110 protein-coding genes and 2 pseudogenes (2 of these 112 cut by a window edge) are annotated in these 115,343 nt (G+C 39.1%); 96 read left to right on the top strand and 16 right to left on the bottom strand.

Features of this window, described 5'->3' with window-relative positions:
* A protein-coding gene (gltB, locus tag FBF83_RS01095) for a glutamate synthase large subunit (protein WP_136945316.1) crosses the window boundary here: on the top strand, positions 1–1,073 show its end. 3,517 nt of this gene lie to the left of the window's left edge; the window shows 1,073 of its 4,590 coding nt (coding positions 3,518–4,590); its start codon lies off the left edge, out of view; its stop codon occupies positions 1,071–1,073.
* Positions 1,074–1,087: 14 nt separating this feature from the next.
* Positions 1,088–2,572: a glutamate synthase subunit beta gene (locus FBF83_RS01090; RefSeq protein ID WP_136945315.1), complete on the top strand. Its 1,485-nt coding sequence runs from the start codon at positions 1,088–1,090 to the stop codon at positions 2,570–2,572.
* A gap of 40 nt (positions 2,573–2,612) precedes the next feature.
* Here FBF83_RS01090 and FBF83_RS21385 read toward each other — a convergent pair whose 3' ends face one another.
* Positions 2,613–2,699, bottom strand: coding sequence for a putative holin-like toxin (locus FBF83_RS21385; RefSeq protein ID WP_420875112.1), 87 nt, complete (start codon positions 2,697–2,699; stop codon positions 2,613–2,615).
* A 209-nt stretch (positions 2,700–2,908) separates the two neighbouring features.
* Here FBF83_RS21385 and FBF83_RS01085 point away from each other — a divergent pair, with 209 nt between their 5' ends.
* The 7 genes and pseudogenes from FBF83_RS01085 to FBF83_RS01060 all read left to right on the top strand — a co-directional run bounded on the left by FBF83_RS01085 (position 2,909) and on the right by FBF83_RS01060 (position 9,609).
* A complete protein-coding gene (locus FBF83_RS01085; RefSeq protein WP_136945314.1) occupies positions 2,909–3,853 on the top strand; it encodes a ring-cleaving dioxygenase in 945 nt (314 codons plus the stop codon).
* On the top strand, positions 3,850–4,455 hold the full coding sequence (locus FBF83_RS01080; RefSeq protein WP_169525230.1) for an alpha/beta hydrolase: 606 nt from the start codon (positions 3,850–3,852) through the stop codon (positions 4,453–4,455). The genes FBF83_RS01085 and FBF83_RS01080 overlap by 4 nt, the downstream gene beginning before the upstream one ends.
* A gap of 448 nt (positions 4,456–4,903) precedes the next feature.
* Positions 4,904–7,357, top strand: coding sequence for a S8 family peptidase (locus FBF83_RS01075; RefSeq protein WP_136945312.1), 2,454 nt, complete (start codon positions 4,904–4,906; stop codon positions 7,355–7,357).
* A gap of 188 nt (positions 7,358–7,545) precedes the next feature.
* The gene (locus FBF83_RS01070; RefSeq protein ID WP_136945311.1) at positions 7,546–7,908 is read left to right on the top strand and encodes a DUF948 domain-containing protein; all 363 of its coding nucleotides are present in this window, start codon (positions 7,546–7,548) and stop codon (positions 7,906–7,908) included.
* Positions 7,909–8,060: 152 nt separating this feature from the next.
* A pseudogene (locus tag FBF83_RS21090) lies at positions 8,061–8,141 on the top strand (uridine kinase); the annotation flags it as partial.
* A gap of 196 nt (positions 8,142–8,337) precedes the next feature.
* Positions 8,338–9,114, top strand: a complete 777-nt coding sequence (locus FBF83_RS01065; RefSeq protein WP_136945310.1) for a class I SAM-dependent methyltransferase — start codon at positions 8,338–8,340, stop codon at positions 9,112–9,114.
* Positions 9,115–9,609: a mismatch-specific DNA-glycosylase gene (locus FBF83_RS01060; protein WP_136945309.1), complete on the top strand. Its 495-nt coding sequence runs from the start codon at positions 9,115–9,117 to the stop codon at positions 9,607–9,609.
* Positions 9,610–9,647: 38 nt separating this feature from the next.
* Here the strand turns inward: FBF83_RS01060 and FBF83_RS01055 are convergent, their stop codons facing one another.
* Positions 9,648–11,531 (bottom strand): vWA domain-containing protein, encoded by a 1,884-nt coding sequence (locus FBF83_RS01055; protein ID WP_136945308.1) that lies wholly within the window; start codon positions 11,529–11,531, stop codon positions 9,648–9,650.
* Complete coding sequence (locus FBF83_RS01050) at positions 11,532–12,437, bottom strand: ATP-binding protein (protein ID WP_136945307.1); 906 nt, start codon at positions 12,435–12,437, stop codon at positions 11,532–11,534.
* A gap of 172 nt (positions 12,438–12,609) precedes the next feature.
* On the opposite strand from FBF83_RS01050, the gene FBF83_RS01045 reads away from it, so the two are divergent.
* The 3 genes from FBF83_RS01045 (at position 12,610) to FBF83_RS01035 (ending at position 15,332) form a co-directional block, all read left to right on the top strand.
* Positions 12,610–12,951, top strand: coding sequence for a YojF family protein (locus tag FBF83_RS01045; RefSeq protein WP_136945306.1), 342 nt, complete (start codon positions 12,610–12,612; stop codon positions 12,949–12,951).
* A 13-nt stretch (positions 12,952–12,964) separates the two neighbouring features.
* The gene (gene bshB2, locus FBF83_RS01040) at positions 12,965–13,630 is read left to right on the top strand and encodes a bacillithiol biosynthesis deacetylase BshB2 (protein WP_136945305.1); all 666 of its coding nucleotides are present in this window, start codon (positions 12,965–12,967) and stop codon (positions 13,628–13,630) included.
* Between the two features lie 82 nt (positions 13,631–13,712).
* Entirely contained in the window at positions 13,713–15,332 is a 1,620-nt protein-coding gene (locus tag FBF83_RS01035) for an ABC-F family ATP-binding cassette domain-containing protein (protein ID WP_136945304.1), read from the top strand.
* A gap of 32 nt (positions 15,333–15,364) precedes the next feature.
* On the opposite strand, the gene FBF83_RS01030 is transcribed toward FBF83_RS01035, so the two are convergent.
* On the bottom strand, positions 15,365–16,720 hold the full coding sequence (locus tag FBF83_RS01030; RefSeq protein ID WP_136945303.1) for an MATE family efflux transporter: 1,356 nt from the start codon (positions 16,718–16,720) through the stop codon (positions 15,365–15,367).
* A gap of 128 nt (positions 16,721–16,848) precedes the next feature.
* On the opposite strand from FBF83_RS01030, the gene FBF83_RS01025 reads away from it, so the two are divergent.
* The 33 genes from FBF83_RS01025 to FBF83_RS00865 all read left to right on the top strand — a co-directional run bounded on the left by FBF83_RS01025 (position 16,849) and on the right by FBF83_RS00865 (position 51,816).
* Complete coding sequence (locus FBF83_RS01025; protein ID WP_240687947.1) at positions 16,849–17,256, top strand: thiol-disulfide oxidoreductase DCC family protein; 408 nt, start codon at positions 16,849–16,851, stop codon at positions 17,254–17,256.
* Between the two features lie 374 nt (positions 17,257–17,630).
* Entirely contained in the window at positions 17,631–18,470 is an 840-nt protein-coding gene (locus FBF83_RS01020; RefSeq protein ID WP_136945301.1) for an alpha/beta fold hydrolase, read from the top strand.
* Complete coding sequence (locus FBF83_RS01015) at positions 18,470–19,705, top strand: SpoIIE family protein phosphatase (RefSeq protein ID WP_136945300.1); 1,236 nt, start codon at positions 18,470–18,472, stop codon at positions 19,703–19,705. The genes FBF83_RS01020 and FBF83_RS01015 overlap by 1 nt, the downstream gene beginning before the upstream one ends.
* 350 nt (positions 19,706–20,055) lie before the next feature.
* Positions 20,056–20,946: a nitrilase-related carbon-nitrogen hydrolase gene (locus tag FBF83_RS01010; RefSeq protein ID WP_136945299.1), complete on the top strand. Its 891-nt coding sequence runs from the start codon at positions 20,056–20,058 to the stop codon at positions 20,944–20,946.
* A gap of 58 nt (positions 20,947–21,004) precedes the next feature.
* Complete coding sequence (locus tag FBF83_RS01005; protein ID WP_136945298.1) at positions 21,005–22,366, top strand: NAD(P)-dependent oxidoreductase; 1,362 nt, start codon at positions 21,005–21,007, stop codon at positions 22,364–22,366.
* 22 nt (positions 22,367–22,388) lie between these two features.
* A complete protein-coding gene (gene preA / locus FBF83_RS01000) occupies positions 22,389–23,669 on the top strand; it encodes an NAD-dependent dihydropyrimidine dehydrogenase subunit PreA (RefSeq protein WP_136945297.1) in 1,281 nt (426 codons plus the stop codon).
* 14 nt (positions 23,670–23,683) lie between these two features.
* Positions 23,684–25,108, top strand: coding sequence for a dihydropyrimidinase (gene hydA / locus FBF83_RS00995; RefSeq protein ID WP_136945296.1), 1,425 nt, complete (start codon positions 23,684–23,686; stop codon positions 25,106–25,108).
* 16 nt (positions 25,109–25,124) lie between these two features.
* Positions 25,125–26,606 (top strand): NCS1 family transporter, encoded by a 1,482-nt coding sequence (locus tag FBF83_RS00990; RefSeq protein WP_136945295.1) that lies wholly within the window; start codon positions 25,125–25,127, stop codon positions 26,604–26,606.
* A 5-nt stretch (positions 26,607–26,611) separates the two neighbouring features.
* On the top strand, positions 26,612–26,842 hold the full coding sequence (locus tag FBF83_RS00985; RefSeq protein ID WP_136945294.1) for a hypothetical protein: 231 nt from the start codon (positions 26,612–26,614) through the stop codon (positions 26,840–26,842).
* A 15-nt stretch (positions 26,843–26,857) separates the two neighbouring features.
* A complete protein-coding gene (locus FBF83_RS00980; protein ID WP_136945293.1) occupies positions 26,858–27,100 on the top strand; it encodes a hypothetical protein in 243 nt (80 codons plus the stop codon).
* Between the two features lie 249 nt (positions 27,101–27,349).
* Complete coding sequence (locus FBF83_RS00975) at positions 27,350–28,951, top strand: PucR family transcriptional regulator (protein ID WP_136945292.1); 1,602 nt, start codon at positions 27,350–27,352, stop codon at positions 28,949–28,951.
* Between the two features lie 110 nt (positions 28,952–29,061).
* A complete protein-coding gene (locus FBF83_RS00970) occupies positions 29,062–30,528 on the top strand; it encodes a CoA-acylating methylmalonate-semialdehyde dehydrogenase (protein WP_136945291.1) in 1,467 nt (488 codons plus the stop codon).
* Between the two features lie 16 nt (positions 30,529–30,544).
* Positions 30,545–31,882 carry an aspartate aminotransferase family protein gene (locus FBF83_RS00965; RefSeq protein WP_136945290.1) on the top strand — a complete coding sequence of 446 codons (1,338 nt, stop codon included), beginning with the start codon at positions 30,545–30,547 and terminating at the stop codon, positions 31,880–31,882.
* Positions 31,883–31,991: 109 nt separating this feature from the next.
* Positions 31,992–32,975, top strand: a complete 984-nt coding sequence (locus FBF83_RS00960; RefSeq protein WP_136945289.1) for a quinone oxidoreductase family protein — start codon at positions 31,992–31,994, stop codon at positions 32,973–32,975.
* A 373-nt stretch (positions 32,976–33,348) separates the two neighbouring features.
* A complete protein-coding gene (locus FBF83_RS00955) occupies positions 33,349–36,207 on the top strand; it encodes a 2-oxoglutarate dehydrogenase E1 component (RefSeq protein ID WP_136945288.1) in 2,859 nt (952 codons plus the stop codon).
* Positions 36,200–37,483, top strand: coding sequence for a 2-oxoglutarate dehydrogenase complex dihydrolipoyllysine-residue succinyltransferase (gene odhB, locus FBF83_RS00950; RefSeq protein WP_136945287.1), 1,284 nt, complete (start codon positions 36,200–36,202; stop codon positions 37,481–37,483). The genes FBF83_RS00955 and odhB overlap by 8 nt, the downstream gene beginning before the upstream one ends.
* 201 nt (positions 37,484–37,684) lie before the next feature.
* Positions 37,685–38,542, top strand: coding sequence for a GNAT family N-acetyltransferase (locus FBF83_RS00945; protein WP_136945286.1), 858 nt, complete (start codon positions 37,685–37,687; stop codon positions 38,540–38,542).
* A gap of 67 nt (positions 38,543–38,609) precedes the next feature.
* Complete coding sequence (locus tag FBF83_RS00940) at positions 38,610–38,813, top strand: DUF6501 family protein (RefSeq protein WP_136945285.1); 204 nt, start codon at positions 38,610–38,612, stop codon at positions 38,811–38,813.
* A 604-nt stretch (positions 38,814–39,417) separates the two neighbouring features.
* Positions 39,418–39,843: a hypothetical protein gene (locus FBF83_RS00930; protein ID WP_136945283.1), complete on the top strand. Its 426-nt coding sequence runs from the start codon at positions 39,418–39,420 to the stop codon at positions 39,841–39,843.
* 338 nt (positions 39,844–40,181) lie between these two features.
* Positions 40,182–41,249 (top strand): nitric oxide synthase oxygenase, encoded by a 1,068-nt coding sequence (locus FBF83_RS00925; protein WP_136945282.1) that lies wholly within the window; start codon positions 40,182–40,184, stop codon positions 41,247–41,249.
* Positions 41,250–41,269: 20 nt separating this feature from the next.
* Positions 41,270–41,566, top strand: a complete 297-nt coding sequence (locus tag FBF83_RS00920) for an antibiotic biosynthesis monooxygenase family protein (protein ID WP_169525125.1) — start codon at positions 41,270–41,272, stop codon at positions 41,564–41,566.
* A 106-nt stretch (positions 41,567–41,672) separates the two neighbouring features.
* On the top strand, positions 41,673–42,095 hold the full coding sequence (locus tag FBF83_RS00915; RefSeq protein ID WP_136945280.1) for a DUF4395 domain-containing protein: 423 nt from the start codon (positions 41,673–41,675) through the stop codon (positions 42,093–42,095).
* Between the two features lie 335 nt (positions 42,096–42,430).
* Positions 42,431–43,741, top strand: coding sequence for a lysine N(6)-hydroxylase/L-ornithine N(5)-oxygenase family protein (locus FBF83_RS00905; protein ID WP_136945278.1), 1,311 nt, complete (start codon positions 42,431–42,433; stop codon positions 43,739–43,741).
* 51 nt (positions 43,742–43,792) lie between these two features.
* The gene (locus FBF83_RS00900; RefSeq protein ID WP_136945277.1) at positions 43,793–44,422 is read left to right on the top strand and encodes a methanogen output domain 1-containing protein; all 630 of its coding nucleotides are present in this window, start codon (positions 43,793–43,795) and stop codon (positions 44,420–44,422) included.
* Between the two features lie 79 nt (positions 44,423–44,501).
* Complete coding sequence (locus FBF83_RS00895; protein WP_136945276.1) at positions 44,502–44,693, top strand: hypothetical protein; 192 nt, start codon at positions 44,502–44,504, stop codon at positions 44,691–44,693.
* A gap of 86 nt (positions 44,694–44,779) precedes the next feature.
* Positions 44,780–44,914 (top strand): hypothetical protein, encoded by a 135-nt coding sequence (locus FBF83_RS21235; protein ID WP_255435823.1) that lies wholly within the window; start codon positions 44,780–44,782, stop codon positions 44,912–44,914.
* A gap of 207 nt (positions 44,915–45,121) precedes the next feature.
* Positions 45,122–45,763: a sterol desaturase family protein gene (locus FBF83_RS00890; protein WP_136945275.1), complete on the top strand. Its 642-nt coding sequence runs from the start codon at positions 45,122–45,124 to the stop codon at positions 45,761–45,763.
* Between the two features lie 323 nt (positions 45,764–46,086).
* Positions 46,087–46,914: an aldo/keto reductase gene (locus FBF83_RS00885; RefSeq protein ID WP_136945274.1), complete on the top strand. Its 828-nt coding sequence runs from the start codon at positions 46,087–46,089 to the stop codon at positions 46,912–46,914.
* A 225-nt stretch (positions 46,915–47,139) separates the two neighbouring features.
* Positions 47,140–47,886 carry a pirin family protein gene (locus FBF83_RS00880; protein WP_136945273.1) on the top strand — a complete coding sequence of 249 codons (747 nt, stop codon included), beginning with the start codon at positions 47,140–47,142 and terminating at the stop codon, positions 47,884–47,886.
* 96 nt (positions 47,887–47,982) lie between these two features.
* Complete coding sequence (locus tag FBF83_RS00875) at positions 47,983–49,158, top strand: acyl-CoA dehydrogenase family protein (RefSeq protein ID WP_136945272.1); 1,176 nt, start codon at positions 47,983–47,985, stop codon at positions 49,156–49,158.
* Positions 49,159–49,333: 175 nt separating this feature from the next.
* Positions 49,334–49,483 (top strand): hypothetical protein, encoded by a 150-nt coding sequence (locus tag FBF83_RS20625; RefSeq protein WP_169525124.1) that lies wholly within the window; start codon positions 49,334–49,336, stop codon positions 49,481–49,483.
* A gap of 197 nt (positions 49,484–49,680) precedes the next feature.
* Entirely contained in the window at positions 49,681–51,120 is a 1,440-nt protein-coding gene (dacB, locus tag FBF83_RS00870) for a D-alanyl-D-alanine carboxypeptidase/D-alanyl-D-alanine endopeptidase (RefSeq protein WP_420875111.1), read from the top strand.
* Between the two features lie 78 nt (positions 51,121–51,198).
* Positions 51,199–51,816, top strand: coding sequence for a hypothetical protein (locus tag FBF83_RS00865; RefSeq protein ID WP_136945270.1), 618 nt, complete (start codon positions 51,199–51,201; stop codon positions 51,814–51,816).
* Here the strand turns inward: FBF83_RS00865 and FBF83_RS00860 are convergent.
* On the bottom strand, positions 51,813–52,838 hold the full coding sequence (locus FBF83_RS00860; protein WP_136945269.1) for a YeiH family protein: 1,026 nt from the start codon (positions 52,836–52,838) through the stop codon (positions 51,813–51,815). The two genes, FBF83_RS00865 and FBF83_RS00860, sit on opposite strands and share 4 nt — an antisense overlap.
* Positions 52,839–52,946: 108 nt before the next feature.
* On the opposite strand from FBF83_RS00860, the gene FBF83_RS00855 reads away from it, so the two are divergent.
* From FBF83_RS00855 to FBF83_RS00835, 5 genes are all read left to right on the top strand, one after another.
* A complete protein-coding gene (locus FBF83_RS00855; RefSeq protein ID WP_136945268.1) occupies positions 52,947–53,813 on the top strand; it encodes a LysR family transcriptional regulator in 867 nt (288 codons plus the stop codon).
* A 107-nt stretch (positions 53,814–53,920) separates the two neighbouring features.
* The gene (locus FBF83_RS00850) at positions 53,921–56,143 is read left to right on the top strand and encodes a DEAD/DEAH box helicase (protein WP_136945267.1); all 2,223 of its coding nucleotides are present in this window, start codon (positions 53,921–53,923) and stop codon (positions 56,141–56,143) included.
* 106 nt (positions 56,144–56,249) lie between these two features.
* Positions 56,250–56,639 (top strand): VOC family protein, encoded by a 390-nt coding sequence (locus FBF83_RS00845; RefSeq protein ID WP_136945266.1) that lies wholly within the window; start codon positions 56,250–56,252, stop codon positions 56,637–56,639.
* 133 nt (positions 56,640–56,772) lie between these two features.
* Positions 56,773–57,969 (top strand): MFS transporter, encoded by a 1,197-nt coding sequence (locus FBF83_RS00840; protein ID WP_136945265.1) that lies wholly within the window; start codon positions 56,773–56,775, stop codon positions 57,967–57,969.
* 227 nt (positions 57,970–58,196) lie between these two features.
* A complete protein-coding gene (locus FBF83_RS00835; protein WP_136945264.1) occupies positions 58,197–58,838 on the top strand; it encodes a Type 1 glutamine amidotransferase-like domain-containing protein in 642 nt (213 codons plus the stop codon).
* A 30-nt stretch (positions 58,839–58,868) separates the two neighbouring features.
* Here FBF83_RS00835 and FBF83_RS00830 read toward each other — a convergent pair whose 3' ends face one another.
* From FBF83_RS00830 to FBF83_RS00820, 3 genes are all read right to left on the bottom strand, one after another.
* Positions 58,869–59,288 carry a hypothetical protein gene (locus tag FBF83_RS00830; RefSeq protein ID WP_136945263.1) on the bottom strand — a complete coding sequence of 140 codons (420 nt, stop codon included), beginning with the start codon at positions 59,286–59,288 and terminating at the stop codon, positions 58,869–58,871.
* Positions 59,289–59,571: 283 nt separating this feature from the next.
* Entirely contained in the window at positions 59,572–59,832 is a 261-nt protein-coding gene (locus FBF83_RS00825; protein ID WP_136946442.1) for a GlsB/YeaQ/YmgE family stress response membrane protein, read from the bottom strand.
* 115 nt (positions 59,833–59,947) lie between these two features.
* The gene (locus tag FBF83_RS00820) at positions 59,948–61,150 is read right to left on the bottom strand and encodes a lactate 2-monooxygenase (RefSeq protein WP_136945262.1); all 1,203 of its coding nucleotides are present in this window, start codon (positions 61,148–61,150) and stop codon (positions 59,948–59,950) included.
* Positions 61,151–61,335: 185 nt separating this feature from the next.
* On the opposite strand from FBF83_RS00820, the gene FBF83_RS00815 reads away from it, so the two are divergent.
* The 7 genes from FBF83_RS00815 (at position 61,336) to kynA (ending at position 66,269) form a co-directional block, all read left to right on the top strand.
* A complete protein-coding gene (locus tag FBF83_RS00815; protein WP_136945261.1) occupies positions 61,336–62,736 on the top strand; it encodes a bifunctional metallophosphatase/5'-nucleotidase in 1,401 nt (466 codons plus the stop codon).
* A 222-nt stretch (positions 62,737–62,958) separates the two neighbouring features.
* A complete protein-coding gene (locus FBF83_RS00810) occupies positions 62,959–63,264 on the top strand; it encodes a hypothetical protein (RefSeq protein WP_338109109.1) in 306 nt (101 codons plus the stop codon).
* A gap of 197 nt (positions 63,265–63,461) precedes the next feature.
* Positions 63,462–63,869 carry a hypothetical protein gene (locus FBF83_RS00805; RefSeq protein ID WP_136945260.1) on the top strand — a complete coding sequence of 136 codons (408 nt, stop codon included), beginning with the start codon at positions 63,462–63,464 and terminating at the stop codon, positions 63,867–63,869.
* Between the two features lie 295 nt (positions 63,870–64,164).
* On the top strand, positions 64,165–64,707 hold the full coding sequence (locus tag FBF83_RS00800) for a site-specific integrase (protein ID WP_136945259.1): 543 nt from the start codon (positions 64,165–64,167) through the stop codon (positions 64,705–64,707).
* Between the two features lie 52 nt (positions 64,708–64,759).
* Positions 64,760–65,026: a zinc dependent phospholipase C family protein gene (locus FBF83_RS00795; RefSeq protein WP_136945258.1), complete on the top strand. Its 267-nt coding sequence runs from the start codon at positions 64,760–64,762 to the stop codon at positions 65,024–65,026.
* 24 nt (positions 65,027–65,050) lie between these two features.
* The gene (locus tag FBF83_RS00790) at positions 65,051–65,359 is read left to right on the top strand and encodes a hypothetical protein (protein WP_169525123.1); all 309 of its coding nucleotides are present in this window, start codon (positions 65,051–65,053) and stop codon (positions 65,357–65,359) included.
* Between the two features lie 64 nt (positions 65,360–65,423).
* A complete protein-coding gene (kynA, locus tag FBF83_RS00785; RefSeq protein WP_136945256.1) occupies positions 65,424–66,269 on the top strand; it encodes a tryptophan 2,3-dioxygenase in 846 nt (281 codons plus the stop codon).
* A gap of 97 nt (positions 66,270–66,366) precedes the next feature.
* Here kynA and FBF83_RS00780 read toward each other — a convergent pair whose 3' ends face one another.
* The gene (locus FBF83_RS00780) at positions 66,367–67,017 is read right to left on the bottom strand and encodes an MtnX-like HAD-IB family phosphatase (RefSeq protein WP_136945255.1); all 651 of its coding nucleotides are present in this window, start codon (positions 67,015–67,017) and stop codon (positions 66,367–66,369) included.
* A 162-nt stretch (positions 67,018–67,179) separates the two neighbouring features.
* On the opposite strand from FBF83_RS00780, the gene ilvA reads away from it, so the two are divergent.
* The 20 genes from ilvA (at position 67,180) to FBF83_RS00680 (ending at position 91,311) form a co-directional block, all read left to right on the top strand.
* Entirely contained in the window at positions 67,180–68,436 is a 1,257-nt protein-coding gene (gene ilvA, locus FBF83_RS00775) for a threonine ammonia-lyase IlvA (RefSeq protein WP_136945254.1), read from the top strand.
* A 99-nt stretch (positions 68,437–68,535) separates the two neighbouring features.
* A complete protein-coding gene (locus FBF83_RS00770) occupies positions 68,536–69,498 on the top strand; it encodes an LLM class flavin-dependent oxidoreductase (RefSeq protein ID WP_136945253.1) in 963 nt (320 codons plus the stop codon).
* 173 nt (positions 69,499–69,671) lie between these two features.
* Complete coding sequence (locus tag FBF83_RS00765) at positions 69,672–71,597, top strand: ATP-dependent DNA helicase (protein WP_136945252.1); 1,926 nt, start codon at positions 69,672–69,674, stop codon at positions 71,595–71,597.
* Positions 71,598–71,672: 75 nt separating this feature from the next.
* Positions 71,673–72,626 carry a phosphotransferase family protein gene (locus tag FBF83_RS00760; protein ID WP_169525122.1) on the top strand — a complete coding sequence of 318 codons (954 nt, stop codon included), beginning with the start codon at positions 71,673–71,675 and terminating at the stop codon, positions 72,624–72,626.
* Positions 72,627–72,653: 27 nt separating this feature from the next.
* Positions 72,654–73,226, top strand: coding sequence for a histidine phosphatase family protein (locus tag FBF83_RS00755; RefSeq protein WP_136945250.1), 573 nt, complete (start codon positions 72,654–72,656; stop codon positions 73,224–73,226).
* An 81-nt stretch (positions 73,227–73,307) separates the two neighbouring features.
* The gene (locus FBF83_RS00750) at positions 73,308–74,267 is read left to right on the top strand and encodes an MBL fold metallo-hydrolase (protein WP_136945249.1); all 960 of its coding nucleotides are present in this window, start codon (positions 73,308–73,310) and stop codon (positions 74,265–74,267) included.
* A gap of 182 nt (positions 74,268–74,449) precedes the next feature.
* Positions 74,450–75,763, top strand: coding sequence for a TrkH family potassium uptake protein (locus FBF83_RS00745; protein WP_169525121.1), 1,314 nt, complete (start codon positions 74,450–74,452; stop codon positions 75,761–75,763).
* Between the two features lie 12 nt (positions 75,764–75,775).
* Complete coding sequence (locus tag FBF83_RS00740) at positions 75,776–76,435, top strand: potassium channel family protein (RefSeq protein ID WP_136945247.1); 660 nt, start codon at positions 75,776–75,778, stop codon at positions 76,433–76,435.
* A gap of 262 nt (positions 76,436–76,697) precedes the next feature.
* Complete coding sequence (gene ppc / locus FBF83_RS00735) at positions 76,698–79,442, top strand: phosphoenolpyruvate carboxylase (RefSeq protein ID WP_136946441.1); 2,745 nt, start codon at positions 76,698–76,700, stop codon at positions 79,440–79,442.
* Positions 79,443–79,587: 145 nt separating this feature from the next.
* A complete protein-coding gene (locus tag FBF83_RS20620) occupies positions 79,588–80,403 on the top strand; it encodes a CAP domain-containing protein (RefSeq protein WP_240687945.1) in 816 nt (271 codons plus the stop codon).
* A gap of 166 nt (positions 80,404–80,569) precedes the next feature.
* Entirely contained in the window at positions 80,570–81,745 is a 1,176-nt protein-coding gene (locus tag FBF83_RS00725) for an acyl-CoA dehydrogenase family protein (RefSeq protein ID WP_136945246.1), read from the top strand.
* 10 nt (positions 81,746–81,755) lie between these two features.
* A complete protein-coding gene (locus FBF83_RS00720) occupies positions 81,756–82,205 on the top strand; it encodes a MaoC family dehydratase N-terminal domain-containing protein (RefSeq protein ID WP_136945245.1) in 450 nt (149 codons plus the stop codon).
* Positions 82,202–82,600, top strand: coding sequence for a MaoC/PaaZ C-terminal domain-containing protein (locus tag FBF83_RS00715; protein ID WP_136945244.1), 399 nt, complete (start codon positions 82,202–82,204; stop codon positions 82,598–82,600). The genes FBF83_RS00720 and FBF83_RS00715 overlap by 4 nt, the downstream gene beginning before the upstream one ends.
* A 188-nt stretch (positions 82,601–82,788) precedes the next feature.
* Positions 82,789–84,324, top strand: a complete 1,536-nt coding sequence (locus FBF83_RS00710) for a flotillin family protein (RefSeq protein ID WP_136945243.1) — start codon at positions 82,789–82,791, stop codon at positions 84,322–84,324.
* Between the two features lie 146 nt (positions 84,325–84,470).
* Positions 84,471–85,850, top strand: coding sequence for an FAD-binding oxidoreductase (locus FBF83_RS00705; RefSeq protein ID WP_136945242.1), 1,380 nt, complete (start codon positions 84,471–84,473; stop codon positions 85,848–85,850).
* 139 nt (positions 85,851–85,989) lie between these two features.
* The gene (locus FBF83_RS00700; RefSeq protein WP_136946439.1) at positions 85,990–86,835 is read left to right on the top strand and encodes a 3-hydroxyacyl-CoA dehydrogenase family protein; all 846 of its coding nucleotides are present in this window, start codon (positions 85,990–85,992) and stop codon (positions 86,833–86,835) included.
* Between the two features lie 18 nt (positions 86,836–86,853).
* Complete coding sequence (locus FBF83_RS00695; protein WP_136945241.1) at positions 86,854–88,002, top strand: acyl-CoA dehydrogenase family protein; 1,149 nt, start codon at positions 86,854–86,856, stop codon at positions 88,000–88,002.
* Between the two features lie 15 nt (positions 88,003–88,017).
* Complete coding sequence (locus FBF83_RS00690) at positions 88,018–89,208, top strand: thiolase family protein (protein ID WP_136945240.1); 1,191 nt, start codon at positions 88,018–88,020, stop codon at positions 89,206–89,208.
* An 87-nt stretch (positions 89,209–89,295) separates the two neighbouring features.
* The gene (locus tag FBF83_RS00685; RefSeq protein ID WP_136945239.1) at positions 89,296–89,769 is read left to right on the top strand and encodes a GNAT family N-acetyltransferase; all 474 of its coding nucleotides are present in this window, start codon (positions 89,296–89,298) and stop codon (positions 89,767–89,769) included.
* Positions 89,770–89,841: 72 nt separating this feature from the next.
* Positions 89,842–91,311 carry a flavin monoamine oxidase family protein gene (locus FBF83_RS00680; protein ID WP_136945238.1) on the top strand — a complete coding sequence of 490 codons (1,470 nt, stop codon included), beginning with the start codon at positions 89,842–89,844 and terminating at the stop codon, positions 91,309–91,311.
* Between the two features lie 10 nt (positions 91,312–91,321).
* Here the strand turns inward: FBF83_RS00680 and FBF83_RS00675 are convergent, their stop codons facing one another.
* Both FBF83_RS00675 and FBF83_RS00670 read right to left on the bottom strand, forming a co-directional pair.
* Positions 91,322–91,918: a DUF6944 family repetitive protein gene (locus FBF83_RS00675; protein ID WP_136945237.1), complete on the bottom strand. Its 597-nt coding sequence runs from the start codon at positions 91,916–91,918 to the stop codon at positions 91,322–91,324.
* Positions 91,919–92,001: 83 nt separating this feature from the next.
* The gene (locus FBF83_RS00670; RefSeq protein ID WP_136945236.1) at positions 92,002–92,454 is read right to left on the bottom strand and encodes an SRPBCC family protein; all 453 of its coding nucleotides are present in this window, start codon (positions 92,452–92,454) and stop codon (positions 92,002–92,004) included.
* A gap of 165 nt (positions 92,455–92,619) precedes the next feature.
* Between FBF83_RS00670 and FBF83_RS00665 the strand changes: the two genes are divergently transcribed.
* Both FBF83_RS00665 and FBF83_RS21380 read left to right on the top strand, forming a co-directional pair.
* On the top strand, positions 92,620–92,814 hold the full coding sequence (locus FBF83_RS00665; RefSeq protein WP_136945235.1) for a hypothetical protein: 195 nt from the start codon (positions 92,620–92,622) through the stop codon (positions 92,812–92,814).
* A 21-nt stretch (positions 92,815–92,835) separates the two neighbouring features.
* Positions 92,836–93,084, top strand: a pseudogene (locus FBF83_RS21380) (OsmC family protein); the annotation flags it as partial.
* A gap of 19 nt (positions 93,085–93,103) precedes the next feature.
* Here FBF83_RS21380 and FBF83_RS00655 read toward each other — a convergent pair.
* A complete protein-coding gene (locus FBF83_RS00655) occupies positions 93,104–93,439 on the bottom strand; it encodes a YrhK family protein (RefSeq protein WP_136945234.1) in 336 nt (111 codons plus the stop codon).
* A gap of 142 nt (positions 93,440–93,581) precedes the next feature.
* Here FBF83_RS00655 and FBF83_RS00650 point away from each other — a divergent pair, with 142 nt between their 5' ends.
* The 4 genes from FBF83_RS00650 to FBF83_RS00635 all read left to right on the top strand — a co-directional run bounded on the left by FBF83_RS00650 (position 93,582) and on the right by FBF83_RS00635 (position 97,253).
* Positions 93,582–94,289, top strand: coding sequence for a FadR/GntR family transcriptional regulator (locus tag FBF83_RS00650; RefSeq protein ID WP_136945233.1), 708 nt, complete (start codon positions 93,582–93,584; stop codon positions 94,287–94,289).
* Positions 94,290–94,415: 126 nt separating this feature from the next.
* Positions 94,416–95,141 carry a (Fe-S)-binding protein gene (locus tag FBF83_RS00645; protein ID WP_136945232.1) on the top strand — a complete coding sequence of 242 codons (726 nt, stop codon included), beginning with the start codon at positions 94,416–94,418 and terminating at the stop codon, positions 95,139–95,141.
* Between the two features lie 2 nt (positions 95,142–95,143).
* Complete coding sequence (locus FBF83_RS00640) at positions 95,144–96,568, top strand: LutB/LldF family L-lactate oxidation iron-sulfur protein (protein WP_136945231.1); 1,425 nt, start codon at positions 95,144–95,146, stop codon at positions 96,566–96,568.
* On the top strand, positions 96,561–97,253 hold the full coding sequence (locus tag FBF83_RS00635) for a LutC/YkgG family protein (RefSeq protein ID WP_136945230.1): 693 nt from the start codon (positions 96,561–96,563) through the stop codon (positions 97,251–97,253). Before FBF83_RS00640 ends, FBF83_RS00635 begins: the two co-directional genes overlap by 8 nt.
* A 16-nt stretch (positions 97,254–97,269) precedes the next feature.
* On the opposite strand, the gene FBF83_RS00630 is transcribed toward FBF83_RS00635, so the two are convergent.
* Positions 97,270–98,154: a LysR family transcriptional regulator gene (locus tag FBF83_RS00630; protein ID WP_136945229.1), complete on the bottom strand. Its 885-nt coding sequence runs from the start codon at positions 98,152–98,154 to the stop codon at positions 97,270–97,272.
* 175 nt (positions 98,155–98,329) lie between these two features.
* On the opposite strand from FBF83_RS00630, the gene FBF83_RS00625 reads away from it, so the two are divergent.
* From FBF83_RS00625 to FBF83_RS00595, 7 genes are all read left to right on the top strand, one after another.
* Entirely contained in the window at positions 98,330–100,507 is a 2,178-nt protein-coding gene (locus tag FBF83_RS00625) for a malate synthase G (RefSeq protein ID WP_136945228.1), read from the top strand.
* Positions 100,508–100,629: 122 nt separating this feature from the next.
* Positions 100,630–101,349, top strand: a complete 720-nt coding sequence (locus tag FBF83_RS00620; RefSeq protein WP_169525120.1) for a FadR/GntR family transcriptional regulator — start codon at positions 100,630–100,632, stop codon at positions 101,347–101,349.
* Positions 101,350–101,361: 12 nt separating this feature from the next.
* A complete protein-coding gene (locus tag FBF83_RS00615) occupies positions 101,362–102,645 on the top strand; it encodes an FAD-binding oxidoreductase (RefSeq protein ID WP_136945226.1) in 1,284 nt (427 codons plus the stop codon).
* A gap of 1 nt (position 102,646) precedes the next feature.
* A complete protein-coding gene (locus FBF83_RS00610) occupies positions 102,647–104,029 on the top strand; it encodes a (Fe-S)-binding protein (RefSeq protein WP_136945225.1) in 1,383 nt (460 codons plus the stop codon).
* Positions 104,030–104,035: 6 nt separating this feature from the next.
* Positions 104,036–105,499 carry an FAD-linked oxidase C-terminal domain-containing protein gene (locus FBF83_RS00605; RefSeq protein WP_136945224.1) on the top strand — a complete coding sequence of 488 codons (1,464 nt, stop codon included), beginning with the start codon at positions 104,036–104,038 and terminating at the stop codon, positions 105,497–105,499.
* 18 nt (positions 105,500–105,517) lie between these two features.
* Positions 105,518–106,303, top strand: a complete 786-nt coding sequence (locus tag FBF83_RS00600) for a fumarylacetoacetate hydrolase family protein (protein ID WP_136945223.1) — start codon at positions 105,518–105,520, stop codon at positions 106,301–106,303.
* Positions 106,304–106,456: 153 nt separating this feature from the next.
* Positions 106,457–108,244 (top strand): L-lactate permease, encoded by a 1,788-nt coding sequence (locus tag FBF83_RS00595; RefSeq protein ID WP_136945222.1) that lies wholly within the window; start codon positions 106,457–106,459, stop codon positions 108,242–108,244.
* Between the two features lie 71 nt (positions 108,245–108,315).
* Here FBF83_RS00595 and FBF83_RS00590 read toward each other — a convergent pair whose 3' ends face one another.
* Positions 108,316–109,326, bottom strand: coding sequence for an LLM class flavin-dependent oxidoreductase (locus FBF83_RS00590; RefSeq protein WP_136945221.1), 1,011 nt, complete (start codon positions 109,324–109,326; stop codon positions 108,316–108,318).
* A gap of 191 nt (positions 109,327–109,517) precedes the next feature.
* Here FBF83_RS00590 and FBF83_RS00585 point away from each other — a divergent pair, with 191 nt between their 5' ends.
* The 6 genes from FBF83_RS00585 (at position 109,518) to FBF83_RS00560 (ending at position 114,258) form a co-directional block, all read left to right on the top strand.
* Positions 109,518–109,775, top strand: a complete 258-nt coding sequence (locus FBF83_RS00585; RefSeq protein WP_136945220.1) for a hypothetical protein — start codon at positions 109,518–109,520, stop codon at positions 109,773–109,775.
* Positions 109,776–109,880: 105 nt separating this feature from the next.
* The gene (locus FBF83_RS00580; protein WP_136945219.1) at positions 109,881–110,111 is read left to right on the top strand and encodes a hypothetical protein; all 231 of its coding nucleotides are present in this window, start codon (positions 109,881–109,883) and stop codon (positions 110,109–110,111) included.
* A 142-nt stretch (positions 110,112–110,253) separates the two neighbouring features.
* Complete coding sequence (locus tag FBF83_RS00575) at positions 110,254–110,856, top strand: CPBP family intramembrane glutamic endopeptidase (RefSeq protein WP_136945218.1); 603 nt, start codon at positions 110,254–110,256, stop codon at positions 110,854–110,856.
* Between the two features lie 176 nt (positions 110,857–111,032).
* On the top strand, positions 111,033–112,100 hold the full coding sequence (gene rlmN / locus FBF83_RS00570; RefSeq protein ID WP_136945217.1) for a 23S rRNA (adenine(2503)-C(2))-methyltransferase RlmN: 1,068 nt from the start codon (positions 111,033–111,035) through the stop codon (positions 112,098–112,100).
* Positions 112,101–112,239: 139 nt separating this feature from the next.
* The gene (locus FBF83_RS00565; protein WP_136945216.1) at positions 112,240–112,620 is read left to right on the top strand and encodes a hypothetical protein; all 381 of its coding nucleotides are present in this window, start codon (positions 112,240–112,242) and stop codon (positions 112,618–112,620) included.
* A gap of 186 nt (positions 112,621–112,806) precedes the next feature.
* A complete protein-coding gene (locus tag FBF83_RS00560; protein WP_169525119.1) occupies positions 112,807–114,258 on the top strand; it encodes a DUF11 domain-containing protein in 1,452 nt (483 codons plus the stop codon).
* A 21-nt stretch (positions 114,259–114,279) separates the two neighbouring features.
* On the opposite strand, the gene FBF83_RS00555 is transcribed toward FBF83_RS00560, so the two are convergent.
* Together FBF83_RS00555 and FBF83_RS00550 are read right to left on the bottom strand one after the other, a co-directional pair.
* The gene (locus FBF83_RS00555) at positions 114,280–114,744 is read right to left on the bottom strand and encodes an S-Ena type endospore appendage (protein WP_136945214.1); all 465 of its coding nucleotides are present in this window, start codon (positions 114,742–114,744) and stop codon (positions 114,280–114,282) included.
* Between the two features lie 195 nt (positions 114,745–114,939).
* A protein-coding gene (locus FBF83_RS00550) for an S-Ena type endospore appendage (RefSeq protein ID WP_136945213.1) crosses the window boundary here: on the bottom strand, positions 114,940–115,343 show its 3' portion. 46 nt of this gene lie beyond the right edge of the window; 404 of the gene's 450 nt are visible here — the last part of the coding sequence; its start codon lies beyond the right edge, outside the window — the gene reads right to left on this strand; the stop codon is at positions 114,940–114,942.

Below are 115,343 nucleotides of genomic sequence, written 5' to 3'. Positions count from 1 at the left end.
GTTTCAGAACGATTGAAGAAATGATTGGTCGGACAGATGTGTTGAAAGTGAGCCGTCGTACGAAAGACCACTGGAAAGCAAGATATCTTGACTTAAAGCCGCTACTTTACCAACCACATGTATCTGATGAAGTAGGTCGATTTAACCAACGTAAACAAGATCATAATCTTGAAGCAGCACTTGATAATACGTCAATTATTCCTGCCTGTCTTGGAGCACTTGAAGAAGGGAAACCTTTTGAAGGTTCTTATACCATTCGTAACACAAATCGAGTAGCTGGGGCGTTGTTAGGGCATGAAATTACGAAACGGTATGGTGCAGAAGGACTTCCTAATGACCTTATCCGGTTGCACTTTAAAGGATCAGCAGGACAAAGTTTTGGAGCATTTGTACCTAATGGTGTCACAATGCATCTTGAGGGTGACGCAAACGACTATGTTGGAAAAGGATTATCAGGCGGTAAGTTAATTATCCACCCTTCATCTAAATCTGTATTTGCCCGTGATGAGAATACGGTTATTGGTAACGTTGCTTTCTATGGTGCTACATCTGGTGAAGCGTACATTAGCGGACTTGCTGGTGAGCGATTCTGTGTAAGAAATAGTGGGGTAAAAGCAGTAGTAGAAGGTATCGGGGATAATGGATGTGAATATATGACGGGCGGCCGTGTAGTTGTTCTCGGAAATACTGGGAAAAACTTTGCAGCGGGTATGTCAGGTGGAATCGCCTATGTTCTCTCTGAAGACCGTGACGCATTTATGCATAATGTAAACCCTGAAATGGTCCATATTGAATCATTAACAAATTACGAAGAAATTCTTGAGGTAAAGCATCTGATTCAGCAGCATGCATACTTTACAGATAGTCCTAAAGCGATTCGTTACATTCAAAATTGGAACGAATATGTAGGGAAGATCGTGAAAGTTATTCCAAAAGAGTTTAAGCGGATTACAAATTCGTTAGAAGAATTGAAAGAAAAAGGATACAAAGATGATGAAGCAGCATATGAAGTGTTCCAGCAGGCTAAGAACGGTCAAGTTAAACCACGACAAAGCGATCTGGAGCCGGTATAAGGGGAGGTAATCGATTGGGTAAGCCGACAGGTTTTATAGACTATCCTAGAGAAAAAGCACGTGAAAGAGATTTAACAACACGACTAAAAGATTGGGAAGAATATCAGCTTCCTCAATCTGAAGAAAGTTTGAAGACGCAAGGGGCACGCTGTATGGACTGCGGCACCCCCTTCTGTCACTCAGGTATTGAATTAAATGGAAGCGCATCTGGATGTCCACTCTATAATCTTATTCCAGAATGGAATCATCTCGTTTACCAGGGTAAATGGAAAGATGCTTTAGATCGTCTATTGAAAACGAATAACTTCCCTGAATTTACTGGTAGAGTGTGTCCTGCACCATGTGAAGGGGCATGTGTAGCAGCTATTCCAGATGATGCGGTTGCAATAAAGAGTATTGAGAAGGAAATCATTGATCGAGGCTTTGCTGAAGGTTGGATGACACCAAAACCACCAAAGAATCGTACCGGAAAGAAAATTGCTATTGTAGGTTCGGGCCCAGCCGGTCTTGCGGCAGCTGACCAATTAAACAAAGCAGGTCATTCTGTTACAGTATTTGAGCGCGATGATCGTATTGGTGGATTGTTGATGTATGGTATACCTAACATGAAGCTGGATAAAGATCTTGTTGAGCGTCGTGTGAAGTTGCTTGAAGATGAAGGTGTTGTGTTTGTTACTAATACCGAAATTGGTAAAGATGTAACACGTGAAGAGCTTCGTGAGGAACATGACGCTGTTATCCTTTGCACTGGTGCTCAGAAGCACAGAGACCTTCCGATCGAGGGACGTAAACTTGGCGGCATTCATTATGCAATGGACTATTTAAGAAAGAACACGAAAAGCTTATTAGATTCACATCTTCAAGATAAGCAATATGTTTCTGCAGAGGGTAAAAATGTTATTGTTATTGGTGGCGGAGATACAGGGGCAGACTGTGTGGCAACTGCGCTTAGACACGGTTGTAAAAGTGTTCACCAGTTCGGTAAACATCCACAATTAACAGCAGATCGTATGATAGATAATCCATGGCCAGAATTTCCAAAAGTGTTTACGCTGGATTATGCTTATGAAGAAGCACAAGCAGAGCACGGAGAAGATCCACGTCAATATTCAATCATGACGAAGAAGTTCGTCGGTGATGAGAATGGTGATTTGAAAGAACTTCATACCGTTACAATTGAGAAGCATATCGATAAAAAGGGTAACGTCTTTATGAAAGAGCTACCTGGTACAGAACAAGTTTGGCCGGTTGAGCTAGTATTAATCGCGATCGGTTTTACTGGTCCTGAAGAAGGCGTTTTAGAACACTTTGAAGTAGAGCAAGATAACCGCAAGCGTGCAAAAGCAGAATTCGAAGATTACAAAACAAATATTGACGGAGTCTTTGCTGCGGGGGATGTTCGTAGAGGGCAAAGTCTCATTGTTTGGGCAATCAATGAAGGACGTGGAGTAGCTCGCGAGACAGATCGATATCTCATGAATAAGACGGTTATGCCTTAAATACAGAAAGCACTCCTCAATGAGGAGTGCTTTTCTATTACTAAGACCGGTCTTTCGTGTGGATGATGGCGAGTACAAGAGCGGAAAAACTGACCATTAACGACAGGGCCTCAAATACGCTAAGCATCTCATCACTCCTTTACTATAGAATGTCTCAATATGGGGTTGTCCTATACGTGTAAACTAAACCATTTGACAGTCAAAGGAGTTTTCAATACACTTAAATCAAATATCTCGAATTAAAGATAAACATCTAAATAAATTCGAAGATTAGAAAGTTCTATAGACGGGAACTTTGTAGAATGGATGTAAAATTGTAAAGGAGAATAGCAATTTATGAAGCATACGACAGGAATTCATCATATAACAGCAATTGTAGGAAATCCGCAGGAAAACGTTGATTTTTATAGTGGAGTATTAGGGCTCCGACTTGTTAAGAAAACAGTGAATTTTGACGATCCAGAAACATATCATCTTTATTTCGGCAATGAGGAAGGTGCACCAGGTACCATAATGACGTTCTTCCCGTGGTCAAACGCCCACGAGGGTACGATTGGATCTGGTCAAGTTGGCGTAACGAGCTTTGTGATTCCACAAGGTAGCCTTACGTTTTGGAAGAAGCGTCTAACGAAATTAAATGTCGAGTTTGGAGAGATGACACGTTTTGGAGAGGACGTACTTACGTTTGATGACCCTCATGGATTGCACCTTGAGCTTGTAGAGCGAGAAGAGGGTGAACGTAATACGTGGAACTTCGGTGGAGTTGATAGGAAACATGCTATTAAAGGATTTGCAGGCGCAACGCTATTAACTGGAAAACCGGAATCAACTTTGCAAGTTCTTGAAGAAATACTTGGGTTTGTTCGAGTAGCAGAAGAAGAGGATTTCGTTCGACTTAAATCGAGTGATTCTATCGGTAATACGATTGATGTCAAGAAAACGCCTCTTTCATCAGGGAGAATGGGTTCTGGCACAGTTCACCACATCGCATTTCGTGCGAATGACTTTGAAGACCATGAAGAGTGGAGAAGTTTACTAGAAGAGAACGGGTATAAACCAACTCCAGTTGTTGATCGCCAGTACTTCAATGCGATTTATTTCCGTGAAGAAGGCGGTATATTGTTTGAAATCGCAACAGACCCTCCAGGCTTCGCTAAAGATGAAGATCCAGAAGAAATGGGTAAGGAGCTCCTTTTACCACCGTGGCTTGAAGAGAAACGTTCACAGATTGAGAGTTTTCTTGAGCCTGCTAACGCAAGAGTTCTTAAAGGTGATAAATAATGAAGCATATCTTCAAAAAAGGTAATGAGGAACTTCCTGTTCTATTGTTATTACATGGAACTGGTGGTACGGAAGAAGATCTTCTTCCGCTTGCTGAGTTAATTGCGCCAGAACATTCCATTTTAAGTGTAAGAGGAAATGTATCTGAAAATGGCATGCCACGTTACTTTAAAAGACTTTCAGAAGGTGTATTTGATGAGGAAGATTTGATTGAACGTACACATGAGTTGAATACGTTCATTGATGATTCAGCAAAGCAATATGACTTTGACCGAAATAATGTCATTGCGATCGGCTATTCAAATGGTGCTAATATTGCCGCAAGCTTACTGTTTCATTATCAAAATGCGCTTCGTGCCGCCATCCTTCATCATCCAATGGTGCCATTAAGAAACCATTCACTTCCTGACCTTAGTAAGAAATCGATTTTCATTGGGGCTGGTGAAAATGATCCAATTTGTCCAGCCGATGAAACAAAAGAGCTCGAGCAGTTATTAAATAATGCTGGCGCTGAAGTTACCGTTCACTGGGAAAAGTCAGGTCACCAGTTAACACAGTCAGAAGCTTTGAAAGCAGCAGAATGGTTTAAAAGATATAGTTGATGTTTAGAGGAGTAGCCAATCAGGCTACTCCTTTTTTGATTGGCTCTTTTCTAAAAGATTGTTGCTTTTGAAAAAATTTGGTATAAGGAACCAAACTTAGCTAATTGGAGCGGAAGGATGCTCGACTCTTGCGGGACTAGCGGGACAGGTGAGACCCCACAGGCACGCCCAAGCGTGCCGAGGAGGCTCACCGCCCGCCCCGCGGAAAGCGAGCATCCTGGAGCGGAAATTAACCCTCTCATATAGCAATAATGTGTACGAAAAGAGCCGTTCTAAAAGATTATTGCTTTTACTGAGGTATCGAAAGTAGTACCCTATACTACTTTTGGATGATGACTATATAGTTCTTTCCCTTTTGCCATTTAAAACCTTTAGTGAATAGAAATAGGCTTGTTTTAATTACATAATTAAAAGTAAGAAAAATAAGAAAATTAAAGGAGGAAAATGGATGAAGCTAATTTATGTACTTGTACTGTCGTTATTAATAACTGTAGCATTTGGTTCTACTCCACAGTCATATGCAGAAAATGCTGCTGTGGTTGATCCTGAATTAACAGAAATGATGGCTAAGGAAAAAGGGCCATATGAAGTAATTGTAACCTTTAATGGCGATGGTGCTCCTACAAATGCTCAATCAAGTTTACTAGAGGATATCGGGGTAAAAACTGGATTAACGTTACATAACCTCCCGATGGCTGGAGTTATTGCAACAAAAGATCAAATTAATACGCTCGCTAAAAATGATTTGGTTCGTTCGATTTACTTAAATAAAAAGCTAGAATACTTCAATGCAGATGCTACGGCTTTAACAGGTGTTGATAAGGTTCGTACAGATGATGAAATGCGAAAAGAAAATGGTGGCATGCCTGTAAGTGGGAATGGAATTGGAGTAGTTGTGAATGACAGCGGAGTAGATGGTACGCACAAAGATCATGAACTTGGAAAAAATTTAGTACAGAATGTGCTAGGTTCAACTAATCTTAATAGTCTATCTCCAGGATTACTTCCTGTTACATATCAGGAAGACGTCGCTAATACTGATACGAACTCAGGACATGGTACTCACGTTGCAGGTACTGTTGGAGGCACTGGAGCAATGTCAGGTGGGAAATATGAAGGTGCAGCTCCAGGTGCAGACCTAATCGGATATGGATCAGGTGCAGCACTTTTCGTTCTTGATGGAATTGGTGGATTTGATTATGCTTTAACGCACCAATCTCAATATGATATTCGTGTGATTACAAACTCATGGGGTTCATCAGGTGAATTCGACCCTAATCATCCGATTAATATTGCTAGTAAAAAAGTATACGACCGAGGCATTGTCGTATTATTTGCAGCAGGTAACGAAGGTCCTAGCGAAAATACACATAATCCCTATGCAAAAGCACCATGGGTTATTTCAGTAGCTGCAGGTGAAAAAGACGGTACGTTAGCTGATTTCTCATCACGTGGCACAAAAGGAGTAGGTGGCACATTTGAGATGGACGGTGAGACTTGGACATGGGAGGATCGTCCGACTGTAACAGCTCCAGGTGTGGATATTGTTTCAACGCGTGTTATTGCTCCAGTTAGTTCTCTCGGTGCAACAAGTGATGTTGAAGGCATTGATCCTGCTCATATACCGTTTTATACAACAATGAGCGGAACTTCAATGGCTACTCCTCATGCAGCGGGTGTTGTCGCATTAATGCTAGAAGCTAATCCTGCTTTATCACCGGCCGAAGTGAAAGAAATCGTACAAGCAACCGCTACAAACATGCCAGGATATGAAGCATGGGAAGTTGGAGCAGGATACTTAAATGCTTACGCTTCAGTTGATACTGCATTTGGAGATACAGGATATGGTGACACAGTTAATATGAATCAAAAGTTTACTAGTTCTGTAGAAGCAGATACATTAAGAAAAGACTTTACTATTGATTATAATCCAGTAACGCTCACATCGAATAATCAGTATGCGTTTGAAGTTGACTCAGGGTTAACAAACCTAGTTGCCAAAGTAAATGCAGGAGGTCTATTAGGAGAGACTGGTAATCCGGTCAACCTTGTCCTAACTGCTCCAGATGGTACTGAGTACAGTTCAGGTATCAGTTTATTGTTTACCTTATCGACAGATAGAACTGTTTCTGTGAATGCTCCAATTAAAGGCACATGGAAGGCAGAGATTAGAGGTCTAAGAGGCGATGAAGCAAATCCAACTTCTGGTGTATCGTTTCCGGAAAAGGTAAAAGGAAGTCTTGCTTTTACAAAAGTTAGTGGATTCTCTGGTTTAAATGATATTGAGGGACATCCAGCCTCTTCTGCAATTAAAACTGGTGTGAAAGAAAGACTTTTTGATGCTAACAATAAGGGTAACTTTATGCCAGATCAAAAGCTACAAAGAGGAGATTTAGCCAAATATTTGGTAATGGGAGCAGAAATACGACAAGCTACGAATCAATCATACAGCGATGTTTCTTCCAAACAAGCTCCATACGTCGCAGCAGTAACTGAAGAAGGAGCATCATTCCGTGATGCAACACATAGGCAGCAGGGAGTTATGCTTGTTGACGGTCAGAAATTTAATCCCAAATCTTCTGTAACAAAAGCAGAATTAGCTTACTCTCTTGTGCAAAGTCTCGGACTTCAAGAAGAAGCACAGTCAATTAAGGGTGATCTAACTGTTCAGTATCGAGATGAAAGAATAAATATTGAAGACGCAGATTCAGTGCCTGAGCACCTTAAAGGTTACGTTCAAGTCGCACTTGATCTCAATATTATCAATGCTAACTTTAATATTTTACAAGGTAGTTATGATATCGAGCCTACTGTAACTGCAACGTTCAGTCCGAACAGAGACGTAACTCGTGGTGATTTTGCTGTTGCGATAACAAGATATTTTGAAGCTTACCTAAAATAATTCCTCTAATTAGTAAGATTGGAATAAGTATGGTAGATATGAGAAAATGTTCCTTCAGTTATAGGGGGCTTATCCGAAATTACGGATAAAGCTTCCTTTCCTTGTTTTAAGGTCTCTAGCTCTAGTAACTAAGGAATGTCCTAACCCTTCTCCTCATAGACTTAGAGAGAAGAAGGGAGGTGGTCTCAATGCTTGAGTGGAGTGCTACCATTGTAGCTATCGCGTTTATTATTCTCGTCGTCTATTTGATTATGACATTACGAAAGGTCATGGCAACACTGGCTGAAACAAAGGAGACGCTGTCTGGCGTCCGGAAATCCGTAAACGGCATTACAGATGAAGCAGAAGAACTGATTCATAAAGCCAACGAAATTTCGGTTGATGTAAAAGGGAAAATGGAAGCCGTTGATCCTTTAATCGAGTCCGCTCATGATGTAGGGGATATGATACACGATGTAACAAGTTCAATAAAAAGAACTGCTTTGCATAAGAACAATAAGAAAACCATTCATACACAGGAAAGTCAGGGTGTGCAAATTAAATTGAAATAGGGAGAAAGAGGCTGGGTAAACCGGTCTCTTTTTTAATTGGTGAGCTTCCGACAGCAAGCTATCCCTAATTTGCATTCTAAGTACAAAATAAGACCGCTGTGGGCTTCTTTTTAATGAGTATGTTTTAGTTTTAATGCGGATCTCTTTTTACTATATGGGTTGATTGTCCACGAGAACTAAGGCTTATACGAGGTCATGATAGAGATGGTGAAGAGGCTCGTGATATGTGGGAGATAATTGGTAGATTTCATTCATTTTTGTATCTCGTATTAGACAAGCATTATCTTTGACAACTATGAATTTGTACATCTAAACAGAAGCCGTTACCCGTTTGGGCTTTCTTTATTTGTAAAAAGTATCTATTTAAGGTGTATAAGAGGACATCTCATCACATGGTATAATAGAGATACAAAAAGGAGTTATGAATAAATGATTTTTACAACAGCAGGAAGACCAACAGATGCTTTGATTCTTGAAGCTACAAGACTATCAATACAATACAATGGAACATACATACCAAGAAAAAAGCGATCTCTTCAACAATTTATCGACATATATCAGGCCCCTGTAGTGGTTACTGGATTTGACCGACTTTTTCTCTATACGAATAACGCTGAGGAACCCGTTTTCTTTCACCCGAACTCCGCGATGTTCCGTTGTAAATCTATTCTAAATAATTGTCCTGATGTTTTCATCAATGCAAGTGGCCTTAAAGAAGGGATGAGTTTACTAGATTGTACTGCGGGATTAGGTTCAGACAGTATCGTTGCAAGTCTTGTTACTGGTGAAAATGGTAGTGTGCATGCACTCGAAGGTTCTAAGCATGCAATTCTCCTTCAGGAAGGTCTTCAAACGTGGGAGAGCGGAAATAAGCATATTAATGCTGCTATGAGAAGGATATCTGTAAAGCATAATCGTTATGAGGATGTCTTGCCCAATTTAGCAGATCAGTCTGTTGATGTTGTGTATTTTGATCCCATGTTTGAGGACACCATTCTTGAGTCAACCGGAGTGAATGCGATTAAGCAGGTAGCCCTTTACGATGCACTAACAGATGAAATGATAAAAGAAGCGAGACGTGTGGCTAGGAAACGGGTAATACTGAAAGATTTTTGGAAAAGCACTCGTTTTGAACGACTTGGTTTTCAACAGTTAATAAGAAAAACAGCTAAATTTCACTACGGCATACTTGAAAGTAAGGAGTGAATAGAAATGTTACCAGACCATCTTGCTCATGAGCTGAAAATAGTGTTTATCGGCTTTAATCCTGGCCTTCAATCTGAGAAGGAAGGTCATCATTATGCTAATCCGACAAATCGTTTTTACACTGTTTTAAAAGAAGCGGGCCTTACTCACCGTAAACTTTTGCCAGAAGAAGATCACAAGCTGCTTGAATATGGATATGGGTTAACCAATATCGTTGATCGTCCTACAAGAGGGGCTGCCGACTTAACTGCTGAAGACTATGCAAAAGGGAGAGAGAGCCTCAAAAAAAAAATTGAAATGTATCGTCCGAGAATCAATTGTTTTGTTGGAAAAGGTGTTTACCAAAGATTCACAGGAATCAAAAAGGTTGATTGGGGATTTCAACCGACTAATCAAGTTGAAGGAGTGAGTGACTTTGTAGCACCATCAACAAGTGGCCTTGTCAGGATGAACCTTAAGGAGCTCACTCATATTTATAGCAAGTTAATAAAGTGAAAGAAACCGCGTAAGGTAGTGGACGCGGTTTCTAAATGTTATACAAATCGTAGCAATAATCGTTTCAGAAGTGGGGTTAAATAAGCTGGAATCTCGTTTGCAGATGGGATTACAATACTTTGTGTGCCATAAATATTTCGCATTGTATTTTTTTCTTTTTCCTGTGGTTCCCCGTTCGATAAGAACACACCAATCACTTCATAGCCTTTTTTCCTCGTTTGAATGACTGCTTCATGTGTGTCGACAATGCCGTTCTCACTATAATCGAATGCAGACGGTTCGCCATCAGTAAACACAATTAAAATCTTATGCTTCTCATTCCGTTCCGCAAGCTCCTCAGCGGCTTTACGAATCGCATAACCATCTCGATTGTCTTCTTCAGGCTCAAGTTGCATGATTTTAGCACCTTCGTTCGGTTGTGTTGAACGATTGTAATCGATAATTTGAAACAGTGTGTTCGGTTGTTCCTGATCATCTGCATCGAATGCATCTTCATAGAATCCTGTAATCGAGTGCTTAATATCGAGCCCTTTTAACGTTTCATGAAAAAGGGTAATACCTAGACGCGTCTCTACCATCTTGTCGTACATGGATGCAGAACAGTCAACGAGAAGTGAGAATGTCACATCAAGCTTAGCACTTGGGGCATTTTTTTTATAAAACAAACGAGGATTCTCATCTGTTAACAGCCTAAGAAGTTTCCGATTCAGTCGTCCAAAATGAAGGTCGCTTCTTGGAGCAATTTGTTTTTGCTCAATTGTCTTTTGAATTGCAGTACGAAGAGACTTCTCAGCATATTGAACCTCAGCTTTTGCGGTACGATACGCCTCTTGATCTTGACCAGAAGGCTTTTCTGCTTTTCGAATGACTTCTTTCACATTGCGATTCGCTTCACCAAGAGGATCTTGAGCGGAGGCAACAGCTTTTGTATCACGGCTTTCTAGAAGAGCCTCTTCATCGAATTGACTGCCTTCTGATTGCTTGGAAGCTCCCTGCACACTAACGAATGCCTGATCACCAGACTCTTCTTTTCGTTCCCCTTCACCAATAAGGTCAGATTTTGCCCCTTCTTCTAAGTCAAATTGAAGGAAGTTAGACCCTTCTTGTTCCTGTTCTTCATGCCAGGTGTTCATTTCTTCATCATATGTTTCTTTATCTTCATTATCAGTTGTTTCCATCGTATCATCACTTTTTAACTCTCGTGCCTGCTCGTCTTCAACGACTGTTGAAGGAGTGGAAGCAGTTCCGTACATTGTTAAATATTCAGTCGTCATGTCTGCATGTTCTGTACTTAGTTCATCACAAAACGCATTGGTTAGAACAGCAACATCTTTAGTCGACTTTGCCTTTCTGATTTCGGCAATCAAATGACGAAGATAAGGTTTGTAGGTAGCTAGGCTCTCTCCAAGAGCAACCGGCTTTCCAATCGCTTGAAGATAAATGGCACAGAATAGCGAATCGATGATCTGATTTTGTCGATTATGTACTTCTAACCGACCTCGAAACCGTTTTTGAAAAAGAGAGCGTCTTGTTTCAAAAGCATCGCTCATACCAGGTCTCTTTATGATACATAGCGATTCAATTCGTATGTCTTCTACGAGGGCAAAAAGTTGCTTCCTAAATGATGGGTACGTTTTGGTACGTAGAGATGAAAGATAGTGATCGACGGCAATAAAGTCAGTGAAGTGGACATTACCAAGCGCACGTAAATAAATATCACTTTTCATTCCATCGAACTGTCTTCCGTCAAATATATCATTCCAGTAATGGCTAACTGTAATTAAATTCTCAGCCGGTCTGTAATAGGAGTGAAAGGCAAATTGAACTTCGCTTTCGCTGTTACTTAATGTTTCAGCGAGATCAGATAAGCTCAAGTGTAGAAAAGGATCAGTCTGATTCTCCGCAAAGTTAAGAAATTTCATTTAACCTTTCTCCTGAATGCGACCAAAAATGGTTTCTGCAATGTTTTCTACAGCTGCTTTTTCACGCTCTTCTTCAAGTTTATCTGTAATTGCGCGCTTTATTGCACGTCTTGCTTCCATAAATGTCGAAAGGTCACATGCATCAAGTAGAGAACGAGGTGATGCAGCTTCTTCTGAAATCTGACCGTCTCTTACCTTTGATTGAAGATCCATTGATAAGGTTACGAATTGATCAAGTTTATCTGAATCGTTAAGTAATGACTGTTCGCTCAACATTTCCTTTAGTGCAGAGCCCTGCAGGTATGGAACTTCAATAACAATAAAGCGGTTTTTAAGTGCCTCGTTCAATGGAGCTGTACCAATATAACCCTCATTGATGGCTGCAATGACGCCAAAGTTTTCTTTAGCACGGACTGTTTCTCCTGTAAAAGGATTTAGAACCATGCGTCGATAATCAAGTACACCATTTAGGATAGGTAGTGTTTCAGCCTTCGCTGTATTGATTTCATCAATATAAAGAAGCTCTCCATTTTTCATCGCATTTTCGACTGGCCCTGGGATAAATGTAATATGCGCATTATTTTGGTCATCATATGTGAGAGTCTTATAGCCGAGAAGTGCTTCAGCGTCTAAATCCACTGAGCAGTTAATCGAATACATAGGTTGATTAAAGAAATAGCTAATAAGTTCAGCAAGCTTAGTTTTACCTGCACCAGTTGGACCTTTCAAAAGGACATTCTTTCCTAGAATTAATGCTGTAACGGCATCTTTAACAATCGACATATTAGGTGCTGTATAGCCTTCTGAGCCAATTAAATAATGGTCAGGATTGTCATTGGCATCGCGCCGATCTTCAATTCTGTTCTGTATTTCTGATGGAATATCAAATGTTTCGTATAGTTGCATAAGTAAGACCTCCGAGTATCAATTATTCGCTTCTGTTCAACAGTTAACTATAACGGAAAAAAACAATGCTTGTCTAATGAGGAGGTACAGTAACATCAATCATTTTACCCGACTCGATAGATAGGCTATACTAGTTTTAGCTAGCTGGCCTAAGAAAGAAGGGGGCAATACGATGAAGCCTATTCAAATAGAAGATGTTCAAAACATTCTTGAAACGTTTGAAAACAAAGATCTGTATTTCCATCTTGAAACAACAAGTGGGGCATATGCAGCTCAAAATAAAGAGAAGCTTGCGGTAGGAGCATACATAAGAAATGGTTCACTTCGATTTACGAATGTGAAAATAGCTGGATCAGGACCATTCCGTGTTGGATTTAAACTACAGGAAGGCTGGATGTATGCAGAAGGGTTAACGGATTATCAATTAGATGATGGTCGTTTGCTTATGGCTGGTCATGATAAGAGTGGACGTCTGGCGGTTGCGGTTCAATTAAGTTATACGCCATTTGATTAAGGAGGAATACGTGATGGAGAAACAAGTCCTAGTAGTCTTCCCACATCCGGATGATGAAGCATTTGGAACGGCCGGGTTGATGACGAAATTTGTAAATGATGGCGTGCCAGTTACGTACGCATGTGCAACACTTGGAGAAATGGGGCGCAATATGGGTAATCCATTTTTCGCAACGCGAGAAACGCTACCTGAAGTGAGAAAGAAAGAATTGAAAGATGCCTGTCAGGCGATGGGCGTTAATGATCTTCGCATGCTTGGCTTTCGAGATAAAACGCTTGAATTTGAAGACCCTGAACTTCTTGTATCGACGATAAATAAACTAGTGGATGAATTAAACCCTTCACTTGTTATCACATTCTATCCAGGTTATGGTATTCATCCGGATCACGATGCTTGTGGAGCAGCGGTGGTGGAAGCAATAAAAAGGTTGCCAGCTGATGATCGACCTACTTTGTACACTCTTCCAATTACACCTGACCGTGAAGCTGTTCTAGGTAAACCTGATAAAGTATTCGATGTGACGGACGTATTGGATACCAAAATTAAAACAATTGAGGCCCATCGCTCACAAACAGAAGCCATGGTTGCTCGACTTGAAGATGGCTCTCTAGATCCGAATTCTGATATTATGACGTTCATCAAGCAAGAATCATTCTGGATCTATCCTTTTGATGAATAAGTTCTGAGGCGTTCATATCTATTCGGCTCTATCCATGTTATAATCTTGACTATATTACAATAGATGGAGGAATACGACCTAAATGATTACAGTTACAGATGTCGGCTTACGATATGGTGATCGTAAGCTTTTTGAAGATGTTAATATTAAATTTACTCCGGGAAATTGTTATGGACTAATTGGCGCAAACGGTGCTGGTAAGTCAACGTTTCTCAAAATATTATCTGGTGAAATTGAGCCGCAAACAGGCGATGTTCACATGGGACCTGGTGAACGCCTAGCGGTTCTAAAGCAGAACCACTTTGAATATGAAGATTTTGAAGTTCTTAACACCGTTATTATGGGACATACACGCCTTTATGAAGTGATGCAGGAAAAGAATGCAATTTATATGAAAGAAGACTTTTCTGATGAAGATGGCATGAAAGCTGCTGAACTTGAAGGCGAATTTGCTGACCTAAACGGTTGGGAAGCTGAGTCTGATGCTGCAGTATTGCTTAAAGGACTAGGCATTACTGAAGAACTTCATTATAAAAAGCTTTCAGATTTAACTGGTTCAGAGAAAGTAAAGGTACTTCTTGCTCAGGCATTGTTCGGTTCACCGGATATCCTTCTACTTGATGAGCCTACAAACAACCTTGATTTAAATGCAATTCAGTGGCTTGAAGAGTTTCTGATTAACTTTGAAAACACTGTTATTGTCGTATCCCATGACCGTCACTTTTTAAATAAAGTATGTACACACATGGCAGATCTCGACTATGGCAAAATTCAGGTATATGTAGGAAACTATGACTTTTGGTATGAATCGAGCCAGCTTGCTCGTACAATGAAAGAGGATGCGAACAAGAAAAAGGAAGAGAAGGTTAAAGAACTTCAAGCGTTTATTCAGCGATTTAGTGCGAACGCATCGAAGTCAAAGCAAGCAACATCACGTAAAAAGCTTCTTGATAAAATTACGCTTGATGACATTAAGCCATCTTCAAGAAAATATCCGTATGTTGCCTTTACTCCAAATCGTGAAATCGGAAATGATGTACTCCGCGTTGAAGGTTTAACAAAAACAATCGACGGTGTGAAAGTACTTGATAATGTTAGCTTTATGCTGAATAAAGATGACAAAGTAGCATTAGTAGGTAAAGATGAGATTGCGAATACGACCCTAATCAAAATTCTAATGGGTGAAATGGAAGCTGATAGTGGAACGTATAAATGGGGCATTACAACGTCTCAAGCGTACTTCCCTAAAGATAACTCCGAGTATTTTGAAGGGGTAGATACCAATCTTGTGAATTGGCTTCGTCAATATTCACCTGAAGATCAAAGTGAAAGCTTCCTTCGAGGTTTCCTTGGAAGAATGCTATTCTCTGGTGAAGAAGTACTGAAGAAAGCGAGTGTACTTTCCGGAGGGGAAAAAGTTCGCTGTATGCTATCTAAAATGATGTTAAGCGGTGCGAACGTGCTTGTTCTTGATGATCCAACAAACCACCTGGATCTTGAATCAATCACAGCATTGAACAATGGACTAACGAACTTTAAAGGTGCCATGATCTTTACTTCTCATGACCATCAGTTCATTCAAACGATCGCTAACAGAGTAATTGAAATTACACCTAAAGGGATCATTGATAAAGAAGCAACGTACGATGAATATCTTGAAAATACTGAGCTACAAGCGAAAGCCGAGGCAATGTATAAGTAATACTAAAAAGCGGGTCCCAATGGGATCCGCTTTTAGTTGTTTACTAACACATATGTTCTTTGAACATAACGCAGCCTTATAAAGAGGGTAACAGCAGCAACAAACAACCCGGTACTAAGCCCTACCCAGTATCCATATGGTCCAAATACTGTATACTTAGCAAGCAAAAAACCTGAAGGAAGTCCAATAATCCAATAAGAGATCAAACTCATAACAAGTGTTACATTAACGTCTTTGTAGCCTCGAAGGGCTCCTTGAATTGGAGCAGCGATTGCATCGGATAGTTGGAAGAAGATTGCATAAATGAGAAAGACTTTAATTAAATCAAACACGGTTTGATTACTCGTATACCAGCTAGCAACAGCATCATTAAAAATGAATAAGCAAAGTGCTGAGAGTAATGCCATTCCCACTGCAACTACAATTCCTAAATAGCTGTATTGCTTTGCATCGTGAAATCTTCCGCCACCAACCTCAAAACCTACTGCAATCGTTAAGGCCATCGAAATACTGAGAGGAATCATGTATAGAAGAGATGCGAAATTAATAGCTGCTTGGTGAGCTGCGATGGTTTCAGTTGTGTACATACTCATCAAAAGCGTAACTGCTGCAAATATACTCACTTCAAAGAAGATCGAGAAGCCAATAGGAACGCCAATTTTAAGTTGTTCTTTCCAATCGGAAAGTGAAATAGCATGTAACTTTTTGAAGATCGCGTAGGATCGGAACGGACGGACTTTTAGAACGACCAATAATGAAATAAATAAGATAAACCAGTAGGTGATTGCGGAAGCATATCCAGCCCCAACACCTCCTAGTTCAGGAAATCCGAATTTACCGAATATCAAAACATAGTTGAAGAAAACGTTAATTGGAAGTGAAGTTAATGTAATAAGCATTGTTGTTCTTGTTTCTCCAAGTGCATCGATAAAGCTTCTGAGAACCGAGTAGATAAAGAGTGGAATGATTCCGTAAGACAGACCAATTAAATACTCTTTCGCAATCCTTCTGACGCTATCATTTAAATCCATGAGTTGTAGGACTGGATTAAGTATAAGACTTCCTGCAACTAAAATTAATATTGATAGAACAACTGAAAGGTAGATGCCCTGTAGTACAGAAAATGAGACTCGGTCTTGTTGTTTTGCCCCAATATATTGTGAAACAATCGGCGTAATGGCGAGCAAAATACCACTTAGTCCTGTAAAGACTGGGACCCAGAGACTTGATCCTATTGCTACACCAGCAAGATCGTTTGCACCAGCTCGACCACTCATAATGGTATCAACGAAATTCATGGAATAAAGTCCAACTTGTGTGATAAGTATGGGATATAAAATGATAAATAGTAGTTTTATCTTTTCTCGTACAGATTGAGTAGGGTACATGAATAAACATCCTTGCTACTTAGTTTACTGAACAGGGAAATTATAGCATATTCACTCGAACAAGTAGTGTGTATATGCTATACTTACATTGTGAAGTATTGAACATGATTGACAATGAGGTGACTAGTGTGAAAAAAAATCAATCGACAAATGTAATTTTATTTGATGGTGTATGCAATCTCTGTAATGGTCTAGTGAAGTTTATGTTTAAGTATGATAAAAAAGCTATATTTTCATTTGCATCATTGCAGTCAGAAGTAGCTGATAAGTTGCTACGAGAAGCTAGAATAATAGAAGCTCCAGATAGTGTTATTGTAATTCGTGATGGGGAAGCTTTAGTTAAGTCAGAAGCAGCTCTTTATATTGTGAAGCGTCTTGGAGGAATTTTTAACCTGTTGCTTATCTTTCATATTATTCCACGCGGAGTAAGAGACAAATTGTATGATGTAATTGCAAGAAGGCGCTACAAATGGTTTGGCAAGCAGGAGGCATGTATGATTCCTACTCCTGAACAGCGGAGCAGATTTTATAGGTAAACATGGCTTGCCTTTATAGGTGAGCTTTTTGAAGTAAATACATATAGCGAAGTTAAAACCGTAGTTAAGAGATATAGTATATTATTAATTTTAAGAAGGGAAAAGTCTTAGCCAAATGGAATAACTTACTATATCGAAAAGTTTTGGCCTAAAACTAATGTTAATTTTCTATATCTTTTGAATAGTTAGATATTTTAACCTACATTCCTATAATCGTACATGTTAAAATAAGATAACTCATACTTAGCCCTTGATACTAGTGTATTTGTACCAAGTGTTTGATCACTCCCAATTAAACAATAGTAGTTATTTTCGGTGTCTCGTACAATTTTCTATATTGAAAGATTAAAACATAGTGAGAGGAGCTTATAATAATGGATAAGAGCATCCTGTTACGAAATAATGTTAACGTGAAAGGCTATGGCCAAACGCCACTAATCTTTGCTCCAGGTCTTGGTTGTGACCAAAACGTTTGGAATGCAGTAGCAAAGACGTTTGAAAAAGACTATCAAGTCATTTTATTCGATTATGTAGGTTCTGGTCATTCCGACATAGGTTCTTATGACGAAGTTCGGTACAGTTCGTTAAAAGGATACGCTCAAGATGTGATTGATGTATGTACTAGTCTTGGCCTTGAGAATGCCGTCTTTGTTGGTCACTCTGTAGGGAGCACAATAGGTATGTTTGCATCAATGGATCATCCTGAATTATTTTCAGATCTTATCATGGTCGGACCTTCTCCTTGCTATATGAACGTGCCTCCTAACTACTTTGGTGGATTTGAGAGAGAAGAAATTCTTGGTTTGATAGATATAATGGAGAAGAACTATATTGGTTGGGCAAACATGTTTGCTTCCACAGCAATGGGAAATGCAGAACGGCCAGAACTTGCTCAGGACCTCGAAGATCGCTTTTGCTCGACAGATCCTATTATCGCGCTTCAGTTTGCAAAAGCTACTTTTTTTGCTGATACTAGGGGTGATCTTCACAAAGTAACTGTTCCATCCCTTATTTTGCAGTGTACAGAAGACATTATTGCTCCAGTTGCTGTAGGGGAATATCTTCATAAACATCTTCCTTCCAGTACGTTTAAGCAAATGAATGCAACAGGGCATTGCCCACATATGAGTTTCCCGGAAGAGACAGCGCAGTTAATTCGAGAGTATTTGAATGAATCGATAGAAAGGACAATTCAAATCGGTGATCTCCGATAATGGAAGACATATTAAACCATGCACCTTGTGGATTTCTAACTTTATCAGAACAAGGAAATATTCTTGCTATTAACCAAACGTTGCTTAACATACTTGGATACGAGTTGGACGAAGTAATTGGAAAGAATATAAATGATATACTTTCGGTTCCAGCTCGTATTTTCTATCAGCTTTACTTTATACCGTTAATAAAAGCAGATAAACCTGTGGAGGAAATGTATATCTCTTTACAATCTGAAAAAGGCGAAGAAATTCCTGTCCTGATTAATGCAAACCAAAGAAAAGACAGTCATTTAATTGATTGCGTTCTTGTAAAAATGAACAAACGAAACGAATATGAGAACGAACTACTTATTGCAAAGAAAAAAGCAGAGAGTGCCTTATCTGCTAAAAGAAAAGCAAATAAGGAGCTTGAGATCGCTCTTCATAAACTAGAAATGAAACAGAAAGAATTAATAGAATTGAACAAAGAGAATGATAAATACAAGTCAGAAACCCAGATGGAACTGCATCTCGCAAAAAATATTCAAGAAACCTCGTTAACAGAACCAATTGTTTCTGAGCGGTTGCAAATTGAAGCATATTACAAAGCATCCAGTGAATTATCAGGGGACATGTATGGTTTTTATACTATTAACCCAAATCAATACGGCATTATTATACTAGATGTCATGGGTCACGGAATTTCTTCAGCATTGATTACAATGTCGCTACAATCCCTTTTTCAACGATTAATATTAAAAGGGATGAGAGCAGATGTTATTTTTAAAGAATTAGACAACCATCTGAATAGGTTATTTCGAAAGAATGAGGAAACCTGGCATTATTGTACAGCTATCTATCTATTCATTGATACTGAAAGAAAAACAATAGAATACATAAATGCCGGACATCCCCCTGGGTTATGGCAAAATAACAAAGGGGAGCAGTATGAACTCACTTCTACAAGCCCTCCGATAGGTTCATTTACTGATCTTACTTTTAAACGAAAAACGTTATCCTACACTAAAGGTGGTAGGCTACTTTTGTATACGGATGGTGTCGTTGATCCATATGATGCTCATCTTCTTACATCATTGTTAAAAAACAATTCTGGAGTTCCACTTACTAAATTTAAAAACAAACTTCTCAAGCTTATTAAAGAAGAAGAAAATGGCTTCCATAAGAATGATGATCAGTGTTTTATTCTAATTGATTTAAAAGGGGGAGTAGACACAGAATCGGTAACGCTGTAAGTATGCACAAAGTTTCTACGAGCATCTTAATGAAAGGCAATTAGATTTGTTTGGAAGAATATTAATAAAGGAAATTGCAGATTTTTTCTTTAAGCTTTTTCGTTCACAAAAAAGCAAGTACTCTTCGTCGAGTGCTTGCTTTTCAATTTGTACTTTTCTAAGTTCTATTAAAAGAGGTATGTATAAAAAATCAACTATTACATTTATTGAAAGTTCACAACAACGACATTATGATTAATTTTCTTTAAAACAATTTTACATTTTGTATAGTGCAGGACTTATAACAATCTTCTACACTTTTATTAGAAAGAAAATTCAGTAAATTAAGAGCGGTAGAGGAGGATTTACATATGGCGGATTCAGTTACGATCGGTTTGATTCAAGCAAGAAATGATGTGGAGGGAAATGAGTCAGTTGAAGTTCATAAGGAGAAAGCGATTGAGAAACATATAAAACTTGTTCAGGAGGCAAGTGATAAAGGGGCAAAGATTGTTTGTCTTCAAGAAATTTTCTATGGTCCTTATTTCTGTGCTGAGCAAAATAAGAAGTGGTATGACGCAGCGGAGGAAATTCCGGAAGGACCTACGACAGTACGGTTTCAAGCACTTGCCCGTGAACTTGGTATAGTCATTATCCTACCAATTTATGAGCGAGAAGGTATTTCAACTTATTACAACACAGCAGCTGTAATTGATGCGGATGGTTCTTATCTTGGTAAATACAGAAAACAGCATATTCCACACGTAGCAGTAGGAGATAACGGTCATGGATTTTGGGAGAAGTATTATTTTAAACCAGGGAACCTAGGATATCCTGTTTTTGATACTGCTTTTGCAAAAATTGGTGTGTATATCTGTTACGATCGGCATTTCCCAGAAGGAGCAAGGCTTCTAGGTTTGAATGGAGCTGAAATTGTGTTTAATCCTTCTGCTACAGTAGCTGGATTGTCTGAGTATTTGTGGAAACTAGAGCAACCTGCGCATGCTGTTGCAAATGGTTATTATCTTGGTGCAATAAATCGAGTTGGTACAGAAAGTCCATGGAATATGGGGGAGTTTTACGGACAGTCTTATCTTGTCGATCCTAGAGGGAATTTTGTTGCAACAGGTTCACGTGATCAGGATGAGGTAATCATCGGGGAAGTGAACAAAAAATTAATACGAGAAGTAAGAGATACGTGGCAGTTCTATCGTGATCGACGTCCTGAAACATACGGTGAAATGACTTCATTATTACCGTAAATAACAAAAAGCAGGTGATGCACACCTGCTTTTTATATTAAAAATAGGGGGGACATATATGAGTTCGCTAGAATCATCTGTTCAGAAAGAGCTACAGAAGAATTTTACAGAAGTCATCCCATCTCTTACAAATCAAGAAGCTTTTCAAGAATCACAACGATGTCTGTATTGTTATGACGCGCCATGTATTAAAGCGTGTCCAACAGGAATTGACATCCCAACTTTTATTAAAAAAATTGCGTCAGGAAATATGAAAGGTTCAGCAAAAACAATTATGACTGCAAACCCTGTAGGGGCTAGCTGTTCGAGGGTTTGTCCTACTGAAGAATTATGTGAAGGAGCATGCGTTTTAAACCATTCAAAGAAACCAATTTTAATTGGAAATCTTCAGCGTTATGCAACAGATTGGGCAATAAAGAACGATCAGGTCTTATTTAAACAAGGTCAGCCAAATGGAAAGAAGGTAGCAATAGTAGGTGGAGGACCAGCGGGTTTATCTGCAGCTCGTGAACTTGCTCTTCTAGGGTACGACGTTACGATTTATGAAGCAGAATCACAGGCTGGTGGACTTGATACATATGGAATTGTGTCATTCCGCTTGCCGAAGTCCGTCTCACTTTGGGAGGTGGAACAGGTTGAGAATCTTGGTGTGAAGATCAAAACAGGCGTTAAAGTTGGTGAAGACATCCAATTTGATGAAATATTTTCAACGAATGATCGCGTAATCCTGGCTATCGGAATGGCAAGCGTGCCGGATTTAAACATTCCTGGAGAACAATCAAATGGCGTCTATGATGCAATTGAACTTGTGAAAATGACGAAAGCAGCTCCTTTCCCAACTGAATTAAAAGACAAGAAAGTTGTGGTCATTGGTGCTGGGAATACAGCAATTGATGGTGCCACATGTTCTGTTCGTCTTGGAGCTGAAAATGTGAAAATTCTCTACCGTCGAAGCGAACAGGAAATGACCGCATATGATTTTGAATATGAGTTTGCGAAGCAAGATGGAGTAGAGTTCAGGTGGTTAACACAGCCAGTTGAAATACTGAAGAATGAAGATGGAAAGGTAAAAGGAATTAAGTGTATCAGAATGAGGTTATTAAAAGCAGATCAGGGTGAAAGACGAAGAACAGAACCAGTCCCTGATTCAGAATTCATAATTGAATGTGATGCAGTAGTTAAAGCAATAGGACAAAAAAGACATCTACCATTTATAGAAGAACTGGACCTTGCTCATAAAGATGGGGTCATTCTGATCAATAATGAAACGATGGAAACGTCGAATCCGAAAGTATACGCCTGTGGAGACGTTATTTTTGGTAAAGGACAGGGTGAAGCAATGGTTGTGTCTGCTGCTCAACAAGGGAAAACAGCGGCGTATCATATGCATGAAAGTTTAAAAGAAACGTATTCAGCATAACGAGAAGGAAAGGGGAATGACGATGGCAGATCTGAGAACCAATCTTGCGGGCATCACATCACCAAATCCGTTTTGGCTCGCATCAGCACCACCTACAAATTCAGGGTATCAGGTGCAACGTGCATTTGAAGCAGGCTGGGGTGGAGCTGTTTGGAAGACGCTTGGTGATCCCATTTTAAACGTGTCATCTAGATACGCAGCAGTTCACTTTAACGGTCAACGAGTCGCAGGCTTTAATAACATTGAACTCATTACAGATCGGCCACTAGAGTTGAATTTAAAAGAAATTTACGAAACAAAAAAACGATTTCCTAATCATGCTGTTGTAGCATCTCTAATGGTAGAACCCAACCAAAACGCATGGCATGAAATCGTAAAGAAGGCGGAAGCAGCAGGCGTTGATGGGCTTGAACTGAACTTCGGTTGTCCGCACGGTATGGCAGAAAGGGGGATGGGATCTGCTTCAGGTCAGGTACCTGACCTCGTTGAGAAACAAACAAATTGGGCGAAAGAAGCGGCTGAGACACCAGTGATTGTTAAGCTTACCCCAAACATTACGGATATTACCTCTACAGCAGAAGCAGCAGTACGGGGCGGAGCTGATGCTGTCAGTATGATAAATACGATTAATAGCCTTGCAGGCGTTGATATTGATACGTGGTTACCAATTCCACGTGTTGGAGGCAAAGGCGCACATGGAGGCTACTGTGGACCTGCTGTTAAGCCGATTGCGCTTAACATGGTAAGTGAATGTGCTAGGAATAGCAGAATCAATGTTCCGATTTCAGGTATGGGCGGGGTATCTAATTGGCAGAACGCAATCGAGTTTATGCTGATGGGTGCAAGTAATGTTCAAATTTGTACAGCTGCCATGCACCATGGTTTTAGGATTGTAGAAGACCTTATAGATGGTCTATCGACTTACCTTGATGACCGCGGAATTCTTTCAGTACAGGATATTATCGGAAAATCAGTCCCTACATTTTCGGACTGGGGTAACCTTGATTTAAATTATAAAGTTGTTGCTCGAATTAACAATGACGTTTGTATTAATTGCAATAAATGTCATATCGCTTGTGAAGATACATCCCACCAATGCATTGATATGTTAAATGATCCTTCTGGCAATCCAATTCTTCAAGTACGGGAAGAAGATTGTGTTGGGTGTAATTTATGTTCCATTGTATGTCCAGTCGATGGCGCTATCGATATGATTGAACTTAATCATGAACATCCCGCTATGACATGGAATGAAAGGCAAACTCTCATCGGTTCATTGAAAGATAAGAAAGTATCCAAATAAGTAGGAGGATTTAAATGAAGAAAATGATTCGAAATGGAACGATCGTTACGGCAAGTGAAACGTATCAAGCGGATATCCTGGTTGCTAATGGAAAGATTTTATCAATTGGTAAGCAGCTGATAGAAAAAGATGCTGAAGAGATTGATGCAACCGGACGCTATGTATTTCCCGGAGGAATTGATCCTCATACACATCTAGAAATGCCATTTGGAGGAACTGTTTCAAAAGATGACTTTGAGACTGGAACAATTGCGGCAGCTTTTGGTGGGACGACATCCGTGATTGACTTTTGTTTAACAGAGAAAGGCAAACCACTCTCTCAAGCGATTAAAACATGGCATGATAAATCAAAAGATAAATCGGTTATAGACTATAGCTTTCACTTAATGATTAGTGAAATTAACGATCGTGTTCTAGAGCAGCTTCCAGAAGTGATCGATCAAGAAGGGATTACATCCTTTAAAGTGTTTATGGCCTACAAAAATGTTTTCCAGGCAGACGATGAAACGCTGTATCGAACGCTTCTTGCGGCTAAGGAGCTTGGTGCGCTCGTAATGGTGCACGCAGAGAATGGAGACGTCATTGAATACTTAACGAAAGATGCCCTAGCGAAAGGTCAGACAGAGCCCATCTATCACGCATTAACTCGACCACCTGAAGTAGAAGGAGAAGCTACAGGTAGAGCAGCGCAGCTTACAGGTCTTGCATCATCACAACTGTACGTTGTACATGTTAGCTGTAAGGAAGCTGCAGATAAGATAGCAGAAGCAAGAAGCAAAGGTTACGATATCCACGGTGAAACGTGCCCTCAATACCTTGTACTCGACCAAACTTATCTTGAAAAGCCGGATTTTGAAGGAGCGAAGTATGTTTGGAGTCCGCCTCTCCGAGAAAAATGGAATCAAGATGCTCTCTGGAATGCTTTACGGACCGGACAGCTTGAAACAATAGGCTCTGATCAATGTTCATTTGATTTTGTAGGACAAAAAGACCTTGGCAGGGACGATTTCACAAAAATTCCTAATGGCGGTCCTATGATTGAAGATCGGTTTAGCATTCTATTTTCAGAAGGCGTCCTCAAAGGAAGAATTTCGCTAAATCAATTTGTAGATATCACATCAACGAAGGCTGCTAAACTATTTGGGTTGTTTCCAAGAAAAGGGACTATCTCCGTAGGTGCTGATGCAGATTTAGTTATTTTTAATCCGAACGTCAAACGTACGATATCTGCAGAAACCCATCATATGGCTGTAGACTACAATGCATTTGAAGGAATGGAAGTAACAGGTGAGGCTGAGTCTGTTTTTGTTCGAGGTGAATTTGTTATTAAGAATAAGCAATTCGTGGGAACACCAGGCTCAGGAAAGTATATGAAACGAGCGAAGTACGGGAAAATGCTCAACGTAACAGACAAGGCAGATCCAGTAAGAAGTGAATGAAAAAGGAGATAGCTCAATGAAAAAAGAGGAAAGCTATTTAAAATCTCCAGATCTTCTACCTATTGCTCATAGTGAAAAGAAAATTGGCGCAACTGGATTCGCAATGATGTGGGTTGGAATGGCGGTCGTGCTTGCTGCCTTTGCAATTGGTGGTGCAGGTGTACAGGCACTTTCTCTTACATGGGTTGTTGTTGCTACAATTATAGGATCATTAGCAATTGGATTATTTATCACCATTATTGGAGATATAGGCATTGAACATGGGCTATCTTTTCCTGTCTATATGAGAGCGCCATTCGGAACAATCGGAACCCATATTCCATCTGTCGTAAGAGGTCTTGCAGCATCATTTTGGTTCGGTATTAATACGTATTTTGGCGCTACAGCGATGAATGCAATCCTTAACGTTCTGTTTGGTTTTAATAACTGGTTTGTATGTTTTCTCATCTTCGCGACAGTCCAGCTCGTGAATACATCGCTAGGTATTAAAGCAGTAGAACGATTCGCAGACCTCGCTGCACCCGTTATTATTATTATATCTGTTTGGATGTACGCCTCTCTCTCAGATCAGGCTCTTTCTCAAGGAAGAGAAGTTTGGGGCTGGATTGAAAGCCCTGTAACTGGTGGTGCAGCAGTAACTGCGTTTCTTGTTGTAATCTTCAGTAATATGGGATTTTGGGCAACTATTTCAGCAGATATCCCTTCTATTTCACGTTTTATTAAGGCGCCGAAGTTTGAGAGAAACTGGGTAAAGCGAAACAAAGGAACCTTGATAGGAAGCATGGTTGCATTACCTTTAACGCAAACTTTTATGGTTATAATCGGTGGCGTTTCTTATATTGCTGTTTCAAACTATGATCCAGTTGTAGCTTTACAAGAAGCGGCATCAGGATTAGTACTAGGGATTCTACTCCTTATGATCGTGCTTGCTCAATGGTCGACGAATGTATCGGCTAACCTGGTTCCCGCCGCTACGATCTTCTCGAACGTAGGCGGTCCTAAAGTACCTTTCTGGGCTGGAGTATTTATTGCTGGAATTATAGGTTCAGTTGTTCAACCATGGAATCTGTTTAGTATTCTCATTCCGATTCTGCTTATAGTAGGAGGCATTCTTTCAGCTATTGTGGGCATTCTTTTCTGCGATTATTACGTGCTTAGAAAACGCAGAGTTAATGTACCCGAACTGTATGAAAAGACTGGTCAATACCGCTATGCGAAAGGAATCAATGTAGCAGGGTTTATCGCATGGATCATTGGTGGAACGGCAGCATATTATCTTTCTACTTATTCATTTCTAGTAGGATTTGTTGTAGGGGCTGCTGCTTATTATGTTCTAGCGAAATATTGGTGGTTCAAAAAATATGTCCAGGCTGAAATATCAGATCCAAGTGATGACAAGTATTTAGGCATTACTGTTGGGCGAGATTGGGTAATAACCAGTGGAAGTGAATCAGAATCAGTAAAAGAAGTTGGGAGTGCACTTGAGGATAGGAGGTAATTGGAATGAGAGAACATCAACATTATTTAATTGAACGTGAAAAAATTGATTATTTCATTGATAGAGGTTACCGTATTCATGGTATTACAGAGAATTTAAGTGGTGCATTTATTGAATTTAAATTAAAGGATAGTAAGACTGAAGAAGAATCAACCGAAACCCTTCATATTCAAACACCAGATGGGAGAAAATACTTCTCAGCACTACTTTTAAAGCAGATCCAAACAGTTTCTTAGAGAGGGAGGATGTTCATGGAATACAATCTGTATTCAAAAGATAGTGCGTATCCATGTGAGGTTACCATCGATGAAGAAAATGGCCGCTATATGATTCGAAAAGCGGATACAAGTGGAGAAATATTTAATTCCGCAGCAGAATTAACAACATGGATTCGTTCGAACTGGAAAGAAACAGACTTCCGCAGCAAAAAACAATATTATTACTTAATGGAGCTTCTAGAAGAGTATGAATGGGAAATGGAAACCGGGCAGTAGCTCGGTTTTTTTTTATAATATAATAAAATTTCATTTACCGTATTAATTGCAAAAAATATAGCTAAACAGGGCTAATTATGTCACATAAAAGAGAATGAGTAGAAAAGAAAAGCTTGATGTAGTAAAGTAATTTAAAAACATATAAGCGCTTTTATAGTGATTAACGGAAGATTTTGTACCCTACTCGACCTCAAAAAGGCTAGTTCATGATTAAATTATTGTACTTAATATTACAAAAGAGGGTGTGGTATGATGCTACGAATGACCAGTTTAACGGTTCATGAGGTGTTAGAAAGAGAACATTTTAGTCATGCTACTGTGATAGCTGGGCAAGGCGGGTTATCTAGGAAGATTAAATGGGTTCATGTTATGGAAGTAACGAGTGTTAAGCAATTACTACATGGGCAGGAATTAATTTTATCAACAGGCTTTGTTTGGAAAGATAACGTAAAAGTATTTCTATCGATTGTTAAACAACTTATTCAAAGCAAAGCGGCTGGTCTTTGCATTGAAATTGGTACATATATGGACAACATTCCCTCTGAAATTATTGACCTTGCAAATCAACAGCAATTTCCCATCATCGTTTTTACGAAAGAAGTTCGTTTCGTGGATATCACCCAGGATCTTCATTCCCTCTTAATTGCACATCATTATCAAATGATTTCTGACCTTGAAAAGTTCTCTCAAGAACTCAATAATCTACTATTAGCACCTGGCTGCCTTTATAAAATCCTATCTTATCTCGCTAAAAAGACTGGGATGCAGGTTATATACAAACCGAAGGAAACTGAACCGATTTTTGCACCCGAAGCAACGGAAGAGAAGAAAGAAACATTTCTACATTTCCTAACATTTCAACCAGACGGAAAAGGACTTGTTATTCAACACGTCAGAGCTATGGACTATCATTTTGCGAACTTAATACTTGTTCCAGACCAACATACATCTGTTTCTGACTATGACATGCTTCTCCTTGATAGAAGTGCAACAGCAATTGCTCAGTTTCTATTAAGAGAATTGTATATTGAGGAGAAGAAACGAGCACTTGAAACAGAGTGGCTTTATGACTGGCTTGAAGGAAAGCATACTGAAGAAAGAATCCTTTCATACCTCGTTGACTTTGATGAATCTCTCATACCAAGAGGACTCCTAGTATGCACCTGCAAGTTTACAAGGCAGCTTGATTCATATACGACATCTCAGATCACATACTTTATGCTTTTAATGCGATCTGTTTTTGAACAGGAAGGTTTCTTCCTATTATCGTTAACAACAAAGAATAAACTCATTATTATCGTTCTAAACAGACGGGATGAGATAAACGTTATGGATCGTTTAAGAGAGGCTTTTAAGCGGTTTGTGACTAGCGATATACTCCAAAAGGAAACTGTACCAGACGTTGAACAAATAAGCGTAGGCAAACATGTTCGACTCTTAAAAGACATGCACAAAAGCTATGAATCTTCTACAGAAACACTTGCAATGAACGATAAGTTGCTAACTCAGTCCTCCAAAGTCATTTACCACGCAGATTTTCACATTTACCGAATGATTTATCAATTAGCTAAAGGTAAAGAACTAAATGAATTCATGCATGATTATTTAGAGCCTGTTTTGCAGTATGACGAGAAGAATAATAGTAACCTTTTAAACACACTCAGAGTTTATATGTGCTGTAACGGATCCAAAAAGGAAACAGCAGAACAGCTTTTCGTTGTAAGACAAACGCTTTACCATCGTTTAGAAAAACTTGAAGAGCTTCTGGGTATTGATTTCATGAGCTCTCCCAAGCGTCAAGCTATAGAATTCGCAATACATGCATATGATTATTTGAAAAGAAACGTCTAATTGTGCACCATGTACAGTGGCTTCTTAATCCATGTTACGTTTTGTCTAATGAACGATTGCCATTCAATCACCTACAATAGTGATATGAACGAACTAAGGGAGGTCGTGTAATGGCAGTCGTTAAAAAGGAAACAGCTGTGTTAAAAAACTTTGTGAATGGTGAATGGGTAAGTTCAAGAAGTAATGAATCACTTGAGGTACAGAACCCTGCTACAGAGGAAAATCTGGCTTATGTGCCGTTATCATCTAAAGAAGATGTTTCTCTTGCTGTGAGTGCTGCTGAGAAAGCTTTTCAGACGTGGAGTAAAGTCCCTGTTCCAAAACGCGCGAGAATATTGTTTGCGTATCATTCTTTGCTTGTTAAGCATCATGACGAACTCGCCGAGCTAGTTGTAAAAGAAAACGGAAAAAGCTATAAAGAAGCTCACGGTGAAGTACTTAGAGGAATTGAATGCGTTGAATTTGCAACAGGTGCCCCATCATTAATGATGGGGGACAATTTGTCTACTATTGCGGAAACAATTGATTCTGAAATGTATCGCTATCCTGTAGGTGTAGTAGGAGGAATTACGCCGTTTAACTTTCCAATGATGGTTCCACACTGGATGTTCCCGCTCGCTATTGCATGTGGAAATACTTTCGTTCTAAAGCCATCTGAACGTACCCCTATTCTTGCTAACCGGATGGCGGATTTGCTAACTGAAGCAGGTTTACCAAATGGTGTGTTTAACATTGTTCATGGTGCTCATGATGTGGTAAACGGACTTCTTGAACACGAAGACGTGAAAGCCATTTCGTTCGTAGGTTCCCAGCCCGTGGCGAAATACGTATATGAACAGGCTGCATTTAGAGGGAAAAGAGTGCAGGCACTTTCTGGAGCAAAGAATCATCATATCGTTATGCCAGATGCAAACGTAGAGAAAGCCGTGCAACAGGTTATTAGTTCTACCTTTGGTAGTGCAGGTCAGCGCTGTATGGCTTGTAGTGCTGTAGTCATTATTGGATCAAGTGAGAAGTTTGTTTCTGCATTAAAAGAAAAGGCTGATGAACTGAAACTTGGTAACGGATTGGATGATGAGGTGCTATTAACCCCTGTTATTCGTAAGTCACATAGGGAAAAAGTGCTTGGGTACATCGAGAAAGGCTTAGAGGAAGGTGCATCCTTAATTCGAGATGGACGTATAGATATGGAGACTCATGAAAAAGGTAACTTTCTAGGGGCAACTATTTTTGATGACGTGACACCTGATATGACAATTGCGAAAGAAGAAATATTTGCACCAGTATTGAGTTTATTGCATGCTGAGACGCTTGATGAAGCTTTAGGTATTCTTAGAAAATCAAAATATGGCAATGGAGCTACAATTTATACAAAAGATGCAGGTGCGATACGAAAATTCCGTGAAGAAGCGGATGCTGGAATGCTAGGTGTTAATGTTGGTGTCCCAGCCCCTATGGCATTCTTCCCATTCTCAGGTTGGAAAGATTCATTCTATGGTGATCTTCATGCTAATGGTAAAGACGGTGTGAATTTCTATACGCGTAGGAAAATGATCACAACCCGCTTTGATTATTAATGAGGGAGTGAAAGATATGCATACAGCTCACGAGAACCTTGCTGGTAAAGACGAGAAGTATGTCTGGCATGCTATGCGTCCATTCGATCCAAAGTCTACAATGGTTATTGAGAAGGCGAAGGGTGCATGGCTAACTGACCATAACGGGAATAAGTTTCTAGATGCGATGGCTGGACTATGGTGTGTCAATGTAGGTTATGGACGTAAAGAACTAGCTGAAGCAGCATACGAGCAACTTAAAACACTCTCTTACTACCCTTTAACACACACACATGCTCCTGCTATCAAGCTTGCGGAAAAGTTAAACGAAATGCTCGGCGGTGGATACGTTATTTTTTTCTCAAACAGTGGATCAGAAGCGAATGAAACTGCTTTTAAAATTGCTAGACAATACCACGAACAGAATGGTAATGTGCATCGAAATAAAATTGTTTCTCGATATCGTGCATACCATGGTAATACGATGGGATCCCTTGCTGCAACTGGCCAGGCACAGCGCAAATATAAATACGAACCACTAGGACAGGGATTCTTACATGTGCAGCCACCTGATACGTATCGTGATGTCCCTAACATGGATGATCACCTTCCATCTGTTAAAGCGGTTGATGATATGATGACATGGGAACTAAGTGAAACAGTAGCTGCAATGATTATGGAGCCAATCATTACAGGTGGCGGGATTATAATGCCACAACAAGGTTATATGAAAGCTGTCAAAGAAGTGTGTGAAAAACATGGTGCCCTCCTTATTTGTGATGAAGTAATCTGTGGATTTGGAAGAACAGGTAAGTCGTTTGGATTTATGAATTATGATGTGAAGCCTGATATTGTCACTATGGCGAAAGGGTTGACGAGCGGATATTTGCCATTATCAGCAACTGCTGTGAAAGAAGAAGTGTATGAAGCTTTTAAAGGAAAACAACAATATGATCATTTCCGTCATATCAATACGTTTGGAGGTAATCCAGCGTCATGTGCACTAGCATTAAAAAATTTAGAAATTATGGAAACAGAACAGCTCTTCAATCGTTCAAAAGAGTTAGGTGAGAAGCTAAAGAACGAGTTGCAGAATCGTCTTTCAAAACACCCCAATGTCGGCGATGTACGAGGAAAAGGATTATTGGTAGGGATTGAACTTGTTGAAGATCGCTCAACTAAAAAACCACTAGGTGTTTCTGAATTGAATAAAGTGATTGGCTATTGTAGATCACAGGGCGTTATTATAGGTAAAAACGGTGATACTGTCGCAGGATACAATAATGTCCTTACTATGGCCCCACCGCTATCAATTCAGGAGAAAGATCTTGATTTATTAATACAAACAGTTGTCGAAGGATTATTACAGTTATAAAGTGCGCCTATGAGCGCACTTTTTTGATTGAATAGTTTGACAAATTGTATTATAGTATAATTAGTACAATACATACTGACTGGTTAGTTTATAAAAAGGAGGAACAAATATGAGAGCGGTTCAATTAACAGAGTTTGGTGGTCCAGAGGTTTTGAAAGTAATTGAGATGGATGTTCCTAAACCTGAGGGGCATGACGTATTAATTGAGATTAAGGCGATTGGGGTTAACTATGCAGATACAGCTAGAAGAGAGGGGCAATATGTTGTAGACACACCTCTTCCATATGTACCAGGATCGGAAGTTGCTGGCGTTGTTAAGGCAGTTGGGGATAAGGTTACATCAGTTAAACCTGGGTCAACAGTTGTAACATTGCTTGGGACGAAGAATGCAACTGGCTATGCTGAATTTACGCTTGCAGATGAGCGAGGGTTAATTCCAATTCCAGAAGGCATGGATCTTCATCATGCAGTAGCTTTACCTCTCCAAGGACTAAGCGCTTACCACACTTTGAAAACAATGGGACGGTTTGAAAATGGTGAAACTGTTTTAATACATGCAGCAGCTGGTGGCCTTGGGACAATTGCTGTTCAACTTGCCAGGCTGTGGGGAGCAAAGACGATTATGGGAACAGCAAGTACTGAGGAAAAACGTAAGCTTGCTTCTGATATAGGAGTAGATGTAACAGTAGATTATACAAAGGAAGGGTGGGAGCAGGAAGTATTAGCTGCAACTGATGGAAATGGGGTTGATGTCATTCTTGAAATGGCTGGAGGAGATATTTTTCGCAAGTCGTTAAAGTGTCTTGCTCCATTTGGAAGACTCGTAATTTACGGAGTTGCTAGTGGAGAACAAAGTCGCTTTTATCCATCTTCATTAATGGAGAAAAATCAATCTGTTGTTGGATTCTTTCTTCCACAAATAATGAGAAAACCTTCTCTCTATCAAAAGAGTCTCGAAGAACTTTTGAATTATATGAAGAGTGGAGAGTTGAAGTTAACGATAGGTGGGGTGTATGACCTAGAAAAAGCAGCCGATGTTCATAGGATGCTACAGGGAAGAGAAACGAAAGGGAAGCTTATTTTAACACCTTGATCTTTGGAAGGCGACCATACTCAGGTCGCCTTTTTTGTGGTTAAATTCAAGATTTCATATTCGTTGTTATAAAATCTCTAAATTGTATTCACTATGGATACACTTTGTGGTAATTTAGTATTGCACTGTGTTAATATTCGAAAAATTTTTCAAGAGATATATCTATATTCGAAATTTTTTTCGGAAATATACTTGAAAGTTTTGTGGGCAACGCAACACTGTGCTAAAATGCCAATGTAAGCGTTTTTTTAAAACCAGGTTTTTAAATCACTAAAATAGTGAAAAGAACTAGTAAGAAACCATGCTTTAGATTGCGTTCAAATATACCATTTGCGCATGAATTTAGTAAAACCCAGCAGGGAGGTAGCATGCTTTGAATACCAAACAGTCCAGAGTGGAACATCCATGGCAAGAATTTTATGGACCAAACCTTGGCTATGCCATTGAACTATATGAAAAGTACCAGGAAGACCCGGAATCAGTAGATCCGGACATGCGCCAAAAGTTTGAACAGTGGGGCCCACCACCATCTTCATCAGATGCAGTGGAAACAGCTGCTCAACCAGGTAATCTTAAAAAGGTCATTTCAGCAGTTAAATTAGCTGACAATATTCGTACATATGGCCATTTAGCTGCAGCAATTAACCCACTTAATAATGAGAAATCTGATCAGAAATTTATGACTCCACAGAAATACGGTCTTTCTGATGAAGACTTGAAAGCGATTCCCGCAGAAGTAATCTGGGAACAAGCGCCTGCAGATATTCACAATGGCTTGCAGGCTATTAAACGATTGCAAGATCTATATACAAAATCGTTATCTTACGAATTCACTCACGTTCATTCTGAGGATGAACGTAAATGGCTTGACGAAATGGTTGAGAACGATTCCGTAAGTAGAACGTTAACAGACGACGATCGTATAGCACTTCTTCGAAGACTAACAGAAGTAGAAGGATTTGAGAAATTCCTTCATAAAACGTTTGTGGGCCAGAAACGCTTCTCAATTGAAGGCGTAGACGCAATGGTTCCAATGCTTGATGACGTTATTAAGTGTGGTACAAGTGACGGTGCTAAAAACGTAATGATTGGAATGGCTCACCGAGGTCGATTAAACGTTCTTACACACGTCCTAAATAAACCTTATGAAAAGATTTTTGCTGAATTCCATCATGCACCTAACAAAGAACTTGTTCCATCTGAAGGCTCTATGGGGATTAACTACGGTTGGACAGGTGATGTGAAATACCATATGGGGGCAGATCGCAAGTTTGAGGGATCTGAAACAGCTGAAGCTACCGTTACACTTGCTAACAATCCTTCTCACCTTGAATTTGTAGACCCAGTTGTAGAAGGGTATGCAAGAGCAGCTCAGGAAACCCGCGATACCAAAGGTGAACCTAAGCAAGATTTCCGTAAATCATTTGCTATTCTAATCCATGGAGATGCTGCTTTCCCTGGAGAAGGCGTGGTAGCTGAGACGCTTAACTTAAGCCAACTTAAAGGCTATCATACTGGCGGAACCATCCATATTATTGCAAATAACCAGCTTGGATTCACAACAGAAAGTTCCGACTCTCGTTCTACCAAGTATGCAAGTGATCTTGCAAAAGGATATGAGATTCCGATTGTGCATGTGAATGCGGATGATCCTGAAGCATGTTTAGCTGCAATGCACCTTGCATATGAGTATAGAATGAAGTTCAATAAAGATTTCTTGATTGACCTTATCGGATATAGAAGATTTGGTCATAACGAAATGGATGATCCAGCTGTTACACAGCCACATTTGTATGAAAAGATTAAAAATCATCCAACAGTAAGAGCAAGGTATGCTAAGTACCTTACAGAACAGAATGTAATCGATTCTGGCCAGGGTGAGAAGCTTGATGAAGAAGTACTCAAAGAGTTACAGACAGAGTACGATAAAATAGCAAAAGGCGGAGATAATCAAGGAGATGTGCAAGAGATACAGCCTCCTAAGGAAATTGTCAAAGGAATTCCGTCTATTGATACAGCAGTCTCTCTCGAAACGCTAAAGGACATCAATGATAAATTACTTATTCGTCCTGATGGCTTCAATGTATATCCAAAGCTCGAACGTATTTTGAAACGTAGACTTGATATGCTTGAAGAAGGTGGAAAAGTAGATTGGGCACTTGGTGAAACACTTGCGTTTGCATCCATCCTTGGTGATGGAACACCAATTCGTATAACAGGCCAGGATTCTCAACGCGGAACATTCGCTCAGAGACATCTTGTTCTTCATGATAAAGAAACAGGTGAAACGTTCTGTCCACTTCACGAGCTACCTCAAGCTGAATCGTCATTCGCAATTCATAATAGTCCACTTTCAGAAGCATCTGTTGTTGGATTTGAATATGGCTATAATGTATTCGCTCCTGAGACGCTTGTAATCTGGGAAGCACAATATGGTGACTTTGCTAATGCTGCACAAGTTATTTTTGACCAATTTGTTTCCGCAGGTAGAGCAAAATGGGGACAAAAATCAGGAATGGTGTTGTTACTTCCACACGGTTATGAAGGACAAGGCCCTGAACACTCTAGCGGAAGAGTAGAACGTTTCCTTACTCTTGCTGCTGAAAATAACTGGACGGTTGCCAATTTAACAAGTGCAGCACAATATTTCCACATTTTACGTAGGCAGGCTGCTATTCTTGAGAAGCAAGAAGTAAGACCGCTTGTCATTATGACGCCCAAAAGTCTACTTCGTAACCAGCGCACCTCTTCACCTGGATTTGAATTTAGCCAGGGGCAATTCCTGAGTGTTGTTGAACAAGCAGGTCTAGGCGAAATCAAAGAAAAGGTAGAGCGCATTGTACTATGTACAGGTAAGGTTGCGGTTGATCTCGCTGCTGAAATAGAATCTTCTGAAGAGAATTTTGATTGGTTGCATGTGCTTAGAGTAGAGCAATTGTATCCATTCCCACATGAAGAAGTTAAAAAGATTTTTGAACGTTATTCTAACGTGAAGGAAATTATCTGGTTGCAGGAAGAACCGAAAAACATGGGCTCCTGGAATTACATTTCTCCGCGTATACGTGAATCAGCACCAGAAGGAGTAGCAGTTAGCTACATTGGTCGCCCAGATCGATCAAGTCCTGCTGGCGGAGAGCCAAACGTGCATAAGAAAGACCAAGAACGAATTATACAAGAAGTATTAGAGCCATCCAAAACTGTTTCCCATCAAGGAGGTAATCGTCGTGATTGAAGTTAAAGTACCAGAACTAGCAGAATCCATTACAGAAGGTACCATTTCTCAATGGTTAATCAAAGTAGGCGACAAAGTAGAAAAAGGTGACAACCTTGTTGAGCTTGAAACAGACAAAGTTAACATCGAAGTTAGTGCTGAAAACGACGGAGTAATTAAAGAGCTTTTAAAAGAACCAGGTGATAATGTAGAAGTTGGCGAGATTATTGCTTATTTAGGTGGCAGTGAAGGCGGTTCTTCTAAATCAGCCGATCAAGACAACGATACTGAAAAAGCTGAAGCCAAAAAAGAAGAAAAAGAGTCTTCCGAAGCTGTGAAATCAGACCAGGAATCAAAAACACATGCAGCACCTGAACCTGATCAACAATCTGATAATGGACGTACAGTGGCTTCACCTTCAGCTAGAAAGCTTGCTCGGGAGCTTGGCGTTGATTTAAATGAAGTTAAAACGCGTGATCCTCTTGGTCGTGTTCGTCCTGATGATGTGAAAGCACATGCTGATCAACCTGAGCAGAAAGAAGCACCAAAGCAGGAGAAGAAACAAGAAAAGAAGCAACCAGAAGCTAATGAAGGCAAGCCAGTAGAACGCGTGAAAATGTCTCGCCGTCGTCAAACGATTGCAAAACGTCTTGTTGAAGTTCAACATACAGCAGCAATGCTTACGACATTTAACGAAGTAGACATGACAGCAATTATGGAGCTTCGTAAACGCCGTAAGGACAAGTTCCTTGAAGATAATGATGTAAAGCTTGGTTTTATGTCTTTCTTTACAAAAGCAGTTGTAGGAGCTCTTAAGAAATATCCTCGTCTAAATGCAGAAATTCAAGATACTGATATTGTATTGAAGAAATTCTATGATATCGGCATTGCAGTTGGCGCTGAAGAAGGACTTGTTGTTCCTGTCGTACGTGACGCTGATAAACTTTCATTCGCTGGAATTGAGCAGGAAATTGGCAATCTTGCGAAGAAAGCCAAAGACAATAAATTGAAACTTGATGAGTTGCAGGGTGGATCGTTCACAATTACAAACGGTGGTATTTTCGGGTCTATGCTTTCGACTCCAATCCTAAATGCCCCTCAAGTAGGTATCCTTGGAATGCATAAGATTCAATGGCGCCCTGTTGCGATTGATCAGGAGCGAATGGAAAATCGCCCTATGATGTATATCGCTCTTTCTTACGATCACCGTATCGTAGATGGTGGGGAAGCCGTTAGCTTCCTTGCGAAAATTAAAGAGCTTCTTGAAGATCCAGAACAACTTCTTCTTGAAGGATAAGTTAGAGGTAGAACCTGAATCCAAAAGATTCAGGTTCTTTTTCATAGGTTCTTTTCCAAATAATGTTGTTTTTAAAAATGGTTTAGTATAAACAGATTCACACTTTGAAGTTGATTGGATCGGAAATCAACTACTACTCTTATAGCAACAAGGTTTAAAAAACAGGCTTTCCATAAAATATTGTAAAAGTGGGGGAACAAGATGAGAATAAGATCCTATCAAGATCCCGATGCATACTTAAATCACGTTCAATCTTTTCTAGAAGAAAACGAAGCAGTGAATAATTTATCACTAGGAATTTTACATCGACTTGTTTCACAGAATGGAGTAGAACATTTAGAGAATAAGCCTTATTTATCAACGATCGAATCAGATGAAGGAAGAATAGAACTTTGTATGATTCAAACGCCACCTCATAATCTCACAATAGCTGGGCAGCCTACTACTTCAAGAGAGGCGCTTTCTTATGGAGCGGAAGAATTACTTAAGCAAAAGCAAGTTCCAGGAATTCTTGGAGAAAATCATTTGGTTGAAATTTTCTCCAAAGAGTATTGCCATTTAACCAATAAAAAGCGCTCACTGCATATGAATCAACGCATTTATCGGCTTGATAAAGTAATACCACCTAAACAAATAAATGGAACTATGAGAATAGTAGAAAGATCTGACTTAGAGTTATTAACTCAATGGATACAACAGTTCATACAATCGATGGGGCAACAGGCTACTCTTGAAGAATGTCGTGAACGTGCTGAACAATTTATTGAAGAGCAATCCATTGTGTTCTGGCAAGTTGAGAATAGAATTGTTTCAATGGCAAACCAGACAAGACCAACTTCAAATGGAATGACCATTAACTTTGTGTATACTCCCCCAGAGTATGAAAAAAACGGTTTTGCTTCTGCTTGTGTAGCTGAACTCAGTCAGTCACTATTAAATCGTGGTTATACGTTCTGCAGCCTATATACTGATTTATCAAATCCTACTTCAAACTCAATTTATATGAAAATAGGTTTTAAACCTGTTGGAGATTCAATTGTCTATTTATTTGAATCTTAATGACGTATTCTTTAACTAAAAGCTGCTCTCATGTAAAATAGAAGAAAAGAAGAAAGGAGTGAGTGTATTGATTCATCAATCTTGGAAAGATAATGCAACAATTAAGAAAGTGAAATGTGTACATACCGACGCTAAGAAGTATATGGTAAACCGAGTATTAACTGAGGGAAAAACTTACGATGTAAAGAATGAAACAGAAGAGTTCTTGTTTGTCGTTGATAATAGTGGGAAAGTCGGGGGATTTTATAAAGAATATTTCGAAGTACTTTAAAGATTAGTCGTAAATATAAAGACCAGATCGTTCATCGATCTGGTCTTTTTTATAGGTTCTTTACTAAAAGATTGTTGTTTCTTTATGAAAGGCTGTTTCGTAAATATTGTTGCTATAAGAGTGAGAGGGATTTCCGCTCCAGGATGCTCGCTTTCCGCGGGGCGGGCGCTGAGCCTCCTCGGCGCATAAAAACATTGCGCCTGTGGGGTCTCACCTGTCCCGCTAGTCCCACAGGAGTCGAGCATCCTTCCGATCCAATTAGCTAAGTGTGGTTCTTTATACAAAACTTCTTTCAAAAGCAACAATCTTTTAGAAAAGAGCATTATGAAAACAACCTTTTTATATAAATTTTTTGTGGTTTGAAATTTTTGGTGTTTGAACGAACAAACATCAAATAAAATGGAGGGAAATGGTAAAAGGGAAGAGGGCATGGAGAAATGAGACGGTTTATACCAATTGTTTTATCCTTCATTTCCATCACAGGATGTTCTGCTAATGAGGTTAAGACATCTGAACAAGTTCTTATTCTTAAACCTGCAGATTTATCAAAAAATAACAACACCTCCTCCAGAGCACAGGCGTCGATTATTTTAGTATGATGGAGTTGACCGGTAAGATAGAAAAGAATGATGAATTAGTTTTATCTATCGAAACATATAATTCAAGTAAGCTTATCGAAGAGGGTATGACGTTAAATGGTTTATCGAATAAGTCATTTAAAAATGAAATACTCTCTTTTACATTAAACATTAATGAAAACACTGCATCCTTTTCTCTTGCAGAAGGTACTGGTGTTTACGAATCAACCTTGTCAATTCCAGAAGAGATAACAAGATCCATTTTTCATGCAATCGCAGATAAAATCCAGTTCCGAAAGAATACTCCTGTCTATTTGGTTTACTGGTATGGTTCAGATCAGAAAGCGACGAACTCTTTAAATGGGGGTGATCCGTCGGTCTTCCCTGAAGAGATTAGGGAAGCTTATTTTTCCATAGTGTATCATGTGGAATGGATAGATAAAAAATATTAACGCTTTAATGAGAGTTTCCGAATAAGAAGCCGTGCATCGAAAAGGATTTGATGCACGGCTTCTTATATTATTAACAGACTGTGCCATTGCTACTATAACGTGATAAATTCAGATGGATTTTAAATAACTTAACTAACTTAACTTATCTTAGGGGAGATTGAATATAATATTTTAATTTTCTCTCAAAAAATCATAAAAGCACATTCGTGGTAGTGGTTCATTAGTCCTGCATAACCTCATGTGATATAATACGCGTGGACTAGAAGTATACTTATGACAATAAAGATGAGCTTAAGATTAGGTTTTAGAACCGTCTCCGGCTACAGGAGGGAGAACCAATGAATCATAACGAATTATTAGAGGAAGCCTTTTCTTTTCTCGATCAGGCATATTATGAATTAGAAAAAGACCCAGATACTTTACACTATCGAAAAAATGAGATAAGAGCTGAAATTAGCGATAAAGGAAACTACTCCCATACATATGAGGAACTTGAGCATGGTGCCAAGATGGCTTGGCGAAATAGTAACAAATGCATTGGGAGACTTTTTTGGAACACCATGACAGTGCTCGATGCTCGGTATGCTTCAACAGTAGATGAAGTAACCGATGCGTTAATGTATCATCTTAAGACAGCAACAAATGCTGGTAAAATAAGACCAACCATTACCATTTTTGAGCCAGGAAAGGTACGGATATGGAATCATCAGCTAATTCGTTACGCAGGATATGAAACGGAAAGTGGAATTGTTGGTGATCCTGATTCAATCAACTTTACAAAGCAAGTGATGGAACTCGGTTGGAAAGGGGAAAAGACACCACATGACGTGTTACCCCTCGTCTTTACAATGGATGATGAGAAAACAGCAGTTATCGAGATTCCTTCAGAATATATTCTTCAAGTAGAAGTTGAGCATCCTGAATATGATTTTTCCTCTCTTGGTGCGAAATGGTATGCTGTTCCAATTATTTCAGATATGCGATTAGAAATAGGAGGAATTGATTACAATGCAGCTCCATTTAATGGCTGGTATATGGGAACAGAAATCGGTGCACGGAACCTTGCTGATACCGACCGCTATGATTTACTGCCACAAGTAGCAAATATAATGAAGATTGATGCGAGTTCCAGCGCGACGTTATGGAAAGATCGAGCACTAGTTGAACTCAATCGAGCTGTTTTGTATTCCTACCAAAAGGCAGGAGTAAGTATAGTTGATCATCACACGGCAGCGAAGCAGTTTCAGAAGTTCGAGCAAAATGAAGCGAAAGCAGAGCGGGAGGTAACAGGAAATTGGACGTGGCTGATTCCCCCAGTATCGCCAGCAACGACACATATATTCCATAAACCATATAAGAATAAGGTCTTATCACCAAACTACTTTTATCAGAAGAAACCATATTAATTTAGAATAGGAGAATGGAATTGATTACCGAGAAAGCTTACTTTACTATTCATGAAGGCTTAGAAACCAAATTTGAAGAAGCATTTTCTGAAGCAGTTGACTTAATTGCTGCAACGAAGGGATACCAGCATTACACTCTGACAAAATCAATTGAATTTGACCGTAAATATGTAATTTTTATAGAGTGGGATTCTCTTGCAGCCCACACGGAAGGTTTCATGAATTCCAATCGCTTTGAACAATTTACAAAAAAGATGGATCCATTTTTGGAGCATGTGGAAATGGAGCACTTAGTTCAAATTCATTCTGACAAGTAAACTCACTATTTAGTGGGTTTTTTTTTGAACTTTTCACTGTACAAAATGCTCCGTTCCGTATATGATATTAAATAAGTAAATTCCTATAAGAAAGGTAGGTATTAACATGCTTTCATCTATACCTAGACCTCTTGTACGATTAAATCAATCGTTTATTTTTATATTTGCAACATCATTTATTGTTTCATCGAATTGGCTCTTTTTAGCAGTACCGCTTTTAGCAGGATTAATGGGAATACTCTTTCAATTCAATCCAGTGATTAAAGCAGGTAAATTATTTCTAAAGAAACCTCTAAGTACCTATATTCCTGAGGATGCTGAGCAGCAAAATTTCAATCAGAAAATAGCCGTAACACTTTTGACTATTGCATTAATTGGACATATTTCATCTGTTCAATGGCTAGCGATTACATCTGCTATTATGGTTGCACTTGCTTCCTTAGTCGCTATTCTTGGATTTTGCGTCGGCTGTTTTGTCCGTTTTCAATGGAAACAATTTCAATACAGAAGATCACAGCATTCTTCTTAAAAAACAGCCTAAGGGCTGTTTTTTTGTATAGCTCATATCTATAAGATGTTTTTTTAAAGAATATTTTGTATAAAAACCTACCCTTAGCTGATTGGAGCGTAAGGTGCTCGACTCCTGTGGGATTAGCGGGACAGGTGAGACCCCACAGGCGAGCTTTAAGCGCGCCGAGGAGGCTCACCGCCCGCCCCAAGGAAGCGAGCATCCTGGAGCGGAAATTAACTACTCCTCGTATAACAATAATGCTTACGAAAACTCCCTTGTGAAAAAACTGAAATTATATTTTCTGATATACTAAGGAGAGATAATAGAAGATAGATCAGAAAGGATAGGGTTGGATGAGAGACGAAGTTTATGACTTGATTGGTGTAGGAATTGGACCATTTAATTTAGGATTAGCAGCACTATTAGATCCTGTAAATGAAATTAAAACGTTATTTTTTGAACAAAAAGCTGAATTTGATTGGCATCCCGGTATGTTAATCGAGGGGACAAGGCTACAAGTGCCATTTATGGCCGATCTTGTCACAATGGCCGATCCCACAAATCCATATAGTTATTTAAATTACTTAAAGCATCAAAATCGATTGTATAATTTCTATTTTCTTCAGCGACTTGAAATGCCACGAAATGAATATAACCATTACTGTCAATGGGCTGCAAGTAAATTAGAAAGCTGCAGATTTGGAACAAGGGTAACAAGTGTTGTTCCTGTTGGAGATCCAGTTCATCGTTATGAAGTCTCAGTTGAAAATGTGGAATCTGGGGAAATAGAAACGTATATTGCAAAAAACATCATTCTTGGTGTTGGAACAGTTCCATCTCTTCCTGCTCCGTTAAGAGGTATGCCTGAAGAAGACGTTTTTCATTCTTCTACTTTCCTTCAGCATACAGAACGATGTAAAGAAGCAAAAAGCATCACTGTTATTGGATCAGGACAAAGTTCAGCAGAAATTTTTCGTGAGCTGTTGAAAGAGAGACAGGATCATGGCTATTCACTGAATTGGGTGACAAGGTCTCAAGGGTTCTTCCCAATGGAGGAAACGCGATTAAGTCTGGAGCATTTTTCACCGGAATATATTGATTATTTCTATGACCTTCCACAGGAACAAAAAGATGACATCTTTAGTGGCCAACAGCTTTTATACAAAGGAATTAGTCCACATACGATTACGGATATTTATAACCTTCTTTATGAGCAATCAGTAGGCGGCAAAGAAATGGATGTAATGCTCATGCCTCTCACTGAGATTAATGGGCTTAAAATGAAAGAAGATGAATCAGGGTATGAACTGGAATGTCGTCAATGGCAAAAAAATAAAGCTTTCCTGCTTGAAAGCGAAGTAGTTGTCGCAGGAACAGGATATCGCCCTTTAATTCCATCTTGCTTAGATGATCTTAAAGAATTAATTGAATGGGACGATAAAGGACGATATCATGTAACAAAAGACTATCGTCTAACATTAAGCCGTGAATCAAACGCAACTATCTTTGTACACAGTGGTATGCAGCATACGCATGGCGTTGGTTCAACAAACCTTGGTCTTGCCGTCAATCGTAATAAAATTATCATTAATGAGCTTGCAGGCAAAGAAATTTATCCTGTTTTAGAAGGAAATGTGTTTCAACAATTCGAATATAAAGAGTAGTTGGTATTGTTATAAAAATAGAGGGGGACTGGCTATGAGTGTGATCAAGACATGAATCAAATACAACCATTAACAGCCAGTAGGTTTCTTGGGAAGTTAATCACACAATATGCTCATATTCATCAACGGACAATCGGTCCAGGAGCGCAGGAATATATTACACAATTGGGTATAAGAACAGGAGAATGGCTGGAATCGTATTATCCAGAAAGTAGCTGGACCCCTGATGACTATGCGCGTGTGATTGTTGATATTAAGAATTCGATTGGTGGAGAATTTTATATATCAGAAGTGAATGAACGATACGTCGTCGTTAAATCGAACAGCTGTCCATTTGGCGAACAGGTTAAGGATGCCCCACACCTTTGTGGTATGACTTCAAGTGTATTTGGTGGTATTGCGGCAAGACACTTCAAGTATGGTGAAGTGAACTTACGAAAGCGAATAGCTCTTGGGGATCCAGGGTGTGAAGTTATGATTGCATTCGAGCCAGGCATCGAAGATGGGGATCGATATGAGAACCTACCAGTGACGCCGAAAAATGGTGATCCATTTACATGGGAAGAGGATGCTATTGCGCTTCTGAACAAAGAATTAAAACGTAGTGATGACATGGTGATGAAACTTGTCCAAGAATTAGAAGATCTTAAAAAACAAGTTGATCAAAATAAAACAGTTTAGCCAGTTGGTTTATATGCCAACTGGTTTTTTGTATGAAATTTAGGATTTATAGGACACTAATAGAAAAGGAGGGATGAACATGGAAAAGAATGCTAGAGGTTACGTTCAGGATAGTTGTCAAGCATTAGAAGAAGCGAGCCGTTGTTTAGAACAAGCACTTTCTACTGTTGAGAAGGGGCAGAATCGTGAAAGGATTCAACAATCGTTAAATGAGTTAACCGCCGTTCAAACCCATTGTGGCGAAACAGCGAATGTACTTGAACAACAATAAAATTTTCAACGAATTTTTAAAAATATGTTTTAACAAAAATAAAATCGGAAATGGTGGATTAACGTTCACATAAGGAGGTATGAAAGATGAGCTTATTATTTGGTAAAGGCATGCAAGCATTCGAACAAGATGCCAAAGCTGAGAAAGAAAAAGTGCAAACCGCTCCGGATGCTCACTTTAATAAAAAGTCCCGATTAAAACAAAAACCAACTAAAATATAACCATCCAATTGGATGGTTTTTTTATTGCATATTCTAATAATGTTAATTACAATATTAAAGAAAATAATGAAAAATATGGTATATTTGTTTTTCAGAGTAAATAAGAGGTGTTAGAATCTAGTTAAAGTTAAGGAGGACTAAGTTTAAGGACATTATTTAACAAGCTTCGCAATAAATTGATTATAAATATTGTAAAGGTGGAATGTAATGAAAAAGGCGCATTTTTTTTCGTTTTGTTTATATCCAGATGTAATGATTATGTCGATTCTTTTAGGTGCTAGTGTCATTTATATTCTAAGTCAATTCACTGTACAGCATCTTCTTTTTGTTCTTATTGGTTTTTTAATTTTTAGTGTGAGTGAATACACAACTCACCGTTTTTTCTTTCATCTCAAAGCTCCGAAAAATCCGATGTTTTTGAAGGTTCTTCAGCGATTACATTATGACCACCACAAAGACCCCAATAATTTACATCTTATGTTCTTGCCGATTTGGTATACAGCTCCTCAATTTTTAATTATTACATATAGCATCTTTTTAATTACACACCAGTTAGGAAGTTCTGTGGCTGTTGGAGTAGGGTTAATGTCAATGCTTCTCTTTTACGAGTGGAAGCATTATATTGCACATCAAGCGATCGTACCCAAGACGAAGTTTGGAAAGTGGCTTAAAAAAACACATTTACTTCATCACTACAAAAATGAGAATTACTGGTACGGAGTTACAAATCCATTCGTTGATATTCTCTTAGGTACTTTTAAAGATGAGAAAACAGTTGATAAGAGTAAGACGGCTAAAAGTTTAGAAAAGCAACATTCTTCTAAAAAAATAGATTCATTGGATGTGTAGAAGTATAGAATATTCATTTAAAAAGGCTCTTTTCGTAAACTTTGTTGCTATAAGAGTAGTGATTGATTTGCGCTCCAGGATGCTCGCTTTCCTTGGTGCGGGCGGTGAGCCTCCTTGTCGCTTACACTCCTGTGGGGTCTCACCTGTCCGCTAGTCTCGTAGGAGTCGAGCACCTACCGCTCCAATCAACTTTGAAGTGGGGTTCTCTAGAGAAACAATCTTCTAATAGCAACAATCTTTTGGAAAAGAGCCTTAAAAAAAGATTAGATTTGTATCAAAGTGGGAAGAGTTCACTTGTAAACGAAAATTGGAGGAGATTTCTAATGGCTAAACAATGGACAACAACAACTTTGCATAATGGCGTTGAAATGCCAACGCTAGGACTAGGTGTATGGAAGATGGAGAACAATGATGAAGTTAAGACAGCCGTAAATGCTGCAATTGATGCAGGTTACAAAGCAATTGATACAGCGGCAGCTTATAAGAACGAAGAAGGTGTAGGTGCTGCAATTAAAGAAAACAGTACGCCACGTGAAGATCTTTTTATTACATCTAAAGTATGGAATGATGACCAGGGTTATGAGTCAACATTAAAAGCATTTGAAGATACTGTAACAAAGCTTGGAGTTGAAACTCTAGACTTATACCTCATTCATTGGCCAGTAGAAGGCAAGTACAAAGAGACGTGGAAAGCGATGGAAAAGTTATATAAGGATGGTCGTATCCGCGCAATTGGGGTAAGTAACTTCCACCCACACCATCTAGAAGATTTAATTAAAGATGCAGAAATTAAGCCTATGGTGAATCAAGTAGAATTTCACCCACTACTAAATCAACAAGAGCTCCGTGATTACTGTAAAAAGCATTCTATTCAAATGGAAGCATGGTCACCACTTGCTCAGGGTAAATTGCTTGATCATGATGTAGTGAAACACATTGGAGAACAGCATGGTAAATCAACTGCTCAGGTTATTATTCGTTGGGATCTTGAACATGAAGTTGTAACCATCCCTAAATCATCGAACCCAGAACGAATAAAACAAAACTTTGATGTTTTTGATTTTGAATTAACGAAAGATGATATTAGAGCGATTGATGAACTTAATCAAAATGAACGAATGGGTCCAGATCCAGATAATTTTGATTTTTAATTTAGAAGCCGGCCAAGAGCCGGCTTTTTTATTTAGAACATCTCAGATTTGATCCATCATTAACTGTTCGGGTAATATATGTGGAACGCTAACGTTTTCACCTTAATTTTTATACGACGTAACAACACCGTTTCACAAATGAGGTGAGGGTTTTAAATTGACTGAAAATACCTAATGAGATAAAATTATCTCGAATTAAAGATATTTAAGAAAGCGGTGATTTAGTTGAATATAAAACGTTATGGATTGAACCAGCAAGGTGCGGGACAGTTTGATGGAGGTAAAATCACTGAACAAAAGCCAATTGGTTTTCCAGGTGAGGGCTCAGAAGTGAAGCGAATAGGACCACTTTTTTACTGGGCTTGGGCGAAATCAGAAAATGAAGGCTACATCCCGTTACATCCTCATCAAGGATTTGAAATTATTACGTATGTGATAAGCGGTAAAGCTGAACATGGAGACACACTTGGAACAAAAAGTACGGTCGGTCCAGGGGGATTACAAGTTATGCAGACTGGATCTGGCGTTTCTCACGAAGAAGGATTTGTAGGTCCAAACATGCAAGGATTTCAAATTTGGTTTGAGCCTCATTTAACAGAAGCCTTGAAAAGAAGACCGACCTATCAGCAATTTAATGATGCAGATTTTCAAGTGGACACAAATGAAGGAATACGTATAAAAGAGTTATTAAGTGATGAATCGCCGGTTAACTTTGTAACAGATGCTGCGATGTGGGATATCGAGGTGAAAAGTGATTTTACTTACGAACATAGTTTAGCAAAGGGGCGATCTCTAAGCATTCTCGTTCTTAGTGGTGAAGGAAAGATAAATAGAACAGAATTCAAAATGAAAGAATTTCTCGTTATGGAAGCAGATGAACAGAGTAAGATTGCGATAAAGGTTAGAAAAGATACAAGAGTAATAGCTATTGAAGTTCCAACTTCTGTTGACTATCCTTTGTATAGAAAGTAAAGAATTATGCTTATTCCGATCGATTTACTGGAGAATTAGAAATACAATAGTGTACGATTAATAGTAGATCATGTTCGGAAAGGCTGTGAGTAAGAGATGAATCACTTGTATGAGCCATTTATTAAATCTGAAAGACAACAACAATTGTTTAATCTGGGCAGTAAGCTTTCAGAATCATTTGCATTGAAAGCAGATGAAGTTGACCGTGAAGGGCGTTTTCCTTCCGAGAATTTCGAACAGTTAAAAGAGTCGGGCTACATTGCATTAACGGTACCCGAGAAATTCGGTGGAACAGAAATTAATTTGTATGAATTCGTTATGCTACAGGAACAGATTGCTACAGGTGATGCCGCTACTGCACTTTCAATTGGATGGCATCTCGGTATTATGCTTGAAATGAGAGAGGAACAAACTTGGTCAGAGGATGTTTATGAACGTTTATCCCAATTAATTGTTAATGAACATGCACTCTTAAATCGTGCAGCTTCCGAACCTGCAACTGGAAGTCCGACACGCGGAGGGATGCCTCAAACGAAAGCGAGTAAGAAGGATGGACACTGGGTTATAAACGGACGGAAATCATTTACTTCTATGGCACCTGGGCTTCATTATGCTCTTGTATCAGCACAAATTGACAATACAGGGGAGAAAGGCTTTTTCCTTGTCGATATGAGTCTACCAGGAGTTACGATTGAAGAAAAATGGGATACGATTTCTATGAGAGGTACGAGAAGTGATGATCTCGTTCTAAACGATGTTATTCTCCCTCACGATGCTCTTATTGAAGGTTCAAACAGCAGTAAGAGCGAACTACCTAAGGCATGGCTTCTTCACATCCCTGCTTGTTATCTTGGTGTCGCGATTGCAGCGAGAAACGAAGCGATTGCATTTGCATCTGAGTATTCTCCTAATAGTCTACCAGGACCTATTAAAGATGTGCCAGAAGTACAAAGGAAAATAGGGGAAATGGAATTAGAGTTAATGAGAGCAAGAGAAATGATGTATTCTATTGCATTGAGGTGGGTGAATGAACCTCATCTAAGGAGCAACATGGGAGCAGAACTTGCAGCCGTAAAACATGTGGCTACAAACAGTGCGGCTAACGTTGTTGATATTGCGATGAGGATTGTTGGTGCAAGAGCCTTGTTTAAAGATAATCCGATGCAGCGTTATTACAGAGATGTGAGGGCTGGACTTCATAATCCTCCAATGGATGATGCAGTAATATCTATGCTTGCAAGCAGAGCGCTTAACTCAGAGAAGCCTTCCTGATGGGAGGCTTTTATTTTGCGAAGTGCTAAAGTCATACTGTTTTACTATAAATCAACATGTTTTTCCTTATCATAACAGCATTCTGGGTAAATAGTTTCAAATTCGCCAGCAAAGAAGGAAAAGTTTATTCGAGTGGCGAAATGAATCACTAATAAACGAAAAGGAGGGGAGTATGTTGAGAGAACGAAGGACCGTTTCGTTGAGTGGAAGTTTGTTGCTGACGAATGTCTGGGGATTTGAGCGAAATGAAGAAGATCATACAAAAGAAGAAGGCGATTATGTAAGAAAGAACACCAAAGAACAGGGGATGAAGGAAACCAAATGATTCTTTTCCAATCTAAACTACGACAGGAAACTTCATAGAAGGAGCCGTGCGACATATCAAATCGCAGCGGCTCCATTTTAATTTACATAGAATGAGCAGGATAAAGAATGCTAGTAAAAAAGGGGGTCATAGTCATATTGAATAGAAAAAGGTTGACTGGTGCTGCAATACTTACTACATGTTTGCTTCTTATTCCGATGACTTCTGTAAAACAATTTGGTAGGTCAGCAAGAGCAGAAAATCATCAGACTTTAACAGAGCAAATACATACGATTGTTAACGATAAGCGACTAAAAGGTGCAATTGCTGGGGTTAGTATTCGATCAGCTATAACGGGAGAAATTCTTTTCGATCATCATGGCGACACACGACTAACACCAGCCTCTAATATGAAGCTACTTACAGCAGCTGCGGCTCTTCAAACACTCGGTTCAGATTATAAGTTCCAAACTGAGGTCCTTGCAGATCATCGCCATGGAGAAATCATTAAAGGGAATCTTTATTTAAAGGGTAAGGGTGATCCCACGTTACTTCCCGAAGACTTTGATTCGTTAGCAGAGCAGTTGAAACTTCAAGGAATTACCCAAGTAAATGGAGATTTGATTGGGGATGAGTCTTGGTATGATAGCGAATATTTGTCGGAGGATATGATTTGGAGTGATGAGGATGAATATTACGGTGCTCAAGTTTCTGCGCTTACAGCTTCTCCAAATCAAGACTATGATGCTGGAACCTTAATGATAAAGGTATCGCCTAACAGTGGCGAAGGATCGCTGAGCGGTGTTAAGGTCATACCTGAAACAGATACAATCTCAATTATCAACAATGCAAAGACTGTGAATGAAAATGAAGATGCTGAGATAAAGATAAACCGAAAGCATGGCACGAACACCATCGTTGTTAGTGGAACAATTTCTAAAAACTCTAACCCAGAAAAAGCGTGGGTAGCAGTGTGGAATCCAGCAAGCTATGCTTTAAATCTGTTTGGACAATCGTTAAAGAAGCACGGTATTGAACTAAAAGGAGAAGAAAAGCTAGGAAAAACCCCGGATCAAGCCATTCGCTTAGCTGAAAAGAAATCTATGCCACTTTCCGACTTACTCCTTCCGTTTATGAAACTTAGTAACAATGGACATGCAGAAGTTCTTGTAAAAGAAATGGGAAAAGTAATGAAGGAAGAAGGTAGTTTCCAGGCAGGTTTAGAAGTAATTCGATCAGTTTTACAGGAGGAAGGTCTTAATCCAGATGACATGTGCTTGCGAGATGGATCAGGGATTTCACAGATAAGTCTCATTCAGACTAATCAACTCTCTTTCCTTCTTTATAGAATTCAAGACAAGCCATGGTTTGATTTTTATTTGAATTCTCTTCCTATTGCGGGCATGCCTGAACGAATGGTTGGGGGAACGCTTCGGAATCGATTAAGTAACACTGATGCAGAGGGGGTCATTTACGCGAAAACAGGCTCATTGATTGGTGTAACTTCTTTGTCTGGTTATGTTCGATCAGAACATCCTCTTATATTTTCAATCATTCTCAATCAATTTATTGATGAAGATGAAATGGAGAAGATAGAAGATCAACTTGCGATTGTACTTGCTAATTATAATGGAGAGACAAACGCAAAGGCTGATTGACAGCCTTTGCGTTTGTTTACAACCTTCGAAAACGATAAACTTTAGTGTGATTACTTTGGTAAAAGGGGGGATAATCCGATGTGGAAGCTTATTTATCAATATTTTTTATTTGCATGCGTCATTTTGTCTGTTTCAACAATTTGGTATGAATCTCCTTTTCAAAAGGCGATCCTTATCGGGACATGGGTTGTCTTTTTTGCAGATTACATGGTATTTCTTTATCTGTCTAAGGACCGGTTTCAGTATATTAAAAAGCACCCTTTTGATCTAATAGCATTAATTCCACTTGATTCTATCTTTCAAAGTGCAAAGTTAATAAGACTTTATCGACTCTGGCGAATTAAGACAATTACGAAACGTTTCAGTAATCCAATCATCGGAAAAGCGATGGGGATGTCGCCTCAAACATGGTTCCTCACAAGCTTTGTTTTTGTGATTGTTTCAACATTTCCATTTTACTTCTACGAGCCTGTTGTGGATTCATTTCAAGATGCAGCGATTTGGTCGTTTGGCTCGCTCCTATTTGTAGGTCGTTTTTCAGTTGAGCCAACAGCTTTTGTAAGTAAAATCGTCATTGTGGTTCTGACGATTGTAGGAATTCTACTACATGCATTAATTGTACGAACTGTGTTTCATTATGTGGATCAATTACGAAGAAATTGGTCATCCAAGGATGACCAATCAAAAGAGGCCTAGTAGAACCATTTAACGATAAAGAAAGTTAGAATGGAAAGCGTTAATGATACGATTGTAATGATTGCCATAGGTTTCAATGCTTTGTTTTTCAAATCCTTTAAACTTACACTAAGTCCAAGTCCAACCATTGCTGCAGTTAAACACCACGTTGTTACTTCAGTAACGGCCGTCATAGCAGTTTCTGAAAATGGAATAACTGGGCCAAGAATATAAGTACCTGCAAGGCTCATTAAAATAAATCCTACTAGAAACCATGGGAATGGAACCTGCTGTTTGCTTCCTGTATTTTTCTTTTTTACAATGTACATAAATAGAAAACAAACAGGAACGAGTAAAAATACTCTTCCAAGCTTTGCAAGAAGCCCCATAGCTAGGGCGGTCTCTCCGCCTGGAGCTGCAGCAAGCGCGACGTGAGCTACTTCATGAAGTGAAATGCCAGACCATATGCCATATTCTGCAGATGTTAAGGGGAGAAATGGAAGAACAATCGTATAACCCACCGAAAAGATCGTTCCGAATAAAGCAATGATTCCAACACCAATCGCCGTATCTTCTTCCTTAGCTTCCACAATGGGTGCCACGGCAGCAATCGCAGCAGCACCGCATATTCCAGTTCCTGCACCTACTAACAAAGTAATCGAACGGTTTGCATTTATTGCTTTAGAAAGCCATACGGAAGATAGTAGGGCAAAAGCAATCACAGCAGCACCAAGAAGTAGAATAGGCAAGCCATCCTGTAAAATCAAGCTAACATTCAGCTTTATTCCATATAAGATAATAGCAAATCGAAGTAATTTCTTAGAAGAGAATGTAATCCCAGCCCTGAGCCACTCAGGATAACCCGCAATTTGTCTGTAAATGATTGAAATAAATATGGCAGAAGCAAGTTGTCCTGTTAATGCAAAACCAGGAACCATTGCTAGATAATAGCCCATTAATGCAATGAAAAATGTAAACGTGATTCCTAGAATAAATCGCACACTTGGCGTGAGTGTTTGTTGCTGTCTTATTATATTAATCATAATGTTTCCTCCGTTTCTCTTCTTATAGTTTACCTAGTGCATTGCTATAAGTGAAATAATTAAATATAATTCATACCATAAGTAATAACTTATAGTGAGGTGGTTTAAATGGATCAACCATTAACTGTTTTTGTTGCGGTTGTTGAGAAACGAAATTTTTCAAGAGCTGCTGAAGAGCTTCATATGACGCAACCTGCCGTAAGTCAATACATTAAAAACCTTGAAGAAACACTAGGAACAAAACTATTGGTACGAAGCAATCGTTCTGTAGAACTAAATAAAGCAGGTGAAATCGTCTACCACCATGCAAAAGAACTGTTAAATTTATACTCAAAAATGAACTATTTGCTTGATGATTTAAGTAATCGAGCAAGCGGAAAGATAACGATTGGTGCAAGTTATACTTACGGAGAATATGTATTACCACATGTTATTGCTAAAATACGAAAGAACTATCCTCTCATTACACCTTCCATTACAATAGGCAATTCTAGAGAAATAGGTGATTTAGTCTATTCACATCAATTAGACGTTGGAATTATTGAGGGAGACTATCCCGTGCGTGATATGAAAGTAGATGATTTCACAGAAGATGAAATGGTAATTGTAGCTTCACCCTCTCATGTACAGGTAGCAAATGGAACTATGCTTGAGAACGAAATGTGGATTGTAAGAGAAGCGGGATCAGGAACTAGAGAAGCTACAGAAAAAATGTGGCAACAACTAGAGATCACACCAAGTAATACAATGGCGTTCGGAAGTACTCAGCTTATTAAAGAGTCTGTTGAAGCTGGAATTGGTATTAGCTTTCTCTCCAAGTGGACGATTCGAAAGGAATTAGAGCTTGGAACTTTAGTAGTTCTTACCATTCCGAATTTCACATACAAACGAACGTTCTCGATTCTCATGCGTTCTCCTTTCCAAACAAAAGTACTTGAAGTGTTCTTAGAGCATTTGCATGAACATCTTGACTAAAAGTTCAGTAGAGAGTTCGAGTTATGCGTGATATAGTAGAGGAATTGAAAAAAAGAGAAGATAACTCTTTAACGAGCACTCCTAAGTAATAAAGGAAGCGATTAAATATGAAAGAACTAATACAAGAATGGCAAATGGCATTGCGTGCTGAGATTGCACATCTGAAGAAATATGGAAGTAGACCATACAGAATTGTAAACGGACGTATATTATCTTCTAAAGATGACTTCCGCTATTACTTTGATGCCCTTATGCCTATTCAGATACCAACCGGTTCAAAGGTGAGAATTGAGATGGGAGATGTAAAGCTAGAGGGGAGAATACTCTCTTCAGAAGGAAAGAACATCATCCTTTCACTTGAGAGTGGGTTTGGGGACCTAATAGGTGAAGCGGATCTTTATCACGACCCATGGGAGCTACTCGACGAACTTCATGAACGGCTAGAGGAAATTAAAAAAAGTAAACGCAGATTAGCAAGAGTAAAACATATAATGAATCCACCAGAAGTTACAAAGCACCCCGAAGGTAAAGCGAAAAGTAAACTACATGAGTTAATTCTCAGATCGAAATACAATCCTGTTACGTATGTCTGGGGTCCACCTGGAACAGGAAAAACTCATAATCTTGCAAGAGCGGCAGCTAATCATTTTTTTAGAGGTAATAATGTACTGATTTTGTCCCACAGCAATCAGGCTGTCGATGTTTTGATGCGTGAGACAGCCGCATTCATTGAAAAAAGAGAGAAGTTTGAAGAAGGCAAAATTATGAGGTATGGTCTACAGCGAGATGTGCCATCAGAATTACCACTTTATACAGATCAGCTTCTAAGGACAAAACACCCAGATCTAGCTGAAGAGAAAGAAAGCATCATGACAGAACGAAAGAAACTGAAAGAAGATCTAACGAAATCTTTTAGCAACAGGGATTCGGATCAACTACTTAAGCTTGAAGCGAAATTAGGTAATATTCTCGACCAGATTCGTCGAAAAGAGTCTCAGTTTGTTAAGGAAGCGTCCATTATTGGCACAACACTTACAAAGGCTGCAATTGATGAAACGATCTATCGAAAACGAGTCGATGTTGTGATTATTGATGAAGCGAGTATGGCCTATGTTCCCCAAGCCGCTTTTGCAGCATCGCTTGGGAAACGAGTCATTATTTGTGGTGATTTTAAACAGTTACCACCGATTGCTTCTGCTCGACACCCACTTGTATCAAAATGGCTAAGGGAAGATGTTTTTCATTCTAGTGGCATAGTTGATACTGTTCAAGAAGGAAAACTCCATCCACAACTTTTCTTACTTAATGAACAAAGAAGGATGCATCCAATTATCTCCTCTTTTACAAATGATAAAATCTATCATTCTCTTGTAAAAGACCATCCAAAAACAATTGAAATGAGGAGATCTATTGCAGAACGCTATCCTTTTCATGGACGTGCCTCGACTCTTATCGATACAAGTCATACAGGTCACTTTTGCATAACCGGACATTCATCCAAATCCCGGATGAACATGTGGCAGCTCTTTGTATCATTCCAAGCTATTTATGAATCATTACATGGGGGAATGACTTCTATCGGGTACGTCACCCCATACCGAGCTCAGGCTAAAATGATGAGTTTACTACTTGAAGACTTACTGCAGGACGAACGTCACCAAGCTGATATTCTGTCAGCAACAGTACACCGGTTTCAGGGAAGTGAACGAGATATGATGGTGTTTGATACAGTAGATGGCGACCCAGAATATCGCCCAGGTATGCTCTTAATTGGACAGAATAGCGAACGTCTTATTAATGTAGCTATGACGAGAACAAAGGGTAAATTTATTCAAGTAAGTAACGTGGACTACATTAAGAAAAAAGTATCTCGTTCTAAAACGTTACATCAATTAGTCGATCATCAATTAGAACAAGGTGAACGGATTACACCGTCTCAAATTGGGAAGTGGATCAAAAACCAGCATCCAAGTTTGCGATGGAGTCATGCGATGAAGACAGATTCCGTTTTTGATGATATTGAGAAGGCAAGCGAAATAATAATCGCTCTCCCAGGCGATTCTTCTTTAACAGAGGAATGGGAAGGTCAAATCAAAGCAGCGAAAGGGAAGCTGACTGTTATCTCACCAACTCCTATCCGTTCATTTCCATTAGCAAAACAAATTGAAGAGACGATTCCATTTCCATTCATAGCGATTGATCAGAAAATTCTCTGGCTAGGTGTTCCGTTTGAGGCTATGAAAGGAACACTACCACCAGCCGTTTCGATAAGACTTCAATCTTCTCTCGTAACAGGTGAGTTTGTAAATCAAGTGGTTCCCCATCAATAAGTGTGTGACCTCTTCCTTGCTTTGAAAATAAACGATTAGTATGATAAATAAGAGCGTTGAATGTGAGATTCATATTTCATATTATGTAATGGAAAGCAGGTGTTTTATGAGTATACAGAAACTTGAGCATGTTGGAGTACAGGTTAGAAATATCGAGGCTTCGAAAGGATTTTATCAAGGCATTCTCGGTCTCGAATTGTTGGATGAATTTGATCATCCTGATGGGGATAAGCAGCTCGCATTTCTCGGATTAAATGGGCAAATTATTGTAGAATTGATAGAAGGTTATAACGCCGATTTACCTGTAGAAGGAAAAGTTCACCATATTGCTTTCACTGTATCAAATATTGAAGAAGAGCGAACTAGAATTCGAAATCTTGGCGTGACATTTATCGATGAAGGAATTAATGAATTGCCTAATGGCGGCAAATATTTATTTTTTGCTGGCCCAGACGGAGAGTGGATTGAATTCTTTCAAGCTCCTAAATCGCAATAAAAGTAGTCATATATTGAAACGACCTTCACTATTGGAAGGTCGTTTCTTACGTTTCATGAGCAGGAAATCCCATAAAATTTTGATAGTAGTGTAAGATTGAATTGGATAAACGTTAGGGAAAGAAGGAATTAGTATGCAAGGTAATCAGAACTTGTCGAAGGAGAAAATATGGACACGTGATTTTATTTTCATTTGTATCTCCAACTTTTTTATTTTTGCTGGATTCCAAATGACGCTACCTACATTGCCATTGTTTGTTAATGAACTTGGAGGAAGCGATCAGCTTATTGGATTCGTCGTGGGTATATTTACTCTTTCGGCCCTGTTAATTCGTCCATGGAGCGGACATGTTCTTGAATCACTAGGAAGAAGGATTGTATTCTTAATCGGTCTTTTGGTTTTCGTTATCTCTGTTGGTTCATATGCGTTTACTGGAAGCTTGATCTTATTATTTCTCATGCGAATCGTACAGGGACTTGGTTGGGGAATGTCTACCACAGCAGTTGGTACGATTGCTACAGACCTGATCCCTCAAAAGCGCAGGGGAGAAGGAATGGGTTACTTCGGGTTAGCAGGGAATTTAGCAATGGCATTTGGACCTGCACTAGGACTATTAATCATTGCTGTTTTTGACTTCACATCTATGTTTTTAATTGCGGCAGCTGCCGGTTTCATTTCATTTGTTATAGCAGCATTTATACGATATAAACCTGCGAATAAGACACCCGTTCAGAAAAAGAAATGGGATGTATTTGAAAGATCTGCATTAATGCCGTCGCTACTGCTCTTTTTTATTACAATGGTGTTTGGTGGAATTGCCACCTTCCTACCACTTTATGCGGAGCAGCTCGGTATAGATGGGATTGAATGGTACTTTGTTGTCTTTGCATTTTCATTAATGGCTGTACGAGCTTTCGCAGGAAGAATTTATGACCGAAAAGGCCATAAAGCCATTTTTCTACCAGGTGCTTTACTAATTCTAGCAGCCATGATTGATCTAACTTTGCTGTCAAATCAGTTTATGCTGTTACTTGCAGCATTTCTGTTTGGAGTTGGTTTCGGCTCAGTACAACCTGCACTTCAAGCATGGGCAGTTAACGAAGCTCCGATGAATCGAAAAGGGATGGCTAACGCAACATTTTTCTCAGCGTTTGATTTAGGAGTTGGTCTAGGGGCGATGTTTTTTGGATTGATAGCTTCAAAGTTTGGTTATGCGGATATTTATTTAACTGCAGGAATATCGGTCATAATCTCAATGATTATTTATGTGATCTATTTAAAACGAAGCTCAACAGTGCAGAAACATAGTGAAGCAGTACAATGGAAATAGATTGATTAACTGTGTATTTGTTTAGTAGTTTGGTTATAGGTGCACAACTATAACTGAACTGCTTTTTTTCATCATTCTCGCTTGCATCCATTACGAAATAGTATAATAATAGCAAGCAATATCGTGCAGAGAAGTGGTGTATATATGGTATTTCTAGAAATAGTGATGTTCTGTTAAATGGCAGTTGATAGTGGAATAAATGACTTAATACATAAGAGGTGTTCTAAATGGGGAAGTTATTTTTTTACAGCGACCAAGTAGTTGAATCTCCTGGTAATCGACGGTTGGACAATATACTATTAACTGGCATGGAACCAAAAGATATTAAGATAGGTTACATCCCATCTACTGAAGACAAAGAGAAAACCTATTTCAATACAAAAGCACAATATTATCGTGATTACGGAATCCAAAAAAGTATGTTTTTTGATCTTTATAGTAAATTTAATCCATCAAAGATAGAGGAACTGCTTAAATGTGACATTATTCATCTTTCAGCTGGAAACCCAATTGAATTTAGAAATGCAATCAGAAATCGTAATATGGAAAAGGTACTACGTGATTTTTTCCACCAGGGTGGAAGCATCGTAGGTGTGAGTGGCGGAGCGGTTCAACTTGGAAAAACCACAAAATTATTCCAGATGTTTATAGAGGATTCTGATGAAGAGTTAGAAGCACTACAGCTTGTGGATTTTGAATTTCTACCTCACTACAATCGGTGGAATGACGAATATAAAAAAGATGTTAGGGATTACGCAAAAACAACTGGAAAAACTGTTTATGCAGCAAATGATGGGGATGGCATTGTCTTTGAAGATAATCATTTCGAGATGATAGGTGACATTGTAGTAATAAACAGCCAGAGATAGGTCGTCCACAAAAGAGCCATTATAAAGTTATTAGTTTCTTTCATCTCTTAACTTTTGTTCATGTTCTTTCAATTCTTCTATAAATACATCTACACTATTAATAAATAAATTCACCATTTCTCCTCTTTCTTCACTATTCATATGATCCAACTCAACACAACTTACTAATGCCTTTTCTAGTTCTTTCTCATTCCTAATATTCTTCCTCTTCGTACCAGAATTTAATTGATTTAGCTCTAGATGCATTTTGTTTATATAAAAAGAGTGAGAATTGCTCCCAACAACCGTATTAAACGAAAAGCTGCTAATAATATCCCTTTGTTCACAAGTTAGTTCGCCGTCTACCGCAAAATCAATGAATAAGAATTCCGTTTCAACATTGATCTCATTGAACATTCCTGACTTGTCAAAGCTAAGTTCATGTAACTCCCATTCCTTTATTGGTAACACATGCATTCCCTCCAATTAGTAAATGTAATTAAATCCATTTACTATCCTATTTGAAATCATAACCGCAAAACATTAATTTACAACTCTTTTGAAGTTATGGTAATTTAATAAGGTTTTTCTAGAAGATTGTTGCTTTTTTCGTTGTTATAAAAGTATTGGTTGACTTCCGCTCCATTCAGCTAAGTGTTGATTAATGAAATAAAAAGTAAGAAGCGCAATTCTATTGAAGTATTGCGCTTCTTTTGCTTCTTACTCTTTGAATTTATCGCGCTTTTGGTGAAGGTTAGGTATCTCTTTTATTGCGGGTTTTACCCATAATAAAGCTCACAATTAACACTAAGATAATTGCGCCTATAATAGCTGGGATAACGCTAAATCCACCAATATCTGGTCCCCAGCTACCTAATATCAGGGTACCTAACCAAGCCCCAACAAATCCAGCAATAATATTTCCAATAATTCCACCAGGAACATCTCGACCCGTGATTACGCCAGCAAGCCAACCAATAATACCACCAATGATTAAACTCCAGATAAAACCTATTGAAAACACCTCCACTAATCTTGTATTACCTTACTGTATTGTTTTATCCTAAGAGGAGAAATAATATTCAGCCATTCACCTCATTTTATTTAAAGGACTTGGCTAGCAAAGTTCTTTAAAGCCCATATGAGATCTTAGATTTAGATAAGTCCCAAGCTTTTGGAATAATCATATCTTTGTTCACTTCATTTAAGTCGCGACAACCAGATAGCGCCATCGTTAAATCAAAATCTGCAAGAAGATTGGTCAATACTTGTCTTACTCCTGTTTCACCAGCTACAGCTAGACCATACATGCATGGTCTTCCAACGAGAACCGCTTTTGCTCCGAGAGCTAGAGCTTTAAAAATATCAGCACCACGGCGAATTCCGCTATCCATTAAAACAGGAATTTGATTCTCAGTCGCTTCAACTACTGCTGGTAGAGCATCAAGTGCAGCGATAGCACCATCTACTTGACGTCCGCCATGATTTGATACGATAATTCCATCAGCACCATATTTTATAGCAAGCTTAGCGTCTTCAGGATGAAGAATTCCTTTTAAAATAATGGGTAGCGACGTATATTTCTTGAGATCCGCAAGGTCTTCCCATGTTAATCCAGCATGACCAAATACTCGTGACCAGTGCATGATCGCCCCCATTGAATCTTTTTCAGGAGGAACGTGGAGCCCTGCTTGAAAGGCGGGATCAGTAAGGTAATTTCCAATTCCTTCACCAATTAGAAATGGTAAATAGACATTCTTAAGATCCAATTCTCTCCATGCCATCATTGGGGTGTCGAGTGTAACAACTATAGCGGTGTACCCAGCATGTTCAGCACGCTCTACAAAGCTTTTTGCTATAGAAGGGTCACTGCTCCAATATAGTTGAAACCACTTAGGTGCATCTCCCATTACTTGTGCAATTTCTTCCATGGAATGAGTAGAAGCAGAGCTTGCAATGTAGGGTACTCCAATCGAGGCAGCAGCTTTTGCTGTAGCCAGTTCTCCATCTTTATGAATAATGGATTGTACCCCTATTGGTGCAACCATAATAGGGGAAGGAAGCATATCACCATATAACCCTAGTTTTAAATTTCGATCTTCCACATTTCTAAAGACACGAGGTACGATATGCCAGCGCTTAAATGCTTCTCTATTCGTTACAACCGTATCTTCACCACCAGACCCACCTGCAACATAATCGTACGGACCATCATCCAAAACTTCTCGAGCTCGCTCTTCCCATTCTTCAAATCGCGTAGGAAGGCGATTTGGGTCTGGTGAGTGCATCTGTTTATAAATATTGAATTGGACTTCATTTCCGATATTAGCCATAGATCATACTCCTTTGTTTGTTGATTATAGAAATCTTCTTGATTTTACTACCATATCCTTTAATCGAGCTTCATCTAATTAAAAGCGAGAATAAAGAACCAAGTAAAATCAAGGATTAAGCAGGACTTTCTCATCATCTTTCGAAATAAGTAGAGTAGACGAAAAGACCACAATGGGGGACAATCATGAAGCTTAACATCATACATACTAACGATATTCATAGTCATTTTGAGAACTTTTCAAGAGCAACATCTTTAATAAGGCACTACTCAGATGAGCACACTTTACTTTTAGATGGAGGTGACTTTGCTGATTTTAAAAGTATAGAACTTCAGGGGACGAGAGGATTAGCAGCGGTCAAAATGCTCGAATCCGCAGGATATAAAGCTCTAACAATTGGAAACAACGAATTGTTTAATGGAAATGATACATTAGAGCATATGGCAGTGAATTCTGCTGTACCTTTCATTAGTTGTAACCTGCTTAAAGCAAATGGAGATTCATTCGAAGGTGTTAGGAGCAGTATCATACTACATAAAAATGGTTTACGTATATTGCTTACAGGAGCATCTCCAGATTTACAAGAATTCAATGATTTAATGGGATTTCAAATCAATGATTACAAAGAGTCAATACGAAAAGAAATTACGAAATACCAAAATGAATATGACATATGCATTGTATTGAATCATATTGGAACAGAAGCAGATATTGAATTAGCAGAAGCAATTGATGAAATTGACTTAATTCTTTCAGCTCACGACCATGTCCTTTATGAAGAAGCAAAAGTAGTAAACGGCACGATCTTAAATTCAGCTGGGATGTACGGTGAACATGTTGGCATTGTTGAAATGGAATACAGAAATGGATCATTAGAGCTACTAGCCTCATCCACGATTTCAACGTCGAAAGCTGCAGAGGACGAGGATATTAAGTGTATTTTGGTTTCTAGTAAAGAAGAAGCCATTGCTAATTTAAGTGAGCCGCTTTACCCTGTCGCTTCCACGCTGTGGCATGACGTTATAGAAGAGAATCCACTAACAAATTTAATTGCAGATGGGTTAAAAGATCGATTTCAGTGTGAGATAGCTATCATTAATAGTGGTATTGCAAATGGTGGCATTGTCGATTTTGTATCCAATAAGAAATTGTTTGAAATATGCCCATCACCATTAAATCCAACTTATTTTGAAATTCAGGGTAAACATCTTAAGAGTGCTCTAGAAAGTTCCCTTGATAGTTCAGTATGTATGGCGGATGGAAGGGGGCCTGGTTTTAGAGGTAAATACGCAGGAAGACTTCATGTTTCAGGGATTGAAATTAACCACAATGGGACTAAAATTATCTCTCTTACAGTAAACGGACAGCTGCTTGAGGAAGAAAAGTGGTACGGAGTAGCTTCATCTGATTATTTATTAAGAGGATCTGGCTATCCTGACCTCGCAAACAATCGAAACTTTTCATATCAACCTGATGAAATAAAAGATGTGATAAGAGAGTATGCAAAAAAAGATAGCTTTGTAACAAATGCCTTTAAAAACCGTTGGTTCCTAAAGAAGTCAGTCGTGTCCATTAATCGTCCATAAATCATAGTAACATTAATATCCCAGACAGAGGTCATTTCTGTCTGGGATATTTAGTTTACATAATAATAATATGATCATTTACATCATTTTAACGAAAACAAGAGGTGATCTATTGATACATCACATTGAGTTGTATGTTTCAGATCTTGAAAAGAGTAGTGTTTTTGGGGTTGGTTATTAGAAGAGCTTGAATACAGACCGTTTCAAATATGGGATGAAGGAATGAGTTGGAAGTGGATAGAAAGTTACATCGTACTTGTGCAAGTAGAAGAGTCTTTTGTAGATCATAGTTATCATCGTAAAAGAATAGGCCTAAACCATAACGCTTTTCATGCAAAGTCTAGGGATCATGTTAATTATCTGAATGATCAGTTGGAGAGTATGGGTATCGAAATTCTTTATAAAGATAAATATCCTTTTGGAGGAGGGAAAAGGCATTATGCTCTTTATGTTGAAGATCCGAATCCTATTAAGGTAGAAGTCGTTGCACCTACACATCTAAAAATTTCAATTACCGTACTAAACTAATCAAATTTAAAGTCGTATTTAACAACTAACAATAAAAAACCTAGAAGTCCATAACTAAAGTAGGCAACTAGCCTGCTTTTTTTCATAAAATCATTCCAAGAAATTATCATACCTAACTATGTAAAGATTTGTATCTGTAAGAGGAACAGAATATAAAAAGCTCTTCAGAAAACAATATGAAAAATGAGGAGCTGCAGATGTCCTTTAAGTATTCAATTGGATTTATAATCGGTTCTTTAATCCAGGCAGGAATTGTTATGCTAGCAGAGTCAAGCGGATTTTCTAAACTCGGAGCAAACTTAACATTGATGCAATTTATTACTCATATTCTTGCGGGCCAAGTCGCAGGTTACATCTTACTATTTCTAACGAGGAAACTGAAAATACTCCAACAGCTGAATGTATTTCTGATCGGAGCAATTTGGGGAGCAATTATTTGGGCGATTGTCATTCCACTTAACGCTTCTCAAGGAAAGGTCATATTACCATGGCAAGCAGGAATTTCTACAGTCATCATTAGTCTCTTTGCATTTATCACCTTTGGAGTAATATCTTTCTTTACCATAAAACATTATGGATATGAAACTAAAACCAGCAAAGAGTAAATCTTTAGATAAATTGTTCGTACTTTTAAACAACCATCTGCTTTTTAAGCAGATGGTTCTTTGATTTTGATCATCCTTACATTAATGGAGATAATACCGATCACTTTAATCTAAATGCGACTATTTCTACACAATGACACAAAACATATATTGTGTATCATTATGAAAATGAATGAAAGCTTGGTTTTCGCGGTTTTTTTCTTTTCGTACGAAGTGAGGAAAGGTATAATGAAACTTATTGAAGCATTATTTATCGTTAATGATACATATTGGATATCGAAAGGAGGGTGTCTCCATGAACACGGTTCAGCCGATTCGAGACCCTCAGAAGATAAAATTGATTAAACAGAATCTAAGAAGGCGAAATTCCAGAGATTGGTTTTTGTTTCTAATGGGAATTAACACTGGACTTCGAATTAGTGATTTGCTTCCATTACGTGTAGGAGATGTTCGAAATCAAACACACATTGTCATCAAAGAGAAAAAGACTGGGAAAACGAAGCGATTTCCAATAAATTATTCGCTTAAAGAGCTAATTGAATCGTATACGTTTGATATGCAAGAACAAGATTTCTTATTTCCTTCTCACAAAACAGATTTACCAATCCAAAGAGGGCAGGCATACAAAATATTAAATCAGGCTGCAGCGGAAGCTGGACTTTCAGAAATAGGTACTCATACAATGAGGAAAACGTTTGGGTATTTTTATTACAAACAAACAAAAGACGTCGCGATGCTTCAGAAAATATTTGGCCATTCTGCACCATCTATTACACTGAGATACATCGGAATTGAGCAGGAGCAAATTGATGAATCTCTGTTCAACTTCAGTTTGTAATAAATTCAGTGTTTCAAGCATGTTATACTTTTGATGGGAAAGGAGGGGGAATGTGGGCTCCAGATTGATGCATTTACTCATTGCCGATCGTGTAACCGAACAAATCCCTATTGTTAATAGAAGTGCTTTCCTTGCGGGTAGTGTTGCCCCTGACGCTGTAACAGGTGATGAGAAAGACCGATCTCATTTCTATGAAGGAAATACCAATGATTTCTCTAAACGAGTGAATCTTCAAGCCTTCTTCACGAAGTACCGTGATGATCTACCAGATGACTATCTACTAGGATACTACGTTCACCTTATTGCAGATGAGCTGTAATTAAATGGTTTTTACTAAAGCTGGTTGCAAAACCGAATGGAGCATAAAGAAAACTTTTATTTTACCTATCAAGAGGACTTTAGACGTTTAAACAGTAAGTTAGCCAAAACATACGGAAAAAATCAATCAATGTTTCAATCACTTTTAAATCAGTCTATTGAAGATCTTGATGAGGTATCTGGTGATAAAGTGGTAAAGTTATTATTTGAAGTTATATCTGATTTCACCTTGCATGAAGTTAAACCATTAACCGTTTTTACGTTAGATCAAATGGTTGGCTATATTGAATCAGCTTCGAAAAAAGGAGCGATTGCGATAAGATCCTATTATTAATGAAGAAACTCGTCAAAATTTATTCGTTTTTTGTATTCGCTTACATAAAAAAGGAGGTACTTCAATGAACAAAAAATATAATAGTCACGATACAACTGAAGCATCTATACATACTGATTTTAAAAACAATATGACATACGGAGAGTATTTAAATCTTGATCAGATTCTTTCTGGTCAGAACCGCCTTTCAGAGCATCATGATGAAATGCTTTTTATTATAATTCATCAAGTAAGCGAACTCTGGATGAAGTTGATTCTCCACGAACTAAGAGGGGCGATTGAGTCAATTGAAAACAATGAACTTTCTACAGCTTTTAAGATGCTTGCTCGGGTGTCAAAAACACAGACGCAAATTATCCAAGCATGGGACGTGCTCTCCACGTTAACACCATCTGAATACATGGAATTCCGAGATTCACTTGGCCAGGCTTCAGGGTTTCAGTCGTATCAATACCGTATGATCGAATTTGCACTTGGATACAAAACTTCACACGTACTTAAAATTTATGAAAAGGATGAGGAACTTCATCAGCATTTATTAGAAGCCTACGAGGCTCCAAGTATTTATGACGTTGCCATTCAGGCCCTGTCAAAAGCAGGATTACCAATTGATGAGAATATACTTACGCGGGACGTAACCGTTACTTATGAGAAAAATGAGTCGGTGATGAAGGCATGGCTATCGGTTTACCGCGATGTTGAAACGCATTGGGATCTTTACGAACTCGCTGAAAAGCTCGTGGATATTGAGGACTGGCTTCAGCAGTGGCGTTTTCGCCATATGAAAACAGTTGAACGCATTATTGGGTTTAAAAAAGGAACAGGAGGATCATCGGGTGTAGGGTATCTAAAAAAAGTACTGGATCATCGCTTTTTCCCAGAGCTTTGGGATATTCGAACTGAACTATAAATGACAATAAAATCATTATGTTAACAAATTAAAAAAATAGACGCTGTGAATAGAGCGTCTATTTTTTTTAATTTAAGCCCCTTTTATAAAAAGATTACTAGCTAAGGATTCCTTTATTACGAAAAATCTTCTCAATCTCTTTAAACGAATTAACACCGATAAACGGCACCCCATTTTCCTTTAAAATATCTTGAAGTGCATCTTTTGCAAATGTAAGATCGGCTACTTTCGCAGGATGAGAGTCGGGTTCACTATCCCCAGCAAAGTAAACAAAATCATACTTTTCTTTCATTTCTTCTATGACCTTGGATTTGTCAATGCCATACCTTCTTGAATAATGTTTGTGGTTTTCATCAATTGAAAGGTGTACGTTTTGATTCTCGTAATAGCCTTTATTAGAAAAAACAGGCACATTATCAATACCATAGTGCAGAAGAATATGTTCAATGTAATAATCAGTACCCGCACTCAAAATATAAAAATCCCCGCCGCTCTGCTGAACAGTTTTTATAAATGAGGGAACGTGTTCATCAATAGGTAGTGATCGAATATCTTTAATTATTTGGTCTTCGTTTTGATCAATCGATTTAAATACCTTCTGCAGAAAATCAATATCCTGATATTCTCCAGCTTTCCACTTTTTATAGAGCTCCTGACCTTCTGGAAAATACGTTTCAATGACAAGCCAATAGAAATCCTTTTTCGATATGGTACCGTCAAAATCAGATACAAATGCCCAGTTCCCCATGAGATAGCCTCCTACTATTCGTTATCTTTTAGAATTGTAGCATGGTTCGCTATTGAAAAGAAATTAACGACATTTAGAACAATAACGTACAACCGCATTAAATTGTGTTAAAATGAATTTTAAAAAGTTAAACTATTCTTATTAATCAGAAGGAGTGCGAGAATGAGTAAAACAATCAGCAAAGTACAGGTAGAAGATGTCATTATCGCAAATCAAGTATTAAAGGAAGTTGTAGTGCCTACTCCACTGCAGCGTAACGAAATCCTTTCTGATCGATATAACAGCAATGTTTATTTAAAGCGTGAAGACCTTCAAAACGTAAGGTCTTTTAAGATAAGAGGCGCTTATAATCTTATTCACAGTTTGAATGAAGATGAAAAGGCCAATGGCATAGTGTGTGCTAGCGCAGGTAACCATGCGCAGGGTGTTGCTTTTTCTTGTAAGACGCTTGACATTAAAGGTCATATCTTTATGCCGGCAACTACACCTCGTCAGAAGGTTACTCAAGTAGAACTGTTTGGTGGATCAAATGTAGAAGTAATCTTAACTGGTGATACGTTTGATGACTCTTTTCAAACTGCTAAGAAGTTTTGTAACTCGAATGACAAGACATTTATACATCCATTCGACGATTACAGAACAATTGCAGGACAGGGAACAGTGGGATTAGAAATTATGAACGACATTGATGAAGTGGACTTTATGATGCTACCAATCGGAGGGGGAGGACTTGCATCTGGTGTTGGTTCATACGTTAAAAGCATTAGTCCTCATACACAAATTGTTGGAATTGAACCAGAGGGTGCCCCTGGTATGAAGAATTCTCTTGATCATGACGAGGTGCTGTCACTTGATTACATTGATAAATTTGTTGATGGGGCTGCCGTTAAGCAAGTTGGTAAGTTAACGCTTGATATTTGTAAACACATTCTTGACGATATCGTCCTTGTACCTGAAGGTAAGATTTGCACGACTATCCTTGAGTTATATAATCAAAATGCGATCGTAGCTGAACCAGCAGGTGCTATGTCAATTGCAGCGCTAGATTTTTATCGGGATCAGATTAAAGGGAAAAATGTTGTATGTGTAATTAGTGGTGGTAATAATGATATTAACCGGATGCAAGAAATTCAAGAGCGATCGCTCATATATGAAGGGTTAAAACATTATTTCATCGTCCATTTTCCACAGCGAGCAGGCGCATTGAAAGAGTTTATGGCAGATGTCCTCGGCCCAACTGATGATATTACCCGCTTTGAATATACGAAAAAGAATAATCGAGACCGTGGGCCTGTCCTTGCTGGAATTGAGTTGAAACAAAAAGAAGACTATGAACCATTAATTGATCGTATGAACCGTAAAGGCTTTTCATATATCGAAATCAATAAAGATCAAGACCTTTTTAACTTATTAATCTAAAACGCCCGAACAGGGCGTTTTTATCATAATCAGAGTATAATTGGGTCTCTTCTTTCTAAATGATAGATAGAAGTAGATTGTTCTAAAAAGAGGTGTAGCATGAAATTAAGTATTCTCGATCAAACACCACTCTATATAGGAGAAACGGTAGCTGATGCACTTCAAGCGTCAAAGGAACTTGCAGTACTTGCAGATAAGCTAGGCTACACAAGGTACTGGATTACAGAACACCATGACCTTAAACATGTAGCTTGTCCTGCACCAGAAATTCTCATTAGCTACCTTGGTGCACATACGAAACGAATTCGAATAGGTGCAGGAGCGATTCTACTGCCTCATTACAAACCTTATAAAGTAGCCGAAACTTTCAACACACTAGCTACTTTATTTCCTGGACGAATTGATCTAGGACTAGGGCGTGCCCCTGGTGGCTCTGCAGAAGCAACAACAGCCCTATCAGGACGATTTCTTGAAGAAGTTAGACGTATGCCAGAGAAAGTCGAAGAACTGCTTCGCTTCATGAGAAGGAGCTTCCCTCAGAATCATATGTACCATAGCTTAGATGCGGCACCTGTTCCTACCTTAGCACCTGAACCATGGTTACTGGGAACCGGAATGAAAAGCGCGAAGCTTGCAGCTAAAAATAAGATGTCTTACGCATTCGGATATTTTATGAGCGATAAAGACGGTAACGAGCTATTAGACACATATAGAAGTGAGTTTGTCGGAAGTAACCCATACACTTTACTTGCTGTATCTGTGATCTGTAGTGAAACAAAAGAGCGCGCAGAAGAACTTGCACATTGGGTTCATGTTTTGAATGACATTCAATCAAAGGGCGAGAAGAAATTACCAACTCTTGAAGAAGCAAAGGAAATCAACGTAGAACCTAATCCTTCTTCTAAGCTAATAGCAGGGACGATTGATGACGTTGTACAACAGTTAGAGGAGTTAAAGACTAACTATCAACCAGATGAGTTGATGATTACAACAATGATACCAAGTAGACGTGACCGTTTAAGCTCCTTTCAATTAATAGGTGAGGCGCTGATTCAACAGTAGATCTTTTTTCACTAATAACACAAAATCTGTTATGATAAAAGGTGGTTTTCTTGTTTTTCATATTGGTACATTCATATACAAGCAAGATAAACAAAAGAAACCACAGCTGTCGCTATGGATGACAGAGTTGTTCTACTATACAGGACGGATCAAGCTAGAAGAGGAGACCGTACATGACCCAATCATTACCTTTTGAAATTACAAAAGAAGATTCTTTCTTCGAAAAGCTCGGTGACTATATTGGGGATGTTTTCTATGACATCCTACCTGAACACGGTTATGAGCTACGTGATGAACAAATCTTCATGGCCTTTCAAATCGAACAGGCTTTTAAAAATAAAAGTGTCGTTTTCGCAGAAGCAGGCGTTGGAACAGGTAAAACGTTTGTTTATTTGCTTTACGCCATTTGCTACGCACGCTACACACGTAAACCAGCGATTATTTCATGTGCTGATGAAACGCTTATTGAGCAGCTCGTTAAAGAAGGCGGAGATATTGAGAAGCTTGAAAAAGCCCTCGGTTTAACCGTTGATGTAAGACTTGCGAAAGCAAGAGAGCAATATGTGTGCGTGAAGAAGCTTGATCATCTTGCTCATCGTACAGATGATGAAGATATTCTAAGCGTTCATGATGAAATACCAGAATTCGTATACGAGCCTGCAGCATCGATGAAATCTTTCAAACGCTACGGTGATCGTAAAGAGTATCCCTGGGTACCGAATGAAAAGTGGGAGCAAATTGCGTGGGATCCATTGCAGCAATGCTCTACATGTGATTGGCGACACCGCTGTGGTCAAACATTAAATCGAGAGTATTACCGTCATGCTAGTGATCTCATCATCTGTTCACATGATTTTTACATGGAACATATTTGGACAAAGGAGTCTCGTAAACGTGAAGGACAGCTCCCTTTGTTACCTGAAGCAAGTACAGTCGTCTTCGATGAAGGTCACCTTCTTGAATTTTCAGCACAAAAAGGATTAACTTATCGTTTTCATTCCGAAACACTCTCTAGCATTTTAACAGGGTATATGGATCAGGATGTTCGTGAAGAATCTTTAACACTTGTCGAAGATATTCTTGAACTGCACGATGAATGGTTTGCTCATCTAAGCAAATCTTCTAAAGCTGTGGAAGGGTCGGTACGTAAAGATGTGCCACGAACGGAAACGATGCTTTCAACTGCAAAGACGATCGCTGAAAAAGTCGACGCATTGCTGGAACAGCTCGTTTTTGATTCTGAACTTTATGTTATGGAAGATTACCATGTGAAAATCATGGAAGAATACCTTGAATTCTTTGCCTATGGGCTAAGAACGTTACTACAGGACGGACAAGGCATTCACTGGTTAGAGGAGACAGAAAACCAGACGTCTCTTGTGATCATGCCAAGACTTGTAGAAGATATTTTACGAAAGGAAGTTTTCTCGCAAAAAATCCCATTCGTCTTTTCTTCTGCAACACTGTCTCAAGCAGGTAACTTCTCATACACTGCAAGCAGCCTCGGTATTCAAAAATACGCTTCTTTCTCTGTTAATTCACCTTTTGATTATGAAACTCAAATGAAGATGAATGGAACAGTTTCAGAAAACGAAACCGAGAAGTGGGAAGCCATGGGTAAAGCCCTTAAAGAAAACAAAGGTCACTCCTTACTTTTATTCTCTTCGCTTGAAGAAATGAATCGTTTCCGTGACTGGGCAGATAGTCAGAGTTGGAACTTTGAGATGATCTATGAAGGTGACAGAGAGATTAGTGAAACAGTGAAACAGTTCCAGCGTGACCACTCAGCTGTGCTTTGTTCTTATCATCTTTGGGAAGGTCTAGATGTACCAGGTGAATCTCTTACCCAGGTATTAATTTCATCATTACCCTTCCCTCCAAACGATCCGGTTTTCCAAGCCAAGCGAAGTCATGCGTCGGATCCAATCGCTGAAGTTGACTTGCCATATATGCTACTCAGGCTTAGGCAGGGAATTGGACGATTGATCAGAAGTAGTGATGACCACGGTTCTGTTCGAATTTGGATGTCAAAAGACCAGGTTACGAAGTATGAAAAACAGGTCCAAGACGTTTTACCTTTACCAATAAACTGGACCTAATTTATAAGCTCTTTCTCTTTCGAGAAAGAGCTTTTTTGTTATGAAGTTGATATGATAACGAATGGGAGGGGTTACATGAAAACAAATTGGGAACGTCACAATCCTATTATCGAAATTCCTGTTGAAGCTATTCAATCAATTATTCGAAGCTATTCTAGTTACCACACTGTTCAGAACGTAACACTTCTTTCTGGTGGGTTAAGCCATACAAATTACAAGGTAAAGCTTGAAGGGGATTTCGTCGTTGTACGTGTGACCGGAAACTACGAGAGCCTATTAAAAGAAGAAACGCTTCACGCCACTTTACCAGGCAAAGTGAGGTCACCGCGTTTCTTACATCTAACAAAGTGGAGCGGGTATGGAGTAGGTATTCTGGAATGGAAAAAAGGATCCTTGCTTTATCAACATTTAACTGATTCTTCTCCGAATAACATGACCAGAATGGGGAAATCCATTGGTCAACAACTAGCAGCAATTCGAGAACTAACTTTTGATGCGTTTGGATTTTTAGACACGAATTTAACTGTTGCAGAAGAATTCCGCTTAACACCTGAAAACTTCATTTCAACAATTGAGTCTTTCTTTACAACTGGTTATGCATCCAAGTGGTTACCGAATGATGTAATTGATCAGATACATAGGTTTACGAGGGAGAACGCCCATCTATTTAAAGAAGATGAAAGTGGACCGAAACTTGTTCATGGTGATTTTAATGGTCTAAACCTCTTAATGAATGGATCAGATGTTAGCGCTGTACTAGACTGGGAGTTTGCTCTATCAGGAAGTATCTATTTTGATATTGGCAACATGCTTCGTTACCAGTATTCTCATATGTCATCATTTGAATCTGGTCTAATCACAGGCCTGAGCGAAGGCGGAATTACGTTAAGTGAAAATTGGAGAAAGTTAGCCAAGCTTGCAGATTTAGTATCTCTATGCAGTTTACTCAACCAAAAAGTTTGTGGAGAAAACCGTGTACAAGATATCCAAAGGCTAATTAATATTACATTAAATGACTCATGGAAATGAGAATGATTCTATAAAGGGAGAGTAGAGATGAGAATTGGATTTATTCGACATGGTAGCACATCATGGAACAAAGAGAAGAGAGCACAGGGAAGATCAGATATTCACCTTGATCATGGTGGCCGGAAAGACGCAGCAAAGCTCGCACAACATCTTGATCATGATAAATGGGATATCATTTTCTCGAGTCATTTAGCAAGAGCCAAACAAACAGCTGACATTATTGCTGAGAAGCTCGGGATTGATGTAATGATCGATCAACGCTTACGGGAAGCTGGAGGAGGTATGATCGAAGGAACAACAGAACAAGAACGTATTAACAAGTGGGGAGAGAGGTGGCGAGAGTTAGACCTTGGTATTGAAGCCGAAGAGCTTGTAGTGGCACGGGCAACAGAGGCTATCAACGAATTCCAGAGAACCTATCAGGATAAAAATATCTTAATTGTTAGTCACGGCTCCTTTTTGAGACACTTTTTTAAAGATGTATTACCCGCTCTTAATCACGATAGTCACCTCTATAATACATCGCTAACGATATTAGAGAAACAGGATGAAGGCTGGAAGCATGAGGTTTATAACTCAACGGCTCATCTGAATCAATAATTGAATTAAAAAAGGATTTCCAATTAATAGATAGAAATTGTTTCCTATAAGAGTTTGATAACGCTTGGAGGGAAGATTGATATGCTAGAAACGCTTAGAATTGGGGAAGACTTATCACTTGTTGACCTCTACGACTTAACGCTTGAAAAACGAACAGGAAGTTACATACTGCATGAACAAGAGCTCACCATCATTGAAACAAGTGCAACTCCCTCAATACCTTATTTAATCGAAGGGCTCAACGATCTTAATATTGAATTAAAGTCGATTAAGAATATTATCGTTACTCACATTCACCTGGATCATGCTGGAGGCGCTGGTTCCTTTCTTGAGAAGTGCCCAAACGCACGTGTTATTGTGCATCCAAAAGGCGCGCGTCATCTTTCTAATCCTGAACGTCTCATCCAAGGAGCAAAAGCAGTTTATGGGAGTAAATTTGATCAACTTTTTGATCCTATTGTGCCCATTCCTGAGGATCGCTTATTGGTGATGAATGATGGTGACACCTTACCAATTGGCCCCAACAGAACGCTAACGTTTTTGGATACACCGGGGCATGCCAAGCATCATTTTTCCATACATGATTCAAAGACGAATGGTGTCTTTGTAGGAGATACGGTGGGGGTTTATTACCCTCAGCTGGATTTCGAATTGTATCTGCCTTCCACATCACCGAATCAATTTGATCCTGAAGCAATGCTTGATTCAGCTGAAAAAATCTTTTCTTACCATCCCACTGCCATTTATTTTGGCCATTATGGTAAGTCCAACAATCCTCTTGAAGTATCTAGACAGCTTAAGCACTGGTTGACAGTTTTTCTTGATAAAACCGAAACAATAGTTGATCGATCAGAAGAGGATTCCTTTGATGAACAGTGCGATCTTTTAGCAGATGAGCTGTTACTCCTCGTTCAAACGAAGTTAGATGAGCATGATGTCCCAGAAGACCATGTTGTTTATAACTATATCAGCGTCGATTTAAAGGTGTGCGCGATGGGTCTTATAGATTACTATACAAAAACAGCAAACAAAACCTCTTAAGAATCGTCTTAAGAGGTTTATTAATGTAAAATTAGGTAAAATAATGTCCTTAACACACGAGCGAAGACATTAACAGATTTGTACAATCGCTATCCGTATTACAGAGAGTGAAGCATAAGTATTTTTTATGATATAGTGGATTGACAGGAATAAATTAGAAAGAACATATGTGGAGAGATGCTATGCTTAAGAATAAATCAACAATTAAATCCTTTCGATATATTTTCATCATGTATATGGGAACCATTCTTTTATTTGCAGCTCTTTACTTACTGCCAATCTCTCATATCGGTTCAATTCAAGTGATTGATGCCTTGTTCGTCTCAACAAGCGCGCTTAGTGTAACAGGGCTATCCGTTTTAAACATTTCTTCCGATTTCACAAGAATTGGTCAAGCGATGTTAATCATTGAAATGCAGCTTGGCGGTATTGGAATACTAGTACTCGTTAGTTATTTGTTTATGATGATGGGGAAAAAACTAACGTTGTCGAGCATGCTGTTAATCTCTAAAGACCAGAATCAAACGCAATTAAAAACAATTCGTTCATTAAGTCTTTCTGTATTAATGATTGCCTTAACAGTTGAAGCTATAGGTTTTGGGTTAATGTTCAATGGTATACATGAACAATCCAGTTCGCTTAAAGAAGCGATCTTTATCACGGTTTTTCACAGTGTAGCAAGTTTTACCAATGCCGGGTTTGATCTATTCGGAGATAGCTTAATTTCCTTTCAAGATAACTGGTTGCTTTTATTAACGTCTGCTACTATGATTTTTCTTGGAAGTCTTGGATTTCCGACCATAGTCGAATACATATTTGCATTTCGAAAGAAGAAAAGTTTATTTACAAAAGTGAACATTAGACTGCACAGTTCTTTATTTCTTTTCGGAACAGTCGTTTACTTCCTAATGGAGCATAATGGGGTATTTAGCCACCTCTCATTATTCAATAAACTCGTTAACATCATTTTCTTATCTGCAACATCAAGAAACGGTGGACTTACAACGGTTGATATCTCAACACTTAATATAACAACCATCTTAATTTTGATGAGTTTGATGTTTATCGGTGGTGCTTCTTCTAGTACAGGTGGAGGCTTACGTTTAACAACATTTACTGTATTAGTTGCTAAGATGGTATCTGTTGCACGATCGGAAGAAAATACAACATTGTTTAAGAAGACGATTTCTCAGGATTCGATTAACAAATCGTTTCTTATTTTATTAACTTTTATATTCTTATTCGGTTTCTCAACCATTTTTCTTTCGATTTTTGAGACACAGGAAATCGAAATGGTTGCGTTCGAAGTTCTTTCAGCACTTACCAATACTGGTCTTTCGATGGGAATAACAGCAGAACTCGCTAGCATTTCTAAATTACTTCTATGTATATTAATGATCATCGGACGAATTGGTGTCTTTAGTTTCATTTATGTTGTGTTCAAAATAGAAAAGTCACGAACGCGTTATTTAAAAGAGGATCTCGCTGTCGGTTAAGGAGTGGTCAATATGCGTAAGCAATTTTTGGTTATTGGAGCTGGACGATTCGCTAAAGGAATTATCCGAGAGTTATATGCTCAGAAATGTGATGTTGTTGTTTGTGATAAAGATGAAGGTCCACTAGAAGATGTTGATGATTATACAACGCATTCCATTGTAGGCGACCTTCGCGAAAATCGTGTCATGGATGACTTAAATGTGGATCAGTATGATGCCGTTTTTGTTGCTATTGGGACAGATGCGTATTCAGCGATTTTAATCACAAATCGTCTACGCGATCGTAATGCAAAGAAAATTATTACAAAAGCCGTTAGTCGTGAGATCGGCGAAATCTTGTCTAATTTAGGTGCAGATCAAGTCATCTACCCGGAAGAAGAAGCAGGTATGAAGGTTGCTAAGCAAATTACAATGCCAAATGTGCTTGAATACATCGAAATCACTAAGAATGTATCAGCAATTGAGGTTAAGGTACCTGATGAATTAGTTGGAAAAACGCTTTTTGACCTCGATTTTTCTAGAAAATATGAATTGAACGTATCGCTTATTCTTCGAAAGGATTCACCTATTTTAAGTCGCTATGCTGAAGTGGCATTTGAAAAAGGGGACGTCATTTTGATGGTTGGTGAAAACAAAAAAATCGACCAATTCAAACGGAAATTCTCTATTTAAAGTGAAAAGATAGTAGAGTGATTTGATATATTGCCTCGCATATTGTGCGGGGTTTTTTATATGTTTTCGAAAAAAATAAATTTTATTTGAATGCGTTTTCATTCCTTTAATGTAAGTAGGTATAGCCTCTGCAAAGTAATAGTGGCGGTGTCATAAAAGATGACAAGAATAAATTTTCTTGTTTATAATAAGTTTATTGAAATATTTTTAATATTTGGTTAGATGTCTCTATACAAAAAAGAAAGGTTGATTGTACATGGCTATGGATACAGAACGTTCGACACATCAGAGTCACCACGTTGCCCTAAGGCGTGACATTAGTATGCTTGGCAGCTTATTAGGTGACGTTTTAGTGCAGCATGGCGGCAAAGAACTTCTTGATATGGTTGAATCGATTCGTGAGAAGACGAAATCACTTAGACAGGAAGTAAGTCCTGAAATATCTCAGGAACTTAAAGATAAGATTCATACACTTAAACCACCAATGCGAAAACAAGTCATTCGTGCGTTTGCATTGTATTTTCATCTTGTAAATATTGCTGAACAAAACCACCGCATTAGAAGACGACGTGATTATCAGATGCTTGAAGAGGATCAATCACAACCTGGTTCGATTCCTCATGCAATCTCACTTCTCAAGAAAAATAATGTACCAGGTGAACTGATTGAAGATACACTTTCATCTCTTTCACTTGAACTAATTCTTACTGCACACCCAACAGAAGCAACAAGACGTTCCGTGCTTGAAATTCATAAGCGTATCGCAGTCTCGTTACAACAGTTGGACAACCCATTGCTTACGAAACGCGAGCAAAAAGGACTTAAAGAAGAGCTATTAAATGAAATTACCACACTATGGCAAACAGATGAGCTGCGCCATAAAAAGCCCACAGTGATGGATGAAGTTAACATGGGACTATTCTATTTTGAAGAAACCCTTTTTGAAGTTCTTCCACAGATTCACCAAGAACTTGAAGAGTGTCTTCATGAACACTATCCAGATGCAGAGTGGCGCATCCCGAACATCCTGAAATTCGGTTCATGGATTGGGGGAGATCGTGATGGTAACCCATTCGTCACACCTCAAGTAACATGGAACACACTTGAAAGACAGCGCGACGTTGTCCTTTCAAAATATAAAGAATCCATCAAGAACTTAATGCGAAAGTTAAGTCAATCCACCAATCGCATACCTATTTGTGGCGAACTTATTGCTTCAATCGAAAGAGATAAAGAAGCACTTCCTGAAGTGAAACAGTGGGGAGTTGCACATGAAGCTTATCGTATTAAACTTTCTTACGTATTAGAGAAGCTTAATCGCGTTAATTCTGATAACGGATACAGTGATGTAGAGAGTTTTATTGAGGACTTAAAACTCATCGCCAATAGCCTTCGACAACACCATCCAGAACGTTACCATTTCGCCGATCTTACTAAGCTGATACGTCAGGCGTCACTGTTTGGTTTTCATCTTGCTACTTTAGATATTCGAAATCATAGTGGTGAACATGAAGCAGCTATTTCAGAAGTATTTAAACGAGTAAACGTTGCTGATGACTATGCATCTCTACCTGAAAAAGAGAAGGTTAAATTACTTAGCAATGTGCTAGAAGATCCGAGACCTGTGCTCTCAACATACGAAGATTATTCTGAAAAGACGAGAAAAATCCTTGATATTTTCAACATGATTAAGAAAGCACATAACGAATTTGGTGTAAATTCAATTTCAGTATACTTAATCAGCATGACACAATCAGCAAGTGACTTGCTTGAAGTACTCGTTCTTGCTAAAGAAGCAAACATCTATCGCCTGCATTCAGATGGCAGCATTGAAAGCGATTTGAACATCGCTCCATTGCTTGAGACAATTGATGATTTAAAAGCGGGACCTTCCATTATGGAAACATTATTTGATCTTCCAGTGTACAAAAAACATCTAGAAAAGCTTGATAAAAGACAAGAAATCATGCTTGGGTATTCTGACGGAAGCAAAGACGGCGGTACGCTTACAGCAAACTGGAAGCTTTATGAAGCGCAACAAGAAATTAGTCGCCTTGCTTCTGAACGCAATTTGCGTCTGAAGTTCTTCCATGGACGAGGTGGTGCTCTTGGACGTGGTGGCGGTCCACTACGTAGAAGTTTATTATCACAGCCACCTGAAACGTACACAGCTGGGGTCAAGATTACCGAGCAAGGTGAAGTGTTATCTTCACGTTATCTTTTGTATGATATTGCCTATAGAAGTTTAGAACAAGCAACAACAACACTGCTAACGTCGGCTGTAACTGGAATTGAAAAAGATAACAGACAAGAGAAATGGCAGAAAGCAATGGAACAGATCTCTACAGTCTCCCTTAAGACTTACCAATCTCTCGTCTTTCAAGATGAAGGGTTTCTAGCCTACTTTAAACAGGGAACACCATTACCTGAGCTTAGTGCACTTAATATCGGCTCAAGACCAATGAGTCGAAAAGGGACAGATCACTTTGATGATCTTCGTGCCATTCCATGGGTATTTGCATGGACTCAGAGCCGTCAGTTGATGCCTGCTTGGTATGCATCAGGTACTGGTCTTACTGAATTTGCATCCACTGAAGACGGTTTAAGCACGCTTCAAGAAATGTATGAAAACTGGCCATTTTTTGCTTCTTTAATTGATAATCTGCAAATGGGCTTAATGAAGGCTGATTTAACAACAGCAGAAAAATATATGGATCTCATTGACGATCAGCAACTATCAAGTCGTATTTTCGGTAAAATTGTTGACGAATATCATCAGACAAAAGATGTTATTCTAACGATTACTGGTCAAGCAGAGCTTCTTGATGGTACACCAAATATTAAAGATTCCATTCGATTAAGAAACCCTTACGTAGATCCATTGAGTTCACTTCAAGTTGAGCTGATCTCAACTTATCGTGCTGATGGAAGTTCTGATGACGAATTACTGAAAGAAATTCTCCTTACTATTAATGGTATTGCAGCTGGTCTTCGAAACACTGGTTGATTTCCGAAAGGTTTCTCTCTATTGAGAGAAGCCTTTTTTGCTTAACTGGAACCTTTCTTATGATTTCTCGCTTTTTACCACATATACTTTGTCCTTCTTTAGAAAAACTAAGACAGTAAGAAATTGAACTACAGGAGGGCAACGAATGTACAAGAAGCTAATGCCATTATTGCTTCCAGGCTTGTTATTACTTGGGGCATGTAATGCAAACAATAACGATGAAGCACTCAATATCAATAAAACGAGTTCACCTACAGAAGGTGTTCAGCGTATAAACAGTGGACAACTAACCATTGACCCTAACTCGTATAGTACTGAAACACCGAGTATTAAATTTCCACACGGTGAAATTGTTCAGAATGGGCAATTTGAATTTAAAGAGGCACTGCCTAAAGGAGTAGATCCTAGAGAATACTTGCCAGAAGGATTCCCTGAACAATATGGGATTGGTGGGAAAGAAGAGCAACAGCGCCAACAGAAAATGCGTCCAGATCAAGGTACAGGACAAGCACAACCTGATCAAAAAGCCGCACCTAAGGAAGATAACACTGAGAACAAGAAAGCTCCAAAACAATCAGGTGAAATAAGCAAAGAAGTTCAACAGGTAATTGATTTAACAAATGCTGAAAGAAGAAAGCAAGGCCTTTCGAATTTAAAAGCCATGCCTTCATTGAGTGATGTAGCGCAGGAAAAATCCCGCGACATGCAACAAAAGAATTACTTTTCTCATACGAGCCCAACGTATGGCTCACCTTTTGACATGATGAGGGACTTCGGTGTTGATTTTAACACTGCTGGAGAAAACATTGCTCAGGGTCAACAAACACCTGAAGCAGTAGTTGATGCATGGATGAAGAGTGAAGGTCACCGTAAGAACATTATGAATAAAAACTTTACTCATATAGGCGTTGGACTCGCGCAAGATGGCCATTACTGGACACAAATGTTTATAGGGAAATAGCAGCAAGGGGGTCAGGCACGTGCCTGGCCCCCTTTTTTGTTTAACTTACATAAACATTCTCTATGTAATAAGAAGGAAGAAGAAACAAAATGTCGAAATAGGATACTAACCGGTTAGTAAGTTTTGTTTTTCGTTTCTTAAATAGATACTTAAGGAGAGATCTAACATGGATTTACGTTTAACTGATGAACAAGTTATGGTGCAAAAAACAATTCGCAAGTTCGTCGAAAATGAATTAATGCCCTTAGAAAATGAAGTTCTTCGTAATGAGCGTGAAGGAAAACCTGGCATCTCTGCCGAAAAGATGAATGAGCTACAGCAAAAAGCAAAAAAAGCAGGGTTCTGGGGGATTAACACACCCGAAGAATACGGTGGTGCGGACCTTGGTCAAATGATGCTGGCAATCGTGATGATGGAAGTTTCTAAAACGTTCGTTCCTTTTCGATTCGGAGGAGGAGCTGACAACATTTTATATTATGCTAATGAAGAGCAGAAAGAGAATTATTTGTTACCAACGATTAACGGAGATAAGAAATCATGTTTTGCCATGACAGAACCAGGCGCTGGTTCAGATACGCGTAACATTAGAATGACTGCCGTCCGAGACGGCGATGAATGGGTATTAAATGGTGAGAAAACCTTTATCACTGGCGGTAATGAAGCTGACTTTGTGATGGTCATTGCAATCACTGACAAAGAAAAGCACGCTGCTACTGGTCGAGATGGGGTTACTTGCTTTATTGTCGATCGTGAGATGGGATGGAAGTCAGAATACATTCATACAATGGGAGAATGGGGTCCTGCAGGCCTTGTTTTTGATAACGTAAGAGTTCCTCACGAAAATATTCTTGGAGAAGTAAATGGTGGTTATAATCTCGGACTTGAATGGATTGGTTTTGCTCGTTGGATCGTTGGTGCTACAGCAGTGGGAGCAGGAGAGCGACTGTTAAAAATGGCCATCGATTACGCAAACGAACGAGAAACGTTTGGAAAACCAATTGCAGAACGCCAAGCCATTCAATGGCAAATTGCAGATTCTGCTGTGGAGATTGAAGCCGCGAAATGGCTCGTATTAAACGCTGCCTATACTCTTGATGAAGGGAAAGATAACCGTCACCTTGCCTCAATGGCAAAATTATATGGATCTAACATGGGGAACCGAGTCGTCGATCGTGTTCTACAAATCCACGGCGGGATGGGTTACACAAGAGAGTTACCGATTGAACGCTGGTACCGTGAAGCGAGACTTTGGAGAATTTATGATGGGACAGATGAAATTCAACGCCTCATTATTGCAAGAAACCTGTTAAAAGGGCATGTAAAAGTCGGACAATACGCTTAGGAGGAATTGTATGTTTGAAGAAATGATCGGAAAACAATCCATTCCTGTAAAAAATACGGTGGAGCTAGGCTCTGTCAGAGCGTTCTCTAAAGCAATAGGAGATCCTTCTCCAATTTATACAGATGAAGAAGTCGGCAAACGCTCAAGGTATGGTACAAACCTTGCCCCTCCTACATATCCTAGAGTGTTTGATTATGGGGTTATAGATGAATTTAACCTCCCTAATGTTGGCTTAATTCATGGGAAACAAACATTTCAATACAATCGTCCTCTACTTGTTGGTGAGACCGTAATGTGCTCTACAGCATTAGAGGATTATTACGAACGTAATGGGAAGAGCGGTCTTTTAGGATTTCTCATTTTAAAACGAGAAGGTAAAGAACCTAATGGCCAAACGATCTTTACCGAAGAACAGGTAGTAATTATCACTGAAGCCGTCAGAAAGGGGATGACTTCATGAACACAGTTAAAGAATTTAATATTGGCACGCCACTTGAAGTAACCCTTCCACCTGTTTCTAGGCTTGATTTAATTAAGTATGCAGGTGCGTCTGGTGACTTTAACCCTATTCACACAATTGACGAGGAAGCTTCTAAGGCAGGATTGCCGGGAATTATTGCTCACGGTATGTGGACAATGGGCAACTTAGCAAAACTCTTCACCCCTTATTACGAAGAGGTGTTTCTTAAAGAGTATTCCGTCGCGTTTAAAGGAATGGTTTTCTTAAACGATGTCATCACGCTACAAGCATCACTTTTATCCATCCAAAATGATCAATACAAATTTGATGTTTTTGCAGTGAATCAAAAAGATGAAGTGGTTGTAAAAGGGGAAGCTATCTTAAAACGTTTTTAGTCGTTACATCCTACTATTTATTATGTTCAGCTAACCGAACCTGCCTTCAGGTTCGGTTTTTGATTGGAATCCATCAATTTCTAGCTAATTCGGTATATTCTGAAACTATTTTTGGTCACAATCGTAGAAAAAGAGAAGGCAATTACATAGTAAGAATTACAAAACGGAGAAAGGATGATGAACATTATATGATGGAATTTATCGGATTGATTATTTCAGGGATTATCTTATTTTTTTTATTAATCGCGGGTGGAATCGGCTTTTTCATATTTAAAAAGCGATATAAAACAGCAAGCTCCAATCAGGCACTCATTATCACTGGTCCCAAACTTGGTGATGCTGAAAAGGATAATCGGATATTTGTAGATGATAATGGACGGAGTATGAAAATCGTTCGTGGTGGCGGGATTCGACTCAAGATGTTCCAGACGAGTACACCAATCGACCTTACTTCTTTTCAATTAGAAATTGCTTCACCAAAAGCATACACATCAGAAGGTGTACCGATTAAAGCAACAAGTGTTGCTGAGATTAGCATTGGAAGTAAGCTAGAAATTGTCGCCAACTATGCTGAGAAGTTTCTAGGAAAGGAACAAAAGGAAAAAGAACGTGAATTAAAAGAAGTACTTGAAGGACACCTTCGCGCAATCATTTCTTCCCTTACAGTGGATGAGATCTACAAAGATTTTAATTCTGTTAACAAAAAAGTGAAAAATATTGCAGAGGAAGATTTAAAAAACCTCGGTTTTGAAATCACTTCTTTTGCTTTAAAAGAACTGAAAGATGACGACGAAGAGAACGGGTACCTTGAAGCACTTGGGCGTCCTCGAATCGCTGAGGCTAGAAAAGATGCTGACATTGCTGAGGCGAACGCACGACGTGAAACCCGCATGCACAAGGCCAAAACGGACCAAGAAGCTGAAGAAGATGAAATCAGACGTCAAATTGATATTGCTCAATCGCAAAAAGATAAAGATGTAAAGGAAGCAGAATATAGAGCGGAAATCGAGCGGGGGCGAGCTCGTTCAGAACAATCTTACAATCTTGAGCAAGCAAGACTTAACCAGAAAGTTAAAGAGGAAGAGATGCAGGTACAATATATCGAACGTCAGCGTCAAGTTGAATTAGAGTTAGAAGAACAAAAGCGCAGGAAAACACAGGCAGATGCAAATGCTTACGATATTCGTGCAAAAGCGGAAGCTGAGGCTGAACGAGATCGCATTGACGGTCAAACAAAAGCTGAAATTGAGAAACAAAAAGGCCTTGCGGAAGCTGAAGTAATTCGAGAACGCGGACGAGCTGAAGCCGAAGCAAAAGAATTAATGGCAACAGCTATGGAGAAATATGGTGAAGCAGCGATTATCGAAATGGTTGTCGACATGTTGCCTAAATATGCACACGAAATTGCTCAACCGCTATCACAGATTTCAGAAATGAAAGTCATTGATATGGGGGGAGGTACTAGTAACGGTTCTGCAAAAATTACAGACAACGTAACCAAAACAATGACGGGTCTTCAAGCAAGTCTAAAAGAATCAACAGGAATGGACTTAAAAGCAATGTTAGAAAGCTTTGTTTCGAGAGGGAATTACAACGACTTCGATTCTGATGAAGAAAGCGCCTCTTCTAAGAAAGAGAACGAACTAGAAGAACATCAATATGCTAGCGAAGTTGCTACTGCTTATGAAGAAGAATTGGAAGAAGAAAGCAAACAGAAAGGTTAATGAATTTAGAGTCTGGCTATATAGCCAGACTCTATTTTGTTAGTTATATATCTTGCTGAGATTGACGCATTTTATTCAGTAATGATAAAGTGATGAGGTAGTTATCAGAAAAGTTTAAATTTTACATATGAACGGAGGAAAGCTAGTTGAAACTTCTATCCCTTTTATCCACTTTCCTTGAAGACGATCAAATTAGTGTAAATGCTTCAGTACTCGAGCAGCACAGCAAAGATGAATCCTATCATACACCTCATGACCCCGATGTCGTCGTATTTCCTAAAACAACCGAGGAAGTAACCAGGATTATGAAAACAGCTAATGATAATCAGGTGCCAATCATCCCGTTCGGACTTGGATCAAGTCTTGAAGGTCATGTCATTCCTTATCATGGCGGTATTTCAATTGATTTTCAATTGATGAACAAAGTACTTGAGGTTCGCCCACACGATTTTTTAGTAAGAGTTCAGCCAGGCGTAACCCGCTCTCAATTAAATAAGGAGTTAAAAAAACACGGCTTGTTTTTTACTGTTGATCCCGGTGCAGATGCTACCATTGGTGGAATGGCAGCAACAAACGCAAGCGGTACAACGTCTGTCCGGTACGGTGTCATGCGTGATCAAGTGCGCGATATAGAAGTTGTTTTAGCTGATGGTCGCGTTATCCATACAGGAAGCATGACGGCAAAATCTTCATCCGGTTATCACCTTAATGGGCTTTTCGTCGGATCAGAAGGTACACTAGGCACATTCACTGAACTTACCCTTAACGTTTATGGCATACCAGAAGCTACGCTAGCTGGTAGAATTGTTTTTCCTTCAATTGAAAAGGCCGTTTCAACTGTGACTAATATTCTTCATGCAGCAATACCAGTAGCAAGAATCGAACTTGTAGATGCCCGCTCTGTCCAGCAGGTTAATAAAACAAATGAAACGAACTATATTGAGAAACCAACCTTATTTGTTGAATTTCACGGCAATGAAGCAGGGTTAAAGCAGGACGTCGCATTTGCACAAAGTATCGCACAAGATAATGATTGCGAAGAATTTATTTTTGAGCATGATACGAAGAAAAGGGCGCTTCTGTGGGAAGCTCGCCATAACCTTGCGTATTCTTTCAGTCATGGGTCACCAGGAAAGAAAATGATGGTTACTGATGTTTGTGTACCAATATCAGAGCTTACTGGCGCCATTATTGATGCACGTAAAGCGATTGAAACGTATGGATTAGACGGTGCGCTTCTTGGTCATGTAGGAGACGGCAATTATCATGCTATTGTCATGATTGATCCTTCTGATTCAGCTGAGCTCGATCGAGCAATGAAATTGAATCAACATCTTGTTCACTATGCATTGGAACGTGGAGGTACGTGTACTGGAGAACATGGAGTTGGTACAGGTAAAGCGCAGTATCAACAAAGAGAACATGGACCAGCATTAGATGTTATGAAGGCACTTAAACAAACACTCGATCCGAACGGTATTTTAAATCCTGGTAAAATTTTCGCAATCGATCGCGTTACTAATTAGCCAAACCGTTCACATTGAAAGGTTTTTTATTAGAAAAACATAAACAGATTAAAGGAAGTCATACATTCTGACGAGAAATAAAACAAATATCTAAATCTGTAAGCGATTACATTAATTTAAAAGGGTGATAGAAGTGACCATTCAAAACATAGCAGTAATCGGAGCCGGAACTATGGGGAGAGGCATCGCGTATTCAGCCTCTGTTGCAGGACTTTCCGTTATTGTTCAAGATGTTAGCGACACGGTTTTACACAATGCAAAAAGTGATATTGAAAAAAAATTCGACCATGCAGTTAGAAAAGAATTATTATCAAAAGAAATGGCAGAAGATCGACGTAGCGCAATTCAATACACAACAGAGTTAAGCGAGGCGGCAAAAGATCGTGATTTAGTAATTGAAGCTGTGCTTGAGATCATGGATCTTAAAACAAGTATTTTCAAGCAGCTTGATGACCTCACTCCTCCTCATGCCATTCTCGCTACAAATACATCGACAATGAGTCCAACTGAAATAGCTGCCCAAACTAGGCGACCTGAACAATGCCTTGCGCTTCATTTTTTTAACCCGGTTCCAAAGATGAAGCTTATTGAAGTCATTTGCGGGTTAGAAACATCTGAAGAAACAATCAATAAAGCGATAGCTTTTGGAGAGTCGATTGGTAAAGAATGTGTAAAAATCAATGAATTCCCAGGATTCGCAGTTAGTCGGATGAATTGCCTGATTGGCAATGAAGCGATGAATATGGTTATGGAAGGCGTAGGTTCACCTGAGGACATTGATAAAGCCATGAAACTTGGGCTTAATCATCCGATGGGGCCTCTGGAGCTTGCTGATTTAGTGGGACTTGATACAAGACTGCGAAACATGCAATACCTCTATGAAACACTTGGAGAAAAATATCGACCATGTCCCATACTGACAAAATACGTTAATGCTGGTCGACTGGGACGAAAAAGTGGAAAAGGGTTTTATGACTATACATAAACGAATAGAGGGATATACATGGATTTTCAGTTAGATGAAGAAATCGAATTTCTAAAAGCCAATATCAGAAATTTTGTACAAAATGAAGTTGAGATAGTGGCTATGACAATTGAGCGAGAAGACCGGATTCCAGAGCGAATTATTGAAATGTCTAAAGAGATAGGCCTATTTGGTTTAAGTATTCCAGAAGAATACGGTGGTCTTGGCATTGGCATGGTTGGGAAATGTGCACTGTATGAAGAACTTGGGAAAACACACAATGGATTTACAACGCTAATTGGAGCTCACACTGGAATTGGTTCAGTTGGTATTGTAGAGCTTGGGAATGAGGAACAAAAGAATAGATACCTTCCAGATATGGCAATCGGGAAGAAAATAGGAGCTTTTGCATTAACCGAACCTTCTGCAGGATCAAATGCTTCCAATTTAAAAACTACCGCAGTTAAAGATGGAAAGAAATACATTTTAAACGGAACAAAGCATTATATTACGAACGCAGTTGAAGCTGACGTCTTCACTGTTATGGCCGCTACAGATCCTTCAAAAGGAGCAAAAGGAATTACTTCTTTTATTGTTGAGAAAAGCTTCCCAGGTTTCCATGTCGGTGCAGTAGAAGAGAAGATGGGATTAAAAGGCTCTCACTCAGCTGAGCTTATTTTTGATAACTGTGAGGTACCAGAGGAGAACGTTCTTGGTGAAGTGGGACAGGGGTATGTGAATGCATTGAAAATATTAGCCAATGGTCGAGCAGGACTCGCTGCACGTAATCTTGGGTCTTCACAAAAGCTACTTGATTTGAGTATGAAACATGTAGAAGAACGAATACAGTTTGGTGTACCGATTATTGAACACCAGGCAGTTGCACATATGATAGCAGAAATGGGCGTTGAAATTGAGGCGCTTCGTTCGTTTACATATCGCATCGCATGGATGGTTGATCAGGGTAAAAAAGTAATTAAAGAAGCCGCTATGCTTAAATTGTACGGATCAGAAGTGTACAACAGGGTCGCAGACAAAGCACTTCAGGTACATGGTGGTTTAGGTTATATTTCTGACTACCCAATTGAACGTTATTTCCGTGATGCGCGCATTACTCGAATTTACGAAGGAACTTCTGAAATTCAAAAGAACATCATAGCAAGTCAGCTCCGTAAGGAATATAGCTAAGAGGAGGATTCAGCAATGAAAGAGAACATTGTTATTATCCAGGCAGTGAGAACCCCTGTCGGTCGTTATGGTGGCGTTTTGAAAGATTATAATTCTGGTGAACTGGCTGCAATTGCGATTAAAGAATCAATTTCAAGAGCTGGACTATCCCCAGATCTTGTAGATGAGGTTATTCTTGGTGAGGTAAGACAAACGACGGAATCTTCAAATGTTGCAAGAGTCGCAGCTTTAAGAGCTGGTCTCCCAGATACTACTCCCGCTTTTACAATCAATCGTCTTTGCGCTTCAGGAATGCAAGCTGTTGCATCTGCAGTCCAACAAATTCAATCTGGACAAGCGGAGATTGTGATGGCTGGAGGAACGGAGAGTTTAAGTCATGCTCCCATCTATCTTCGTGACAGCAGATTTGGAGGGGACAAAACAAGATTAGTTGATTCGAATCTTGAAGCGGGTCAACAACCAATCGAACTATATGGAAAAAAACTTGGTATGGGAATAACGGCAGAGAATGTCGCAGAACGTTTCCACGTAACGAGAGAGGACCAAGATGCATTTGCAGCTGAAAGTCAGAGACGTGCTGCTAATGCCCTCGAGAATGGTACTTTTAGTGAAGAAATTGTTCCAATGAGTGTGAAGTCTCGAAAACAATCAAAGATTGTAGATGTAGATGAACATCCAAGGCCTGGTACGTCAGTAGAGAAACTTTCAAAACTCACACCAGTATTTAAAGAAAACGGAACGGTAACAGCTGGTAATTCATGTGGACGAAATGATGGAGCTGTTGCCATGCTAGTGATGACAGAAGAAAAAGCGAACGAACTCAACCTTAAACCGCTTGTTCGCATCGTCGACTGGGCAACTTCAGGTGTGTCTCCTGAAATCATGGGAATCGGTCCAGTTCCTGCTGTTCGAAAACTTCTTGAGAGGACAGGCAGACAAATTGAAGATGTTGGTTTAATTGAATTAAATGAAGCATTTGCTGCCCAAGCACTAGCCGTCATTCGAGAACTAGATCTTGACACAAATAAAGTAAATGTGAACGGTGGGGCTATTGCACTCGGTCACCCGCTTGGAGCAACAGGTGCTAGAATCCTTACTTCTCTCATGTATGAGATGAAAAGAAGGAAAGAACGCTTTGGAATTGCAACACTTTGTGTTGGTGGTGGACAGGGAATGGCAATGATGGTAGAAAACATGAATAGTTGATCTGTTAGACAGCACTTTTTCAGTGCTGTCTTTTCTGGTTTACTTAAGCTATACGGTTTGAAAGACAAACTTGATGTGGAGGTAAAAATGGAAATTAGACGTTATGAAAAAAGAGACTTAAGTCAAATCATCGATTTATTTTATGAGACGGTTCATACGGTGAATAGAAAAGACTATTCACAAGAGCAAGTGAATACATGGGCATCATCTGACGAAAGAGGCTCCAAATTCAACACCTGGGGCGATTCTTTAGCTCAAAACACTACTTTTGTAGCACTTGATGATCGTAGGATCGTTGGTTTTAGTGACCTATCATCAAGGGGGCTGATTGATCGTTTGTATATACATCATGAATACCAGAGAATTGGGATAGCTTCAGCACTACTGAATGAGATCGAACTTGCTGCTCATAGGATAAAACTTAAAAAGTTAAGAACAGAAGCAAGCATAACCGCTAAACCATTTTTTGAGCGTAAAGGGTTTCAAGTGATAACCAAACAAATTATTAACAAGAACGGAATCACAATGCCGAATTATTTGATGGTTAAAACTCTCCAATAAATCATTTCAAAAAACGAATCAGAATAGATCATTACTATTTATAATATCTTTACATTAAAAAGGATGATTGCGATGATTCGGGATACTCCTAAACCCAAATACCCGGATGACATGCTTGAAATCATCAAAAAAGGACTTAAGAAACCGAATAGACCAGCGAATGTTATCATCATCGGTGCCGGCATGGCTGGACTTGTATCGGCATCATTGTTGAAGCAAGCAGGTCATCAAGTTACGATTCTCGAAGGAAACGATCGTGTTGGTGGAAGAGTGTATACACTAAGAGAACCTTTTACAGAAGATAACTATCTTGATGTAGGCGCAATGAGAATTCCAACAACCCATAAGCTGACATACGAATACATTAAGAGATTCAACCTTCCTGTCAATCGATTTATCAATTCTTCACCAAAGGATATTATTTTTGCAAATGGAATTAGAACAACAAGAGCAAAATACGAAGAAAATCCAGATATTCTTAAATTTCCAGTTGAACCTCACGAAAAAGGGAAAACAGCTACAGAGCTCTTCCTGACTGCTGTTAATCCTTTTTTAATGTTGTTTGAAGGAGCAGACGAAGAGCAAAAGAAATTCCTTCGAAAAAAATTCGATCAGTATTCTATGGAGAATTTTCTGCGTTTTAATCCAATTGGACCAACGTTATCTCCAAATGCGGTTAGAATGGTAAAAGTTCTTCTCGGTATTGAAGGATTTTCCGAACTCTCCTTTATAGATATCTTAACGGATATTGTGAACACCGTTTTTAATGAGGATATGGAATTCAATGAAATAACAGGTGGGAATGACTTACTGCCAAAATCATTCTTGGCTGAGCTTCAAGATGACATTCTCCTAAACGAAAAAGTCCATCGGATCATACAACGTCCAAAAGGTGTCGAGATCCAAACTAGAAATCAGAAAACGGGAAAGATCCAAACATTTACAAGTGATTATGTTATCATCACTGTTCCTTTCTCAGTGTTCCAATTCATTGAGGTCTATCCTTACCGTTCATTTTCATTTGAAAAATGGAAGGCGATTCGCGAACTACATTATGTCGCATCAATTAAAATAGGAATGGAATTTAAAGATCGATTTTGGGAGCGAGAGGGGCTAAACGGGGCTAATATGATTTCTGATTTCCCTAACCGCTATACGTATACCCCTAGCCGAACAACAGGAGAGGCTAGAAGTGGTGTTTTACTTGCAAGCTATAGCTGGGAAGATAATGCGATGCTATGGAACAGTCTTTCTGATGAACAGAAAATCACTCAATCACTTGAAGATCTTGCCAAAATTCATGGTCCTAAAGTTTTTGATGAATTTTTGACGGGAGCTTCTTTTAGCTGGAGTCAAAATCAATATTCTGGTGGATGCTTTACACTCTTTAAACCTAACCAAATTACCGAATTTGAAGAAGTTGCTATGAAACCAGAAGGCCGAATTCATTTTGCTGGAGAGCATACGTCATCTTTTCACGGTTGGATTGAAGGGGCTATTGAGTCAGCAGTTAGAGCTGCGTTTGAGGTCAACGAGCGCTAAGAATGTTTAGCTATTCTTTAATATTAAATCTCTTGGTGAATCCGATAGCAGCAAGTGCAGCTCCAGCGGTTTGCCCATAGCTTCCTATCGCAACAATCTGCTGTCCGAGTTTAACTTTCCCTCTTTTTATGTAAAGAAGGCCGATCGCTTCAATTGCAACTGCAAAAGATTGTATCCTTTGCCCCGTTGTAATTAGTCCTGCATAGGCTGAATCACTTATACTAGATATTGTTGCTTCGAAAGCCGCACCAGTCGATTGAACAACATCCCCCAAGATATCGATCTTAAGGCCTTCCTCCTTCTTACCTGTTAGGGCTTCTGAACCACCTATAACGTTTGTAAGGTTACCTGCCGCTTGAAACCACGCACCCATCGTTCCCAGCGTTTCATCTTCGTTGTTTTTTGTTAAATTATTTGTTCGTCCAATTGCTTTAATTGCATTACCTGTAGCTTCAATGGCATTGCCTAGTACGTATAGCTCACCACCAACATTTTCGCTATCTTCATTCTCAGTTGCTATTAACGTATTCCCAATGGAGGCAACCCCCGCACCTATTGTTTGAATCCAAGCGCCAGTAATGATTAATTGCTCTCCATTCACATCCATCTAATCAGCCCTCCCCCGTTACGTTATTCTATTCTAGAAGAAGGCACCACGATTATTTTTTCTATTAATCAACTAAACCGAATCTATTCTTGACCTTCAGATACTCGCTTTACTCTTTCCATAAAATCATTAACGACTTTATCGCCGGAAAGCAAAACAAAAGGTTTAATATACCATTTCAGAGGTTTGTTGACACCTGTATAGCGAAGGTTTGTTGACGTTTCTGACTTTTTAGTAAGTTCATAACATCCTTCGATTTGAAACATACTCGCTAGATTAAATCCTATTTTCAATTTTTTATAGTCTTCGTGATTGTTATAATCTAGTGTATGCACATCATATTCCATCACGCGCTTTCCTTCACGATAGGATTGTCGGTAAACGCTCCCAATAACATTGTCAGTTACGGTTACTGGTTGGTTATCAACGACATTAGGCATGATCTTTTGCATATTTTCAAGCGAGCCATCCAGATAACTCCAGACTGTTTCGATAGGAGCATTGATGAGTATCGACTTATCCCACTTCTTTTCCATTCTATTTCCTCCTTAGATTGGATTTCCTCACTTGCTTTACTATTCGCTACTTACAAGCTACTTTCCCGTTTTTTAGTTCGATTTACTAATTTTGGTTTAAAGATATTAATAAAGGGGATTACCAAACCATGGAAATTAAATCGAAATAAGGAAGGAGAAATGGTAATGAGCAATCCAATTGAAATAGCTAACATACGAATTGAACAGGATGAAGGTAAGAATCGACGTGCCTATATTGCCAATTTTGATGAGCCCATTCAATATGGTGTACACGGTGGGGTTAAGGAGTTTTATAAAGCTTCACCTGAAGTTGAACATCCATCCACACTAGACCATATTGTAGCCGCAGCAGGTGGCTGACTAACCGGCACATTAGCAGGTGCGCTGGAGGCGCGCCATATACCGACTTTTCCTAATAAGTTATCAGGTCGATTTGAAGGGATTATTGAAGCGCCAGAGGGTGTTCTCAAAATCACTCAAATCAAATGCCACTATAAATTAACGATTCCAGGAGGGAAGCTTGAAGCGGCAGAAAGAGCGTTGCAGGTGTTTGAACGAGGCTGTCCCGTTGCTCAGACGTTAAAAGGCTGTGTTGATTTTGAACACGATTGGGAGATCATAGAAGAATAGAAAAGAGCTGATGAATGCGTTATTCATCAGCTTTTTTCATGCTACTTTCATTTTTCTGTTTTTCATATTCTTCTCGATAGTGATTTCTTAGATCAAATCGATGGATTAATCGTATGGATGGACGTATTAGCATTTGGAAGCTACCTAGAACGAATAGTGATACTCCCCACATCTTTAACGATTCGAAATAGAAAAAAACACTTCCAATTAGGAAGGACAACCCTAATAGAAACTCATTCACTGTATAGAAAACCTGATACCCCTTTTTAAAAAATAAATCGTGATGTCCCATTTGAATGTCTACGTATTCATCTTTACTTTGAGTTTGAGCGTTAGCTGATCTTTGGCTACCCATTTTGATCTCCTTTCAAATTCTAATACTGATCATTTCCTTTTTCCTCATTCCTTTTAAACCCTCAAATCAATCAAATTATAATTTGTCGCCTCTAGTTTATTGAAGTAAACTAATAACTAAACAGTAAGCGAGGAGGTCATTAATGATGTACAAGCAAGTGAAAAGACGCAAAATCTACGAAGAAATAGCCGATCAGCTTCTAGATAAAATCAAAAGTGGCAATCTGTCTCCAGGTGATAAACTTGACTCCGTTCAATCTCTGGCTGAAGGATTTAATGTTGGAAGATCAGCAGTTCGTGAAGCCCTTAGTGCCCTTAGAGCGATGGGATTAGTAGAGATGCGACAGGGTGAGGGCACCTTTGTCAAACATTATGATCGATCAACATTAATCCAGTCTATATCGACAGGTATTCTTATGAATCGAGAAGAGATTATAGAGCTATTAGAAGTTCGTAAAATACTTGAAACGGGTTGCGCTGCAAGTGCAGCTGAGAAAAGGACAGAAAAAGAACTTTTTGAAATTAGTAAAGCACTTTCAGATATGCAAAAAGCTGTTTCACACCAGCAATTAGGAGAGCAGGCAGATTTGCAATTTCACATGGCAATTACTGCTGCATCTCACAATCGATTACTTGGCGACCTAATGAATCAAGTGTCACAATTGATGGTAGATTCCATAAGAGAAACAAGAAAGTTATCGCTTTATTCCGATGCAGCTATCCTAGAAAAACTGTATACAGAACATAATGAAATCTTTCTAGCGATTAAACACAAAGATTCGGTAAAAGCACAGCAAGCCATGCTTCACCATTTGAATGAAGTAGAAATATTCCTCTTAAAACACATGTAAATCCTAATAGTTAGAAAAATCAATATATTTAGTTGAAATGTTCAAAAGTTATCCTTATACTGGAAGGAGGAATTCTAGTCATCAGATGACCTGATAGCTAACGATCCTAACAGGAAGGAGGCTCATATGAACGTTTCATTGTTTATTACATGCCTTGGAGATATTTTTTATCCTAACGTGGGAAAAAGTGTCGTAGAAGTGTTAGAGCGTCTAGGGTGTGAAGTGGATTTTCCTTATTCCCAAACGTGTTGTGGTCAGCCAGCTTATAACAGTGGGTATCATGGTGAAACAAGGGAAGCAGCGCGAAGAATGATCAACACATTTGAAAATTCTTCATATGTTGTAGGACCTTCAGGATCTTGTGTGGCCATGTTCTCAGAATACGAAGAGTTGTTTCATAATGAACCTGAAATGCAGCGAAAAGCACGCTCATTGAAAGAGCGCTCATATGAGTTTACTCAATTTCTAGTAGATGTTCTAAATGTTACCAATGTTGGAGCTTCATTTAATGCTACCGCTACTTACCACAAATCCTGTCACATGACGCGATTGCTTGGTGTCAATGATGCACCAGAAGCATTACTTTCTGAAGTAGACGGATTATCTTATAGGAAACTACCAAACTGCGAAAATTGTTGTGGATTTGGAGGCACTTTTTCTGTAAAAATGGAAGCGATTTCAAAAGAGATGGTTGATGAAAAAATTAATAACATTCAATCAACCGGTGCTGACTTACTGATTGGTGCAGATAGTGGTTGTTTAATGAACATTGGTGGGCGAATAAATCGTCTTCAAAAACCTGTGAAAGTAATGCATATTGCAGAAGTTCTTACCCAGCGGGAGGTGAAATAAGTATGCCTATGAGAATTGGGGCTGACCCTTTCAAAGATCGTGTTGAGAAAGGCTTGAACGATGCGTTTATGAGAAATTCTGTTCGCTCAGCTCAAGAGCGCTTGTATGGTAAACGTCTTGATGCAGCAGAAGAACTTGGTAGTTGGGAGGATTGGCGAAATCTTGGGGAGGAGATCCGCTCACATACGCTCGAAAATCTTGACTATTACCTTTATGAGTTAAGTGAAAAAATGGAAGAAAACGGTGGTCACGTCTATTTTGCTAAGACTGCTGAAGATGCTAATCACTATATTCAAGAAGTTGTGAAACGTAAAAATGGAAAGAAAATCATTAAATCAAAGTCGATGGTAACGGAAGAAATAAGTATGAATGAAGCGCTCGAATCATTAGGGTGCGAAGTGATAGAAAGTGACCTTGGTGAGTATATCCTACAGATTGACGATCACGATCCTCCGTCCCATATTGTCGTACCAGCCTTACATAAGAACAAATCCCAAATACGAGATGTATTTAAGGAGAAGTTAGGCTACTTAAACACAGACAAACCTGAAGAACTGACGCTATTCGCTAGAGAAAAACTACGTGAAGAGTTCCTCTCAGCTGATATTGGCATCACAGGCTGTAACTTTGCAGTAGCAGAATCTGGCACGATTACCCTTGTCACCAATGAAGGAAATGCGAGGCTTGCAACAACACTCCCACAAACACAAATAACTGTAATGGGAATGGAGCGTATTGTTCCGACATGGGAAGAACTTGACGTCATGATTAGCCTTCTTAGTCGAAGTGCTGTTGGACAAAAGTTAACAACATACGTAACAGCATTAACTGGACCAAAAGCAACTCTAGAAGGGGATGGTCCTGAGGAGTTTCATCTTGTGATAGTGGATAATGGAAGGTCGAACATGATTGGTACTAAATTTCAGGAAGCGCTCCATTGTATTCGTTGCGCAGCATGCATTAACGTGTGTCCCGTCTATAGGCACGTTGGCGGTCATGGATACGGATCAATCTACCCAGGACCGATCGGTGCTGTTATTAGTCCATTACTCGGAGGCTATGAAGAATACGGAGAATTACCCTTTGCCTCAACACTTTGTGCGGCATGTACAGATGCATGCCCTGTGAAAATACCTCTTCATGAACTCTTAAACAAGCATCGAAAGAAAATGATTGAAGGAAAAGGACTTACAGCTGAAAAAATCGCGATGAGAGGGTTTCAATATGGCACAACACTCCCTATTTTATATCAAGTAGGTACGAAACTAGCACCATTTCTTTCATTGCCATTCCAAACAAATGGTTTTCTAACAAAAGGTCCAGGACCCCTTAAAGCCTGGACAACAATTCGTGACATGCCTGCCCCAAACAATGAACGCTTCAGAGATTGGTTCCAAAAGAGACAAAAGGAGGATTTAGGTGAGTGAGCAAATTCTTAATCGTGAATCATTTCTAAGTTCTCTCGCACAGAAATTAGGACGCAGCACTCCAAAAACGGTTGAAATTCCCAAGTGGAAACACCAGCCTCAATGGGAGGTCTTAAAGAATACCTCGCAGGACGAACTTGTTACTGTATTTAAAAAGCAATGTGAGACAATTCATACTGATGTAATCGAAACGGAAAAAGAGCAGCTAGCAGATGTTATTAAAGAAAGAATCGAAGCCTATAATGGTAACTCTATTTCGACCTGGAATGATAAACGTTTCGATCAGTACGGAATTTTCAGTAAAACAGAAGCAATGATTCATGCATGGGATCCACGAATGAAAGATAATGTAAACGTAGCGGAGCAAGCAGATATTGGCATTACTTTCTGTGACTTGGCACTTGCAGAATCCGGGACTGTTGTATTGTTTAGCAATGAAGAACAAGGGCGGTCCGTTAGTCTTCTTCCAACGACTTATATTGCACTCGTTCCAAAAAGCTTAATCGTACCGAGAATGTCACAGGCAGCAAGAATAATTCATCACCGCAATAAGGCAGGTGAGTTTCCAGCTACCTGTGTAAACTTCATTTCAGGTCCAAGTAATAGCGCTGACATCGAGATGAACCTTGTCGTTGGGGTTCATGGACCTATTAAAACGACTTATATTATTATATCTGATTTGTAATCAGATAAATGAATTGTTAATTTTCGATAATAGATTTTGATAACTTAATAAATTCTTTAACTGCAAAAGGGAGATACTTATTTCTTTTCCAGATCATCCCTAACTCAAGGCTTACATTGGAATGCACTAATTCAAGAGGTTTGATCGCCTGATTTTGAATCGCATATGCAATCTTACTAGGCAGAAGAGCAACACCCAGCTTTGCCTCAACCATTTCAATCATGAAATCTTTTTGTGAGCTCTGACAAACGATATTTGGATAAAAACCCTTTTGTTCACATTCTTCTATTATTCTGTCATACAGAGTAAAATCTTCACGATATAAAATGAAAGACTCATATTCAAGATCACCAAGGTTGACCTCTTTTAATGCAGCTAACGGATGTGAACTGGGAACGATTAACATCAGAGGGTCATTAATCACTCGAACAGATTCAAAGTTTTCATTATGTACAGGATTATTACAAATTAATCCGATATCGAGAGACCCATCTTCAACACCCAGCTTGATCCGCTTAGAGCCTACTTCTGTGAGGATGATTTCAACCACCGGATACAGTTCTTTAAACTGACTAATTAATTTCGAGAAAAACGCTGCTCCGATAATCGGTGGTATGCCAATTTTAATTTCACCTTTTTTCAGCTCGGTTAAATCTGAAAGCTCAGAAGTCAGATTTCGGAAAGCACTTAGCACATGTTTCGCATTAACAAGGACAGCTCGCCCGGCATCCGTTAATTCCAATTGTTTTGATCTGTAGAACAAAGGGACACCAAGTTCATCTTCTAAATGTTTCACAGCTTTGCTAATGGATGGCTGTGAAACGTGTAGTGTTGAAGCGGCTTTTGTAAAACTTAACTGCTTTGCAACTTCTGAGAAATATTCAAGATGACGAATTTCCAAAAAATCACTCCAAACGCTGTAGAATCATAGAAAATTCTGAATTATTACGATAAAGAATACTCAATATTCCAAATATGTATTATATCTATACATTTATTTATTATAAGATAAGACTAAATGAAAGGACAGTACCTAATAGAAACTCAGGTTCTGTTAATTATGAGGAGGAAATTCAATGGAAAACTATTCGAAGATCGGTTATTTACAAGTTGCTGAAGAACTCTATGAATTTATTAATAAGGATGTTATCCCAGGAACGGGTATGTCTAGTGAAGAATTCTGGACAGGGCTTGGTGACATTGTGAAGGATCTCGCTCCTAAGAATGAGAAACTTCTAAATGTGCGTGATGATATTCAAACGAAACTGAATGAATGGCATAAGTCAAATCAAAATTTTGATTTCAATAAGTATAAAGCATTCTTGAAAGACCTAACTTATTTAGAGTCTGAAGTAGACGACTTCTCCATATCTACTACAAATGTCGATGATGAAATTGCTGTTCAAGCAGGACCACAACTTGTTGTGCCAGTCAACAATGGACGGTATGCAATCAATGCTGCAAATGCAAGATGGGGTAGCTTGTATGATGCACTTTATGGAACAGACGCCATAAGTGAAGATAACGGTGCGGACCGTAAAGGAGATTACAACCCTGTTCGAGGAGATAAAGTAATTGCCTATGCCAAAAGGTTCCTTGACAAAACAGTTCCTCTTAAAGAAAGAAGCTATTCAGATATCGTTCAATATTCCATTGAACAGGGTATGCTGAAAGTGCACTTTAAAGACAGTGATGAAAGCGTTTTACTTGATCAAATTCAATTTGTTGGCTATCAAGGTAGCGAAGATAATCCAAGTGCAATCCTATTAAAAAATAATGATGTCCATCTTGAAATACAGATTGACCGAGAGGATCCAATTGGTCAAACAGATGCAGCAGGAGTAAAAGATGTGTACATGGAATCTGCTATTACAACGATTATGGATTTCGAAGATTCCGTTACTGCAGTTGATGCTGAAGATAAGGTGCTAGTTTATCGGAATTTCCTAGGGTTAATAAAAGGAGATTTAAAAGCTTCCTTCCAAAAAGGGTCTAAAACAATAAGCCGTACACTTAACACTGATCGTGAGTATATTTCTCCTGATGGCGAGAGCTTTTCATTACGTGGACGATCGCTTATGTTTGCCCGTAATGTAGGCCATCTTATGACAACAAATGCTGTTCTTGATCAGGACGGAAACGAAATTCCAGAAGGTATTCTTGATTCTGTTATTACTGGGCTTATCGCTAAGCATGATGTACTTAAAAATGGCAAGTATCAAAACTCATCAAAAGATTCGATATATATTGTTAAACCAAAAATGCACGGTTCAAAAGAAGTGGCTTTTGCGAATGAATTATTTAATAGAACAGAAGATTTACTGAAACTTGATCGCAATACAATTAAGATTGGTGTAATGGACGAAGAACGACGTACAACGCTAAATCTTCGCAATTGTATTAATGAAGTAAAAGAGCGAATTGTTTTCATTAATACTGGATTCCTTGATCGAACAGGCGATGAAATTCATACGTCTATGGAAGCAGGACCAGTCATTCGGAAAAGTGAAATGAAAAACTCTACATGGCTACAAAGCTATGAGAAATCAAATGTCCAACAGGGCTTACAAACAGGTTTTTCTGGAAAAGCCCAAATTGGTAAAGGAATGTGGGCAATGCCTGATTTGATGGCAGACATGCTTGCACAAAAGGGTAGCCAATTACAAGCAGGAGCTAATACTGCCTGGGTTCCATCTCCAACTGCTGCAACATTACATGCACTTCATTATCACGAAGTTAATGTGCCTAGTGTACAAGAAGAACTAGCAAAAGCGGCGGTAAATTATCAGGACGATATTCTCGAAATTCCTATTTCAAAAGATACAAATTGGAGTGAAAAAGAAATACAAGAAGAGCTTGATAATAATGCCCAGGGAATACTTGGCTATGTTGTACGCTGGGTTGAACATGGAGTTGGATGTTCGAAAGTACCAGATATCCGTAATATTGAATTGATGGAAGATAGAGCAACACTCCGTATTTCAAGTCAACACGTGGCTAACTGGCTTCATCACGGTATTTGCACGAAGGATCAGGTAATGGAAACAATGAAACGGATGGCAAAAGTTGTGGATGAACAGAATGCTGGAGATCCAGAGTATCGTGCAATGGCAACAAATTATGACGAATCTATCGCTTTCCAAGCAGCTTGTGATCTTGTTTTTGAAGGGTTCAATCAGCCGAACGGCTATACTGAACCGATTCTTCATAGACGTCGTCAAGAAGCTAAAGCAAAAGTATATGCTAACAAGTAATCGTAGGAGCAAAAGTGGCAATTGCCACTTTTGCAACCTTTTATCATTTATTATCTGAATAATCTCAAAATATTAATTGGTTAACTTGTCTGATATGTGACTTCTGAAAGGTGGTTTTTACTGTGGAATTTAAAAGGATCTCATCTCAAAAAATTTCTGACAAAGTAGAAGAACAAATTGTTAGGTTAATTAAAGAGGGCAGTTATAAACAGGGTGACAAACTTCCATCCGTTCGTGAACTGTGTGAATCACTTGAGGTAGGGAGATCAGCTGTACGAGATGCCTTGACCACTTTAAAAGGAAGAGGGTTAGTAGAAATTAGGCAGGGAGAAGGAACGTTTGTAACTGGATTTAATCCTAAACGATATTTTAAACATATGCTCATGCCGAACCAGAAAGAGATTGAGTCCTTGTTTCAGGTTCGTGAAATTCTGGAAACTAGCGTTGTAAAGTTAGCAGCAGTGAATCGTTCAGAAGAAGATTTAGTTGCTATGAGAAAAGCCCTTGATCATATGAGTCTCTGTAAATATGACGATAGCGGTCAGCATGATTGTCAGTTTCATATGGCGATAGCGAATGCATCAGGTAATCCAATTCTTCATCAACTGCTAGAATCGATTTCTTCTAGCATGGAAAAATCAATGGCTGACTTCCATCGACTAATTGCTTCTAAACCTGAACTTATATACGACATTCATCATCAACATGAATTAATTATGGAAATGATTGTTTGCGAGGATGCTGCAGGCGCATACGAAGCCATGATGCTTCATCTCTCTTACGTTAAAAAGCAAATGAGAAAAGGTTTTTCCATACGATCTGAATATATTCAAACCCACTAAGGAGGGAAGGAGTTGGACAAACACTTACTTGACGTCGCACCACTAACTGATTCGAGTAACCGCTTTGGAAACTTAAGCTCAAATCTATTATACCCGGAATCAGAAGATGAAGTGGTTGACATCGTTACTAAAGCCAATGAATCAGGAAAGAAGCTCTCCATTGTAAGCGGGGGCACAAAGCTCGGTTATGGTGGTCTTAAATCCAATTATGACCTTACGCTTTCGCTTAAGAAATTTTCTGGCATTGTTGAACATACAGTAGGTGACATGACGGTGACTGTAAAACCTGGTACCACGATACTTGAGCTTCAGACTTTTCTAAGTCGATACAATCAAATGGTTTCACTGGACCCGTCATGCCCATCTACTGCAACAATTGGTGGAACTATTGCAGCAAATGAGAGCGGTCCAAAGCGTTTAAAGTATGGCTCAGCAAGGGATCATGTCATTGGGATGCGCGTTGTTTATGCAGATGGAAAGATCATCCGAACCGGTGGAAAAGTGGTTAAAAATGTTGCCGGATATGACATGAATAAACTTTTTATCGGTTCGATGGGAACCCTTGGTGTCATAACTGAAATCACATTAAAATTAAGACCTATTCCCAAACATACAAGCCTTGTTATGCTAACCGTTCGAGAAGAAGCTCTCGACGAATTGACAGCGTTCACAAAATTGATTCAAGATTCTCTATTAGAACCTGTTTCGTTAGAGATATTAACGCCAACAATGTCAAAAAAACTTATTAATAGGGATGAGTACTGTTTGTTAATTGCTTTAGAAGATGTCAAAAAAGCTGTCCAATTTCAAGAAGTTTGGATTGATCAACATAAACCTAACGAAGCTGTCATGACCGTTCATCCAAATCCAAACTATTTCTGGCAATCGTTCAATGAACTTATTCCAAATAGTCTCACTGATTTAGGTGAAAGCACTCATGGAGTATTGAAGGTTGGGACAAGAAATTTAGATGTATTTCCTTTACTACAGGAATGTGCCCGAATTCATCATGAAGGAAACCTTAAGATTGAAGCGAGCGGTGGGGCAGGCCATGGACTTAGTACCATTATCATTTCAGGAAACAATGCAAACGTCGTAAATGCCATTATTCATTTACAATCATTTGCATCAGATTTAAAAGGTTATGCCATTGTAAAGCACCTTCCAATTGAACTTAGAAAAGAACTGAACGTATGGGGAGAGTCTGATGGCTTGTTCAAGCTGTTTAAAAGCATTAAACAAAAACAGGACCCCAATAATACGCTGAATGAGCAGCGCTTTATAGGAGGAATTTAGAATGTCTGTTAAAGAAGAAGAGCTAACAAATAACTCGCCTCCGTGTGCTTCCAACAGTCTTAGTAATTATTTGTGGGACGACCATCCGGATGAAAATAAATGGGCCGACTGCGTTCATTGTGGAATGTGTCTTGAATCCTGTCCTACTTATTTAGAAACTGGCCAGGAACAACACTCCCCTCGAGGAAGGGTTCATCTAATTAAATCAGTTGCTGAAGGAAAACTCGAGGTAAATGAACAATTTATGGATCCCGTTTTCCAGTGCTTGGATTGTCGAGCTTGCACGACAGCATGTCCAGCAGACGTGGATGTTGGTGGTCTTATTGAAGAAGCACGCGGACAGGTGAGACAAGCAATGCCTTTAACAGGTTTGAAAGGAGTTGTAAGTAGCTTCTTCCTAAAAGGATTATTTCCTCACCCTACTAGGCTTCAGGCAGCGGGCGGCTTATTGAAATTCTATCAGAAGAGCGGACTTCAAAAGGCAGTTCGATCGACAGGAGCACTTCGTATTATGCCAGATCATCTCGCTGATATGGAAGCGATTATGCCTGAAATTAAACAGTCGGTTCATAAGAAATACAAGAATGTTGATGTTATCCCAGCAAAAGGATCTTCGAAAGCACAGGTTGCTATGCTAAAGGGCTGTATCATGGATGTTATGTTTAGTGACATTAACGAATCAACGATCAATGTACTAACCTACAACGGAAATGACGTCACACTACCTAAAAACCAAACATGTTGTGGTGCATTACATATCCATGCTGGAGACAGAGAAACAGGTAAAAAGCTTGCAAAACAAAATATAGAAGCTTTTCAGGACGCTGATAAAGTTGTCGTGAATGCTGCAGGGTGTGGTTGTGCACTGAAAGAATATCCTGAGCTATTTCGCAACGATCCTGAATGGCATGAGAAAGCAGAAGTGTTTTCTGAAAAGATAGAGGATATATCAAAATACCTTTATGATACAGGGTATATAAAACCTCAAAGCTCGATTAACAAAACCATCACTTACCATGATGCTTGCCATCTTGCACATGGACAGGGAGTACGGCACGAGCCAAGGCAGTTAATTAATGACATTCCAGGGGTTAACTACATTGAACAACCTAATGCTGATACGTGCTGTGGCAGTGCTGGTATTTATAATATTACAAACCCTGAAATGGCTTCAGCTGTGTTAGAGCGCAAAATGGAGAATGTACCCGAGGATGTTGAAATGATTTCGATGGGAAATCCAGGTTGTATGCTCCAAATGGCTATGGGAGTTCAAAAATATGGTCGAGGTGGAAAAGTAGTTCACACTGTCCAGCTCCTAGATTGGGCATATCAAGAGGATGAGAAAAAAGGTCTTGGAAATAAGGCAGCCTCGGTAAAGGAGTGAACCAAAATGCTTTTATCAAAGAAAAAGAAGCAAAAACTTGATCCAGACATTTTAGCATTAACTGAAATTGTAGGCGCTAAATCAATCCTTCACTATAAGGAAGATCTACTGTCTTACGATTGCGATGGTTTTACTATTCATAAAGCAATGCCAAAAGCCGTTATTTTCCCCAAGAACACAGAAGAAGTAGCTGCAGCTGTGAAATATTGTGCTGATCGTAGCATTCCTTTTTTAGCCAGAGGTGCTGGAACCGGCTTGTCTGGTGGAGCAATCCCATTAAACAATGAAGTGATCATTAGTCTTGTAAAGATGAAACACTTACTTGAGGTTGATTATGAAAATAGACAAGCTGTTGTCCAACCTGGATTTGTTAATTTAAAGCTTACAAACTCTATTTCACATAAAGGATACTATTATGCACCAGACCCTTCTAGTCAGTACGTATGTACAATCGGTGGCAACGTTGCTGAGAACGCCGGAGGAGCTCATTGTCTTAAGTATGGTGTGACAACTAACCATATACTTGGACTCGAAGTTGTCCTTCCTGATGGGGAAATCATCGAAATTAGCAATAACGGCGTGTTGGATATGCCCGGATATGATTTACTTGGTATTCTTACGGGTTCTGAAGGGACGCTCGGAATAGTGACGAAGATTATCGTCCGCATTCTAAAGAACCCCGAAGCTAAAAAAACCGTTCTTGCTTACTTTGACAACGTAGAAGATGGAAGCCATGCAGTTTCTGATATCATTTCTGCTGGGATTATTCCTGCAGCGCTTGAAATGATGGATCAAACCGCTATAGAAGGAGTAGAAAAGGGTGCTTTCCCAGTTGGCCACCCTGATGATATTGAAGCTCTCCTACTAATAGAAGTGGATGGGATCGCAGAAGGAATTGAAGAGCAGATTGAGCAGATTTTAACTGTTTGCCGGAACAGGAATGTTCGTGAAGTAAAAGTAGCTCGTGATGAGGAAGAAAGAGGACGCTGGTGGGCGAATCGTAAGACTGGATTTGGTGCAATGGGCGCAATCTCACCTGACTACCTTGTTCAAGATGGGGTGATTCCACGTAGTAAACTCCCCGAAGTGCTTGAAAGAATACGGTCAATCAGCGATGAATATGGCTTAAGGATTGCCAATATCTTTCATGCAGGAGATGGTAACCTTCATCCGCTCATTTTGTTTGATTCGAGGATAGAGGGAGAAACCGGCAAAGCATTAAAAGCTGGAACCGCATGCCTTAAAGCCTGCGCTGATGCAGGAGGCTCCATCACCGGTGAACACGGGGTTGGTATTGAGAAAAAGGAAGAAATGCGCTTTATATTTAGTGATGAAGAAATTGATGCACAAACAGCTATAAGAGATGTTTTTAATCCTAACAATCTATTAAACCAGGGAAAATTATTTCCAACCCCTAGCAGATGTATGGATATCAAAAAAGTGATAAAAGAAACTGCTATAACGAAATAGCACAAGGGAGAGAATGATATGAAATTTGGAAGATTCACTTATAATAACAGCATTTATAACGGTGTGTTTGAGGAAGATGTTATAACGATTATTGATGGAAATCCTTTGACTGAATGGTCTTATACAGATCAAAAGGTTTCGATTAATGACGTTGAGTTTCTAGCACCACTTACTCCTAGAAATGTAATTGGAATCGGAGCAAACTATGTTGGGGATAAAGATTCATTACCAGACGAAATTCCAGAAATGCCTGTTTTCTTTTTGAAACCAGCAACTTCAGTTATTGGACCGAATGAAGCAGTCATTATTCCAGATCAACTTCAGGAAGTGAAATTCGAATCAGAACTTGCCGTTGTCATTGGGAAAGAGGCTAAAAATATTGAAAAAGAGAAAGCGCTTGAGTATGTGTTTGGGTATACGGTAGGAAATGATGTAACAGCCCCACAATATTTCCACAATGATGGCCATTGGACACTGGGTAAATCCTTTGATACATTCACCCCCCTCGGTCCAGTTATCGAAACGGAGCTTGATCCTTATCACATCCATGTCACAGCAACAGTTAACGGAGAGCAGAAGCAGAATAGTCCTACAAAATGGATGATTGTACCGATTAAAGAGATGATTGCATATCTTTCAACAGTCATGACACTTCATCCAGGAGACGTGATTCTAACTGGAAGCCCCACAGGAGCACATTTTGTAAAAAATGACGACATTATTACTTGTTCTATAAAGGAAATTGGCTCACTAACTAACACATTCTCTCGTCAATCATCTCATATCGGTGTTACGCAACAGTGATGGCCTAAAAGGGGGAGCTTAATCCCCTGTTAATGACATAGAAGCGGAACGTGCTTTTTCAGAACAGAATACATACAACAAAAGACAGCAACTGAATAGTGAAAGAATGTCACGCTTCATTACCCAACAAATTTCATTATTGGAGGATGAGCAATGAGTACAGGGTTATTATCGATTCTTTCGTTACTGCCAATTGCTGCTGTAGGGATTTTTCTAGTAGGGTTACGGTGGCCGGCTAGTAAAGCCATGCCGGTATCATACATCGTTGCCGTTGTTCTTGCACTGTTTGTTTGGAAGGTGCCTGGTGCTACTGTTGCTGCTGCATCAGTAAATGGCTTAATCGTTGCTGCAACCTTACTCTACATTATATTTGGGGCAATACTTCTACTAAATACGCTTCAAGAAAGCGGGGGCATCAAAACAATCAGAGAAGGATTCATAGGGATCTCGCCGGATCGACGAATTCAAGTGATCATTGTTGCCTGGCTGTTTGGTTCTTTCATTGAAGGTTCAGCAGGATTTGGAACACCGGCTGCTGTCGCCGTACCTCTTCTGGTTGGACTTGGTTTTCCAGCAATGGCAGCCGTTATTGCTGGCATGGTGATTCAAAGTACGCCAGTATCATTTGGGGCAGTAGGGACACCTATACTTGTAGGTGTACAATCTGGATTAGCTGCAGATCCAAGCATTACAAACAATTTTCTAGCACTCGTTACAATGGTCGGCGGACGCGTTGCCATCTTACACGCGATCGTCGGAACTCTCATTCCTTTATTTGTCGTTGCACTTATGACTCGATTTTTCGGGAAAAACAAATCATTCCGTGAAGGCATTAAAGTGTGGAAGTTTGCATTGTTTGCAGCTTTCGCAATGACAATTCCATATGTTATTGTTGCTAATTTGCTCGGACCAGAATTCCCTTCAATGATCGGAGGATTAGTTGGGCTTGCGATTGTTGTAACGGCTGCGAAAAAAGGGTTTCTTATGCCACGACCTGAAGAACAATGGGACTTTGACGACAAAGCCAATTGGGACCCCGCCTGGACTGGAACGATCGAGATTAAAGACATCGCCCATAAAAGTGGTCATATGTCTATGGTTCAAGCATGGCTTCCATATATCCTTGTAGGCGTTCTTCTCGTAGCAACAAGATTGAAAGCGTTACCAATTATTGATTGGTTCCAAGCCTGGACGGTTTCTATTCCAAATATCTTTGGTACTGATATTTCTTCTAGCTTTCAGCCGCTTTATTTACCAGGAACTATATTTATCATTGTGTCACTCATCACATTTGTCATCCATCAAATGAATGGAAATGCTTACGTAAGAGCTTGGAAATCCTCAGGTAAAACAATGATTGCAGCTTCAACTGCTCTTGTTTTTACTGTGCCAATGGTTCAAGTGTTTTTGAACTCTAGCGGAGGTGCAGCTGGGTTTGATAAAATGCCGATTGAGCTTGCGAACGGTGTTGCAGCCCTAACCGGTGACTTCTGGCCATTATTTTCATCATTTATAGGTGGAATCGGGGCATTTATTGCAGGGAGCAACACCGTTAGTAATATGATGTTTTCGTTATTCCAATATGATGTAGGTTCTCAAATTGGCGTGGACGCTTCCTGGATTGTAGCCCTTCAAGCTGTTGGAGGAGCTGCAGGAAACATGATCTGTGTGCACAATGTTGTTGCCGCTTCTGCAGTTGTTGGACTTGTTGGGAAAGAAGGAGAGGTTATTCGGAAAACACTTATTCCTTTTGTATACTATACAACGATGGCAGGTGCTCTTGGTTATTCCATTGTCTGGACATCAGAAAAAGGATTATTCAACCTTGGAACAATTATTGCTTCAATGATTGGCGTTGCAGCTATCTATATTATTGCATCAAACCGTTCGCGTTTAGACGTCATTGAGATGAACAAAAATCCATATAAATCTGCAAATTAAACAAATAAACACCTGTCATTCGCTTACCCGAGACAGGTGTTTTTTATAATGGTTAGCAACTGCTGAAATAGTTATTTTGTTATATCAGAGAGTAGTTTATAAGATTGCTTACGCTTATCATGATCATATATAGAAGAGATAACCATCATTTCATCGGCTTGAGTCTCATCAAGAAATTCCTGTAATTTTCGTTGTACCGTTTCAGGACTTCCTATGATAGAAGTAGCAAGCTGTTGATCTAAAGCAGCCAATTCATACTCACTCGCATTCAATTTTTCAACAGGCGGTTGCATCGGTGCTTCATGGTTGCGAATTAAGTTAAGAAATTGTTGCTGAAGCGTTGTAGCAAGGTAGTTCGCTTCTTCATCTGTATCAGCAACTATGACATTTACCCCTACCATAGCGTAAGGCTTATCAAGCACTTTGGATGGCTTGAAATGCTCACGATACGTCCTAAGAGCGGGAATAGTATTCTTCGGTGAAAAGTGACTTGCAAACGAGTAAGGAAGTCCGAGTTCACCTGCAAGCTGTGCACTATATAAGCTTGAACCGAGTAACCATGTAGGAATATCAAGACCTTCACCTGGTACAGCACGAACTGGAGAAGAACCACCACTTAAAGAAGGATCGAAATAAGAACGCAATTCAGCAAGTAACTCTGGAAAATCTTGTCCCATTGATCCTTGACCTCTTCGTAAAGCAAACGCAGTACGTTGATCTGTTCCGGGCGCACGTCCAAGACCTAGATCAATTCGACCAGGGAAGAGCGATTCCAGTGTCCCAAACTGTTCTGCAATCACTAATGGAGCATGATTCGGAAGCATGATACCTCCAGACCCTACACGAAGTGTTGACGTTCCAGCAGCTACATGACCAATTACAACAGAGGTTGCAGAGCTTGCGATAAAGGGCATGTTATGGTGCTCCGCAAGCCAGAAACGATTGTAACCAAGAGCTTCAACATGCTGAGCTAGATCTCTTGTCCGATTCAAAGCATCTTTATATGCACCATATTCGGTCACTGGAGCCAAGTCGAGTACGGAGTAAGGAATGTCATTAAGATTTTTACGTTGTTCAGACATTGTTTCATCTTCTTTCTATATTTAAAATTTTAAGGTGTGTTTCGAGTGGGAGAAAAACCCATACTCAATTTTATCAGGAGGATCTTGAGATAGAAAACAATCCGCTCAACCATCATTCATATTCATTAAGGTATAAACGAACTCTTGTTCGTCAATACTGGATCGTAATTAAACGATGGGGAGAGGTAAGTATGGACGAACAGCGTTATCGCATTATGTTTGCTTATCGGATGAGAAGCGTAGGTTTTCTTTGTCTGCATTGCTTCGATACGCTTGATAAACAAATCGTTACAGTGCCTGTTTATAGTGGATATGAAGGTATTGAAATGAATCATGGTTCTATGACCAATTTTCCTGAAGAATTGAAACAAACACTAACTCTTGAAAAAGAAAAAATCGATCAAGGATATTATTCAATACGTACATGGGATATTGAGAACTTAGGATAGAATAAATAGCTCTTTATTCAAAACCTTCTTTGAATCATCTAGTTAACTAGATTGTCTTAATTCTGTTAAAATAGCTATAAGAAGAGAATAAGGGAGCTGCTTAGATTGTTAAATAAAGTTGACTATTTTTTCTACCCTGTTGATGTTACACAACCAACAGGTGCTGAAGTCACGTACTACTGGGAAATTAGTGTAGCGGAGTACGGTGGCAAAATCTATGCTTATGCAAAAGCGGATGAATTCGGTAGAAAAATCCGTTGGCATGTGAGTGACCAACCTGATAAAGAAAGTGCGCTGGCGGTTATTCAGGAAAAATGCAAGTCACAAAGTAAGTAATGAAGGAAAGAGCTAACGAAATTATTCGTTAGCTTTTTCTATATAGTCAGCACATCAAAACCTATTGAAACTATTCACCGTAGCTTTTCATTGGGTATATTCAGGGTATACATACTAGGCAACAAGATAGGATGATGACAAAGTGAATCAAAAAATCATACTCCTAAGCTCTCTTTTGCTCGCTCATATTCTTCTTTTCATAAGTTTTGTTCACTATCCCGAAACATTCTGGCCTGTTTTTACAATAACACTAAGCATTCTCATTTTTATTAGTATCACAACAGGTTCATTAGTGTTTAAGAAGATCACACTAAAGGACACCTATTATATCGTGTTAAGTGCTGTTTTCCTTTATGTGTTAAGTTTCATTGGCATTCAAATTATCCAATGGACTACCCCATCTTTGTTTGAAGATATGGAAGAGTTTTATAACATTGTTCAACCAACAAAGGCCTGGCATTTCATTAGTCTGGTATTAATCGTTATTCCTGGTGAAGAAATCTTCTGGAGAGGTTATATTCAACAACAATTCAAAAAGTACAAAATAGGCGACACTATTGTACTTGCCACGCTGCTTTATGCTATTGCTCATCTATATTCTGGTGCTCCATTACTAATCGTCGCAGCATTGGCAGGAGGTATCGTGTGGGGGTGGATTTATGAAAAAAGAAGGAACTTCTGGGTACCGCTTCTTTCACATATTCTATTTGACCTACTCATCCTTGTCTTTATTCCGTTACTTTAAAGAGTAAAGGAAAGCAAAAATGAAGCGTAAATAAAACTATTATTGAGCAATAACACAAAAAATAATCTCATTTTTTGTAATACCAATTTCCCTCAATCTAGATTAACAGGTTGCGACTTGGTTATACTTCTAGTAGTATTAGAATGAATGGCTAAGAATTGAAAAGAGGGTTATACATGAAAGAATCAATATACGGATTAACGTTTGATCAGCTAACTGAATGGTTGCTAGAACGTGGTCATAAGAAATTCCGTGCTTCTCAAGTATGGGATTGGCTCTATAAGAAGCGTGTTAAAGAATTCTCTCAAATGAATAATGTTAATAAAGATTGTATCAAACTGTTAGAAGATAACTTCGCGATTCAGACGTTAACAACGGAAATCAAACAGGAATCTTCCGATGGCACGATTAAATTCTTGTTCAAATTACAGGACGGTAACGTTATTGAGACGGTTCTCATGCGCTTCCATTACGGACAATCTGTTTGTGTAACAACACAGGTTGGTTGTAATATCGGATGCTCATTCTGCGCAAGTGGCTTATTAAAGAAAAGCCGCGATTTGACTAGCGGTGAAATTGTTGAGCAGATTATGAACGTACAGCACGCACTTGATGAGAAGGCAAACGAAGAACGCGTAAGCCACATTGTTATTATGGGAATTGGAGAACCATTCGATAACTATGATAATATGATGGACTTCTTACACGTCGTTAATTCTCAAAAAGGTCTTTCTATTGGTGCACGCCACATTACGGTTTCTACAAGTGGACTTGCTAAGCAGATCTACGATTTTGCAAATGAAGATCTTCAAGTGAACCTTGCAATTTCGTTACACGCTCCAAACGATGAGCTTCGTACAAAGATTATGAAGATCAACAAAGCTTATCCGTTAGGAAAGTTAATGCCTGCGATTGATTACTATTTGGAGAAAACGAATCGCAGAATCACGTTTGAGTATATTATGTTACGAGACGTCAACGATCACGTGGAAGAAGCGAAACAACTTGCGAATCTTCTAAAAGACAAGCGTCATCTTTCGTACGTGAACTTGATTCCATACAATCCAGTAGATGATCACTCCTATCAGCGCAGTGAAAAAGAATCGATTCTTGCGTTCTATGATACGCTCAAGAAAAACGGTATTAACTGCGTTATCCGTCATGAGAACGGTACTGATATTGATGCTGCCTGCGGTCAGCTTCGCAGTAAGCAAGTGAAAAAGCTTGAAAAGACAGGAAAATAAATCGTTATTTAAAGGCACACTCAAAATAAGAGTGTGTCTTTTTTTATGCTTTTATTTACCTCAAACACGTTCAACTCTTACTTGAATAAACTACTATAGCTACTTCACATCATTTTACAACAAGGAGAAATGAAGATAGATGAGAGGATTATTACTTATTGGTTGCTTTCTATTATTTTGGATTGGGGCGGGGGTGTTAGAGGACATTGATAGAAAAGATTTTCCTTTTCAAATGGACCAGGATGACCTAGCAGTTCTATCTGGATACAATTACATGCATGCGGTTATGGAAAATGACCTCCTTTTGCAATTAAATGTGTATGATCAAAACAAGCAGCTTGTAAAAACATACTATGCAAGTGACCTTAATGAACTAGTACCTTCAGCAACTTATAAGGAAATTGTAGAAGAGAATGAGAAACTTTTTGTGGTATATGAAGAAAACGACACTAGTAGATCTCGGAAAAAGTTAGTCGTGGGTCCAAGAGGGTCCTTAACATTCGTTCCAGAGCGATATTAAAAGTGTATCTTACAGATAGAGATACACTTTTTTCATTGATATTTTTTTTCTTTACTTAAGAAGAAATAACAATCTATTAAACCCAATTCCAATGAATTTGGACACATATGGATGCGTTGTCCACACTCTTTACATATAGTAATTAGAGAACGAAAATCAACCAGAGGTTAGAAAGGAAATATGAGAATGGCATTTGTCAATCGTTATACAGCAACTGAATGTGGCGCAATGACATTTACCGGAAACACGCTTGGTTTAAGCGGAGACGGTTCTGCCAATCAGGCAGGAACGGCAGGAACAGCCGGAACCTTTATTACGCTTGATAGCAGTTCAACCGTCGATGCCTATCCTCCTCCAGTTCCACCAAATTCGGCAGGAACAACGCTTGTTTATCAAGACAATGGATCTGAAGCACTTTTATCGATCCCAGCAAATAGTACCATTCTATATGCTGAGCTAATCTGGGGAGGATTATACCAAACAGGGAATGACAATATTATCGCTGTTCTGAATGATGATATTCTGTTCTCATCACCTTCCGAAACCAATTTGCCTGTTACACCTGATGCAACTACAGCAAATGAATTCAATGTCGGTACTACAGGGTTCTATATGCGATCTGCTAATGTCACGTCAATTGTACAGGCCGGTGGAAGTGGGACGTATAGCGCAGGTAGTATTCCAGCTATTATTCTTGACATCACATCTGTTAACCACGCCGGTTGGACCCTTGCAGTTATTTATACGAATAATAGACTTCCAAACCGCTCTATGAATTTATATGTAGGGGCTGACGGACTTGTTAACCAAAATAATACGATTGATATTCCCATTGCAGGATTTACAACTCCTCCAATTGGGGATATAGATGCAAGAGTGTTACTGAGTGCACAGGAAGGTGATGCAGAAATTAACGGAGATCAAGCTCTTTTTGGCCCAGATGGATCATCTCTTACGAATTTATCAGGCCCTAGAAACCCAGCAATGAACTTCTTCGGATCACAAATTGCCGATATTACAGGAAACCTCAATACCAATGGATCATATGGCACATTTAATCAAACGCCAGGTACCCCGGGTTCAAATGTTCTTGCAGGTAGGCAAGGTTGGGACATTACAAACGTTTCCGCTTTCAATTATTTACCAAACAACCAATCATCAGCTTTGTTTCGTTTTGCCTCCACTGGAGACTTCTACATGCCGAATGCATTAGGAGTACAGATCGATTTAGGTGATCCTGTAATAGATATGGAGAAAGAAGTAAGCAAAACATTTTCCTACAAAGGGGACATCCTAACGTATACAATTACAATTACAAATAATGGAGTTGTAGAAGCAGACAATCCTTTCTTTGTAGATGATCTCCCTCTAGGGGCAGAGTTTATAACAAATTCTGTAACAATAAATAACGTTTCACAACCAGGGTTCGATCCCGAAGTAGGATTCCCTCTTGGTCCAATTCCTGTTGGAGATACAAAGATTATTACTTTTAACACCAAAGTGACGATCCACAATTGTTTTCTCATGAATGAAGCAAACGTAATGTTTAGCTGCGGAAAAACTGCAACGAGTAATTCAGTGTTAACGACGATCTGTACCATTTGTTGCAAACGTAAATCCTGTTGCAGCTGCACTTAAAAAGCTACTGAATATATCTGCTCAGCAGCTTTTTTTATTAAGATAATAATAGATATTTAGACAATATTTCCCTACACACTGAGTTATTTTCATTTGAGGAGGTTTCCCGTGAACTGATCCATTATTGGTTTGAATAACATCCCTTAATTCAATTGCAACTCTACACAAATCACTATACGTACGTGTTCTCGTATTACCTAATGGAACAAAGAAGCTGGTATCATCGCAACAATTGACTAGTACATCAATCTCTTCGCAACTACCTTTTTCATAATAAATTGTCAGGGTAGCGAAAACTGGTGTTATACAACCTTCTACCTCCCATATAGGAGCATATGGGTTTTTTCTAGGATCAATTCTAAATTTTCCTGTGATGCACTCATGAATTAACTCTCCACTACCACACCCATACTCTGGCTCTCTCTCATCCATCTCATTTATATAATGTAAATCACCTGCACTCAGTAACGATCTTTTTTTTGCCAATGTACTTACACATCCCTATAAAAACACCATTTGTAATATAAAATGCCAGAATGAAAATTTTGTGTAGGCAGGAGACTATTATTTATAGTCATATATTTGGTAAGCTGACATTTTGCTAGCACCTTATATAAAAAAAAGAGAGTACTTAGGATAGGCCTTGCTCGAACCTCCAGTAGTACTCATGTTTTAAATGATTTATAGACCAGCTTTATATTGAAGATCCATTTCTACTGTTGCTGTACAGTAATCATAAGGAGCCGCAATCGGAGCATTATCAGATTGACAGTACACTGAGATTTGTTCCAAATCCGTCACTTCAGCCATGAACGAAGATTGGGCATTAATCGTGTATGCAGCCACTCCTGAACCATCAGTAATTGTAACAGTCATGACACAGTCATTAGTTGTAGAACTTGTGTTAATAATTGATACCATACCACTGGCAAGCGCATCAGGTGGTGTATCTTCAGGGGCAATATATACTAAATCTCCCTCTTCTGGTGGTGTTGGTGCCGCAGCAAGGCATTGAGTTCGAATTGGTAAGCATCTCTTTACACCAATTAACGTTGAACTAGCATTCCCAAAAAAGTCAGGTGTGG

It is taken from the genome of Guptibacillus hwajinpoensis (genome assembly GCF_005144865.1).
Classification (GTDB): domain Bacteria; phylum Bacillota; class Bacilli; order Bacillales; family Guptibacillaceae; genus Guptibacillus; species Guptibacillus hwajinpoensis_A.
The sequence above is the reverse complement of the archived record's forward strand: the minus strand, read 5'-3'. Positions and strand labels throughout refer to the sequence as shown.

What these genes read in the sequence shown, in the direction of transcription:
- FBF83_RS21385 (WP_420875112.1), bottom strand. Translation starts at nt 2,699, where the DNA reads ATGCTTAGCGTATTTGAGGCCCTGTCGTTAATGGTCAGTTTTTCCGCT.
- FBF83_RS01085 (WP_136945314.1), top strand. Translation starts at nt 2,909, where the DNA reads ATGAAGCATACGACAGGAATTCATCATATAACAGCAATTGTAGGAAAT.
- FBF83_RS01075 (WP_136945312.1), top strand. Translation starts at nt 4,904, where the DNA reads ATGAAGCTAATTTATGTACTTGTACTGTCGTTATTAATAACTGTAGCA.
- FBF83_RS01070 (WP_136945311.1), top strand. Translation starts at nt 7,546, where the DNA reads ATGCTTGAGTGGAGTGCTACCATTGTAGCTATCGCGTTTATTATTCTC.
- FBF83_RS01065 (WP_136945310.1), top strand. Translation starts at nt 8,338, where the DNA reads ATGATTTTTACAACAGCAGGAAGACCAACAGATGCTTTGATTCTTGAA.
- FBF83_RS01055 (WP_136945308.1), bottom strand. Translation starts at nt 11,531, where the DNA reads ATGAAATTTCTTAACTTTGCGGAGAATCAGACTGATCCTTTTCTACAC.
- FBF83_RS01050 (WP_136945307.1), bottom strand. Translation starts at nt 12,437, where the DNA reads ATGCAACTATACGAAACATTTGATATTCCATCAGAAATACAGAACAGA.
- FBF83_RS01045 (WP_136945306.1), top strand. Translation starts at nt 12,610, where the DNA reads ATGAAGCCTATTCAAATAGAAGATGTTCAAAACATTCTTGAAACGTTT.
- bshB2 (WP_136945305.1), top strand. Translation starts at nt 12,965, where the DNA reads ATGGAGAAACAAGTCCTAGTAGTCTTCCCACATCCGGATGATGAAGCA.
- FBF83_RS01035 (WP_136945304.1), top strand. Translation starts at nt 13,713, where the DNA reads ATGATTACAGTTACAGATGTCGGCTTACGATATGGTGATCGTAAGCTT.
- FBF83_RS01030 (WP_136945303.1), bottom strand. Translation starts at nt 16,720, where the DNA reads ATGTACCCTACTCAATCTGTACGAGAAAAGATAAAACTACTATTTATC.
- FBF83_RS01020 (WP_136945301.1), top strand. Translation starts at nt 17,631, where the DNA reads ATGGATAAGAGCATCCTGTTACGAAATAATGTTAACGTGAAAGGCTAT.
- FBF83_RS01015 (WP_136945300.1), top strand. Translation starts at nt 18,470, where the DNA reads ATGGAAGACATATTAAACCATGCACCTTGTGGATTTCTAACTTTATCA.
- FBF83_RS01010 (WP_136945299.1), top strand. Translation starts at nt 20,056, where the DNA reads ATGGCGGATTCAGTTACGATCGGTTTGATTCAAGCAAGAAATGATGTG.
- FBF83_RS01005 (WP_136945298.1), top strand. Translation starts at nt 21,005, where the DNA reads ATGAGTTCGCTAGAATCATCTGTTCAGAAAGAGCTACAGAAGAATTTT.
- preA (WP_136945297.1), top strand. Translation starts at nt 22,389, where the DNA reads ATGGCAGATCTGAGAACCAATCTTGCGGGCATCACATCACCAAATCCG.
- hydA (WP_136945296.1), top strand. Translation starts at nt 23,684, where the DNA reads ATGAAGAAAATGATTCGAAATGGAACGATCGTTACGGCAAGTGAAACG.
- FBF83_RS00990 (WP_136945295.1), top strand. Translation starts at nt 25,125, where the DNA reads ATGAAAAAAGAGGAAAGCTATTTAAAATCTCCAGATCTTCTACCTATT.
- FBF83_RS00985 (WP_136945294.1), top strand. Translation starts at nt 26,612, where the DNA reads ATGAGAGAACATCAACATTATTTAATTGAACGTGAAAAAATTGATTAT.
- FBF83_RS00980 (WP_136945293.1), top strand. Translation starts at nt 26,858, where the DNA reads ATGGAATACAATCTGTATTCAAAAGATAGTGCGTATCCATGTGAGGTT.
- FBF83_RS00975 (WP_136945292.1), top strand. Translation starts at nt 27,350, where the DNA reads ATGATGCTACGAATGACCAGTTTAACGGTTCATGAGGTGTTAGAAAGA.
- FBF83_RS00970 (WP_136945291.1), top strand. Translation starts at nt 29,062, where the DNA reads ATGGCAGTCGTTAAAAAGGAAACAGCTGTGTTAAAAAACTTTGTGAAT.
- FBF83_RS00965 (WP_136945290.1), top strand. Translation starts at nt 30,545, where the DNA reads ATGCATACAGCTCACGAGAACCTTGCTGGTAAAGACGAGAAGTATGTC.
- FBF83_RS00960 (WP_136945289.1), top strand. Translation starts at nt 31,992, where the DNA reads ATGAGAGCGGTTCAATTAACAGAGTTTGGTGGTCCAGAGGTTTTGAAA.
- FBF83_RS00945 (WP_136945286.1), top strand. Translation starts at nt 37,685, where the DNA reads ATGAGAATAAGATCCTATCAAGATCCCGATGCATACTTAAATCACGTT.
- FBF83_RS00925 (WP_136945282.1), top strand. Translation starts at nt 40,182, where the DNA reads ATGAATCATAACGAATTATTAGAGGAAGCCTTTTCTTTTCTCGATCAG.
- FBF83_RS00915 (WP_136945280.1), top strand. Translation starts at nt 41,673, where the DNA reads ATGCTTTCATCTATACCTAGACCTCTTGTACGATTAAATCAATCGTTT.
- FBF83_RS00905 (WP_136945278.1), top strand. Translation starts at nt 42,431, where the DNA reads ATGAGAGACGAAGTTTATGACTTGATTGGTGTAGGAATTGGACCATTT.
- FBF83_RS00900 (WP_136945277.1), top strand. Translation starts at nt 43,793, where the DNA reads ATGAATCAAATACAACCATTAACAGCCAGTAGGTTTCTTGGGAAGTTA.
- FBF83_RS00895 (WP_136945276.1), top strand. Translation starts at nt 44,502, where the DNA reads ATGGAAAAGAATGCTAGAGGTTACGTTCAGGATAGTTGTCAAGCATTA.
- FBF83_RS21235 (WP_255435823.1), top strand. Translation starts at nt 44,780, where the DNA reads ATGAGCTTATTATTTGGTAAAGGCATGCAAGCATTCGAACAAGATGCC.
- FBF83_RS00890 (WP_136945275.1), top strand. Translation starts at nt 45,122, where the DNA reads ATGAAAAAGGCGCATTTTTTTTCGTTTTGTTTATATCCAGATGTAATG.
- FBF83_RS00885 (WP_136945274.1), top strand. Translation starts at nt 46,087, where the DNA reads ATGGCTAAACAATGGACAACAACAACTTTGCATAATGGCGTTGAAATG.
- FBF83_RS00875 (WP_136945272.1), top strand. Translation starts at nt 47,983, where the DNA reads ATGAATCACTTGTATGAGCCATTTATTAAATCTGAAAGACAACAACAA.
- dacB (WP_420875111.1), top strand. Translation starts at nt 49,681, where the DNA reads ATGACTTCTGTAAAACAATTTGGTAGGTCAGCAAGAGCAGAAAATCAT.
- FBF83_RS00865 (WP_136945270.1), top strand. Translation starts at nt 51,199, where the DNA reads ATGTGGAAGCTTATTTATCAATATTTTTTATTTGCATGCGTCATTTTG.
- FBF83_RS00860 (WP_136945269.1), bottom strand. Translation starts at nt 52,838, where the DNA reads ATGATTAATATAATAAGACAGCAACAAACACTCACGCCAAGTGTGCGA.
- FBF83_RS00855 (WP_136945268.1), top strand. Translation starts at nt 52,947, where the DNA reads ATGGATCAACCATTAACTGTTTTTGTTGCGGTTGTTGAGAAACGAAAT.
- FBF83_RS00850 (WP_136945267.1), top strand. Translation starts at nt 53,921, where the DNA reads ATGAAAGAACTAATACAAGAATGGCAAATGGCATTGCGTGCTGAGATT.
- FBF83_RS00845 (WP_136945266.1), top strand. Translation starts at nt 56,250, where the DNA reads ATGAGTATACAGAAACTTGAGCATGTTGGAGTACAGGTTAGAAATATC.
- FBF83_RS00840 (WP_136945265.1), top strand. Translation starts at nt 56,773, where the DNA reads ATGCAAGGTAATCAGAACTTGTCGAAGGAGAAAATATGGACACGTGAT.
- FBF83_RS00835 (WP_136945264.1), top strand. Translation starts at nt 58,197, where the DNA reads ATGGGGAAGTTATTTTTTTACAGCGACCAAGTAGTTGAATCTCCTGGT.
- FBF83_RS00820 (WP_136945262.1), bottom strand. Translation starts at nt 61,150, where the DNA reads ATGGCTAATATCGGAAATGAAGTCCAATTCAATATTTATAAACAGATG.
- FBF83_RS00815 (WP_136945261.1), top strand. Translation starts at nt 61,336, where the DNA reads ATGAAGCTTAACATCATACATACTAACGATATTCATAGTCATTTTGAG.
- FBF83_RS00810 (WP_338109109.1), top strand. Translation starts at nt 62,959, where the DNA reads ATGAGTTGGAAGTGGATAGAAAGTTACATCGTACTTGTGCAAGTAGAA.
- FBF83_RS00805 (WP_136945260.1), top strand. Translation starts at nt 63,462, where the DNA reads ATGTCCTTTAAGTATTCAATTGGATTTATAATCGGTTCTTTAATCCAG.
- FBF83_RS00800 (WP_136945259.1), top strand. Translation starts at nt 64,165, where the DNA reads ATGAACACGGTTCAGCCGATTCGAGACCCTCAGAAGATAAAATTGATT.
- kynA (WP_136945256.1), top strand. Translation starts at nt 65,424, where the DNA reads ATGAACAAAAAATATAATAGTCACGATACAACTGAAGCATCTATACAT.
- FBF83_RS00780 (WP_136945255.1), bottom strand. Translation starts at nt 67,017, where the DNA reads ATGGGGAACTGGGCATTTGTATCTGATTTTGACGGTACCATATCGAAA.
- ilvA (WP_136945254.1), top strand. Translation starts at nt 67,180, where the DNA reads ATGAGTAAAACAATCAGCAAAGTACAGGTAGAAGATGTCATTATCGCA.
- FBF83_RS00770 (WP_136945253.1), top strand. Translation starts at nt 68,536, where the DNA reads ATGAAATTAAGTATTCTCGATCAAACACCACTCTATATAGGAGAAACG.
- FBF83_RS00765 (WP_136945252.1), top strand. Translation starts at nt 69,672, where the DNA reads ATGACCCAATCATTACCTTTTGAAATTACAAAAGAAGATTCTTTCTTC.
- FBF83_RS00760 (WP_169525122.1), top strand. Translation starts at nt 71,673, where the DNA reads ATGAAAACAAATTGGGAACGTCACAATCCTATTATCGAAATTCCTGTT.
- FBF83_RS00755 (WP_136945250.1), top strand. Translation starts at nt 72,654, where the DNA reads ATGAGAATTGGATTTATTCGACATGGTAGCACATCATGGAACAAAGAG.
- FBF83_RS00750 (WP_136945249.1), top strand. Translation starts at nt 73,308, where the DNA reads ATGCTAGAAACGCTTAGAATTGGGGAAGACTTATCACTTGTTGACCTC.
- FBF83_RS00745 (WP_169525121.1), top strand. Translation starts at nt 74,450, where the DNA reads ATGCTTAAGAATAAATCAACAATTAAATCCTTTCGATATATTTTCATC.
- FBF83_RS00740 (WP_136945247.1), top strand. Translation starts at nt 75,776, where the DNA reads ATGCGTAAGCAATTTTTGGTTATTGGAGCTGGACGATTCGCTAAAGGA.
- ppc (WP_136946441.1), top strand. Translation starts at nt 76,698, where the DNA reads ATGGATACAGAACGTTCGACACATCAGAGTCACCACGTTGCCCTAAGG.
- FBF83_RS20620 (WP_240687945.1), top strand. Translation starts at nt 79,588, where the DNA reads ATGTACAAGAAGCTAATGCCATTATTGCTTCCAGGCTTGTTATTACTT.
- FBF83_RS00725 (WP_136945246.1), top strand. Translation starts at nt 80,570, where the DNA reads ATGGATTTACGTTTAACTGATGAACAAGTTATGGTGCAAAAAACAATT.
- FBF83_RS00720 (WP_136945245.1), top strand. Translation starts at nt 81,756, where the DNA reads ATGTTTGAAGAAATGATCGGAAAACAATCCATTCCTGTAAAAAATACG.
- FBF83_RS00715 (WP_136945244.1), top strand. Translation starts at nt 82,202, where the DNA reads ATGAACACAGTTAAAGAATTTAATATTGGCACGCCACTTGAAGTAACC.
- FBF83_RS00710 (WP_136945243.1), top strand. Translation starts at nt 82,789, where the DNA reads ATGATGGAATTTATCGGATTGATTATTTCAGGGATTATCTTATTTTTT.
- FBF83_RS00695 (WP_136945241.1), top strand. Translation starts at nt 86,854, where the DNA reads ATGGATTTTCAGTTAGATGAAGAAATCGAATTTCTAAAAGCCAATATC.
- FBF83_RS00690 (WP_136945240.1), top strand. Translation starts at nt 88,018, where the DNA reads ATGAAAGAGAACATTGTTATTATCCAGGCAGTGAGAACCCCTGTCGGT.
- FBF83_RS00685 (WP_136945239.1), top strand. Translation starts at nt 89,296, where the DNA reads ATGGAAATTAGACGTTATGAAAAAAGAGACTTAAGTCAAATCATCGAT.
- FBF83_RS00680 (WP_136945238.1), top strand. Translation starts at nt 89,842, where the DNA reads ATGATTCGGGATACTCCTAAACCCAAATACCCGGATGACATGCTTGAA.
- FBF83_RS00675 (WP_136945237.1), bottom strand. Translation starts at nt 91,918, where the DNA reads ATGGATGTGAATGGAGAGCAATTAATCATTACTGGCGCTTGGATTCAA.
- FBF83_RS00670 (WP_136945236.1), bottom strand. Translation starts at nt 92,454, where the DNA reads ATGGAAAAGAAGTGGGATAAGTCGATACTCATCAATGCTCCTATCGAA.
- FBF83_RS00665 (WP_136945235.1), top strand. Translation starts at nt 92,620, where the DNA reads ATGAGCAATCCAATTGAAATAGCTAACATACGAATTGAACAGGATGAA.
- FBF83_RS00655 (WP_136945234.1), bottom strand. Translation starts at nt 93,439, where the DNA reads ATGGGTAGCCAAAGATCAGCTAACGCTCAAACTCAAAGTAAAGATGAA.
- FBF83_RS00650 (WP_136945233.1), top strand. Translation starts at nt 93,582, where the DNA reads ATGATGTACAAGCAAGTGAAAAGACGCAAAATCTACGAAGAAATAGCC.
- FBF83_RS00645 (WP_136945232.1), top strand. Translation starts at nt 94,416, where the DNA reads ATGAACGTTTCATTGTTTATTACATGCCTTGGAGATATTTTTTATCCT.
- FBF83_RS00640 (WP_136945231.1), top strand. Translation starts at nt 95,144, where the DNA reads ATGCCTATGAGAATTGGGGCTGACCCTTTCAAAGATCGTGTTGAGAAA.
- FBF83_RS00625 (WP_136945228.1), top strand. Translation starts at nt 98,330, where the DNA reads ATGGAAAACTATTCGAAGATCGGTTATTTACAAGTTGCTGAAGAACTC.
- FBF83_RS00610 (WP_136945225.1), top strand. Translation starts at nt 102,647, where the DNA reads ATGTCTGTTAAAGAAGAAGAGCTAACAAATAACTCGCCTCCGTGTGCT.
- FBF83_RS00605 (WP_136945224.1), top strand. Translation starts at nt 104,036, where the DNA reads ATGCTTTTATCAAAGAAAAAGAAGCAAAAACTTGATCCAGACATTTTA.
- FBF83_RS00600 (WP_136945223.1), top strand. Translation starts at nt 105,518, where the DNA reads ATGAAATTTGGAAGATTCACTTATAATAACAGCATTTATAACGGTGTG.
- FBF83_RS00595 (WP_136945222.1), top strand. Translation starts at nt 106,457, where the DNA reads ATGAGTACAGGGTTATTATCGATTCTTTCGTTACTGCCAATTGCTGCT.
- FBF83_RS00590 (WP_136945221.1), bottom strand. Translation starts at nt 109,326, where the DNA reads ATGTCTGAACAACGTAAAAATCTTAATGACATTCCTTACTCCGTACTC.
- FBF83_RS00585 (WP_136945220.1), top strand. Translation starts at nt 109,518, where the DNA reads ATGGACGAACAGCGTTATCGCATTATGTTTGCTTATCGGATGAGAAGC.
- rlmN (WP_136945217.1), top strand. Translation starts at nt 111,033, where the DNA reads ATGAAAGAATCAATATACGGATTAACGTTTGATCAGCTAACTGAATGG.
- FBF83_RS00565 (WP_136945216.1), top strand. Translation starts at nt 112,240, where the DNA reads ATGAGAGGATTATTACTTATTGGTTGCTTTCTATTATTTTGGATTGGG.
- FBF83_RS00560 (WP_169525119.1), top strand. Translation starts at nt 112,807, where the DNA reads ATGGCATTTGTCAATCGTTATACAGCAACTGAATGTGGCGCAATGACA.